General features: G+C 48.8%; 109 protein-coding genes and 1 other RNA gene (2 of these 110 cut by a window edge). 69 read left to right on the top strand and 41 right to left on the bottom strand.

All coding sequences use genetic code 11. The annotated features are described in order from the left end of the window. Nucleotides 1-1,309, bottom strand: partial view of a diphosphate--fructose-6-phosphate 1-phosphotransferase gene (locus HYX48_04765; GenBank protein ID MBI2743211.1) — the 5' portion only. The gene continues 293 nt to the left of window position 1, outside the view; only the first 1,309 of its 1,602 coding nucleotides appear in the window; its start codon is at nucleotides 1,307-1,309; its stop codon lies beyond the left edge, outside the window. Continuing rightward, on the bottom strand, nucleotides 1,303-2,709 hold the full coding sequence (locus tag HYX48_04760) for an L-serine ammonia-lyase (GenBank protein ID MBI2743210.1): 1,407 nt from the start codon (nucleotides 2,707-2,709) through the stop codon (nucleotides 1,303-1,305). Before HYX48_04760 ends, HYX48_04765 begins: the two co-directional genes overlap by 7 nt. A 117-nt stretch (nucleotides 2,710-2,826) precedes the next feature. Here HYX48_04760 and HYX48_04755 point away from each other — a divergent pair, with 117 nt between their 5' ends. The 6 genes from HYX48_04755 (at nucleotide 2,827) to pgl (ending at nucleotide 8,868) form a co-directional block, all read left to right on the top strand. After that, entirely contained in the window at nucleotides 2,827-3,204 is a 378-nt protein-coding gene (locus HYX48_04755) for a hypothetical protein (protein ID MBI2743209.1), read from the top strand. A gap of 42 nt (nucleotides 3,205-3,246) precedes the next feature. Further along, nucleotides 3,247-4,869 carry a CTP synthase gene (locus HYX48_04750; protein MBI2743208.1) on the top strand — a complete coding sequence of 541 codons (1,623 nt, stop codon included), beginning with the start codon at nucleotides 3,247-3,249 and terminating at the stop codon, nucleotides 4,867-4,869. Between the two features lie 4 nt (nucleotides 4,870-4,873). After that, complete coding sequence (gene ruvX / locus HYX48_04745; GenBank protein ID MBI2743207.1) at nucleotides 4,874-5,296, top strand: Holliday junction resolvase RuvX; 423 nt, start codon at nucleotides 4,874-4,876, stop codon at nucleotides 5,294-5,296. Between the two features lie 187 nt (nucleotides 5,297-5,483). After that, nucleotides 5,484-7,016 carry a glucose-6-phosphate dehydrogenase gene (gene zwf / locus HYX48_04740; protein ID MBI2743206.1) on the top strand — a complete coding sequence of 511 codons (1,533 nt, stop codon included), beginning with the start codon at nucleotides 5,484-5,486 and terminating at the stop codon, nucleotides 7,014-7,016. Further along, nucleotides 7,016-8,113, top strand: coding sequence for a glucose-6-phosphate dehydrogenase assembly protein OpcA (locus HYX48_04735; protein ID MBI2743205.1), 1,098 nt, complete (start codon nucleotides 7,016-7,018; stop codon nucleotides 8,111-8,113). The genes zwf and HYX48_04735 overlap by 1 nt, the downstream gene beginning before the upstream one ends. Next, nucleotides 8,107-8,868 (top strand): 6-phosphogluconolactonase, encoded by a 762-nt coding sequence (pgl, locus tag HYX48_04730; protein MBI2743204.1) that lies wholly within the window; start codon nucleotides 8,107-8,109, stop codon nucleotides 8,866-8,868. The genes HYX48_04735 and pgl overlap by 7 nt, the downstream gene beginning before the upstream one ends. Here pgl and HYX48_04725 read toward each other — a convergent pair. After that, nucleotides 8,842-9,756 (bottom strand): TerC family protein, encoded by a 915-nt coding sequence (locus tag HYX48_04725; protein ID MBI2743203.1) that lies wholly within the window; start codon nucleotides 9,754-9,756, stop codon nucleotides 8,842-8,844. The genes pgl and HYX48_04725 overlap by 27 nt on opposite strands. A gap of 246 nt (nucleotides 9,757-10,002) precedes the next feature. Between HYX48_04725 and tsaD the strand changes: the two genes are divergently transcribed. Then, on the top strand, nucleotides 10,003-11,022 hold the full coding sequence (gene tsaD / locus HYX48_04720; protein ID MBI2743202.1) for a tRNA (adenosine(37)-N6)-threonylcarbamoyltransferase complex transferase subunit TsaD: 1,020 nt from the start codon (nucleotides 10,003-10,005) through the stop codon (nucleotides 11,020-11,022). On the opposite strand, the gene HYX48_04715 is transcribed toward tsaD, so the two are convergent. Next, nucleotides 11,019-11,369: a hypothetical protein gene (locus HYX48_04715; GenBank protein MBI2743201.1), complete on the bottom strand. Its 351-nt coding sequence runs from the start codon at nucleotides 11,367-11,369 to the stop codon at nucleotides 11,019-11,021. The genes tsaD and HYX48_04715 overlap by 4 nt on opposite strands. Nucleotides 11,370-11,384: 15 nt before the next feature. Beyond that, nucleotides 11,385-12,071 (bottom strand): cyclase family protein, encoded by a 687-nt coding sequence (locus tag HYX48_04710; GenBank protein MBI2743200.1) that lies wholly within the window; start codon nucleotides 12,069-12,071, stop codon nucleotides 11,385-11,387. Nucleotides 12,072-12,184: 113 nt separating this feature from the next. Here HYX48_04710 and rpmG point away from each other — a divergent pair, with 113 nt between their 5' ends. From rpmG to HYX48_04685, 5 genes are all read left to right on the top strand, one after another. Then, nucleotides 12,185-12,343 carry a 50S ribosomal protein L33 gene (rpmG, locus tag HYX48_04705; GenBank protein ID MBI2743199.1) on the top strand — a complete coding sequence of 53 codons (159 nt, stop codon included), beginning with the start codon at nucleotides 12,185-12,187 and terminating at the stop codon, nucleotides 12,341-12,343. Nucleotides 12,344-12,353: 10 nt separating this feature from the next. Beyond that, entirely contained in the window at nucleotides 12,354-13,907 is a 1,554-nt protein-coding gene (locus HYX48_04700; protein MBI2743198.1) for an ABC transporter permease, read from the top strand. Further along, a complete protein-coding gene (locus HYX48_04695; protein ID MBI2743197.1) occupies nucleotides 13,904-14,692 on the top strand; it encodes an ABC transporter ATP-binding protein in 789 nt (262 codons plus the stop codon). The genes HYX48_04700 and HYX48_04695 overlap by 4 nt, the downstream gene beginning before the upstream one ends. A 105-nt stretch (nucleotides 14,693-14,797) precedes the next feature. Then, entirely contained in the window at nucleotides 14,798-16,168 is a 1,371-nt protein-coding gene (locus tag HYX48_04690; protein MBI2743196.1) for a UDP-glucose/GDP-mannose dehydrogenase family protein, read from the top strand. Then, nucleotides 16,144-16,974: a polyprenyl synthetase family protein gene (locus tag HYX48_04685; GenBank protein MBI2743195.1), complete on the top strand. Its 831-nt coding sequence runs from the start codon at nucleotides 16,144-16,146 to the stop codon at nucleotides 16,972-16,974. The genes HYX48_04690 and HYX48_04685 overlap by 25 nt, the downstream gene beginning before the upstream one ends. Nucleotides 16,975-17,145: 171 nt before the next feature. Here HYX48_04685 and galE read toward each other — a convergent pair whose 3' ends face one another. Together galE and HYX48_04675 are read right to left on the bottom strand one after the other, a co-directional pair. Then, a complete protein-coding gene (galE, locus tag HYX48_04680) occupies nucleotides 17,146-18,147 on the bottom strand; it encodes a UDP-glucose 4-epimerase GalE (protein ID MBI2743194.1) in 1,002 nt (333 codons plus the stop codon). Further along, nucleotides 18,147-18,752: a sugar transferase gene (locus HYX48_04675; GenBank protein MBI2743193.1), complete on the bottom strand. Its 606-nt coding sequence runs from the start codon at nucleotides 18,750-18,752 to the stop codon at nucleotides 18,147-18,149. The genes galE and HYX48_04675 overlap by 1 nt, the downstream gene beginning before the upstream one ends. Before the next feature lie 57 nt (nucleotides 18,753-18,809). Here HYX48_04675 and HYX48_04670 point away from each other — a divergent pair, with 57 nt between their 5' ends. The 12 genes from HYX48_04670 to HYX48_04615 all read left to right on the top strand — a co-directional run bounded on the left by HYX48_04670 (nucleotide 18,810) and on the right by HYX48_04615 (nucleotide 29,585). Continuing rightward, a complete protein-coding gene (locus HYX48_04670) occupies nucleotides 18,810-19,331 on the top strand; it encodes a hypothetical protein (GenBank protein ID MBI2743192.1) in 522 nt (173 codons plus the stop codon). After that, complete coding sequence (locus HYX48_04665; GenBank protein ID MBI2743191.1) at nucleotides 19,324-20,124, top strand: inositol monophosphatase; 801 nt, start codon at nucleotides 19,324-19,326, stop codon at nucleotides 20,122-20,124. Before HYX48_04670 ends, HYX48_04665 begins: the two co-directional genes overlap by 8 nt. Continuing rightward, nucleotides 20,121-20,972, top strand: a complete 852-nt coding sequence (folD, locus tag HYX48_04660) for a bifunctional methylenetetrahydrofolate dehydrogenase/methenyltetrahydrofolate cyclohydrolase FolD (protein ID MBI2743190.1) — start codon at nucleotides 20,121-20,123, stop codon at nucleotides 20,970-20,972. The genes HYX48_04665 and folD overlap by 4 nt, the downstream gene beginning before the upstream one ends. 2 nt (nucleotides 20,973-20,974) lie before the next feature. After that, nucleotides 20,975-21,790, top strand: coding sequence for a hypothetical protein (locus tag HYX48_04655; protein MBI2743189.1), 816 nt, complete (start codon nucleotides 20,975-20,977; stop codon nucleotides 21,788-21,790). Between the two features lie 17 nt (nucleotides 21,791-21,807). Continuing rightward, a complete protein-coding gene (locus HYX48_04650) occupies nucleotides 21,808-24,009 on the top strand; it encodes a VacB/RNase II family 3'-5' exoribonuclease (protein ID MBI2743188.1) in 2,202 nt (733 codons plus the stop codon). Nucleotides 24,010-24,018: 9 nt separating this feature from the next. Next, on the top strand, nucleotides 24,019-24,702 hold the full coding sequence (locus HYX48_04645; GenBank protein ID MBI2743187.1) for a DUF502 domain-containing protein: 684 nt from the start codon (nucleotides 24,019-24,021) through the stop codon (nucleotides 24,700-24,702). Continuing rightward, the gene (locus HYX48_04640; protein MBI2743186.1) at nucleotides 24,699-25,367 is read left to right on the top strand and encodes a DUF502 domain-containing protein; all 669 of its coding nucleotides are present in this window, start codon (nucleotides 24,699-24,701) and stop codon (nucleotides 25,365-25,367) included. The genes HYX48_04645 and HYX48_04640 overlap by 4 nt, the downstream gene beginning before the upstream one ends. A 56-nt stretch (nucleotides 25,368-25,423) precedes the next feature. Further along, entirely contained in the window at nucleotides 25,424-25,597 is a 174-nt protein-coding gene (locus HYX48_04635) for a hypothetical protein (protein MBI2743185.1), read from the top strand. A gap of 37 nt (nucleotides 25,598-25,634) precedes the next feature. Next, complete coding sequence (locus HYX48_04630; GenBank protein ID MBI2743184.1) at nucleotides 25,635-25,796, top strand: small basic protein; 162 nt, start codon at nucleotides 25,635-25,637, stop codon at nucleotides 25,794-25,796. Continuing rightward, nucleotides 25,793-26,254 (top strand): rRNA maturation RNase YbeY, encoded by a 462-nt coding sequence (ybeY, locus tag HYX48_04625; protein MBI2743183.1) that lies wholly within the window; start codon nucleotides 25,793-25,795, stop codon nucleotides 26,252-26,254. Before HYX48_04630 ends, ybeY begins: the two co-directional genes overlap by 4 nt. A 22-nt stretch (nucleotides 26,255-26,276) precedes the next feature. Further along, nucleotides 26,277-27,608 carry an HlyC/CorC family transporter gene (locus HYX48_04620; GenBank protein MBI2743182.1) on the top strand — a complete coding sequence of 444 codons (1,332 nt, stop codon included), beginning with the start codon at nucleotides 26,277-26,279 and terminating at the stop codon, nucleotides 27,606-27,608. A 66-nt stretch (nucleotides 27,609-27,674) separates the two neighbouring features. Further along, complete coding sequence (locus tag HYX48_04615; GenBank protein MBI2743181.1) at nucleotides 27,675-29,585, top strand: DUF3604 domain-containing protein; 1,911 nt, start codon at nucleotides 27,675-27,677, stop codon at nucleotides 29,583-29,585. Between the two features lie 144 nt (nucleotides 29,586-29,729). Here HYX48_04615 and HYX48_04610 read toward each other — a convergent pair whose 3' ends face one another. From HYX48_04610 to HYX48_04600, 3 genes are read right to left on the bottom strand one after another with little or no spacing between them, the layout of a single operon-like run. Further along, the gene (locus tag HYX48_04610) at nucleotides 29,730-31,139 is read right to left on the bottom strand and encodes a hypothetical protein (protein ID MBI2743180.1); all 1,410 of its coding nucleotides are present in this window, start codon (nucleotides 31,137-31,139) and stop codon (nucleotides 29,730-29,732) included. 44 nt (nucleotides 31,140-31,183) lie between these two features. Beyond that, nucleotides 31,184-32,746 (bottom strand): hypothetical protein, encoded by a 1,563-nt coding sequence (locus tag HYX48_04605; GenBank protein ID MBI2743179.1) that lies wholly within the window; start codon nucleotides 32,744-32,746, stop codon nucleotides 31,184-31,186. Nucleotides 32,747-32,754: 8 nt separating this feature from the next. Then, nucleotides 32,755-33,510: a hypothetical protein gene (locus HYX48_04600; protein ID MBI2743178.1), complete on the bottom strand. Its 756-nt coding sequence runs from the start codon at nucleotides 33,508-33,510 to the stop codon at nucleotides 32,755-32,757. 172 nt (nucleotides 33,511-33,682) lie between these two features. On the opposite strand from HYX48_04600, the gene HYX48_04595 reads away from it, so the two are divergent. Both HYX48_04595 and HYX48_04590 read left to right on the top strand, forming a co-directional pair. Then, the gene (locus HYX48_04595) at nucleotides 33,683-35,413 is read left to right on the top strand and encodes a HEAT repeat domain-containing protein (GenBank protein ID MBI2743177.1); all 1,731 of its coding nucleotides are present in this window, start codon (nucleotides 33,683-33,685) and stop codon (nucleotides 35,411-35,413) included. A 71-nt stretch (nucleotides 35,414-35,484) separates the two neighbouring features. Next, the gene (locus HYX48_04590) at nucleotides 35,485-37,536 is read left to right on the top strand and encodes an LPS-assembly protein LptD (protein MBI2743176.1); all 2,052 of its coding nucleotides are present in this window, start codon (nucleotides 35,485-35,487) and stop codon (nucleotides 37,534-37,536) included. A gap of 217 nt (nucleotides 37,537-37,753) precedes the next feature. On the opposite strand, the gene def is transcribed toward HYX48_04590, so the two are convergent. Genes def through HYX48_04575 form a run of 3 tightly spaced genes read right to left on the bottom strand, consistent with a single transcriptional unit; the run spans nucleotide 37,754 to nucleotide 39,335 of the window. Further along, on the bottom strand, nucleotides 37,754-38,278 hold the full coding sequence (gene def, locus HYX48_04585) for a peptide deformylase (GenBank protein ID MBI2743175.1): 525 nt from the start codon (nucleotides 38,276-38,278) through the stop codon (nucleotides 37,754-37,756). Between the two features lie 5 nt (nucleotides 38,279-38,283). Further along, nucleotides 38,284-38,574, bottom strand: a complete 291-nt coding sequence (secG, locus tag HYX48_04580; protein ID MBI2743174.1) for a preprotein translocase subunit SecG — start codon at nucleotides 38,572-38,574, stop codon at nucleotides 38,284-38,286. Then, the gene (locus HYX48_04575; protein MBI2743173.1) at nucleotides 38,571-39,335 is read right to left on the bottom strand and encodes a triose-phosphate isomerase; all 765 of its coding nucleotides are present in this window, start codon (nucleotides 39,333-39,335) and stop codon (nucleotides 38,571-38,573) included. The genes secG and HYX48_04575 overlap by 4 nt, the downstream gene beginning before the upstream one ends. A 68-nt stretch (nucleotides 39,336-39,403) precedes the next feature. Between HYX48_04575 and HYX48_04570 the strand changes: the two genes are divergently transcribed. From HYX48_04570 to HYX48_04545, 6 genes are all read left to right on the top strand, one after another. After that, a complete protein-coding gene (locus HYX48_04570; GenBank protein MBI2743172.1) occupies nucleotides 39,404-40,657 on the top strand; it encodes an exodeoxyribonuclease VII large subunit in 1,254 nt (417 codons plus the stop codon). Then, the gene (locus HYX48_04565; GenBank protein MBI2743171.1) at nucleotides 40,657-40,941 is read left to right on the top strand and encodes an exodeoxyribonuclease VII small subunit; all 285 of its coding nucleotides are present in this window, start codon (nucleotides 40,657-40,659) and stop codon (nucleotides 40,939-40,941) included. The genes HYX48_04570 and HYX48_04565 overlap by 1 nt, the downstream gene beginning before the upstream one ends. After that, nucleotides 40,913-42,697 carry a 1-deoxy-D-xylulose-5-phosphate synthase gene (locus HYX48_04560; protein MBI2743170.1) on the top strand — a complete coding sequence of 595 codons (1,785 nt, stop codon included), beginning with the start codon at nucleotides 40,913-40,915 and terminating at the stop codon, nucleotides 42,695-42,697. The genes HYX48_04565 and HYX48_04560 overlap by 29 nt, the downstream gene beginning before the upstream one ends. Then, on the top strand, nucleotides 42,694-43,536 hold the full coding sequence (locus HYX48_04555; protein MBI2743169.1) for an NAD(+)/NADH kinase: 843 nt from the start codon (nucleotides 42,694-42,696) through the stop codon (nucleotides 43,534-43,536). The genes HYX48_04560 and HYX48_04555 overlap by 4 nt, the downstream gene beginning before the upstream one ends. Nucleotides 43,537-43,623: 87 nt before the next feature. Further along, the gene (locus tag HYX48_04550) at nucleotides 43,624-44,244 is read left to right on the top strand and encodes a hypothetical protein (protein ID MBI2743168.1); all 621 of its coding nucleotides are present in this window, start codon (nucleotides 43,624-43,626) and stop codon (nucleotides 44,242-44,244) included. Beyond that, nucleotides 44,244-45,653, top strand: coding sequence for a hypothetical protein (locus tag HYX48_04545; protein MBI2743167.1), 1,410 nt, complete (start codon nucleotides 44,244-44,246; stop codon nucleotides 45,651-45,653). The genes HYX48_04550 and HYX48_04545 overlap by 1 nt, the downstream gene beginning before the upstream one ends. A 145-nt stretch (nucleotides 45,654-45,798) precedes the next feature. Here HYX48_04545 and HYX48_04540 read toward each other — a convergent pair whose 3' ends face one another. The 8 genes from HYX48_04540 to HYX48_04505 form a co-directional block, all read right to left on the bottom strand. Beyond that, entirely contained in the window at nucleotides 45,799-46,644 is an 846-nt protein-coding gene (locus HYX48_04540; GenBank protein MBI2743166.1) for an AAA family ATPase, read from the bottom strand. Further along, nucleotides 46,616-47,251 (bottom strand): dTMP kinase, encoded by a 636-nt coding sequence (locus HYX48_04535; GenBank protein MBI2743165.1) that lies wholly within the window; start codon nucleotides 47,249-47,251, stop codon nucleotides 46,616-46,618. Before HYX48_04535 ends, HYX48_04540 begins: the two co-directional genes overlap by 29 nt. Before the next feature lie 8 nt (nucleotides 47,252-47,259). Beyond that, nucleotides 47,260-49,710 (bottom strand): DNA topoisomerase (ATP-hydrolyzing) subunit A, encoded by a 2,451-nt coding sequence (gene gyrA / locus HYX48_04530; protein MBI2743164.1) that lies wholly within the window; start codon nucleotides 49,708-49,710, stop codon nucleotides 47,260-47,262. Between the two features lie 9 nt (nucleotides 49,711-49,719). Then, nucleotides 49,720-52,203, bottom strand: coding sequence for a DNA topoisomerase (ATP-hydrolyzing) subunit B (gyrB, locus tag HYX48_04525; protein MBI2743163.1), 2,484 nt, complete (start codon nucleotides 52,201-52,203; stop codon nucleotides 49,720-49,722). A 30-nt stretch (nucleotides 52,204-52,233) separates the two neighbouring features. Further along, nucleotides 52,234-52,578: a DUF721 domain-containing protein gene (locus HYX48_04520; GenBank protein ID MBI2743162.1), complete on the bottom strand. Its 345-nt coding sequence runs from the start codon at nucleotides 52,576-52,578 to the stop codon at nucleotides 52,234-52,236. 50 nt (nucleotides 52,579-52,628) lie between these two features. After that, complete coding sequence (locus HYX48_04515) at nucleotides 52,629-52,955, bottom strand: DUF2442 domain-containing protein (protein MBI2743161.1); 327 nt, start codon at nucleotides 52,953-52,955, stop codon at nucleotides 52,629-52,631. Further along, complete coding sequence (locus HYX48_04510) at nucleotides 52,936-53,172, bottom strand: DUF4160 domain-containing protein (protein MBI2743160.1); 237 nt, start codon at nucleotides 53,170-53,172, stop codon at nucleotides 52,936-52,938. Before HYX48_04510 ends, HYX48_04515 begins: the two co-directional genes overlap by 20 nt. Nucleotides 53,173-53,330: 158 nt before the next feature. Next, nucleotides 53,331-54,776, bottom strand: a complete 1,446-nt coding sequence (locus HYX48_04505; protein MBI2743159.1) for a magnesium transporter — start codon at nucleotides 54,774-54,776, stop codon at nucleotides 53,331-53,333. 147 nt (nucleotides 54,777-54,923) lie between these two features. Here HYX48_04505 and typA point away from each other — a divergent pair, with 147 nt between their 5' ends. From typA to menE, 9 genes are read left to right on the top strand one after another with little or no spacing between them, the layout of a single operon-like run. Further along, a complete protein-coding gene (gene typA, locus HYX48_04500) occupies nucleotides 54,924-56,738 on the top strand; it encodes a translational GTPase TypA (protein ID MBI2743158.1) in 1,815 nt (604 codons plus the stop codon). A gap of 27 nt (nucleotides 56,739-56,765) precedes the next feature. Beyond that, nucleotides 56,766-57,437 (top strand): bifunctional demethylmenaquinone methyltransferase/2-methoxy-6-polyprenyl-1,4-benzoquinol methylase UbiE, encoded by a 672-nt coding sequence (gene ubiE, locus HYX48_04495; GenBank protein ID MBI2743157.1) that lies wholly within the window; start codon nucleotides 56,766-56,768, stop codon nucleotides 57,435-57,437. A gap of 5 nt (nucleotides 57,438-57,442) precedes the next feature. Further along, nucleotides 57,443-58,573: an isochorismate synthase gene (locus HYX48_04490; GenBank protein ID MBI2743156.1), complete on the top strand. Its 1,131-nt coding sequence runs from the start codon at nucleotides 57,443-57,445 to the stop codon at nucleotides 58,571-58,573. Further along, nucleotides 58,554-60,269, top strand: a complete 1,716-nt coding sequence (gene menD / locus HYX48_04485; GenBank protein ID MBI2743155.1) for a 2-succinyl-5-enolpyruvyl-6-hydroxy-3-cyclohexene-1-carboxylic-acid synthase — start codon at nucleotides 58,554-58,556, stop codon at nucleotides 60,267-60,269. Before HYX48_04490 ends, menD begins: the two co-directional genes overlap by 20 nt. After that, nucleotides 60,239-60,988 carry an alpha/beta fold hydrolase gene (locus tag HYX48_04480; GenBank protein ID MBI2743154.1) on the top strand — a complete coding sequence of 250 codons (750 nt, stop codon included), beginning with the start codon at nucleotides 60,239-60,241 and terminating at the stop codon, nucleotides 60,986-60,988. Before menD ends, HYX48_04480 begins: the two co-directional genes overlap by 31 nt. Continuing rightward, the gene (gene menB / locus HYX48_04475; GenBank protein MBI2743153.1) at nucleotides 60,979-61,830 is read left to right on the top strand and encodes a 1,4-dihydroxy-2-naphthoyl-CoA synthase; all 852 of its coding nucleotides are present in this window, start codon (nucleotides 60,979-60,981) and stop codon (nucleotides 61,828-61,830) included. The genes HYX48_04480 and menB overlap by 10 nt, the downstream gene beginning before the upstream one ends. A gap of 8 nt (nucleotides 61,831-61,838) precedes the next feature. Next, nucleotides 61,839-62,708, top strand: coding sequence for a 1,4-dihydroxy-2-naphthoate polyprenyltransferase (locus HYX48_04470; protein ID MBI2743152.1), 870 nt, complete (start codon nucleotides 61,839-61,841; stop codon nucleotides 62,706-62,708). Next, nucleotides 62,708-63,634, top strand: a complete 927-nt coding sequence (gene menC, locus HYX48_04465; protein ID MBI2743151.1) for an o-succinylbenzoate synthase — start codon at nucleotides 62,708-62,710, stop codon at nucleotides 63,632-63,634. The genes HYX48_04470 and menC overlap by 1 nt, the downstream gene beginning before the upstream one ends. Beyond that, entirely contained in the window at nucleotides 63,606-64,910 is a 1,305-nt protein-coding gene (menE, locus tag HYX48_04460; GenBank protein ID MBI2743150.1) for an o-succinylbenzoate--CoA ligase, read from the top strand. Before menC ends, menE begins: the two co-directional genes overlap by 29 nt. A gap of 190 nt (nucleotides 64,911-65,100) precedes the next feature. Here the strand turns inward: menE and HYX48_04455 are convergent, their stop codons facing one another. After that, on the bottom strand, nucleotides 65,101-65,502 hold the full coding sequence (locus HYX48_04455; protein ID MBI2743149.1) for an acyl-CoA thioesterase: 402 nt from the start codon (nucleotides 65,500-65,502) through the stop codon (nucleotides 65,101-65,103). Between the two features lie 245 nt (nucleotides 65,503-65,747). On the opposite strand from HYX48_04455, the gene HYX48_04450 reads away from it, so the two are divergent. The 6 genes from HYX48_04450 (at nucleotide 65,748) to HYX48_04425 (ending at nucleotide 73,924) form a co-directional block, all read left to right on the top strand. Continuing rightward, nucleotides 65,748-67,742: a hypothetical protein gene (locus tag HYX48_04450; protein ID MBI2743148.1), complete on the top strand. Its 1,995-nt coding sequence runs from the start codon at nucleotides 65,748-65,750 to the stop codon at nucleotides 67,740-67,742. 71 nt (nucleotides 67,743-67,813) lie between these two features. Further along, nucleotides 67,814-68,923 carry a hypothetical protein gene (locus HYX48_04445; protein ID MBI2743147.1) on the top strand — a complete coding sequence of 370 codons (1,110 nt, stop codon included), beginning with the start codon at nucleotides 67,814-67,816 and terminating at the stop codon, nucleotides 68,921-68,923. Nucleotides 68,924-68,940: 17 nt separating this feature from the next. Next, nucleotides 68,941-69,822, top strand: coding sequence for a leucine-rich repeat domain-containing protein (locus HYX48_04440; protein ID MBI2743146.1), 882 nt, complete (start codon nucleotides 68,941-68,943; stop codon nucleotides 69,820-69,822). 228 nt (nucleotides 69,823-70,050) lie between these two features. After that, a complete protein-coding gene (locus tag HYX48_04435) occupies nucleotides 70,051-70,578 on the top strand; it encodes a leucine-rich repeat domain-containing protein (protein MBI2743145.1) in 528 nt (175 codons plus the stop codon). Nucleotides 70,579-70,642: 64 nt separating this feature from the next. Further along, entirely contained in the window at nucleotides 70,643-72,550 is a 1,908-nt protein-coding gene (yidC, locus tag HYX48_04430; GenBank protein ID MBI2743144.1) for a membrane protein insertase YidC, read from the top strand. 9 nt (nucleotides 72,551-72,559) lie between these two features. Further along, on the top strand, nucleotides 72,560-73,924 hold the full coding sequence (locus tag HYX48_04425; GenBank protein MBI2743143.1) for an ATP-binding protein: 1,365 nt from the start codon (nucleotides 72,560-72,562) through the stop codon (nucleotides 73,922-73,924). A 219-nt stretch (nucleotides 73,925-74,143) separates the two neighbouring features. Here HYX48_04425 and HYX48_04420 read toward each other — a convergent pair whose 3' ends face one another. After that, a complete protein-coding gene (locus HYX48_04420; protein MBI2743142.1) occupies nucleotides 74,144-74,647 on the bottom strand; it encodes a CesT family type III secretion system chaperone in 504 nt (167 codons plus the stop codon). A 197-nt stretch (nucleotides 74,648-74,844) separates the two neighbouring features. Between HYX48_04420 and glgX the strand changes: the two genes are divergently transcribed. From glgX to HYX48_04370, 10 genes are all read left to right on the top strand, one after another. Next, a complete protein-coding gene (glgX, locus tag HYX48_04415) occupies nucleotides 74,845-76,878 on the top strand; it encodes a glycogen debranching protein GlgX (protein ID MBI2743141.1) in 2,034 nt (677 codons plus the stop codon). A gap of 123 nt (nucleotides 76,879-77,001) precedes the next feature. Next, a complete protein-coding gene (locus tag HYX48_04410; protein ID MBI2743140.1) occupies nucleotides 77,002-77,565 on the top strand; it encodes a hypothetical protein in 564 nt (187 codons plus the stop codon). Between the two features lie 30 nt (nucleotides 77,566-77,595). Further along, nucleotides 77,596-78,840 (top strand): hypothetical protein, encoded by a 1,245-nt coding sequence (locus HYX48_04405; GenBank protein MBI2743139.1) that lies wholly within the window; start codon nucleotides 77,596-77,598, stop codon nucleotides 78,838-78,840. Nucleotides 78,841-79,002: 162 nt separating this feature from the next. Then, a complete protein-coding gene (locus HYX48_04400; GenBank protein MBI2743138.1) occupies nucleotides 79,003-80,463 on the top strand; it encodes a hypothetical protein in 1,461 nt (486 codons plus the stop codon). A gap of 65 nt (nucleotides 80,464-80,528) precedes the next feature. Further along, a complete protein-coding gene (locus HYX48_04395) occupies nucleotides 80,529-81,218 on the top strand; it encodes a hypothetical protein (protein MBI2743137.1) in 690 nt (229 codons plus the stop codon). Nucleotides 81,219-81,221: 3 nt separating this feature from the next. Next, nucleotides 81,222-82,103 (top strand): CPBP family intramembrane metalloprotease, encoded by an 882-nt coding sequence (locus tag HYX48_04390; GenBank protein MBI2743136.1) that lies wholly within the window; start codon nucleotides 81,222-81,224, stop codon nucleotides 82,101-82,103. A gap of 22 nt (nucleotides 82,104-82,125) precedes the next feature. Then, nucleotides 82,126-83,358: a serpin family protein gene (locus HYX48_04385; GenBank protein MBI2743135.1), complete on the top strand. Its 1,233-nt coding sequence runs from the start codon at nucleotides 82,126-82,128 to the stop codon at nucleotides 83,356-83,358. Continuing rightward, nucleotides 83,351-84,136: a Stp1/IreP family PP2C-type Ser/Thr phosphatase gene (locus HYX48_04380; GenBank protein MBI2743134.1), complete on the top strand. Its 786-nt coding sequence runs from the start codon at nucleotides 83,351-83,353 to the stop codon at nucleotides 84,134-84,136. Before HYX48_04385 ends, HYX48_04380 begins: the two co-directional genes overlap by 8 nt. Beyond that, entirely contained in the window at nucleotides 84,096-85,235 is a 1,140-nt protein-coding gene (locus HYX48_04375; protein MBI2743133.1) for a cysteine desulfurase, read from the top strand. Before HYX48_04380 ends, HYX48_04375 begins: the two co-directional genes overlap by 41 nt. 133 nt (nucleotides 85,236-85,368) lie before the next feature. Beyond that, nucleotides 85,369-86,658, top strand: a complete 1,290-nt coding sequence (locus tag HYX48_04370; protein MBI2743132.1) for a hypothetical protein — start codon at nucleotides 85,369-85,371, stop codon at nucleotides 86,656-86,658. 196 nt (nucleotides 86,659-86,854) lie between these two features. On the opposite strand, the gene HYX48_04365 is transcribed toward HYX48_04370, so the two are convergent. From HYX48_04365 to HYX48_04350, 4 genes are all read right to left on the bottom strand, one after another. Then, a complete protein-coding gene (locus tag HYX48_04365; GenBank protein MBI2743131.1) occupies nucleotides 86,855-88,090 on the bottom strand; it encodes an HlyC/CorC family transporter in 1,236 nt (411 codons plus the stop codon). A gap of 1 nt (nucleotide 88,091) precedes the next feature. Continuing rightward, entirely contained in the window at nucleotides 88,092-89,345 is a 1,254-nt protein-coding gene (locus HYX48_04360; protein ID MBI2743130.1) for an HlyC/CorC family transporter, read from the bottom strand. Then, nucleotides 89,342-89,677 carry a hypothetical protein gene (locus HYX48_04355; GenBank protein MBI2743129.1) on the bottom strand — a complete coding sequence of 112 codons (336 nt, stop codon included), beginning with the start codon at nucleotides 89,675-89,677 and terminating at the stop codon, nucleotides 89,342-89,344. The genes HYX48_04360 and HYX48_04355 overlap by 4 nt, the downstream gene beginning before the upstream one ends. 124 nt (nucleotides 89,678-89,801) lie before the next feature. After that, nucleotides 89,802-90,368 (bottom strand): dCTP deaminase, encoded by a 567-nt coding sequence (locus HYX48_04350; GenBank protein ID MBI2743128.1) that lies wholly within the window; start codon nucleotides 90,366-90,368, stop codon nucleotides 89,802-89,804. 93 nt (nucleotides 90,369-90,461) lie between these two features. Here HYX48_04350 and ruvB point away from each other — a divergent pair, with 93 nt between their 5' ends. The 3 genes from ruvB (at nucleotide 90,462) to ffs (ending at nucleotide 93,007) form a co-directional block, all read left to right on the top strand. Continuing rightward, nucleotides 90,462-91,484, top strand: coding sequence for a Holliday junction branch migration DNA helicase RuvB (gene ruvB / locus HYX48_04345; GenBank protein ID MBI2743127.1), 1,023 nt, complete (start codon nucleotides 90,462-90,464; stop codon nucleotides 91,482-91,484). Continuing rightward, nucleotides 91,481-92,683, top strand: coding sequence for a SpoIID/LytB domain-containing protein (locus HYX48_04340; protein ID MBI2743126.1), 1,203 nt, complete (start codon nucleotides 91,481-91,483; stop codon nucleotides 92,681-92,683). The genes ruvB and HYX48_04340 overlap by 4 nt, the downstream gene beginning before the upstream one ends. A 226-nt stretch (nucleotides 92,684-92,909) precedes the next feature. Next, an RNA gene (gene ffs, locus HYX48_04335) (signal recognition particle sRNA small type) lies at nucleotides 92,910-93,007 on the top strand. Nucleotides 93,008-93,893: 886 nt separating this feature from the next. Here ffs and HYX48_04330 read toward each other — a convergent pair. Further along, nucleotides 93,894-94,889, bottom strand: a complete 996-nt coding sequence (locus HYX48_04330) for a hypothetical protein (GenBank protein MBI2743125.1) — start codon at nucleotides 94,887-94,889, stop codon at nucleotides 93,894-93,896. Nucleotides 94,890-94,916: 27 nt separating this feature from the next. Continuing rightward, on the bottom strand, nucleotides 94,917-95,564 hold the full coding sequence (locus HYX48_04325) for a MazG family protein (GenBank protein MBI2743124.1): 648 nt from the start codon (nucleotides 95,562-95,564) through the stop codon (nucleotides 94,917-94,919). A gap of 70 nt (nucleotides 95,565-95,634) precedes the next feature. Here HYX48_04325 and HYX48_04320 point away from each other — a divergent pair, with 70 nt between their 5' ends. Continuing rightward, entirely contained in the window at nucleotides 95,635-96,750 is a 1,116-nt protein-coding gene (locus tag HYX48_04320; protein MBI2743123.1) for an AAA family ATPase, read from the top strand. Nucleotides 96,751-96,834: 84 nt separating this feature from the next. Here the strand turns inward: HYX48_04320 and HYX48_04315 are convergent, their stop codons facing one another. From HYX48_04315 to ssb, 4 genes are read right to left on the bottom strand one after another with little or no spacing between them, the layout of a single operon-like run. After that, complete coding sequence (locus tag HYX48_04315) at nucleotides 96,835-97,899, bottom strand: glycosyltransferase family 9 protein (GenBank protein ID MBI2743122.1); 1,065 nt, start codon at nucleotides 97,897-97,899, stop codon at nucleotides 96,835-96,837. Further along, the gene (locus HYX48_04310; GenBank protein ID MBI2743121.1) at nucleotides 97,896-98,774 is read right to left on the bottom strand and encodes an RluA family pseudouridine synthase; all 879 of its coding nucleotides are present in this window, start codon (nucleotides 98,772-98,774) and stop codon (nucleotides 97,896-97,898) included. Before HYX48_04310 ends, HYX48_04315 begins: the two co-directional genes overlap by 4 nt. 8 nt (nucleotides 98,775-98,782) lie before the next feature. Then, entirely contained in the window at nucleotides 98,783-100,264 is a 1,482-nt protein-coding gene (locus HYX48_04305) for a leucyl aminopeptidase (protein MBI2743120.1), read from the bottom strand. Between the two features lie 9 nt (nucleotides 100,265-100,273). Next, the gene (gene ssb / locus HYX48_04300) at nucleotides 100,274-100,741 is read right to left on the bottom strand and encodes a single-stranded DNA-binding protein (GenBank protein MBI2743119.1); all 468 of its coding nucleotides are present in this window, start codon (nucleotides 100,739-100,741) and stop codon (nucleotides 100,274-100,276) included. A 309-nt stretch (nucleotides 100,742-101,050) separates the two neighbouring features. Between ssb and HYX48_04295 the strand changes: the two genes are divergently transcribed. Continuing rightward, a complete protein-coding gene (locus HYX48_04295) occupies nucleotides 101,051-101,434 on the top strand; it encodes a hypothetical protein (GenBank protein ID MBI2743118.1) in 384 nt (127 codons plus the stop codon). On the opposite strand, the gene HYX48_04290 is transcribed toward HYX48_04295, so the two are convergent. From HYX48_04290 to lgt, 3 genes are all read right to left on the bottom strand, one after another. After that, entirely contained in the window at nucleotides 101,435-103,111 is a 1,677-nt protein-coding gene (locus tag HYX48_04290) for a hypothetical protein (GenBank protein ID MBI2743117.1), read from the bottom strand. It abuts the gene before it with no gap. A gap of 12 nt (nucleotides 103,112-103,123) precedes the next feature. Beyond that, the gene (locus tag HYX48_04285) at nucleotides 103,124-103,741 is read right to left on the bottom strand and encodes a hypothetical protein (GenBank protein MBI2743116.1); all 618 of its coding nucleotides are present in this window, start codon (nucleotides 103,739-103,741) and stop codon (nucleotides 103,124-103,126) included. A gap of 67 nt (nucleotides 103,742-103,808) precedes the next feature. Further along, complete coding sequence (lgt, locus tag HYX48_04280; GenBank protein MBI2743115.1) at nucleotides 103,809-104,636, bottom strand: prolipoprotein diacylglyceryl transferase; 828 nt, start codon at nucleotides 104,634-104,636, stop codon at nucleotides 103,809-103,811. Nucleotides 104,637-104,650: 14 nt separating this feature from the next. Between lgt and HYX48_04275 the strand changes: the two genes are divergently transcribed. After that, nucleotides 104,651-105,076, top strand: a complete 426-nt coding sequence (locus HYX48_04275) for a 23S rRNA (pseudouridine(1915)-N(3))-methyltransferase RlmH (GenBank protein ID MBI2743114.1) — start codon at nucleotides 104,651-104,653, stop codon at nucleotides 105,074-105,076. A gap of 220 nt (nucleotides 105,077-105,296) precedes the next feature. Here HYX48_04275 and HYX48_04270 read toward each other — a convergent pair whose 3' ends face one another. Next, the gene (locus tag HYX48_04270; GenBank protein MBI2743113.1) at nucleotides 105,297-105,791 is read right to left on the bottom strand and encodes a hypothetical protein; all 495 of its coding nucleotides are present in this window, start codon (nucleotides 105,789-105,791) and stop codon (nucleotides 105,297-105,299) included. Nucleotides 105,792-105,869: 78 nt separating this feature from the next. On the opposite strand from HYX48_04270, the gene HYX48_04265 reads away from it, so the two are divergent. Both HYX48_04265 and HYX48_04260 read left to right on the top strand, forming a co-directional pair. Beyond that, the gene (locus HYX48_04265) at nucleotides 105,870-106,940 is read left to right on the top strand and encodes a hypothetical protein (GenBank protein ID MBI2743112.1); all 1,071 of its coding nucleotides are present in this window, start codon (nucleotides 105,870-105,872) and stop codon (nucleotides 106,938-106,940) included. Next, nucleotides 106,933-107,319, top strand: coding sequence for a holo-ACP synthase (locus HYX48_04260; GenBank protein MBI2743111.1), 387 nt, complete (start codon nucleotides 106,933-106,935; stop codon nucleotides 107,317-107,319). The genes HYX48_04265 and HYX48_04260 overlap by 8 nt, the downstream gene beginning before the upstream one ends. A gap of 140 nt (nucleotides 107,320-107,459) precedes the next feature. Here the strand turns inward: HYX48_04260 and HYX48_04255 are convergent, their stop codons facing one another. Then, nucleotides 107,460-108,275, bottom strand: a complete 816-nt coding sequence (locus HYX48_04255) for a hypothetical protein (protein ID MBI2743110.1) — start codon at nucleotides 108,273-108,275, stop codon at nucleotides 107,460-107,462. Next, nucleotides 108,275-109,228: a thioredoxin-disulfide reductase gene (gene trxB / locus HYX48_04250; GenBank protein MBI2743109.1), complete on the bottom strand. Its 954-nt coding sequence runs from the start codon at nucleotides 109,226-109,228 to the stop codon at nucleotides 108,275-108,277. The genes HYX48_04255 and trxB overlap by 1 nt, the downstream gene beginning before the upstream one ends. A 128-nt stretch (nucleotides 109,229-109,356) precedes the next feature. Between trxB and HYX48_04245 the strand changes: the two genes are divergently transcribed. Genes HYX48_04245 through HYX48_04230 form a run of 4 tightly spaced genes read left to right on the top strand, consistent with a single transcriptional unit; the run spans nucleotide 109,357 to nucleotide 113,182 of the window. Continuing rightward, nucleotides 109,357-110,448, top strand: coding sequence for an ABC transporter ATP-binding protein (locus HYX48_04245; protein MBI2743108.1), 1,092 nt, complete (start codon nucleotides 109,357-109,359; stop codon nucleotides 110,446-110,448). After that, nucleotides 110,445-111,323 (top strand): ABC transporter permease, encoded by an 879-nt coding sequence (locus tag HYX48_04240; GenBank protein MBI2743107.1) that lies wholly within the window; start codon nucleotides 110,445-110,447, stop codon nucleotides 111,321-111,323. Before HYX48_04245 ends, HYX48_04240 begins: the two co-directional genes overlap by 4 nt. After that, nucleotides 111,316-112,101: an ABC transporter permease gene (locus tag HYX48_04235; GenBank protein ID MBI2743106.1), complete on the top strand. Its 786-nt coding sequence runs from the start codon at nucleotides 111,316-111,318 to the stop codon at nucleotides 112,099-112,101. The genes HYX48_04240 and HYX48_04235 overlap by 8 nt, the downstream gene beginning before the upstream one ends. Nucleotides 112,102-112,111: 10 nt before the next feature. Next, a complete protein-coding gene (locus HYX48_04230; GenBank protein MBI2743105.1) occupies nucleotides 112,112-113,182 on the top strand; it encodes an extracellular solute-binding protein in 1,071 nt (356 codons plus the stop codon). Between the two features lie 170 nt (nucleotides 113,183-113,352). Here the strand turns inward: HYX48_04230 and HYX48_04225 are convergent, their stop codons facing one another. Together HYX48_04225 and HYX48_04220 are read right to left on the bottom strand one after the other, a co-directional pair. Continuing rightward, nucleotides 113,353-115,041 (bottom strand): leucine-rich repeat domain-containing protein, encoded by a 1,689-nt coding sequence (locus HYX48_04225; GenBank protein ID MBI2743104.1) that lies wholly within the window; start codon nucleotides 115,039-115,041, stop codon nucleotides 113,353-113,355. Next, a protein-coding gene (locus HYX48_04220; protein ID MBI2743103.1) for a leucine-rich repeat domain-containing protein crosses the window boundary here: on the bottom strand, nucleotides 115,038-115,343 show its 3' portion. The gene runs 1,275 nt beyond the window's last position; the window shows 306 of its 1,581 coding nt (coding positions 1,276-1,581); its start codon lies beyond the right edge, outside the window; its stop codon occupies nucleotides 115,038-115,040. The genes HYX48_04225 and HYX48_04220 overlap by 4 nt, the downstream gene beginning before the upstream one ends.

The following is a 115,343-nucleotide window of genomic DNA, read 5'->3' as shown; positions in this document are numbered from 1 at the left end:
CGGCGAGGAGCAGCGCGGCTGTATGGCCTAAGGCGTAGCAGTAGCTTGCATCAAAATTGGAGGGAAATCCAGCTCTTCCTTCATACCCAAAAAAGTGGTGGAAGGGAGTGAACTTGCCTTTGTAGACCCCCAGCTTTTTTAGCCTTCCGATCTCCTCTTGTACGAGCTCGATAAGAAGTAGTTCTGTCTCAATAAGCGAAAGTTGAATATTTCCGTGGGGATCGCGCTCGAGCAGGAGCTGTCTCTGGATGTGTTTGGGTAGAGCTTCGAAGCAGCTCTTCGATGCAGGAGATAGCCTCAGAGCAACGTCTTCAGGTGTTTGAGAAGAGAAACCGCTTAATTCAGAGATAAGAAGCTTCATCTCAGGAAGAAATTCAACGAGTCCTTCAGGGATAAGAATGACTCCATAATTCTTTCCTTGCTCTGCGCGCTTGCAGATCACTGCACAGATTTCGGAGACGAGCTGCTTCAGAGTGGTCCTTTTTTCAGCACACTCTTCACCGATGATTGCAAAATTGGGCTGCGTAGCAAGTGCACATTCAAGGGTGATGTGGGAAGCGGATCTGCCCATCAGTTTGATAAAGTGGGTATACTTTTTTGCAGAGAGGGCGTCTCTTGCAATATTGCCAATTAACTCAGCGTACGTTTTGCAGGCGGTATCAAAGCCAAAGGGGATCTCAACATAGGCGTTCTTTAAGTCGCCATCGATCGTTTTTGGAACTCCGACCACTCGAGTTTGACACTCGTGCTTTAGGAAGTACTCTGCAAGAAGCGCCGCATTAGTATTGGAGTCGTCGCCGCCGATAATAACAAGCGCATCGAGCTTAAGCTTTTGCATGTTGGAGAGAGCTGCCGAGAGCTGCTCTTCGCTCTCAATCTTGGTTCTCCCCGAACCGATGATGTCAAAGCCGCCCTGATTGCGATAGGGTGCAATCAGCTCCTGTGTGAGCTCTTTATATTTGCCCTCGATGATGCCGTTTGGGCCATTCAGAAATCCGAGTAGTGTGCTGCTAGAGTGAAGAGATTTTAGAGCGTCGAAAAGTCCTGCAATAACATTGTGGCCGCCGGCAGCTTGCCCGCCCGAGAGCACGACGCCAACTTTAAGAGGGCGCTTTGCGCTCCCCTTCCCCTTCTCCCCTATCAAAACTGGCTGTCCAAACGTATGCGGAAAGAGTGCTTTCAACTGAGCTGCATCTTTAGATGGGGCAGAGGGCCCCTCAGATTTAAAAACAACAGACGAGATCTCTTGCAAAAGAGAAGGCAGCTGAGGCTTCCAAGCTTGTCTTGCTCTCTCAAGTGGCGTTAACATGCGGGAAGGTTTACTGAGACGGCGACGGCAAGTCCACCTTCCGAGGTCTCTTTGTAGATGCTCTTCATGTCGTTTCCTGTCTGCTTCATGGCGGCAATTACCTCGTCCAGAGAGACGCGGTGCGTTCCATCTCCGTGCATTGCAAGGCGCGAGGCGTTGATTGCTTTGATTGAGCCCATCGTATTTCTTTCGATGCAAGGAACCTGCACGAGTCCTGCAACAGGGTCGCAGGTCAGACCGAGGTTGTGCTCCATGCCAATTTCAGCGGCGTTTTCGATCTGGGCGTTTGTGCCGCCAAGAGCTGCGGTAAGTCCGGCTGCTGCCATTGAGCATGCAACTCCCACTTCTCCCTGACAGCCCATCTCCGCACCTGAAAGCGATGCCCCCTCTTTGTAGAGAATGCCGACTGCTGCTGCTGTGAGAAAGAAGCGTTTAATCCCTTCTTCGGAAGGCGAAGGAGTAAAATTCTGGTAGTAGTGAAGAACTGCAGGAACGATTCCGGAAGCGCCATTTGTGGGCGCAGTGACGACTTTACCGCCCGCTGCATTCTCTTCATTAACGGCGAGGGCATAGAGGCTTACCCAGTCAAAAATTTCGGACGGGTCATTGATTAGATCTGCGCCATTTTGAGAGAGCTTTTGATAGAGCTGTGAAGCGCGGCGTTTCACCTCTAAGCCGCCGGGCAGAACTCCCTCTTGCATGCAGCCTCGTTTAACGCAATCCTGCATCACCTTCCAGATCTTTAATATCCCCTCTCCGATCTCCTCTTCTGTGCGCCAGACCTTCTCATTCTCTATCATTAGATCGTAGATCATCATCTCGTTTTGCGAGCAGAGGTCTAATAGCTCTTGAGCCGTTCTAAAAGGGTAAGGTAGAGAGACCTCATCTTGAGGCACTGCCATCTCCTGCCCAAAAGCCTGTTCGTGTGTGATGACAAAACCGCCGCCTGTAGAGTAGTAGATAGTCGATAGCAGCTCGCTGCCTGAGATGTCTTTAGCTGTGATGCGCATCGCATTCGGATGGAAGGGCAAGCTCTTTCCTTTATGGAAGATGAGGTGTTGACTCATCTTAAAAGGGATGCGGGCCTTGCCGAGAACTCTTAAAAAACCGCTCTTCTCAATTCTATCTAAAATTGCGGGTATCTGGTTGGGGTCTATCGCCTCGGGCAGATTTCCTTCAAGGCCGAGAACAACGGCGATATCTGTTGCATGACCCGTACCAGTCATTGCGAGTGAACCGAAAAGCTCCACAGTAATAGAACCAACCTCTTCTAAGTCTGAAAGTTGGGAAACAAAGAGTCTGGCCGCACGCATGGGGCCTACGGTATGTGAGCTAGAAGGACCGATTCCTATTGAGAAAAGTTGAAAGAGACTAACTGGAGTTGAAACGCTGATTGCCATGGCATTCCCCCTTTTAAATTATTACATAACAGGCAGAGGCATATTCTTTTAGCTGTTTTTTTCTTTGATAACAAGAAAAAGTGGATTCAATTCAAAAAAGTGTTATATGCAAGTACCATGAACATATCTGGCATATCACCTCGGAACCTACCTCCACCTGAAGGAGAGAGGCCCATTCGTCTCCCAAAAGAAGCCTTAGAAAAGGCGAAAGAGATAGAGGCTCATACGCATAAAATTGAGCAGATCATTAAGTACTACTCTGGGGAGCGCGGGCAGAAAGAGATGGCAGTAGCTTTTGAAGCGCTTGGAAAAGATATTGAGGTTTTAAAGAAAATAGTTCCACCATCTATCGCCCCCGACGTCATGTCGCATCTGGATACCGAATTTCAATTTTTAAATACTCATCAAGACACCTTTAACAGAGAACAGCTGACAGAATTTTCTCTGATCACAGCAAAGATCACTGACGAAATCCAGAAGCGGATTGAGTTTTAAGTTTTAGACGATTAATATTCAGTTTTTCAACCCAGACATTCTATGCATACGAAATATATTTTTATGAGTGGAGGAGTGGTCTCCTCTCTAGGTAAAGGATTAACCTCTGCTTCTATCGCCATGCTCTTAGAGAGCCGAGGCCTTAAAGTCAGCATGCTTAAGCTCGATCCTTATCTAAACGTCGATCCAGGAACGATGAACCCCTTCCAGCACGGCGAGGTCTACGTAACGGACGATGGAGCTGAGACAGATCTCGATCTCGGTCACTACTACCGCTACACAAACGCACCGATCAGCCGCTCTTCAAATGCAACTTCTGGCCAGATCTACGAAGCTGTAATTAAGCGCGAGCGCCGCGGAGACTATTTGGGAAAAACTGTACAGGTGATCCCTCACGTGACCGATGAGATTAAACAGCGCATCCAGAACGCCTCCACCCATCAGCTTTTAACAGATGTCGTGATTGTTGAAATTGGCGGCACCGTGGGAGATATCGAGTCTCTACCCTTTTTTGAAGCGATACGCCAGTTTCGTTACGAACGGCCAAGAGACTGTTTAAACATTCACCTAACCTACATCCCCTATCTCAAAGCTGCAGGCGAAGTCAAGACGAAGCCGACTCAACACTCCGTTCAGATTCTGCGCGGCATTGGAATTATCCCCGATGTTATTCTCTGCCGTTGCGAAGAGAGCCTAAGCGAAGAGAACAAGGACAAGATCAGCCTATTCTGCAGCGTTCCACGCGACGCTGTGATGGATGAGGTAGATGTCGAGTTTAGCATCTATGAGGTGCCGATCAGCCTGAACAAGCAGGGATTGGATGATAAGATCTGCAAAATGCTAGGCCTGCCGGAGTCTCGTGCTGATCTCTCGAAGTGGGAGACAATGCTTCACAAGATGCGCCATCCGAAAGGCAAAGTCGTAGTCGGAATCGTGGGAAAATATCTTCAACACCAGGACGCCTACAAATCTGTCTTTGAAGCCCTCCACCACGGAGCAATTGCGAGCCAGGTTGAGATTGAAATCCGCAGGTTCGAATCGGATAAAATTCAAAGCGCTGAAGACGTTGAAAAGATTCTCACTGGATGCGATGGCTATCTGGTTCCAGGCGGATTTGGCGAACGCGGCTGGATTGGAAAGATCCTCACTGCAAAACACTGCCGTGAAAAGAAGATTCCTTTCTTTGGTTTATGCCTCGGAATGCAGATCATGTGCGTAGAATTTGCAAGACACGTGCTCGGCTACAAAGATGCTAACTCAACCGAAGTAGACCCCAACACTCCTCACCCAGTGATCTCGCTACTAAGCGAACAGAAAGATGTGGAAAACCTCGGCGGCACGATGCGCCTTGGAGCTTACAACTGCCAAATTAAGAAGGGCTCTAAAGCTGAAAAGGCTTACGGAACAACACTGATCTCTGAGCGCCATAGACATAGATGGGAGTTCAACAACGCATTTAAAGATGCGTGTGAAAAACAGGGTCTTCTACTCACTGGCGTTCTTGAAAACAGCAAGCTTTGCGAGATTGCAGAAGTACAAGACCACCCCTGGATGGTTGGCGTGCAGTTTCATCCAGAATTTAAATCGAAGCCTACAGATCCACACCCCCTCTTCCGCGACTTTGTAAAAGCGCTTGTTCAGCAGCGCGCAGCACGCGGAGAGTAGTAAGGTGGCACGAGTAGCAGCTCTAGATTTTGGAAAGGCGCGCATCGGTCTTGCCCTCTCGGATGAGCGCCAGATGATCGCGCTTCCTCGCGCTGCAATTCTTACAAAAAAAACCTTGGAAGAGACAGCTGCTCACGTCTGGAGAGAGCTCCTTCTTCTTGGGCCACTCCAAACTATCATCATCGGCCTGCCTCTCTTTTTAAATGGAAAAGAGAGCCCAATGTCCACTGAGGTGCGGAGTTTCGCCGCACTTTTAGAAAAGGAGTCCAACCTCCCAGTCGTTCTACGCGATGAGAGATTGACAACCGCAATGGGCGAGCGCATGCTGAAAGAGGCAGACGTCGGACATAAAAAACGCAAAGGCGTAATTGATGGGATCTCGGCAACGATTCTTCTTCAAAATTTTCTCGATTCCAAACATTATTAACCAGAGCCGTAAATAGGTGGCAAAGAGCGCTAACGAGGCAAAGCAAAATCGATCTTTAAACCGCAGGACAGTATTCCTGCACTACGGCCTGCGGTTTAAAGATCGATTTGGCAAAGCCGCAGTAAGCTATTTGTCACCTATGTACGGCTCTGGTTAATAATTCGAAAAGTTTCTCTGTAAGGTGGGTATGACACAAGCCTCTTCACATCCTCTGGAAGAACCTGGGGTATCAAATCGCTTTATCGATCCTTGTATTGTCGTTATCTTCGGGGCAACAGGAGATCTCACTGCTCGCAAACTCATGCCTGCACTCTATAATCTCACAAGAGCTGGCGAGCTACCTCCCCAGTTTGCGTGCGTCGGTTTTGCGCGTAGAGAGAAGACTCACGAGCAGTTCCGCGAAGAGATGCATAAAGCAATTGGCAGCTACTCGCGCGTAAAGCCTATCGACGAATCGATCTGGGCCACTTTCAAGGAGCAGATCTTCTACCACGTCTCCGAGTTTCATTTAGACGAGGGCTACGAGCGCCTTAAAAAGTTTCTCGATGAACTCGATACGCGCTTGGGAACAAGAGCTAATCGAGTCTTCTACCTATCGACTCAACCCAGCTTTTTTACACTGATCTGCGAGAAGCTTCACAAGTCTGGTCTGATCTACGATGCGAAAACAGTGACAGACAAGTGGTCGCGCGTGATCATCGAAAAACCGTTTGGGCACGATCTAAACTCGGCTATCGCTCTACAAAAAGAGTTAACCCAGTTTTTAGACGAAGAGCAGATCTTCCGCATCGACCACTACCTGGGCAAAGAGACAGTTCAAAACATCATGATCTTCCGCTTTGCTAACTCGATCTTCGAATCTCTCTGGAATAATCGCCACATCGACCACGTGCAGATCACCGTAGCAGAAGATATCGGCATCGGCACACGCGGAGCCTTCTGGGAAGAGGCGGGTCTTCTGCGAGACATTATCCAGAACCACGTGATGCAGCTTCTCTGTCTTGTCGCGATGGAGCCTCCAGTTAACCTGTCGGCAGATGCGATCCACAACGAGAAGGTAAAAGTACTTGAAGCCATACGCACAGTTGGCAAAGACGCCGTTGTTAGAGGGCAGTATGCTCCGGGCTTTATCTCTGGGGATCCTGTCATTGGATACCGAGAAGAGAAGAATGTGAATCCGCAGTCTAACGTCGAGACCTATGCAGCTCTGAGGCTAGACATAGATAACTGGCGCTGGTCGGGAGTCCCCTTCTACGTTCGCGCTGGTAAAAGACTGCCCAAGAGAGGAACAGAGATTGCCATCACATTCAAAGATCCTCCTGGAGTCCTCTTTCAACAGAACGGGAAGCAGAACGAATCCAATGTACTAGCCATCCGCATCCAACCGGACGAGGGCTCTTCTCTTAAAATAAACTGTAAAGTACCTGGCACGAAGGGTCCAATTCAGCCTGTAAAAATGGATTTTCGCTACGGCGCTTATTTCGGCATGGCACCTCCTGAAGCCTATGAAAGGCTGATCTGCGACTGCATCTTTGGAGACCGCACTCTTTTTGCCAGAGAAGATGAAGTTTTAAATTCTTGGAAGCTTTTGACTCCTGTACTAGAAAAGTGGGCAAAAGAGACTCCTAAAGAGTTTCCTAATTACAAATCGGGGAGCTGGGGCCCTGCAGAAGCGGACGAGCTGCTTGCACGCGACAATCGGAAATGGAGACTCATCTAATGCCTGGAGAAACTCCCGTTAAAACCTCTGAAATCCAGTCGACCCTCACTCGAATCTGGAATGATCTTGATGGAACGAACAAGATGAGAGCGTGCCTCTTCAATCTTATTTTCTACACCGAGTCTGGCCAGCGCGCTGATTACATTCGCGAAATTGCACACAAAGTCGTAGAGAAGTTCCCCTCTCGAATCATCTTCATCTCATCTGACAAAAATGCCCCAGTTGGGTCTCTTTCCGCTAAGGTTTCGGTGATTACAGCAACAACTGGCGAGTCGGATGTTGCTTGCGATCTGATCGAGATCGATGTAGCAAAATCGGAACATTCACGAGTGCCCTTTGTTATCCTCCCTCATATTCTACCCGATCTACCAGTCTACTTCCTCTGGGGAGAGGACCCTAAAATCGACGATCCGATTTTCAAGGAAATAAGTAAATTTTCGACACGCATTATCTTTGATTCTGAAGCTTCAGAGGCACTACCCCCATTTGCGAAATCGCTTCTACATCAATACACCGTCCTGCACAACGATGTTGCCGATTTGAATTGGGCGAGAATAGAGAATTGGCGCGACGTCCTTTCGACCACATTCTGTACACCTAACAAGCTAGCCCATCTAGAAAATGCTAGCGAGATTAGCATCTCATTTAACGCAGCATCCTCGACTTTCTTCTGCCACACCAATATCCAAGCCCTCTACTTGCAAGCTTGGATTGCAGGCCAATTAAACTGGAGTCTTACAAAAACAGAGAAGCAGAAAGAGACGCTCAAGTTCACTTATAACAAGGCTAGCGGACCCGTCACAGTTCTTCTCTCACCTGCACAGTGCGCTAATCTAGCACCTGGCATGGTCTCTTCCTTCGATTTGAGTACTAACGATCAATTTCACTATAATTACGCCTGCCATCCCGATCAGCCGCACAAGATCGTCCTGAATTTCTCTACCCATGAACTATGCGAAATGCCCTCCGAATTCCTCTTCCAGAAGGGAGAGAAAGGACAATCTCTTGTTAAAGAGATCTGTCATCGCGGCATGAGCTCGCACTACCTAAAAGTGCTCGAGCAGATCTGCAAGATCGATGTGAGGCTCTTGTGCTAAAGAGAGTAAAAATTGGAGAAAAGCGAGAGCTCGTCGTACCAGGAAACTACGCCGAAACTCTACAATTTTGTGTGCAGCACTGGATTAAAGTTGCCCAAACTTCAATTGAAGAGCGCGGCAGTTTTGCTGTTGCACTTTCTGGAGGGTCAACCCCAAAGGCGATCTACGAGAGCTTAGCTCTTCCTGAGAATGCAAAAAAAATCGACTGGTCTAAAGTCTACCTCTTCTGGAGTGATGAGCGCACAGTTGGACCCGACCATCCTGAGAGTAACTACCACATGGCAATGCAAGCCGGCTTCGCAAAACTTCCCATTCCTCAAGATCAGATCTTTCGCATGCAGGCTGAAAAGAGCCTTGAAATGGAGGCTGAGCGTTATGAGAAGATAATTGGAGACCAGCTTCAAGATAGACCTTTTGATCTAATCATGCTTGGCATGGGCGATGATGGACACACCGCCTCTCTATTTCCCCACACGGCAGGCCTGCAAGTCAGAGATCGGCTAGTAATTGCAAATGAAATTCCTCAGAAACAGTGCTGGAGAATGACGATGACATTCGCCTGCATCAATCAAGCTCTACATAACGCCATCTACGTCCTAGGCTCTTCAAAAAAAGAGATGCTCGCAGAAGTTCTATCTTCAAATAAGGACGTTGAGCGACTCCCTTCTCAAGGAGTAGGCACTAAAGAGCATCCCGCCATCTGGATCGCAGATAGTGCTGCAGCGGCCTTATTTCTTTCTCGCTCCTCTCATTAATGAAAAGAGAACAGAGATACTCAAGATGAGTGCGATGGTCGTCAACGTAACCCAGATCGGGATTCGAACATAGTAGCTCAGAAGCATCTTCGCTCCCACAAATAGTAGAACCGCTGATAGTCCGATCTTAAGATAGTGAAAGCGATCCATGAACGATTCAAGCACAAAATGGATCGAACGCAATCCCAAAATTGCGCAGATGTTCGATGTGTAGACAATAAATGGATCTCTTGTGACGGCAAATACCGCAGGAATTGAATCGATAGCAAAGATAATATCTGTCGACTCTACAACGAGAAGAGCTAGAAAAAGAGGCGTCATATATAGTTTACTCTTCTGACGCACAAAAAAGTTCTGTCCATGAAGCTCTGGCGTCACAGGAAAAATTTTTTTCAGCCCTTTAACAAGAAAGCTGTTTTTAGGCTGAATCTCCTCCTCTTTCTGAACAAAGAAACGCACTGCAGTGGCGCATAAAAATGCTCCCAGCAGATAGATCATCCACTCAAAATGCTCTAGTAGAGCTACTCCTCCCAAGATAAAACAGATACGCGATACAAGCGCACCTAAGATCCCATAAAAAAGGACCTTATGCTGATATTTTTTTGGAATCTTAAAAAAGGAGAAGATCACGATGAAGACGAAGAGGTTATCCACGCTGAGCGATTTCTCGATCAGATAACCTGCAAAAAACTGAAGGGCTGCTTCTTCACCACGACTGAAATAGATATAGAGATTAAATAGCAGAGAAAGAGCGATCCAGAACCCGCTCCACAAAAGAGCTACTTTCAGCTTTATCTCACCAGCTCGCTTCCTCCAAATCCCCAGATCTAAAGCAAGCAGACCAAGAAGAACCAGATGAAAAACAACCCAAGGCATCAATTTTTCCATATTCTACATACTCAAGTTGCCACGATTTTTGCACAATACCAGATCGTCACGCCTCAAAAACTAGCGCAAAGACGCAGAGCCGCAAAGAAAATTTTCAGAAAAATCTTTGCGTCTTCGCGACTCTGCGCCTTTCCGTTATTCTTCATTTCCAGTGAGTTTTTTAACATTCATTCAACAACACAAAAGCCAGAAGTTAAATAATATTTATTATTAATTTAATCTAAAGAAGTGGTATATTTTCAGATCATGAAAGTACTTGGAATTGAAACAACCTGTGATGAGACCTCTTGCGCCATTGTAGAAGATGGGCAGAGGATCCTTGCGCATAAAATCTACTCTCAATTCGACCTACACTGCCAGTTTAACGGAGTCTTTCCAGAACTCGCCTCTAGGCGCCACCTCGATGTCTTGATCCCAGTACTTCGAGAAACGATGGAAGAGGCTAAACTCTCCCCTAAAGAGATCGACCTCATCGCCGTGGCAAAAGGCCCTGGGCTAATTGGGGCACTTCTCGTTGGGTTAAACGCTGCTAAGACCCTCTCTCTTGCTTGGGAGATCCCTTTTATCGGAGTGAACCACGTAGAAGCACACCTCTATGCTTCGATGATGGGAGGCGCCGAAAGGCTCTTTCCTGCTCTTGGAGTTGTCATCTCTGGCGGGCACACCTTCTTGGTAAAGATCGATGGAGTGGGTAGCTACCAGCTGATCGGTACAACTCAGGATGACGCCATCGGTGAGGCGTTTGACAAGGTAGCAACACTCATCGGCCTCCCCTATCCAGGCGGCCCTGTAATTGAAGCTCTAGCGCGGAGCGGCGATCCCCACCGCTACCCATTCAAACCTGGCAAGGTGAAAGAAGGCCCGTTGGACTTCTCATTTAGTGGACTAAAGACCTCGGTCCTCTATGCTGTTAAGGGCGCCAACTCGAATAAAGACTCTCCAATTTGTATATCCGAGGAGGAGAAGCCGCATATTGCCGCCTCATTTCAAGAGGCAGCTCTTGGAGATATTGTTCAAAAGGCGCTCGCTGCAGCTCGTCAGTTTGACTGCAGAGCAATCTACGTGGGTGGAGGCGTAAGCAATAACAAGAGACTTAGAGAGATGTTCACAGAGAGAAGCTCGGGCATCCCCCTGTTCTGGCCTGCCCCAGGTCTCAGTCTAGACAATGCCGCGATGATCGCTGGTCTCGGCTTTCACACACTTCAAAAGAAGGGATGCGGCGATGCCCTCGACTTAGAAGCCCAACCCCGCATCCCTCTGAACTAATCTTCTAGTTCGTATTTTTTGCTGAATTTAGAGCCGCCGCCGCTGCTCTTTGCCTTTTCTTCTTTTTTGGGAGCTTCTTTTGCTGGTTGCGCTGGTGTCGACTGCTTGAGGACCGGCTTCTGCTCGGTCGGTTTGGTGCCTGCTGATGCGGACTTGGCAGCGGCCACCTTCTTCTTGTCAGGAGAGGTTGCAGCGGGAGTCTTCTGCGCGGGGGCTACAGCTGCAGGTTCTGCCTTCTTCTCTTGAAAATAGGGGATCGCATCGAGATCAAAATCATCCTTCGAGTTCTCAGCACTTAAACAGATAGGCATGAGAAGTAGAAGTAGCGAGGATCGAATTTGTTTCATATAAACTCCTTTTTCTTAAATTACGGCTACGGCTCGCACCGCAGATTCGGTTCCCTCGCGTATTTTTAATGGGAGGGCGACCAGAAGCGCACCTGTTGCTGGTACTTTTTCTAAGTTGGTTAAATTCTCTAAAATATATTTTCCAGCGCCCAGGATGTGCTGGTGCACGGGAAAATCTCCGTTTGGATTAACTCCATCTGGAGAGAGGGTGTCGATTCCAATCCCAACAACCCCTCTTTCCAATAGAAGAAGTGCCGCCTCAGTTGAAAATCCGGGAAAGTGCATCTTCCCGGAGCTATCGGGATTTCGAAAGGCTTCAACATCTCCCCAGCGGCTCGACCAGCCCGTATTGAGAAGAAGCGCGCTTCCCTTGGAGATCTCTCCATGCTTCTTTTCAAAGGCGAGTATATCGGCCCGGCTCAATAAAAAATCTGGATGGGACCTGTTTGCAACATCGATCATGTAGAGAGGGGTGATCAGCTGCTCTAGCGGAAGGTCTGCAATATGCTTTCCATCACAATAGAAATGAGAGGGGGCATCCATGTGGGTCCCTACCCCAGCGTGCATCTTATAGCTCAGAACGCGCACTCCCTGGTCATAATCCATCTTCACCTCATGATGAAAGCCGCAGCTCCCATTCCATGTGGGTATAGAGCCATCGAGGGTGTGAGTAAGGTCGATCAATCTAAAATTTGAGAACATGAGTAGCATCCTAACATGCAATTCAATTTTTTAGATACAGAGGGGTCTTCTTTTCCACTTGTTCTTTTTGTTTTAGAAACATAGAATTTCTGTTTAAAAATTTGAGGTGAGATATGGCAAAAACAGCCCGTGAATCGATTAAGCTAAAAAGCACTGAAAGTACAGAAGTCTACTGGACAACTAAAAACAAGCGCAACACCACAGAGCGCATCGAACGCAAAAAATATGACAAGAAGCTTAAGCGCCATGTCATCTTCAAAGAAGCGAAGTAGATAGAGCGCCTTGTTTGAATTTTCGATCGCTCGCAAGTATCTAATCCCAAGAAAAAAGCAGCTTTCAGCCTCGCTGATAGCGGTTCTTTCTGTCTTTGTCATCTCGCTCGTTGTCTGGCTACTTCTTGTATTTCTTTCTGTAATGGACGGCATCGAGCGCAGATGGATGGAGAAGATGACCTCTCTGCATGCACCGCTTAGAATCAATCCCACTCCCGCATATTACGCCTCCTACTACTACCAGATCGACGCAATGAGCGCAGCTTCTGGATTCTCTTCGAAGACGATTGGAGAGAAGGCGCGAGCTTCCCTCTCCGACCCCTACTCTCCGGAAGAAGACCGCGAACTGCCAAAAAACATTCCCTCTCCTGAACAGCTAAGAGATGGAAGCTTAAAAGACCCAGTTAAACTTGCTTTTTCTGCCCTTGAAAATCTTAAAAAGACGCGAAAGGATCTGACTTTTCAAGACTATGAGATGAGCGGCGGACTTCTTCGATTGGAGCTGATCCGCCCAGATGAGATCCGCAGCGGAGAGAGAACGCATAGTTACCTCACACAAGTCTCCTACCTCGCGTCATTCCCACAAAAAAACCCGTTTTTAGGCGACCTTCTCATCTCGCCATCAGAAAAAGATCTAAGCCATGTGAAATTTTTGAGAGAGCCATCTCTCGAATACTTCCAACTAAAAGACTCAACCCTTCCTACTCACCACCGCTTCGGCTCTGGAGTTCTGCTTCCTAAAAGCTTCCAAGATGGTGGTGTCTTGATTGGAGATCGCGGTTATATCTCCTACGCCGCCACTACGACAAGTTCAGTTCAAGAGCAGCGCCTCTCCGTTTACGTCGCAGGCTTCTACGATCCAGGCATTATGGCTGTGGGCAATCGATGCGTCCTAGCCCCCTCTGCTGTTGTGCGAGCTATCCACTCCTCTCAAGGAGCCTATACTCTCGATAGAGCGCAATCTAACGGGATTCAGGTCTGGATAAAGGAGTGCACAGCTGCTGAGAGCGTTAAAGCGGAGCTGCAAGCAGAATTCGATAGACTTGGCATCAGCCGCTACTGGAAGATCTCCTCTTTTCGCGATTATGATTTCGCAAAAGATCTTCTGATGCAGTTTCAGAGCGATAAGTATCTTTTTACTTTAATCGGCAGCATCATCCTGATGGTTGCCTGCTGCAACATTATCTCCCTCCTTGTGCTGCTTGTTAACGATAAGCGACGCGAAATAGGAATTTTGCAAGCTATGGGAGCAAGCGGCCGCAGCATTGCTGGGATCTTTGCTCTCTGTGGAGCTGCTATGGGAGTGCTTAGCTGCTTAATAGGCACACTCGCTGCTGTATTCACTCTTCAACACATCGACAGCCTCGTCAAGCTTCTGAGCTTTATACAAGGCCATGAAGCGCTCAATTCGATTTTTTATGGGAAGACTCTTCCTCACACCCCAAGCCAGGATGCGCTTCTCTTTGTTCTCATCGCAACCCCGCTTATCTCACTTTTGGCAGGTCTCGTTCCTGCGGTAAAGGCGAGCAGACTTAAACCCTCTGAGATCTTGAGGTCCGAATGACTGCTCAGATCATCCTTAAGGCTGAAGCTCTCTCTAAAACTTTTAACACTCCAACGCCTCTCCAGGTGCTTCGCAACTTGTCGCTTGAAGTCCGAGAGGGAGAGCGCGTGGCGATCATGGGAAAGTCGGGGGAAGGCAAGAGCACCCTCCTACATATTTTGGGAAGCCTCGAAAGCGCCACGAGCGGACGCATCCAGCTCTGCGAAAAAGATTATAATTCAGAAGATCTTGCGAGCCTCCGCTGCAACAAGATCGGCTTCATATTTCAATCCTTTAATCTTCTTGAAGAGTACACAACTCTAGAGAATGTCCTCATGCCCGCTAAAATCGCGCGCAGAGCTGTTTCCAAAGAGAGTGAGGCCTACCGCTCCGCCCTCTCACTTCTCGATTGGGTAGGACTCTCTGATCGAGCAGACTTCCCAGCTAAGCTCCTCTCTGGGGGAGAAAAGCAGCGCGCAGCAATTGCAAGAGCCTTGATAAACGACCCTGCCCTGCTCCTTGCTGACGAGCCCTCTGGAAACCTCGACTCGTCGACTTCAAAAACGATCTACGACCTTCTGCTCACTTGCACTCAAAAAAAGGGTAAGGCGCTAATCGTTGTTACACACGACTCTGCCCTCGCTGCCCTCTGCGACAGAACCCTCATCCTAAAAGATGGCGTTTTATCCGTCCCTCCTCCTAGAATATCGTTCATACCGAACTCGGTCTTAAACTTGGAATGTGACAAAGTCGGCGCCCGGAGTTTGAATCAGCAAAGCGGCGCCGAAGCAGCTCAACTTGAATAAGTTGAGCGATGCAGGCGGGTTTAAAATCTGGGATGTCGACGAAGTCAAATTCTAAGTTTAAGGCCGAGTTCGGTATTAATAAACAAACCACACTAGGATCTGTAGATGCAGCTTCTCATTATCGGCACTGGATATGTTGGCCTAGTTACGGGTGCCTGTTTTGCCGAAATGGGACACCATGTCACCTGCCTTGATATCGACCAAGAGAAGATAGATCAGCTAAAAAACGGCAATGTTCCCATTTTTGAACCAGGCCTAACAGAGCTCGTTCTGCGCAACCAGGCGGCTGGCCGCCTCATCTTTACCACCGACTACGCTGAAGCCGTCAACTCAAGCTCAGTCTGCTTCATTGCCGTTCCCACACCATCTGCTGCTGATGGCTCTTGCGAAATCAGCTACATACTGCAAGCTGCCTCTGAGGTGGCGCGTCAGATGCAAGAAGATAAGGTCATTGTAACAAAATCGACCGCGCCTCCTGGAACTGCTCATGCAGTAAAAAGATGCATACGCGAGATACTGGATAAAAGAGGCGTAGACCTCAATTTTGATCTCGTCTCAAATCCGGAATTTTTAAAAGAGGGTTGCGCAGTCTCCGACTGCATGAAGCCCGACAGGATCATCCTCGGAGTTGAAAACTCACATGCCGAAAAGGTGATGCGCGAGATCTACTCCTCTTTCACCTGGAATCACGACCGCTTTATCTCGATGGATCTTCTCTCCGCAGAGATGACTAAGTATGCAGCCAATGCGATGCTCGCAACGCGAATCTCTTTCATGAATGAGCTATCTCGCCTCTGCGAGAGCATCGGGGCTAACATCCACTCTGTCCGTGTGGGAATCGGTTCTGACGTGCGGATCGGCTACCAGTTTCTCTATGCGGGAATCGGTTATGGAGGCTCCTGCTTCCCAAAGGATTTACGTGCCCTGATTGCATCTGGTCAAAAGGCGGGGTGCGAGATGTCGCTAGTCCAAGCCGTCGAAGAGATCAATGAGAGGCAGAAGATGCTGCTTGGAAGCAAGATCCTCTCCTACTTTGCTACTCAAGGCGGCGTCAAAAACAAGACGATTGCGCTCTGGGGACTCTCATTTAAACCTGATACAGATGATATCAGAGAAGCACCCTCACTTGTACTCATTCAGCAGCTCAGCGAGGCTGGAGCTAAGCTAAGGCTCTATGATCCGATTGCAATGAGTGCAATGAAAAAAGCGGTGAAAGATCAGAGCAATATCACCTGGTGCAGCGATGAGTATCAAGCAGCTGAAGGTGCCGATGCGATCGCCCTTCTAACGGAATGGAAGCAGTTTCGCGTTGTTAACTTTGAACAGCTTTTAACGAAGATGCGCGGAAAAGGCTTTTTCGATGGAAGAAATCAGTACAAGTCTCAGGAGATGCTCGAAAGAGGATTCGACTATTTTGGAATCGGCATTCCACAACCAACCACGCAGGAAGCATGCTCTCTGGCTTTGACTCACTGAGAAGCTCTATCATAGAGAAATTAAAAGAGTTCTGTTCAGAAGCTCACCACCCCCTGATTTTACCACTTTTTGAAGCCGCCTTATACAGCTTATCGTCCGGAAAAAGGCTGCGGCCCCTTCTCACAATAAAAACAGCTGAAATCTACCACGTCGCAGAAGATGTTGCACTAACACCTGCTTGTGCGCTCGAGATGATTCACGCCTATTCGCTCATTCATGACGACCTTCCTTGTATGGATGATGATGACATGCGAAGGGGCGCTCCTACCCTGCATAAAGTTTACGATGAGGGACATGCCGTTCTTACTGGCGACTTCCTTTTGACCTACGCCTTTGAACTCTTGGCTACTGCCCCTGGCCTGAATGCTGAAACGAGGTTAGCCCTCACTCGCACTCTTGCTGAAAGAGCAGGGGCTAACGGAATGCTTGGGGGGCAGGTGATCGATCTCTCCATCGAAGAGCTCGATTTCGATCTTGAAACAATTGAACTCATGCATAGAAAAAAAACCGGCGCGCTCTTTGCTTGTGCTCTCGAATTTGGTGGAATTATCGGAAGAGCTCCTGCAAGAGATCTCGCTCTCCTTAAACAGATCGGTGAAGAGTTTGGCATCGCCTATCAGATCTTTGATGACCTAGAAGATGCGGGTGAAGATAACACCTCCTGCCTGCAGATTCTCACACCCTCACAAGCCCAAGCGCTAGCCCAAGAAAAGCTCACCCTCGTCTCGTCTCTCCTGAGCTCCCTCTCCGTCCCATCCCTCCCTCTCTCCTCCCTCCTCGACTCCCTCTCTCCAAAAGTACACTAACCCTTAAAAATCTCACTCAGAGGAGACTTGGAAAAAGCGCGCAGAAAAAAAATGGACATAAACGGACGAAAATGGACAGGAAAAGGACCAGAACGGACGCGCGCTTAATAGAGAAAGAGTTCTTTCCCCCTCTCTTGCCCGCCTGTCCATTTCCTGTCCGTTCCTCGTCGATTAACGTCCATTAACGTCCATTTCCCTGGCGGGCAGTTGCAGATGCCAGCGGTGGGCGGTGGAGATGATGGTCTCTAGCGAAGAGAGCTGAGGCATCCAGTTAAGGAGCGTTTGAGCTTTTTTCGGATCTGCCACAAGCGCAGTGGGATCTTCAATGAAGCGTGGGCCGACTTCAACGGAAACAGTGCGACCTGTCACGCGTTCTACCGCGCTAATGATCTCGCGCACGGAATACCCCTGGCCTTTCCCAAGATTAATAGTCAGGCACTTCTTATTTTCACATATCCATAGAAGGGCTTTTAAGTGCGCCTCAGCAAGATCTGTGACGTGGATGTAATCTCTAATTGCAGTTCCATCAGGCGTTGAGAAGTCCTCTCCATTTATTCTTAGAGTAGGGCCTCTGCCCATCGCTGAGGCTAGTACTAAGGGGATGAGGTGAGTTTCGGGGTTATGGCTTTCGCCTACCTCTCCCTCTGGATCAGCACCTGACGCATTAAAATACCTCAGAGCTGCAAAGGTAAGCCCGTAAGCAGAATGGAGATCTTGCAGGATCTCTTCAACCATTAGCTTTGATTTTCCATAGGGATGGGTCGGAAGTTTTGGATGCTCTTCAGAAATCGGATAAGTTTGAGGCTGCCCGTAGACTGCAGCGCTGCTAGAAAAGACAAAATTTTTGACCCCGGCCTCGCACAGATTCTCGAGCAGTCTCAGAGAGGCAACAACATTGTTCTGATAATAAAAAAAAGGGTTTTTTAAAGAGTCTCTTACATTGATGCTCGAAGCGAGATGAATAGCTGCAAATGGAGTGTACTCCTGAACAAGTTTTAAGAGAGCAGCCCTATCAGAGATATCCGCCTCGACCAGCGGGCCCCACTTTACGGCTCTTCTATGCCCTTGGCTAAGGTTGTCTAATGTGATGGGGGTGATTCCTGCCGATTTTAATGTCTTACATACGTGGCTGCCAATATAGCCTGCTCCGCCTGTAACAATCACAGATCTCATCAGAAAGCGCCTCTAGAAAAAAAGAGGTAGGGAATCGTTTTTAAGATAAGTTTTATGTCGTAAAAAAATGAGGAGTGTTCCACGTAACTCTCTTCGAGATTTACCCGCTCTTCAAATGTGATCAAGCTTCTTCCCGAAGTCTGCCAGAGCCCAGTAATTCCTGGTCTTAAAGAGAGAATCTTTTCCGCCTTGTCTCCATAGTATCTTTCGATCTCATCAGCGGTAACTGGTCTTGGTCCAACGACGCTGAGATCTCCCTTCAAAACATTCCAAAATTGCGGCAGCTCGTCTAGCGAAGTTTTTCGAAGAAACCTTCCGACAGGAGTGACGCGCGGATCATTCTGTAGTTTCCAGAAGGTCTCCCACTCTTTTTTTAAATCAGGGCAGCCATCCAGCAGCTCTTTGAGCCTACAATCAGCATCTTTAAACATGGTGCGGAACTTCCAGCAAGGAAATGGCTTGCCGCCCAAACCGACACGGCTTGATGCATAAAATATCGACCCAGAAGATGTGATCCTAACAGCGAGCGCAATCATCAGATAAATCGGCGATCCAAGCAGGAGAACCGATGCACTAAAGACAATATCAAACAGACGTTTACACATATTGACAGGCATAATAGCTGTTTTGCATTTAAATTCTAAAGAGATTAACTTAGCGTAATGCTCAAGCAGATCTACCTCCCCTTTATTTTGGCTCTCATGGTGGCCATCTTCGGCACCGCTTTCTTTCCCTCAATACGCCTCTTCGCTTTTGCACCTTTCCTTGCCATCGTTCTGATGCGCTCATCCTTTTTAACCTCTCTCTGGATCGCTGCGGGAACTGGTCTACTGGTAGATCTTTTAAGCTCGCAGATGCGTTTCGGCGCATATAGCGTGATCTACTGCCTAACTGCCCTTTTGATCTACCACCAGAGGCGCCACTTCTTCGCGGATAAGCCTCTTGCTCTCACTCTATTTACGCTGATAATCTCCCTTGTTGCAGGATCTCTTGAACTGGTCTTTTTACACGCTCTCGACTCTCGCCTTCCGATTAACTGGCGCTTGTTAATAACCGATCTTGTGGGAATGTCTGTTTTAGATGCGCTATATGCATTCCTATGTTTTACTTGCCCGATGAAAGTAAACGAGTATTTAAAACGCATTGGCGGACTCCGCCATCTACTGTTTAAAAAAGATGAATAAAAAACACTCTGCTGACACCTCACATCTCTGCTTTACAGCCATCCAGGCAGCGCTAAAAGCTGGTGAACTTTTAAAAACCGGATTCAACTCGAAATATGCGATTCACTCAAAACCTGGAATCCACAACCTAGTTACAGAGTATGACCTCAAAGCGGAAGAGTGCATCATCTCGATGATCCGCGAGCAGTTCCCCGATCACAGCTTTCTGGCAGAAGAGAGTGGCGATAGTAACAGCACGAGTTCGTCAATTACATGGGTTATCGACCCCCTCGATGGCACAGTGAACTTCGCCCACAACATCCCCTTCTTTTCGGTTAGTATCGCAGCATGTACAAAAGATGAGACGCTGTGCGGAGTAGTCTATCAACCGATGACTCAGGAGCTCTTTATTGCAGAAAAAGGAAGAGGCTCCTATCTGAACGGCGCAAGGCTTCAAGTCTCCGAAACTCGCGAAATTGAAAAATCTATTCTTGCAACAGGCTTTCCCTACAATCTTCAAGAGAACCCCTTGAAATGTATCGATGTCTTTTCTAGTGTAGCGCTAATAGGGATGCCAATCAGACGGCTCGGCTCGGCAGCTCTTGATATCTCCTATGTTGCTGCAGGACGCTTTGACGGCTTCTGGGAGGTGGTCCTTCATCCGTGGGATCTTGCTGCTGCAAAGCTAATATTAGAAGAGGCAGGAGGCAAACTGACTCACTACGACGGAAAAAAGCATCCGATTTTTACTTCGGGAACTGTTCTTGCAACTAATAGCCTTATCCACGAAAAGATGGTCTCGCTGCTTTCATGATAATTGATGGAACAAAGATCGCTAAAGGAATCGAGATGCGCATTACAGAGGCGCTCCGCCATACGCGCAGACGCCCAGGTCTTGCTTTTGTTCTTGTAGGAGAAAATCCGGCTTCAAAGACCTATATTAGAATGAAGCAGAAGAAGTGCGAGGAGGTCGGAATTCTTTCGATCGATCGCGAATTTAAAGAGAGCCTAAGCGAAGAAGCCCTCTTGAATGAGATCGATCTTTTAAATGCGAATCCAGAAGTAGATGGTATTCTTGTTCAACTCCCTCTTCCGGCTCATATCTCTACAACTAGAGTAATGGAGCGCATCACCCCTTTTAAAGATGTGGATGGATTCCATCCCCTGAATATAGGCAAGATGTTTTTGGGAGAGCTAGACGGGTTTCTTCCCTGCACTCCACATGGAATCCATATCCTACTGAAGCACGCAGAAGTGCCACTTCAAGGCAAACACGTCGTTATCTTGGGACGCAGCAATATTGTTGGAAAGCCACTAGCGGCGATTCTGATGCAAAAAAACAGAGATTGCAATGCAACCGTGACTGTGGCCAATAGCTTTACGGAAAATCTACCAGCCCTATGCCGCTCTGCAGACATTCTCGTTGCAGCTATCGGCAGCCCTCAATTCGTTAGAAAAGAGATGGTAAAAAAGGGGGCCGTTGTCATTGATGTGGGGATAAACCGCATTCAAAGTGCAGATGGCAAGTTTCGCATTGTCGGAGATGTCGCATTCGATGAGGTAGCCCCTCTCTGCTCGCAGATCACCCCTGTTCCTGGGGGAGTTGGCCCGATGACAATTGCTATGCTCCTTGCGAACACCCTTTTAAGTTACCAGCGGTAAAAATGCGAAGAGCTCTTCTTCCCATTCTGATCCTCGCATTTGGAGAGATGGAAGCGTCAGATAAGCGCTCGCTTGAAGACGGAGTATTTGTGCACTACAACACGAGAGAGAAGACCCTTTTGCACCAGGGAAAACTATTTCGAGTTGTATCAGAAGAGAGCGGGCACCTCTCAAAGCAGCCCTATGCGTCTATTGGGGGTGATCCTTTCTGCAGAGAGATTATCTCCTGGGACCCTTACAATGCCCCCCTGCTTGAAGAGAAGTATCTCGAACTTCGCAAGATCGTGATTGAAAATGCCACATGCCTTGAAGAGCTCTTGTGGCTCGCCTGTAGTTTTGTGAAGCATGAGGTCTTCTCACATAATCCAAAAAAGTCTGAGCAAGAGGTCGATCTCTTCCTCCAGGAGTGGATCTTCCATAGTGAGCGCCAGCGCGCAGATTTTACCCTCACCTGGGACGGCTTTCTTTTTGCTGTAATTCCTCTGGAAGATTTCGTAAAAATGAAAAGAGGGGTCTGCAGACATCTGGCTCCACTTCTCGCCTATTTCATAGACAAACTCCAAGCCGATGAGGAGTTAAAAGCTCTTATTCCTCCTGGAGAGACCTACATTGTAAGAGATGAGGTCACCGTTGGCCAGCGCACCGGCCACCACGCCTGGAACCTCTACCTCTCTTCTGACGGCGAAGAGGCGTGGCATATAGACCCAACTTGGGAACTTTTAAAGAATATTTATACAGAAACTCCCGAACTCACTGCCAAATACGGCAAAGAGGTGATAGAAAGGGAAAAAGAGAGATTCTCTCTAAGTCGGATTTAAAGTATTATACCAAACTTATGGCAAAAAGAAGATCAAGCTCAAAGAAACCAGTTAAAAAAGAAGACAAGCTCTCGCAAAATCTGACAAAGACGCTTCTCCAGTTCATGGAGGGCAGGCGCTACTCCCCTCTCGAGCCACAAGAGCTTTTTGAACGCCTCTCTCTTCCTCCTACGCTTCACGCTTTATGCAATGAGATCATACAGAAGCTCTCCGAAGAGGGACTCATTGAAATTCGCGAGAAGAAGCTCTCCCTTAAAAAACCTCGAGCTGATGTCATCACAGGCCTCATCAAAGTCCACCCCCGAGGATTCGGCTTCGTTATTCCAGATCATCCCGCCGAGTGTCCTCACGATGTTTTTATTCCAAAGCATCTCGTCGATAATGCGGTCGATGGAGACCACGTCGAAGTTGAGATCAACCCGAATTCTCAGTCCGAAAAGGGCCCTGAAGGCCGCGTTGTAGCCGTCTTAAGAAGAGGCCGCACGCACCTTGGTGGAACGATCCGTTCCATCTCTTCTAAAGGAGAGATCTCTGTTCACGCTCCTCTCTTGGGAACCGCAAAAGAGGTAATCGTCCGCGCAGGTAAAGAGAGCTCATTAAAAGTTGGCGACCGCATCATCATGAAAGTAGATGAGTGGGGTGATGAAAACAAACCTACTCTATGTGAGATGTCGCATCTGATCGGACACATCTCAGACCCCTCGTGCGACAATGCAGCAGCTATTGAAGAGTTCGATCTCAGCAGCAGCTTTTCAGATGCAGCTATTCAAGAGGCGAAGAGCTTCGGAGTCGAGGTCACCCCTAAAGATCATAAAAGCCGAACAGACCTTACTGGAACCACCTGCTTCACGATAGATCCTGAAACTGCAAAAGATTATGACGACGCCCTCTCCCTTACATTAGACAGCAAGGGAATCTACCATCTCGGGGTGCATATCGCGGACGTCGCCCACTATGTTCCCAACATGTCGGCTCTTGATATCGAGGCGAAGATACGTTGTAACTCCACCTACTTTCCCGGCTTCTGCCTGCCAATGCTCCCTGAAGAGCTCTCGAATCAGCTCTGTAGTCTGCGCGCCGATGTCGAACGATTAACAGTCTCAGTTCTGATGGATTTTGACCGTGAAGGAACCCTTCAGAATTATAAGATTGTGCGCGCCATCATCAAGAGCGAAAAGAGGTTCACCTATGAAGAGGCCAAAGAGGTCCTCGATGGGAAGCTAGAGAGCAAACATAAAAAGAGCTTAGAGCTCATGGTTGAGCTCTGCCAGCTCTTAAAAAAGAAGCGTTATGAACGCGGAAGCATCGACTTCTCTCTTCCCGATTTCGTCATCGAGATCGATAAGAAAGGAGAGCCTTTTGGAATTAAGAGAGTGGAATATGACATCACCCACCAGCTCGTCGAAGAGTTCATGCTGAAAGCAAACGAGGTTGTTGCAACTCACCTTTCCAAGCACGGCAAACCGGTTCTCTATCGCATTCACGAAGATCCATCCGAGGAGAACATCCAGGACTTCTATGCTCTTGCTCGATCTCTTGGATTCACTCTGCCTCCAAAACCTGAAACAAAAGACGTTCAGAAGCTTTTTGAAGAGGCTAAACAGACCTCTTTTTCCCAGCAGCTTTCTGTAGCTTTTATCCGCAGCATGAAGCTCGCCTACTACTCGCCGGAAAACATTGGCCATTTCGGCCTTGCTCTCGAGTACTACTGCCACTTCACAAGTCCGATCCGTCGGTATACGGATCTCGTCACTCAGCGAGTTCTCTTCGGTGAAGAGAGCCCGGACATCGACATGCAGAAAATCGCTCTGAAATGTTCAGATCAGGAGCGCGTCTCCTTCCGCGCAGAATCCTCTGTAAAATTGCTGAAAAAACTACGCCTGCTCGACAAGTATATGAAGGCAGACCCCGAGCGAATCTATACTGCACAGATCACCAGGCTTAAACCCTTCGGCTTCTTTTTTGAAATGGCCGATCTTATGCTTGAGGGATTTCTTCACATCTCGGATCTTGAGGATGACTTCTTCCAATTTGACCCCAAAAAAAATCTCCTCATCGGAAAGACGAGCGGCAAGCGCCACTTCTCAGGCGAGTCTATACAAGTGCGCGCCACATCTATTAATTTGATTACACTGGAAACGACATGGGAGCTGGTCTCTTCTAGAGCGAGACGCAAAAAAAGAAGCCCCCCTCTTGAAAGAGAAGATAAAAAACGTTAGAGTCAGGATATGCTAAAAAAATACTTTATTACCGGGCTCGTCATCCTCCTTCCACTAGCAGTTACAATTGCTATCATCGGCTTTTTAATTAACTTCCTGACAAAACCTTTTGTGGAGCTCGTCTCCAGCTTCTTCTCTTACCATCAGGTCGTTCAAAACAACTTCCTCTTTTTTACACCCGATGAAGTGATCCGATACGGCAGCCAACTTCTGATCTTAGTTCTCCTCTTCTTCCTCACCGTTTTTCTTGGAATGGTCACCCGCTGGTTCTTCATCACAAGCTTGCTCCGGCTCAGCGACAAGGTGCTACACCGTATCCCTATTGTGAATACGGTCTACAAAACGACCCAAGACATCATTAAAACGCTCTTTGTTTCCGATAAGAAGAGTTTTAAACAGGTGGTCATGGTTCCCTTCCCACATCCTGGGGTCTATGTGCTGGGCTTGATCGCAAGAGATGCCCCTGCAACTTGCTCCGAGAAAGTTGGTAGAGATCTAATCTCTGTTCTAGTTCCTACTACGCCAAACCCTACCACCGGCTTTCTGCTCATGTTCCCTAAGGAAGACCTTATCTATGTCGACATGAAACCCGAAGACGCGATTAAATTTATCGTCTCTTGTGGAGTTATTATTCCTGCCGAGCTAGATCCTTCTCTAAAGTCAAACTTTCCTCCAACTTCCTCTAGAACGTGATAAAAAAATATCTAGCGACAGGTTTCATCACGCTCCTTCCGATTGCGCTCACACTGATGATCGTCTCCTGGCTCTTTAATTTTTTTACCACACCCCTACTCGGAATCACTGAAAATCTGCTTCTAGCCTACCAGCATAAGACTGGCTTAAACCTTGAGAGCCATGAGACCCTCGTAATCTTTATCAGCCGGGTGATGGCCCTGATCCTACTTTTTGCACTCACCATGATACTAGGCTTTTTGGGAAGAAAGATTTTTTTTAAGACATTCATCAGCTCCACACACTATCTTTTTCTTAAACTACCTTTTGTAAAGGCCGTCTACCGCATCTCTAAAGAGGTAACAGGCGCGATCTTCTCTCAGAGCACAAAGACCTTCAAAAAAACAGTCCTAATCCCCTTTCCTCATCTCGAAGCACATACTCTAGGTTTTATCACTGGCGATGCCCCCGCAGTGTGCAAAAAGGCTGTTTTTGACGTTGACCAGTCTATTTTTGTTCCCACATCACCCCACCCATTATCGGGGTATATGCTCCTCTCTCCAAAAAAAAATGTGATGGAAGTCGATGTCAGCGTCGAGGACGCATTCAAATTTCTCCTCTCGTGCGGTGCTGTTCATCCTGGAGAAAATATCAGCCAAACCAGCGACCCCTCCAAAAAACCTTGATCGTTTTAGATCGCTAGATCTATAATGATTCCTCAAACCTGCATAGGAGAAACTTCATGGTACGCATTAGCAGACAGGCGAAAATTCGCAATATGTCCCCACGCCGCCGCAAGGCACCAGCCAAGAAGACTGGCCCTTTAAAAGACAATCTGCCCGTTGGTTATAAGCCACATGTGAATGCAGCAGATGGCGCCATGGCAAAAAGGCTCTTCATCCCTAAAATAAAATAGGGAACTCTTTAACTAATTTTTTAATTTAGGGAAGTTTATGTCTAGACACCGCAGTTATGGAAAATCCAATACCGGCACTAAAAAACGCAACGTTCTCAAGCGCTTTGAGCGCGTCGACGTTCTGAAAAAGCTCGGCAAGTGGAAAGAGGGAGCAAACACAAGAGTAACAGGGCTTCCAAAGACCCCTATTCTCCCTTGATCGACTGCACTATATACAACAAGCAGCGCTCTCTTCGCATTTCTAAGACATCGGCCAAGGCATCTGTTCTAGCTACGCTAGATTTCCTTGGCCTTTCTTGTGATGAGATCTCTGTGCACTTCGTCAGCGAAAAAGAGATCTCAGCGCTACACCTTCACTACTTCGACGACCCAACCCCAACCGACACAATCTCCTTTCCTATCGACGCCCCAGGAGAACGGACAATCTCCACCTGCCACCTCGGCGAGGTCTTCATCTGCCCCGCTGTTGCAATTAAATACGCTAAAAAAAATGGGTTGGATCCCTACCAAGAGACAACTCTCTATCTCGTCCACGGAATATTGCATTTAATAGGTTTCGACGATCTTACTCCTGAGGAGAAGAAGGAGATGCGCGCTCAGGAGCGCCGCTGCATGAAATCTCTTCAGCAAAAAAACGCTCTGTTGAAACCTGAATAAAAAAAATATATAATTACCGATTATGGATAACCCCGCCTTCTTTCTGCTTTTTTTGTTTGGAACGAGCCTCCTCAACGGCACGAGCACGGCACTCAATCGTTTAGGAAGAAGCTACGTTGAAAAATTGCTAAAGGAGCGCTCATCTCTAAAAGCCATACGTGCCTACCTTGAATTCTTCTTTGGAGAGCGCATCTGGGAAGGCCTCTTCTTTTCGCTTAGCTTAACCAAACAGCTGATGCAACTCTGCTACGCTCTCTTCTTCTTCCTCTTTCTGGTCAGCATAGAACCCTTTAGCCAAGCTCTCCACTCTGCGGAAAAAGCTTGGGACATCATCTGGCTTCTGCTCATTGCAGGCATAATCATCGGAGTCTCTCTTGCGACTAACTTCATCATCAACCTCATCAGCTTAGCAAGCCCAAAAAAATATCTAGGCTTTGCCACCCCCTTCTCGGCCGCCCTCCTCCTCATCTTCTCATTAATCAACGCACCACTTTTTAAGATATTAGGGCTCTTCCTGCCAAAGGCGCCCACTTTGCGAAAGCTCGAGCCTGATGTCGACATGAGAAACAAGTTTCTAGAGGTACTGCAAGATTCAGACCTCGCCCCTTACTTCGACCAGAGCGATCAGAAACTACTCTCGTCTGTAGTCTCCTTTAAAGAGAGAATCGCGCGCGAAGTGATGGTTCCTAGAATCGATATCTTTAGCCTTCCAATCGACACCTCTTTACAAGAGGCGACCGAGAGCTTCCTCCTGCAGGGCTATAGCCGTATTCCCATCTACCGTGAGAGCGTCGATAACATCGTGGGAGTCCTTCTTTTTAAAGACATTCTGAAACACTACTTTCAAGCCTCGACCGATAAAGAGAAAGATAAGAAACTTAAAAACTCAATAGAAGATTTTTTAAAGCCCGTTCTCTACACACCAGAGACAAAAAAAATCTCCCAGCTCTTTCAAGAATTTCGCAGCAAGCAGATCCACCTCGCCATCGTTGTAGATGAGTGGGGCGGCACCGAGGGAATCATCACGATTGAAGATATCCTCGAAGAGCTTGTAGGCGAGATCGCCGACGAGTATGACATCGACGAAGAGATCATGTTCTCTGTACTTCCCGGCGGAGGCTGGATCGTAGATGGTAAAATGAGCATCCTAGACATCGAAGGAGAGCTAGGCATCAAGATCCCTCAGAACCCCGAATATGACACCCTTGGCGGCTATATCGTTCACCGCGCAGGAACGATCCCCTCCAAAGGCTGGAAAATCCACCATGATGAGTTCGATTTAGAGGTCCTCTCCTCAGATGAGCGCTCAGTGGACAAAATCCGGATCACCTCACTCACCCCAAAAGAAAACTGATTCCTTGCTAAAGAAACGCTTCTTAAGGCAAAATTTGGCACTATTCTGTTTACAGGTAAATAATTCATGAGACGCTCTATTTGTTTATGCGAACCAAATGCTGCCCTAGCAGGCGCCGTTGGAACTTGGAAGTTCTCTTACACAACAGCTGCAGCTCTGCCTAAAGGCACAAGACTGCGATTCGACCTACTCAGCAAAGGAAGGCCGATCGACTGGGAGATCCCTCAAGTAAACGCAAAAGACAAGAAGAACCTCATCTGGGCAGAGCTGCCAGATGGCAAAGCGCTTCCTGCAAAACAAGTTGAACTTGCAAATGCTTTTGCACCCGTTTTTGAGTTCACCCTACCTTCTGAAGTAAAAGCTGGAGACACGCTATCTATCTTTTTAGGAACACCAGATAAACTAAAACAAGATAAAGGCAACCGCGCGCAGAACCATCTGCAGAGACGCCGCCCCTTCCACCTCTTCATCGATCCGAAAGGAAAAGGCGACTTCCGCGAGCCCGAAGTGTTCGGCCTTGATGTCCGAGGCAACAAGTTAAGTAACATCAGAATCATCGCTCCTTCTGTCGTCTCCAAAAATCGCAGATTTGATGTGATCGTCCGCTTTGAAGATAGCTTTGGAAACCTCACGAATAATGCACCAGAAGGCACACTCATCGAGCTCTCCTATGAGCAGCTCAGAGAAAACCTCACTTGGAAGCTCTTTGTTCCTGAGACAGGCTTCCTCAACCTACCTAACCTCTATTTCAATGAGGCTGGCGTCTACAAAATCCAACTCCTGAATACTGCCACAAAAGAGAAGTTCTACTCGGCGCCCATTAAGTGCTTTCCCGAGAGCGACCGCAATCTCTACTGGGGACTTCTCCATGGAGAGTCTGAACGCATTGATTCCACAGAAAATATCGAAGCCTGCTTGCGCCACTTCCGAGACGAGCACGCGCTTCAATTTTTTGGCTCTTCCCCCTTCGAAAGCACTGAAGAGACATCGAATGAGCTATGGAAGTCGATCTCCCTACAAATTGCAGAATTTAACGAGGAGATGCGCTTTGTCACCTTCCTCGGTTTTCAGTGGTTTAACAACGCACCTGAAGAGGGACTTAGAAACATCGTCTACTCCAAAGACAGCCGCCCGCTGCAACGCAAGAAAGAGGCGAAGTCGAACACCCTAAAAAAAATCTACAAGGGACACCATCCCAAAGAGATGATCTCTATTCCAAGCTTCACAATGGGCAAGGGGTTTGAAACCACTTTTGACGACTTTACACTTGAATTTGAACGCGTTGTTGAGATCTACAACGCTTGGGGATCTTCCGAGTGTCTTGCAAAAGAGGGAAACCTACGCCCCATCATCTGCCAAGGCAAAAAAGGCGTCGTAGAGTCTGAAAAGGGTTCGATTCGCAAAGCCCTCTCTCGCAACATCCGCTTCGGCTTCGTTGCCGGTGGCCTCGATGATCGCGGCATCTACAGCGACTTCTTTGAAAGCGACCAGGTGCAGTATAGCCCAGGGCTTACAGCCATCTACGCTGTGGAGCAGACGCGTGAGGCGCTCTTTCATGCCCTCCAGAACCGCAACTGCTACGCCACTACAGGAGAGAGAATCGTCGTTGGCTTCTTCATTGCAGGTTCCGGAATGGGAACAGAGCTCTCAACAAAAGCAAAACCTGGCCTCGCCTTTAACCGTCACCTCACAGGATACATCGCAGGAACGGCTCCTCTTAAAGAGGTCTCCATCATCCGCAACGGCGAAGTGATGCACACCTTCCACCCCAAAGAAAGTACCCTTGACTTCGCGCATGATGACATGGAGCCGCTAGGAAATGTCGTTCTCCCATCTGCAGATGAGAGACCTCCATTTGCCTACTACTACGTCCGCGTCGTGCAAGAAGATGGTCATATCGCTTGGAGTTCACCCATCTGGATCGACTACCCAGATATGGTCGTCACTCCTCCGGCTAAGAAGCCCAAGAAGCGCTAACTCTTTTTTTGTAGTGCGGTGACTCGTCACCGTTTTTCTTGAGCACCGCCTCGGCAATCTTTCTTCACGGAGAGATCGACAGGTCGATCTCGAGAAAAGCGGCGCCGGGTCGCCGCACTCCACACAAGAACACGGGCTTTTTTTTTAATCATTGTCCCAGCCAGCAGCGTCGTCTGTGATGCTAGCTAAAGTGGGGGCGGGTTGAGCGATGCCGGCTATCCCTCTTAGAAAGGCGGGATTGCCGGGGCTGTTTTGGATAAGTTCTCCAGTCTGCTCCATCGAAAAGTAGTTCCCAAACTCTTTTAGTTTTCCTGTACGCAGTTGCGAATCTATCCACTTAAGTAACTGCGCATGAAAATCCTGCGGGCGCTCCCTAATCGATTGTAAAATCGTCTCATCATCCTTCATGCTTACGTTCAGTGAGGTCATGGTCAGGCAATTAATGTGTAATACCAGCGGCTTGAAGAGCTCCTTAGCTCTATCTCTGATGAACAGAAAAATTTGCTCAGAGCTGAGCGCTGACCAAGCCCCATCTAAAGAGCTGCAAAAAGCGGCAAAGCCCTGCTGGCGCGCAGGAGATGGGAGCATCTCATACTCCCTCTTCCAGAGAGCTTTCTCATCATCGCTCTTTGTTAAAGTTTTACCATTCCAGCGCTCAAACACCTGCTGTTCAACTGATTTTTCAGATTGGACAGTCGCATGCCAGTGAAGTTCGCACAGGTGGTGTGCTCTCCACTGCTGTATAGCTGCCCTGGCGCGAGGATCGGCTGGAGCCTCCTTGAGTCTGCCGTACGCCTCCTCTAGACTCCCCTTGATTCGAGTCCGACGTTCAACAAGTGTTCTGCAAGAATCTTTAAGAAGAGAAGAGAGCTTTTTAATCTTGAGCGCGACTAGAGCGTCTAGATCTCTTGCCCACTCATCTTTTGTGCCCGTTGTTTGTGGATTAGAAAACCAGCGCTCAAAGAAGGCGTCAATTGTAGCTTTAGCGGCCTCTGCCTTCTGAATATCGATCCAGCGCCCAACCCCTTTTAAAAACTCTCGATTACTAAAATCACCTTTTATCTTCTCTAAGAGCTGATCTTCGGTTAATTTTTTGTCTTCGCGGATCTTGCCAGACTCTGCATAAAATTGGGCTACCCCAGCTTTCAAAACAACCGCTGGAAGGTTTTTTAAAGCAACTTGCCACTCTGTCACTAATGTTGATAAGCTTCCTTGCGGGAGGTTTTTTGCACTGAGCCAGCCTCGATAAAGGTTTTCAGCTGAAGCTAGAAGAGGAGAGAGCTCCAGTTGCGGCGGAGGCATGGGCTTTTCAGCCTGAGAAAAAAGGGAGAGAATCCATTCGAAAAGATCTTCGATGCATGTCCAAGAGGATGAAAGAAGACTTAAAAGAGAGCTTAAGCAGTCGCCCTCATCAGCTGGCGCTGGAGCCTTCTCATGCGGTTTAAGTGTCGAGATGTGCGTTTGACCTGGCCTGCTTCCTTGCGCGGCAGGTTCCTGAACTCCCTGTTTACGTTCTAGACGTGGACCACCACCTATCGGCGCAGCTGCACTCATACCTTCCAATCCTGTGAAATCTAATAAAAAGAGTGTTAATTAGATTACACAGGCGCTTTTACGACAAGGGTCTTTGGATCGCATCCAAATCTCTGAACAGCTGCCTTGTTCTCGGCTAAATTCTTCTCATGGCTGCGAATTAAGTTTCTAGCACCTCTAGCAGCCATATCATTAAAGGCCTCAGGCGAATCAGGGAAAGAAAGAGGCTCGCCCTTCCTATCAGCGGCATCCTCGGGTGGAAGTGCAGCTATCCGATCAGCGAACATCTCTTTAGACTTCACATATCTATCTTGGTTCAGCCACACCTCACACCAGGCTTTCACTCCGGCAGTAAAAAAGTGGATGTCTATGACACTTATTGAATCGAACAGATCCTGACTGGTCTTGATACCTATTTTACCTTGATCTGTCAAATGACCATAGCAGGCCATCGCTCCAACTGCCCACACTTCGGGATGGAGTTTCATCGCCTCTCTCTTCCACTCGTCAATTTTTAAATCTGCAGGTAGATCGCAAAAAGCCCGAACCTGCGGGTAATCGCTAAGAGTTACTTGGCGAAAAATCTTCTCTTTTTTTTCCAGAGGAGCGTCGGGAGCTGCTGCTGCACCAGCTGAAGGCTTAACATCGCGAATCACGAGCGCCTTAGGATCGCACTCATACTTCTGCGCTTGTTCCAGTATCCGATTAAGAGCCTCTGCATTGCCTTTTACCCGATTAAACTCCTGCACGATCCGATCGTCAGCACTACCGCTTTTAATCCACTCACCATGGTTCCTGTTAAACTGTGCATACTGTGCGGGGTATCCTACGAGAACTTGAACGTTGTTAGCCCATGCCCGTACACCCTCGACAAAATGCTCATCAAACATCTCAAGCGCATCAAAAATCTGCTGATTTGTAACTCCTTCACGATGTGTTAGGCGCGGAGACTTCTCAACAAACGCTCTTGCGCCTGCTGCCCATGCTTGAGGATGCAGAAGCTTTTGCAGCTCCCTCTTCCACTCGCCTTTTTCTGTATAGGCGGGCCTACCGTCCAAATAAGCATGTCCTTTTAAACCGACAAATCTAGATGCAAATGCGACGTCAGTAGAAGTCAGTTCTGGTATCTGATAAGGATCGCACTCTTGCATCTGCGCTTCAACATACGCTCTCCCGCCACCTTCCCACGCTTCAGCAGAAAGGCGCTCTTGCACCTCTTTTGCCCACTGTCTCTTTTCTGCGTAGACCCGACTATGTCCAAACGTACCCACGCTCTTTAACCATGCAAACTTATCTGCTCTCTGAGCAGGAGTAGCGACTGCGTCTGCAGGGACGGCTGGAGCAGCTGGTGCAGCGGCAGCTGGCTCTTCTCTGCGAGGCTGTGGCTCAGCTTGCGGAGCTGGCATGAAGGAGCTAAGAAGTGCCGCAATGCACTCGTAACAAGAGAGGAAGAGGCTGGTTATGCACTCCCAAATGCCGCCTTGAGGTCCAGGCAGCTCACCTCTGCCCGCACTGCTGAGCGCATCGGGATGGATCGGAGCTTTGTACTCAGCTGGTCGCGCCGCTCCTGCCTGAGAGACAGATGCCGGTGGTGTAGCTGCAGGCCCTCGAACTTCTCTAGCTGACATATTTTCTCCTAATTATTAATGCTAAGGTCTTTGAACTTTGCAAGGGCGGCAGTCTCCAGGCGAAAGGCTGCGGCAGAGCTTCCTGTTGCAACGTTGCTACCTTCTCTTTTTTTGGCATCTTGCAAGTCGGCCCACGCTAAAAGGCCAGCTAGAAACTTCTCCTCGCCATAGTTATCTCGAACCACATCAAAAAGTTCTTGCGGAGTCATTTGTGCGAGGTTCGCATATTTTTTCCCCACTTCCATCGCATGGTGTATACCGAAAGAGATAGCTGCATGAGGAAGCTTTATAATCTCACTCCTCCAATCATAAGCTCCTTTGCCTGCCTCAAGCGAAAGTGACTGCGCACTCCAATCAGTGTGAAATTTCCTTACTGCTTCAAGCGGGGTTAGAACTCTCTCTGGTGGGGTGGTTGGAGCTCTGGCTCCGCAGCAGAAGATAAATCTAAGCAGGGCCACAAGACAGCTTAAGCCGCAAGAGAAGCAGGCGCTTAGACACCCTATGCATGAGGGAGCAGGCCTGCGCGGCATAAGCGGTTGAAGTGGGGGCTGTCCTTGCCCGCCTACAGCTACAGAAGCAAGCGAGCTGGCACCTGCAGAATATTTACCATCACCTTTGCTTTCAGATGCGGCGTTATAGGGTCTCGGGGGCGCGCCCTTGGTATCGAATGAGAGATCGTAGACCTCATCATCCCAACGTGGACTTCTTCCAGGAAGACCAAGCCCAGATGTACCTCCAAAAGTACCTTTAGAGTCGAAACTCATGGCTATACCTTAAAATGTTAAATGCATTACAAATATGATACACTTTTGATCATTAAAATTATATAAACAGCTCTCTCAAACCAGTAATTAAACGAGGGAAACAAGCAATTATAATTTTATTTTTCAGTCAGTTTACTCGTCACAAAATCGACGAAAAGTATATGCTGCGATTGTGAATAGAATCAAATTTTTTCTACTTCTTTCGACGCTCTTCTCCCCTCTGCTCTTAACTGCTGAGGTTCAGCCGGCTGCTGAGCCGATTTCTGAAGAGAGCAGCGTGGATAAGCGGCAGATCACCTATCTGCTTCAGTCTGGGGAGTACAGTAAAAGTTTTGCTTTATACAGAAAGTGGAAGACCAAACTAGGAAGGCATGATTTTGAGGTGCTCCACCAGTTTGGACAGATTCTGCTGGAAGAGGGGGCGAGAAGCTCAGATCCTGAGAGGCAGCTGGTAAGCATCTTCGGAGCGGGCCTTGCCGGAACCTCCTCCTCGTGGGAGATTTTAGAGAGTGGGATTAGAAGCCCACACCCTCAAACGCAGATGGCGACGATCCAGCTGCTGGGGCGTCTCCAAGACGACCACAGCGACGAGCTCCTAGTTAAAGCGATGGGCTCTGAGTTCTTCTTCTCTAGGCTCGAAGCCGCCTACTTCCTCTCGATGCGCAAGCATCGCATGGTGACGGGACAGCTTGAAGCGCTGATGCACCGTGTTCCAGAGGAGATGCGCTTCTTCTTCCCGGAGTTCTTTGCGCTGATTGGCACGACAGATGCGATCTCCGTTTTACGCCACATGATGGATGAGAGAAGCCCGGTTGTAAGAACTGAAGCGATCTTAAATGCGGGAAGGTATGAAAGAGATGATCTTCTCCCTCAAATACGCGCGCAAGCGACGCACCTCAACATCGCAGAGCAGGAGGCGTGCGCCTACGCTCTGGGAATTTTGAAAGATTCAAAGTCGCTGCCTCAGCTAAAAAAACTCTCAGCCTCCCCTTCCGCTAACGTCCGCCTCTCCGCGCTCAAGTCGCTCTATCTTCTTGGTAATACTGAGGTTAAAGAAGAGCTAGTAGATCTCGCAAAGGGGAAAGACCTATTTGCAATTGCGAGTTTGGGAGAGCTGCAGCCCGGAGATACAGCTCATGTGAAGGAGCTCCTCTTTGCCCTGTCTCAAGACTCCAACTTGCAGGTGCGCTTTAATGCGACGGTCTCGCTCCTGATGACGCGAGATGAGCGAGCTGCCCGTCCTCTAATCGAATTCCTGCTCAGAGATGGCAGAGATCTCGGCTTTCAACCCCAGTTTTCGCTTGGACGCGCGAACATGGCATGGAAGGTGGTTACCTCTGCAAGCCATAAGAGCAGCGAGCAGTTCGACCTCTCTGCCATCTCTTTAAGCGTGAGAGAGCATCTCCTGCGCCTCTCTCTTGAGCTTCCCGAAACGGCCTTTCTAAGAATTGCTAGATCGATCTTTGACAGCCGGCAGAGCGATCTGGTTCCCCTGCTCGTTCACCTGCTGGAAAACCTCCACACAGAGGAGTCGATCACTCTACTAAAAGAGAAGAGCCAGACAGCTGGAGCTCCACTGATTCGCGCCTACTGCAATTTAGCTCTCTTTCGGCTTAGGCTAGATGGCAACTACGAGAAACAGCTGATGGAGTGGCTGGGCGCAAAAAAAGAGAGCGAGCTCTTCCGCTTTAGACCGATGACCATGCGCTCATCCCTGCGCCTTGCCGACTGCAGCTTTGAGCTGACCCCCGAAGAGCACTCTAAACTCCTCATCGAATCCCTCGAGGCGCTTGTCCGGCGCTATGAAGAGAAGGGGCTCGACCTCCTCCTTACCCTCCTCCAAGAGGGAAATCCCAAAAATCGACCCATCCTAGCCGGCCTCCTCCTGCAAATGATGCAGTGAAAAAATACCTCCCATAAGTATACTTCGTACCTTAAATGCATAAAAAATTCTTGCTCGCATCGCTTTTTCTATTGTCATCTCTCAGCGCTGAGGAGAATCCTCCTGCGCCTGCGCAGCAGTTTGAAGTGAACCTGAAGAATCCCGTTTTCAGCCAGGGTGTAATCACAACGGATGAGGGGGGCATTGTCACCGCTCCAGGAATACGCATCCAAGCGCAGAAGATCAGCTATACCAATCGCATCGAAAATGGCGTTGCAGTCCAGAAAGTAGAAGCAGAGGGCGATCTGCTGATGGAGTATGGAGAGCGCGCCTTCGTCGGAAGCAAGCTCGAGTATGACTTCATCACTAAAACGGGAACACTCTGGGATGGAAAGACCTACGTCGACATCTGGTTTCTCGGCGGCGCGCGCATCAACTTAACCGAGGATGGAAGCTACACGATCTATGACGCCTATGTCACAACGTGCGAAACGCAGGATAACACCTGGGACATCCACGCAAGAGCCGTCAAGATTACAAAAGAGCACCTGCTCTCTGCAAAAAACATCCGCTTCCGCTTTGGAAAGATTCCGGTCTTCTGGATTCCCAACTTCAAGAGCAACCTGAGATTCAAAAACGACTCTTCAGTTCGATATAAGGTGAAGTGGGATAAGAGCCTGGGGCCTCGTGTGACAATGCGCTACCGCGTCTTCTCTTGGGAGCACTTTAACGCCTACTGGCGCCTCGACTACCGCTTCACAAAGGGTCCTGGCACTGCGATTGAAACCGACTACCACTCGCACGATAGAAACACGATTTTCCGCACGCGAAGCTATGGCGCATACGATAAGAGCTGGCCCGACGAGACGACGAACAAGCGCTACCGCTTCCAAGGCCTCTACACGACGAAGACGCAGAACGAGAAGACCTTCGTCCACATGACGTACGATAAGCTTAGCGATATAAAAATGCCGGGCGATTTTAAGAGCAGTGATTTTGAAGTAAACACGCAGAAGCGCACGCGCCTGCTCGCTTCCCACCACGAGAAGCAGTTTCTCACATCTCTCAGCTTCCAGCCGCGCATCAACAACTTCCAGAGTATTAACCAAGAGCTTCCCTACGTCACCAGCAACATTCGGCCATTTACTCTGGGACGCACTGGGCTCATCTTCGACAACTTTTTCAACGCCGGCTATCTAAACTACATCTATGCAAGCAACTTGCAGAGATTTCTTCCCTCCTTGAGAGCAGGCAGGTTTGAAACGAGAAATCAGGTATACCGTCCTTTTAGACTCTCTCATTTAACAATCACTCCCGCTGCGGGATTCACGGGCATCTTCTACACGAATAATCAACAGCACGACTCGACTGGACAAGCACTCTTTACCTATGGAGGAACCGCCTCCACTCACCTCTTCCGCACTTTTGGCAAGGTGCAGCACATGGTAGAGCCCTATCTCACCTACCAAGGAATCACAAAGCCGACATCGGGCTTAAATGACCACTTCGTCTTCAACATTAACGACGGGTATAACAAACTCAATCTTCTGAAAGTCGGCATCAAAAACAGCTTCTTCTCAAAAAGCGCCTCTCCTTTTCTTCCTCCGCTCGTCGCTGACCTCTACACGTACGCCTACTTTGGAGATAACACCTATAAGCGCACCTTTCCTAAGGCCTATTTTAGTATCGGGTGGAATCGACCAAGTTATGCTGTGATCGGCGGAGTTGCATGGAACCAGGAGGAGAAGGTTTGGGATTACACCAATCTGCGCGCAGGCATCACCATTAGCGAAAACCTCGCCTTTGGAGCCGAGTTCCGCCACCGCAGCCGCTTCGACTGGAGAAAGACCGATCATGAGAACTTTATTCTGGATGTGGCAAGACCTATTTCCGAACTTCTAAAGTCCCCTCTTTCAGATCAGAGAAATACGATGATTCTTCGTCTGTATGGACGGATCATGCCAGGGCTCTCCTGCATGATTCAATCGCACCATGGCTGGGCGCGACGCTCAGAGCCAAACTATAGCGAAGCAAAGATCGAAATCTTTAAAACTCTACTCTCCCACTGGCAAGCCAAGTTCGGCTACCAATACACCATCAACGACCCCTTCCAAGTCACCGCCGGCATCCAACTCATCAAGTAGCGTACAGAAGAAGCCTTCGGCTTGGCCCGCAGAGGAAAAAGAAAGGGCGCTCGGAGAAGAAATGGACGTTAATGGACAGGGAATGGACAGGAAATGGACACGCGCCCAAGAAAGAAGTTCTCTCCCTCTTTCTTGCCCGCCTGTCCATTTCCCGTCCATTTCTGTCCGTTCCCTGTCCATTAACGTCCATTTTTTCGGCGGGCGCTAGGCCGAAGGCCTAGTTGTATTTCTTTTTGATTTCGCGGAGGAGAGGCTCGAGTTTCTTGCGGGAGGCTGGCTCCATGCGGTCGATGTAGAGAACGCCATTGAGGTGGTCGTTCTCATGCATGCGGATGCGCGCGTTATACCCTTCGAGCTCTTCGACGAAGGTCTGCCCGTTGATATCGAGCGCTTCGATCGTTAACCTCTCGGGGCGAAACACCTTGCCGCGGAGTTTGGGAATGGAGAGGCACCCCTCATCATCTTCAACCTGCTCTTCGCTATGCTTTGAGAGCTTTGGATTGATGTAGACCTGCGGAGCAGTCATGTTCCACTGGCCTTCTGGAGTCACGATGTAGCTTCTGCAGACAAACAGCCGTATTGGGCGTCCGATCTGCACTGCAGAAAGTCCGATGCCGTGCGATAGATCGGCTGTTTCAATCATATCCATTGCAAGCTGGCGAATCTCAGGAGTGATCTCCTCGATAGGCTCGGAGCGAACGCGTAGAAGTGGATTGCCGTAGTAGATAAGAGGGAGACGCATGGCTACTACTCTTGAACCTCTTCAATCGTAGCAGGAGCTGCCTGCACGCTGCTTCTACCGAGAGCAGATGTCCAAAGAGAGAGAGTGATGCAACCTATCACGAAGATACAAGCGAGATAAGCGGTAAACTTCTTGAGCACAGCTGCGGTTGATGTTCCGAAGAGAGAGTCTCCAGGATCTCCGCCAAAAGAAGCGCCAAGACCTAAGCTCTTGCTCTCCTGCACAAGAATTACAAGGCAGAGCAGCGCAGAGAGCGCAACGAATAGAAAAAGAGCGGTGTAGTAGATAAATGTCATACAGTTTGTCCCGAGTTAATAATTTGTGCAAAAACGGAGGGGTCGAGGGCTGCGCCGCCGACAAGTGCTCCGTCTATATTGGGCATGCTAAGCAGAGCATTTGCGCTCTCAGGCTTAACAGAGCCTCCGTAGAGAATTGCGATCTTTTCGGCTACGAGCGCGCCGCACTTCTCTTTTAAAAAATTTCTGCAGATCAGATGTGCCGCATCGGCAATCTCAGGAGTTGCAGTTTTTCCTGTGCCGATTGCCCAGACAGGCTCGTAGGCGATATGAATTTTTTCAAGCTCTTGAACTGTGAGGCCTGTAAGCGACTCGGAGAGCTGAGAGAGTAGGATCTCTTCTGTTTTTCCCGCCTCTCGCTCCTTCTCACTCTCTCCCACGCAGACGATCGGGGTTAGCCCCTCGGCTAAAGCTCGCTTGACCTTTCGGTTGATGAAAGCGCTTGTCTCTTGAAAGTAGCTGCGTCGTTCGGAGTGGCCGAGAAGCACAAACTGAGCGCCCGCCTCCTTGAGCATTCCAGCAGAGATCTCTCCTGTGAAGGCGCCTTCAGGAGCGTCATGCATATTCTGAGCTCCGACCTGGATGGAGCTCTTTCTGCTCGCAGCTGATGCGGCATGCAGAGCTGTGAAGGGAACAGCTAAAAGAACGCGCGCAGAGGAGGAAATTTGAGGGATGAGGGCAGCTACGTACACTTCGGCCTCTCTGGCCGTCTTGTACATCTTCCAGTTCCCCACGATAATTAACCTACTTTTTTTTCCCATAAAAACCTTGACAGGAAGGCCATATGATAACCAAGCTGACAGATCAGTTGCAAGAGGCAAGCCACGCTATGGAAGAAATTCTTACAGTTACCCAGCTAACAAGCGCTATAAAAAAACATTTAGAAGGTCGTTTTTTATATGTGACTGTTCAAGGCGAGATCAGCAACTTCAAAGAACAATCCTCAGGCCACCTCTACTTCACCTTAAAAGATGCGGAAGCCCAGATCTCAGCAGTCCTCTTTAGAGGTACGGCCCAGACGCTCACTCGCACGCCAAAAGCGGGAGATCAGGTCGTTCTGAAGGGAGAGCTCTCTGTTTATGCTCCCCGAGGAAACTACCAGATCATCGCCCGAGAGCTCAAGTATCTCGGCGTCGGAGAGCTTCTCCTCAAACTACACGAGTTAAAAGCGAAGCTGCAGAGCAAGGGCTGGTTCGATGCAAAGAGAAAAAAGGCTCTGCCCAAGTTCCCTAAAACAATCGGCGTAGTCACGAGCCCTACAGGTTCTGTTATTCAAGATATTTTGCATGTGCTAGGCCGCAGATATTCGGGATTCCAGCTCCTGCTCAACCCGGTCAAAGTTCAAGGCGAGGGAGCAGCCCAGGAGATCGCAAGAGCGATTGAACAGTTCAACCAGCACAAGCTCGCCGACGTTCTTATCGTGGGCCGCGGAGGGGGCTCTCTGGAAGATCTGTGGGCCTTTAACGAGGAGATCGTAGCCCAGGCTATTTTCAACTCTTCAATTCCCGTTATCTCCGCAGTGGGCCATGAGACAGACTTCTGCATCGCAGACTTTGTTGCCGACATCCGTGCGCCGACTCCATCTGCCGCTGCTGAGATCGCGATCGCAGAGAAGAGCAAAGAGCTCCAGTTTCTGGGCCAGATGCAGAGAAGGGTGCGCGAAACGACAACTCTTCTTTTGAGAAGCCATAAGCAGCGGCTCGCATCGATAAGCCGTCAGCCTGCGATCTCTCAACCCTATTTTCTCCTGGGCAAATACGCTCAAATGGTCGATGAGACGAAAGAGAGTATCGAGCTTGCGCTTAAACGCACTGTGTATGAAAAACGGCTGAAGCTTAGCGCGCTTCAGAGACAAGCAAGAGTGCAGAGCCCGATGGCACAGCTCTCCTCTTTAAAACAGAAGCTCTCATTCACGGCCGCGCATCTGAAAGCGATCAATCCAAAAAACCTTTTAACGAAAGGGTATGCCATTGTCTTTCAGGAAAAAGAGGATTCAATTATCCTCTCGGCAAAGCAGGTCAAACAAGATGAGACGCTGCGCATCCTTCTTCAGGATGGCACCATCAAAGCTAAGGTAGAATAATGAGCGAGCAACAGACAGCAACCTTCGAAGCAGCCTACGCAAGGCTTGAGCAGATCCTCGAGAAGATGAATTCGAACGCCGTCTCTCTAGATGAGTCGATCAAACTCTACGAAGAGGCGGACAGACTAATTGTTCAATGCCAGAGCAGACTCTCTGAAGCCGAACAGAAAATCGAAGTGTTAATTAAAAATCGCGACGGGACACTTCAAGCAAACGAGAAAAACGAACCAGTGCGAGAGACCTTTACGAGGGTAAATGCAAACGCCGCTTCTCTCAGAGATTAAGCAGCCGCAGGATCTGCAAAGCCTCTCTTTGCAAAAGCTGAATCAGCTCGCAGGAGAGATCCGCCAGAAGATCATCGACGTCCTCTCCATCAATGGAGGGCACCTCGCTTCAAATCTCGGCATGGTCGAGCTCTCAATCGCTCTTCACTACGTCTTCCACTCGCCTGAAGATAAGTTCATCTTCGATGTCAGCCACCAGTCCTACCCTCACAAACTTCTAACTGGCCGTCAGGAGAAATTTTCAAAGATCCGCCAGTTCAAAGGACTTTCAGGCTTCTGCAATCCAAAAGAGTCAGCTCACGACCACTTCTTTGCAGGCCATGCGGGAACCGCTCTTTCGCTTGCGCTCGGCGTTGCAAAAAACCGCGACCTCACCAAACGGCGCGAACACATCCTGCCCATTCTCGGAGATGCGAGCTTAACCTGCGGTCTCACACTTGAGGCGCTTAACAACATCCCCAAAGATCTCAGCCGCTTCATCGTTATTTTAAACGATAACAACATGGCGATCTCGAATAATGTCGGTGCCATCACAAGCATTCTTTCAGATGCAGAGTCCCCCTCCTTCTTCAACCAGTTTGGACTCTCCTATTCCGGCCCTGTAGATGGACACGATATCGAGCAGCTCATCGCCACGTTAAAAGAGTTAAAAAACCAGACAAAGCCCATCCTCCTCCATGTGCACACTGTGAAAGGCAAAGGGATGGATAGCGCCTCGATCAATCCGATCACCTATCACGGATGCCGCCCCTTCGACAAGTCGACCGGTAAGTTCCACCCTTCGACCTCCTCAAAACAGACCTTTCCGCAAATTTTTGGACGCCAGATTCTGAAGATGGCAGAGAACGATCCTAGCCTTGTGACCATCACACCAGCAATGCCGGCAGGCTCCTGTCTCGACGAGTTCATGACCCAGTTTCCCGACCGCTGCTTAGACGTGGGGATCGCAGAGGGCCACGCCGTCACCTTCTGCGGGGGCATCGCCTATGGCAAGAAGATGAAGGTGGTCGCCTGCATCTACGCCACCTTCTTGCAGAGAGCGCTCGACAACCTCTTTCAGGACGTCTGCTTACAAGAGCTCCCCGTTCTCTTCGCGCTCGACCGAGGAGGCATCTCTCCCGCTGATGGAACCACTCATCATGGCATCTACGACATCTCCTTCTTGAATGCGATGCCAAATATGGTGATCTGTCAGCCTAGAAATGGTCAGCTTTTAAAGGAGCTGATGGAGAGTGCCTTTAACTGGAATCGGCCGACAGCTATTCGTTATCCCAACTTATCCACTGAGGAAGTTGACGCTCCTCTGGAGAGAAGAGAGCTTGGAACTGCTGAGGTTCTCTCTCGAGGTAGAGAGCTCTTAATCGTCGCGCTCGGACACATGTGCCAGATGGCCCTGCAGGTGAAAGAGCTACTAAAAATTGCAGGCGTCGATGCAACTGTTGTCGACCCCGTCTTTGTTAAGCCTCTAGATAGCGACCTCTTCTGCAGCATTCTTCTCAACCACCGCTACGTCGTTACCATTGAAGAGCACTCTCTTAACGGCGGCCTTGGAATGATCTTTAACTCCTTCCTCGTTCGCAGCGGCTTCACTGGCCACCAGGTTCTTAACTTCGGCATCCCCGACACCTTCTTAGAACAGGGAACTCATGCAGAGATACTCAATGAGATTGGGCTCAACCCAGAAGCGATCAGCTCTAAAATCCTGCAAGAGTTCAACTTTTCTACACACTCTTTAACCCCAGCTTTTAGATCATGATCATCGCCCTCTTTCCCAATGAACATAAGAAGCAGTCCAAAAATCTCGCGATTGGCATCTGCGAATTTTTGACAAGCATTGGAGCCACTGTTGTTGCAGAAGATGAAGAGGCAGCCCACATCGGTGCAAAACCGATTAGCAGTGTGAGTGAGAAGGAGATCAAATTTCTCATCTCGATGGGCGGCGATGGAACTATTCTTAAACTCATCCACAAGTATGCGCATCTCGATGCCGCTATCCTCGGTATCAACCTCGGCCATCTAGGCTTTTTAGCCGACGTACCCATCGATGATATCTATCCAAGCCTGCAAGATCTTATGAATGGCGCCTATACCATCGAAGAGCGCGTCATGATCCAAGGAGAGAGCCTGCACGGAGAGCGCTGCACAGCCGTTAACGACATCGTTGTCCACCGCGCAAGAAACCCGAGCCTTGTCGAGATTGCTATCCACGTTGATGGGCTCTATCTGAACACCTTTGTCGCCGATGGAATCATCATCGCCACCCCCAGTGGATCCACCGCCTACTCGCTAGCAGCAGGAGGGCCGATCATCAGCCCCACGCTTGAGGCGCTCGTAATCACCCCTATCAGCCCTCACACCATCTCCAACCGTCCCATCGTGCTTACCTCTCATAATGAGATTCAAATTCAATATTTAAGTGACTATGAGCCTCTGGAGATACGCGCTGATGGCTTGACTCCCCAGATCCTGCAAACAGGCGAGGTCTTCCGCATCTCACGCACCAAAAAAAACTTTAAACTTGTCAATCTGCTACGCAGAGACTACTTCTCCACCCTCCGCACCAAGCTAGGTTGGGCCGGCAAGCTGCGCTCTTAAAAATAGAACTGTTAGAAATAATTTTTCTATTTCTATTTTATCCTAAAAATCCTTAAAATTAATGCAAACAAATATTAAGGAATAACTATGTCTACTCTTTCTATTACAGCGCGAAATTTAGATACTTCAAGACAAAATTTGAATCCTCCTCTTCAAGCTGTTGAGCCAAACCTCTACATTACAGGTGATGGCACCCTCTATCGCCCAACAGGGCTCGTCGATCGATTCATCCAGTGGATCCTCGACTCCCTATTCGACTACAAGATCGCCAAGATCTGCACCGTCTTTCAAACTCTTATTATTGAGTACGCTGCAGAACAGACTAGAGATACCACTCCTGAGTATTCGCTCGATCAGAAGAATGCGCTACTAGCAGCACAACGCCTGCGCATCAACTTTGTTGTTGACTATCTCATTGGTGGAAATAGAGCCAACTTTGACCGCTATGCTGCAAACTCTCCGCTTCTCTCTCTTGCAGTCACAAACTATGAACGACACGAGAGAAATCCTGCGACAGGAATCGATCGCATTGAAGCTCTTGAGAGAACAGTGGAAGGCCTGCAAACCGCATTAAGGGAATCAAACATCGCTCTCAAAGACTTCAAAACTTTATACAACATAACAGATGCTCCAGGAGCTGGAAGAGATGAACGTAAGGCTGCTCCTAAACTACCTGCACCGCAACCAGCAGAAAGAAAGAGGCAATAATGAGTTTAACAATTGGCGAGAGAAACCCCCTATTTGCACTTAGCTGCGGAGTCTACGCGATTGCGGAGGAGATCGAGGTTGCTTCCAAGGTTGTAACAGACTACCTCTATCCCACCGATCCTGCGGCTCAAGGCGCTGAGATGGATTGCGACCAGATAATCGACACTTGTTGCGACAAGCTTATCTTTCTTCCTCTGGAAGCTATTGCCCTCCTCTTCAGTCTCTCTTTTTTATGTATTGATATCGTTTGGGACACCGCCTGGGATACGATCTACCTCCTCATCGATAACATCCTCTGGCTCCTCTGCTGCAACCCCTCCTACAACAACGTCCCCATTGGCGCCATCGAAGCCGCTCGAGACTACACCCTCAACCGAGCACAACTCAATGATATTGCCCCCAATACTGTGATAGAAATCTCGGCACTACCAGAGGGCATTACCCCAAATGACCTGCTCACTCTGCACATTGAGTTCGATCGGCCTACAGATCCTGAAGCTGAGGGGTACGCGAAAAAACTTGAAAAATTTAATGCTGACCACACACTTCTTACATCTCTTGTGAACTATATCAATAGAATAAAATCACAAGCGGACCACGACAGACCTCAACGGGACGCGCTTCTTGAACGCAAGGCAATTCGAAAATTAACCCGTGAGGATGAGAGACGTTTGACTGCATTCAATAAAACTGTTGGAGATGGAGATTATGTTTATAAGAAGGCCCTCAATATCGTACATGCTATGAGAGAGACGGGAGACAAAGACTTTAGCTCGCTTGTTGAGGCGGGTCAGAGCGATAGATGCAATCCTTTAAAAAATGATGCCGTTTCAGATAAGTATGATGCGGTTACTAGAGTTAAAAAAGATCTAAAAGAGACTTTCCTTTCAGTTACAAAAGCGTTCAAACGTGCGCTTGTCCTCTCCACTTATGATATGGGACAGTATCATGTATTGAACCACGCCTTAAAAGTCGTTGGAAATTGGGGTTTGGATGCTACAAGAACAGAGCTAGATGACCCTTATGAGAGAATTACTAGCATCTTTCTTACTGCCGTTAACTTCCGTTACACCCTGAACAGGGGCTTCACTCCGGCGCGAATTCTCAGTAATTTTAAAGGTATTACCGACACCATGAAACCGGCTGTTATTAATAAATTTCTTGAGAAGCTATTCGAGAATGATCCAGAAGCCTCAGACCCTCTTCTAGATGCAGACTCTCCCTATTATATTCTTGATGCAAACTCTCCCTATTATATCTATGAACCAAATCCGGATGGTGGAGTGAGACTTAGCTATAAAGGTGTTGCCTGGGTTCTAGAACGCATGGGTTACCTCACCTCCCTCTCGAGCGCCCCTGCGAAAAGGCCCGCAGCCCCCGAAGCAAAAGAAGAGAAAAAACACGCCTAGTTATCTTTTTTGGAGTGCGGCGACCTGGCGCCGCTTTTCTCGATATCGACCTGGCGATATCTCTTAAAAGAAACATCGTCGAGTCGATGTTAAGAAAAGCGGCGCCGGGTCGCCGCACTCCAAAAAAGAGGAGAGATCTTCTTGATTAGGACATCTTGAGGGAGAGGAACTGGAGGATGGCAGAGAGCTTGATGTGGCGCTCGAGCGCCATCTTGGACTCTTCGAGAAGAGGCAGGAGCTTTTCAAGCGATCCAGCCTTTGCTGAATTCACTCTCTCCTGCTCTCTGAAAAAGAGGGCGATCTCCTCTAAAAGAGCCCCTCCCTCCTCATGTTCAACAAGCCCTTCTAAATCCTTGATGGCAGACTGATCTCCATTTGCAAAGAGCTCTTCGATGAGCCCAGAGATCTTGCTCTCTCCCCTCTCTATAAGCGCGCACGCCTTAGCAGGAGAGCCCTGAGCGAGAAGCGCCACCTTGGGAGCTTCTTCTGCGCTACATTTTGAACGAACGAGCGCTTCAATCTCGGAATCTGGCACGGCAAAAAAGGAGATCTTTGCGCAGCGAGAGAGAAGGGTGGGAAGCATCTGCTCTGGCTCACTGGTGATGAGAATGAAGTAGGTGTTTGCTGGAGGCTCTTCAAGAGTCTTTAAAAGCGCATTCGAGGAGGCGGGAAGCATTCTTTCAGCATCGTCCAGAATGAAGACCTTTACAGGCGCTTCAAAAGGGGCTAGAGCGCTCTCATCGATCATCTGCTGTATCGTCTCCATCGTGTGGAGCGCGCTCTTGCCTGTTGGGGCGAAGATGTGGAGATCTGGGGGATGAGTTTTGCTGGTTTTTAGAAGCTGAAGCGCAACCTCTCTTGCACAGAGAGCTTTACCAACTCCTTTCATACCGGAAAAGAGCAGGGTGTGCGGCAGCTTATTCTGCTCAATAAGCCTAGAAAGCAGCGCCTTTGTGGGGTGATTACCGAGGTGTTGAGAGGAGAAGGGCATCAATTCGCTCCATCGCTTGCTTAAAAACCTCATCGGAAGAGCGTGAGGCGTCTAAAATATGAAAACGAGAGAGCTCTTTCTCTGCAATTCTATGAAATGCGTGCCTAATCTTCTGATGAAAGAGGATCTTTTCAGCTTCGATCTTATCTCTTCCCTCTCTCGTCTGCTTTACCCGCTTAAGACCTACTGCTGGGTCGAGGTCGAGATAGAAGGTAAGATTGGGCTCAACGCCTTGGCAGGCGAAGGAGCAGAGCTTTCTCACATCCTCTTCACCTAAACCTCGCGCAGCGCCTTGATAAGCCACCGTCGAGTCGTTGAAGCGGTCGCAGAGGACGATCTGCCTCTTTTTTAGCGCTGGGGCGATGATCTCTTCTACGTGTTGGGCTCTATCGGCTAGAAAGAGAAGGAGCTCAGAGTGTGAACAGAGAGGCGCCTCTTCTTTATTTAAGAGGAGGTTTCGAATCACCTCCCCCAGCCGGGTCCCTCCCGGAGCACGCGTCTTGACAACGGGAAGATTCTTGGCATTGAGCGCATCAAAAAGCCGCTCGATGAGAGTGGACTTACCCGCTCCCTCGCCACCCTCAAAGGTGATTAACAGCCCACTCATGCGCTTCCCTATACTTTTTCTGGTTCGATTCCCTCAAGTCGTTGAACAGCCACTAGCACATCCTTCTCTGGGAGAGAGACGAGTCTAACTCCCTGTGTCGAACGGCCCATGACGCGCACATCATTCATAGAGATTCTAAGCGTCTGGCCAGCGTTGGACATCATCACGACGCTATCTTTATCTTCAACAGAGACCGCTGCGATCACTTCGCCATTGCGCTCGCTGATGATGATAGAGCGTACACCGACACCTCCGCGGTTTGTCTGGCGGAAGTCTTCCACTTTGGAGCGCTTGCCATAACCGTTAGCGCAGACGACTAAGATCGATTCGTTGCCATTTACTACTTCGCAAGAGACGACAGCGTCTTTCTCGTCGCGAAGAGTTGCCCCTTTCACGCCGCGCGCCACTCTTCCCACAGGGCGCACTGTGCTCTGATCGAAGCGCACTGCCATCGCGTTCTTGGTAAAGAGCATGATCTGCTGGCCCTCTTTTGTAAGACGTGCCGCGATCACCTCATCACCCTCATCGATGTTAATTGCATAGACGCCTTTGCGTCTTGGAGAGCTAAATGCTGAGAGCTCGGTCTTTTTCACAACACCGCGTTTTGTCGCGAGTAGAATAGATCCTGGCTCTTCAAAGCTCTTCACACGCAAGACAGCTGCGATCTTCTCTGAAGGCTGAATATCTTCAAGTAGATTGATTAGCGGCTTGCCCTTTGAGCGTCTTCCCGCTTCTGGAATCTGCCAGACTTTAAGCCAGTAGCATCTGCCGAAGCTTGTAAAGATCATCAGGTAGTCGTGTGTGGTAGCAGCATAGATATCTTTTAAGGTGTCGGCCTCCTTCTTCATCTCGAGACCGATAACTCCCTGTCCACCACGGCGCTGCTCGCGGAAGGTGTCGACAGGCATACGTTTGATGTAGTCATCTTCAGAGATGGTAATGATGACAGGCTCATCGGGGATCAGATCCTCGATGTTAAATTCGCCTTCTGCTGCAATCAGTTTTGTTCTTCTGTCAGAAGTGTGATGCTTCTTCACTTCGAGAAGCTCTTCTTTAATAATGCCGCGCACTAAAGCTTCATTAGCAAGTACCGCTCTAAAGTGGGCGATCTTAGCGAGAAGATCTTTGTACTCGTTCTCGATCTTCTCCTTCTCCATGCCAGTGAGCTGGTAGAGTCGTAGATCGAGTACAGCATTGGCTTGGCGTTCAGAGAGGCCATACTGCACCATCAGCTCGTTCTTAGCGCCATCGCGATTGTCTGCCGCGCGAATGAGACGGACAACTGCATCGAGATGGTCTAGCGCTTTCAGGTAGCCTTCAAGTACATGGGCGCGCGCTTCTGCTTTTGCAAGCTCAAAGCGTGTGCGTCTTCTAATGACTTCGATGCGGTGCTCAATCCACGCCGCGATCATCTGCTTCACGTTCATGATGCGTGGAAGCCCTTTATCGAGGGCTAGCATGTTGCATCCGAAGGTAACCTGAAGATCTGTGTACTTGTAGAGCTGGTTGATCGTTACGTCTGGTATCTCTCCGCGTTTCAGTTCGAGAACAATACGCATCCCGTCTTTATCAGACTCGTCGCGGATATCGGAAATTCCCGGCATCGTCTTCTCATTGACGAGCATCGCAATCTTCTGGATTAGGTCGGCCTTTGTGACGTTGTAGGGGATCTCATCGACGACGAGTCTCTCTCTATCTCCTTCCATCTCCTCAACGCGGATCACGCCGCGCAGGAGAAGCTTGCCTCGTCCTGTGTGATACGCCTCGCGCACTCCCCTTGTTCCACAGATGATTCCACCTGTAGGAAAATCGGGACCAGGCATCACTTGCAGAATCTCGTCGATGCCCGCCATAGGATTATCGATCAGCAGCATCGTTGCAGTGACTAGCTCTCCCAAGTTGTGAGGGGCGATGTTTGTCGCCATACCAACCGCAATACCGGATGAGCCGTTTGCGAGGAGGTTAGGAAATTTTGAAGGAAAAACGGTAGGCTCTGTCTTCGTCTCATCGTAGTTCGGAACGAGATCGACAGTGTCCTTTTCCAGATCTTCCATGAGCGCTACTGAAGCGTGCGTTAGGCGCGCTTCTGTGTAACGCATCGCAGCTGGAGGGTCGCCATCGATGGAACCGAAGTTTCCCTGGCCATCGACCAGCATGTAGCGCATCGACCATGGCTGAGCCATACGCACGAGCGTCGGGTAGATGACCGTCTCACCGTGCGGGTGGTAGTCTCCAGAGGTATCTCCCGAAATCTTGGCGCACTTACGGTGCTTGCCGCCAGGTGATAGGTTCAACATGCGCATCGCATAAAGAATGCGGCGCTGAGAGGGTTTCAAGCCGTCGCGCACATCGGGAAGAGCCCGTGAGATGATCACGGACATCGAATAGCGCAAATAGCTCTCTTTGACCTCTTCTTCAACGTTACGCGGAAGAATAATCTCGTCTTTGGTATAGGTCATATTTTTACCTTAAATATCCAGATTCTTCACAGAAAGTGCATGATGCTCGATGAAGGCCCTACGTGGAGGCACATCTTCACCCATGAGCATCGTAAACATATGATCGGCAGCAATCGCATCGGGGAGAGTCACGCGGAGCAGTGTTCGTTTGGTAGGATCCATAGTTGTCTCCCAAAGCTGATCTGCGTTCATCTCTCCAAGACCCTTGTAGCGCTGAATCTCTATCCCTTTTCTGCCGTTGACTCTTAGCAGATCCATCCCCTCTTTCAAGGTGTGGACCGGTGTCTCTTTGCCAGCATCGTCAATGACGTCGAAGAGCTTGCCATCAGCAAGGAGATAGTCATCAAGAGCAAAACCATAGGTTGCTAGTCTATCTTTCAGATCAGTTAGAACAGCAGGATCATAGAGCTCGACGCAGTGGAGACCTTTGAGTTTAAAGAGACGCGTCTCTTCAGTGTGCTCCTCTTCGGGGATCGAAGCGAGAGTACGCGCATGCTGCTCCCTCTGGAGCTCCTCATCGCGCTTCTTGATCTCTACGAACTCCTCTTCAGAGTAGACGTATTGAGGGATGTCGCCGAGCTTAACTTGGAACTGGGGCAGCTTACCGCCTTCATCCTTGCTCTGCAGGAACTCTCTGAAAGGAATCCCCTTTCTCTCAATTGAACCGATGAAGATCTCAACTTCGCGCGAGAGATTAAGCATCTCTTCAAGCTGTTCTTGCGTAATCTGGTCGTTATGGCCGGCTAGGCGGATCTGGATGTCGGAGATGCCCAGCTTAAGCAGGTACTCGTCCATCTCTTTTTCGCTGTGGATGTAGCGGCTAACCTTCTTTCTTGTAACGCGATAGAGAGGAGGACGCGCAATGTAGATAAAGTTGTTCTCCACAAGAGGCAGCATATGTCTGTAGAAGAATGTGAGAAGAAGTGTACGGATGTGCGATCCGTCCACGTCAGCATCCGTCATGATGATGATCTTATGGTAGCGGAGCTTCTCTAGGTTGAAGTTGTCGGCGCCAATCCCGCAGCCGAACGCCGCGATCATCGCTCCAACTTCGCTATTCTGAAGAATCTTTTCTAGGCGAGCCTTCTCAACGTTTAAGATCTTACCGCGAATAGGCAGAATCGCCTGGAATCTTCTGTCGCGTCCCGATTTGGCAGATCCACCCGCAGAGTCTCCCTCAACGATATAGATCTCGCAGAGCGCAGGGTCTTTCTCTTGGCAGTCTGTGAGCTTTCCGGGTAGGCGTGCAGAGTCGAGCGCCGTTTTGCGCAGAGTGAGTTCGCGCGCTTTACGCGCTGCTTCGCGAGCCTGTGCTGCAATGATCGCCTTCTCTCCAATCATCCGCGCAATTGCAGGGTTCTCGTCTAAGAAGGTTGTGAGCTCTTCGCCCACAATCTGCTGAGCAACTGATGCGACATCGCTATTTCCCAGTCTCTGTTTCGTCTGCCCTTCAAACTGAGGATTAGGAACTTTTACAGAGATAACAGCTGTCATCCCCTCGCGCATATCATCGCCTGAGATCGAGATCTTATCGGTCTTGAGAAGCGAGTGGGATTTGATATAGTTATTGAGCACGCGTGTTAAGGCTGTAGAGAAGCCTGTGACGTGGGATCCGCCCTGACGCGTTGAGATGTTGTTGACGTAGGAGTAGAGAGCCTCGGTGTAGGTGTCGTTCCACTGCATCGCCACTTCAAAGTCGATCGGGCCGTCGCTCATCTCTTTCACGCCGTGAATATAGATCGGCTTTGGAAAGAGAGGGATCTTGTTCTCATTGAGATAAGATACGAAAGAGACGATTCCCCCTTCGTACGAGAAGGTCACATCTGGGTGTTCGCTGTCGCGCTCGTCGCGGAAGTTGATCTTGATTCCACGGTTCAAGAATGCGAGTTCACGGAGGCGTTTAAGCAAGATGTCATAGTCGTAAACTGCAACGGTAAAGATCGTGTCATCGGGAAGGAAGGTCACCTTCGTGCCATGTTTGTCAGAAGGCCCCATAACTTTCAGAGCATGCAGAGGTTTGCCTCTTGAGAAGTCCATCTCATAGGCAGTGCCATTCTGGCAGACCTCAACGTGAAACTTTTTAGAGAGGGCGTTTACGCATGAGACTCCGACGCCGTGGAGTCCGCCAGAGACCTTATATGTCCCCTTATCAAACTTTCCACCAGCGTGCAAGATTGTAACAACCACTTCAAGAGCGGAGACATCTCTCCCCTGTTTTTGAGACTCCTTCTCGTGTCTTCCAACGGGAATACCACGGCCATTATCTTCAACCGTAACAGAGTTGTCTTTGTGTAGAGTAACGGTAATCTCATTACAAAAGCCAGCCAGGGCCTCATCTATACTATTGTCTACAACCTCATAGACTAGCTGGAGCAGTCCACTAATATTGGTGTCGCCAATGTACATCCCGGGGCGCTCTCGAACCGCTTGGAGACCTTCCAGAACGGTGATCGAACTCGCATCATACTCTCTTTCTTTTGTCATCGTCGTCATACCTTATACCATTTGCCCAGCATCAGCATCTCAGCCAATGCGGAAGATAATATTTCGAATTCCTGAAGATGGAAACCTTTCACACAACTTCTTAAGCAGCCGCGCCTTCTCATGTTGAACAAGAAGACTATACAAAGCTGAATTTTTCACTTTTACGGTCAAAACCCCCTCTCGAAACGAGAGCGCTTGCGTCATGTGCGCAAGCTTTTCACCAATTATTTCTGGCCAGAGAGCTAGGATGAGATCGGGCCTCTCTTGGTAGGTCTTATTGATCTGCTGTAGCACGACAGGGAGCAGATCTTTTAACTTCTTACCAGTCGGCTTCGTTCCGACATTCACATACGATCCTTTAACTCTTTGGCGATCGCCCATCATACCTGATTCTCCATTTCAGCACTATATGAACCTAAGAGATGGATTGGTTCCTAGGTTTTCTGTTTAGAGCGAGAACGAACGCTTCTACGGTTGATGTTTTTTTTAATCGATTTTGCCTTAATTGACTTCGGAGCTGGAGCACCTCTCAACAACCCTTCAGTGCTCAAATCCTCATCAATTTTGGGCCAGTGAATTCCATAGCCGGCGCCGCATATTTCCCAACAGGCCCTAGCTTGAGGGGTTGCTTTCTGCAATTTTGGATACCACCTTAACGGAACAGAAATCGAGCGTCCATCTCTGAGATCCACGATTAGTGAATCTCTAGTGAAATAGACAGCCTCTACGCGTTCATCAATTTTATGAGCAAAAGTAGTCATGCCACTTATCCAAAAATTGTTTTTGATGCTTACTAACTAACAATTGCAAGATTTTGATCTCCTTTTGACGGAATCCTAAATTTTTAGCCAATGAAATCTCTTCTAACCAGAACTTTGCAGAATAGCCTTCCCTATCCACGTGAACATGGGGCGGTTCATTAGGTTCGTGACTGTAAAAATAAAAGCGATAGGGACCAATTATCCGAACTGTTGGCATAAACAGGAAGTTTATCGCTCAAGAAAACTTTCATGCAACCAGTTTGAACGGCCCCTCGCCGCATCCGGCTCTTTAGAGCCGGTTTAGGCGGGATTCATATTCTCTTTTATCCTTAGCCGAAGAGAATCTCCTTTCTTTAGGAAGGAGTTCTTTAAGATTTAGAGAAAAAGGGAGGTGAGGCCGATGGCGATAAGGAAGTAGGTGGTCATGGAGAGGAAGTCGTTGAACGCGGTGATGATCGGACCAGAGGCTAGAGCGGGATCAACTCCAATGCGGGCAAAAAAGAGCGGAGAGAGAGCTCCGAGCAGCGATCCTGTGACGCAGGCTCCAAAAAGGCCGATTGCAACAACGCAGCCGACCATTGCGGGACTGAGCGGCAGATGGCCCATTCCCAAGAAGTCTAAAGTATAGACCAAGAATCCACAGATGACTCCGAAGACGAAGCCGGTAATCAGACCTAAAACAATTTCTTTTACAACCGCTTCACCTCTATTACCAGGCGAGAGCGTGCCTATTGCCATGCTTCGGACAAAGACCGTACTGCTCTGAATTCCGATATTTCCAGACATTCCCGTGATTAGAGGAATAAAAAAGAGAACGAAGGTAAGAGCTCCTCCCTCATAAGCTTGGAAGGAGGAGATGACTCCGACATTAATAAGGCCAGCAAGCAGCGTCACAACAAGCCAAGGTGCGCGGGCAAAAAATCTCTTGATAAGAGGTTCGTTTTCACTAACATCCTCGGCAGTACCTGCCATGCTTGCGATCGTCTCATCGGCAATATCTTCAATCGCTTCGACAACATTCTCATAAGTCACAACTCCGAGCAGAAAATCCCGACTGTCTACAACGGGAAGAGCTGAAATCTTGTAGCGCTCTACAATATCTACCACCTCTTCGCGAGATGTCTCTGGAGAGACCTTGTGGAGAATAGGGCGCATCACCTGCTTTAGGGGAAGATGGTGAGGATTAACGATCAAGTTGCGGGCTGGAACATAACCCTGAAGCTGTTTTTCAGCTCCTAAGACAAAAACTTTTCTTGTAAGGTCGATTCCCGGATTGTTGCGGATGAAAGCAGCCGCCTCCCCTGTTGTCATCTCCATCGGAAAAGCAAAAAATTCATTTGTCATCAGGCGGCCAGCTGTATTGCGCTGATGTTTTTTAATCTCCTTAATACGTGTAGCCTTGTCCGTTTCCAGCATATCGACGACGCGGCGGAATCTGCGCTCAACAATATCTTCTAAAACTTTTACGGCCTCGTCTGGAGGCATTTTTTCAATAAGTGATTTAACTTCTAAATCGGTGAGGTGGCGGAAGACAGCGCCTCTTGTAGAGCTGTCGGTGTTGACCATAAACTCGATCTTGGCTTCTAAATCCGCTAGATTCTCATAAAGGACGGGGCGGGCGCTGGAGGGAAGGCGAGGAGCAGCATAGGCGAGGTCAATAGGAGAGTGTTCTGAGGCGATCTTCGCAACATCGTGCAGAACAACCATAGAGGTCTGTTTATGAAATGCGGCGGAGAGCTTCTCACTAAGAATGTCATCGAGCTGGCCTGTTTTGGAATCTAACAGGTCGGAGCTCTTAATCTGATCCTCTGTAGTATGCATAGCGACCTCACGGGCAATCATTCTATATTCTAAAACCGTTTTTTTCAATTGGTTTTTTATATGCAAAAAGAGCAGTATGGGAAGCCATTTCTACATTTTTAAGGACAATCAAGCAAAATTATGTCTATACCTACCATTCTCGATAAGATCCGCTCCCCTAATAAGATCCGCAATATCGCGATCATCGCCCACATTGACCACGGCAAAACCACGCTACTAGATGCGCTGCTCAAGCAGTCGAACATCTACCGCTCTAACGAAAAGGTCCCTGAAAGAGCGATGGATAGCTACGACCAAGAAAAAGAGCGCGGCATCACGATCTTTGCAAAACATACAAGCATCTACTTCGAAGACTTTAAAATTAACATCATCGACACCCCTGGCCACGCCGACTTCTCTGGAGAAGTAGAGCGCGTCTTGGGCCTCGTCAGTTCAGTGCTTCTTCTTGTGGACGCTCAAGAGGGTCCGATGCCTCAAACACGCTACGTGCTCTCTCAAGCTCTTAAAATGGGCATCAAACCTGTTGTTGTACTCAATAAGATCGACCGCCCTCACGCCGATCCAGATCGCGCACTCAACCTAACGTTCGACCTCTTCGTCGAGCTCGGCGCTAACGATGAGCAGTTGGACTTTCCAGTGATCTACGCTTCAGGCCTTACCGGTTTTGCAGTGCTGGATCTTAAGGATCCTAGAGTCGATATGCGGCCTCTGTTCGAACTGATCATCAACAAGATTCCTGGACCTTCAGGAAGCTTGGAGCTCCCCTTCCTCATGCAAGCAACAACGATGTCTTATGACGACTTCGTCGGTCGTGAAGCCTGCGGACGCATTCTCGAAGGAAAGATCAAGAAGGGAGATCAGATCGTAAAAATCGATAAAAACGGTCATGCAGCCACCTACAAGGTGCAGCGCATCGACGGTTATCTCGGCCTGAAGAAGGTTGAGATGGAAGAGGCTGGTGTTGGCGATATCATCGGGATTGCTGGCGTTGGCGATGTGGAGATCGGCGATACTCTCTGCCACCCTTCGAACGTCGTTCAGCTCCCTCCTATTAATATGACTGAACCTACGCTCTCTATTGAGATCACAGTTAACAACGGTCCATTCGTCGGAAAAGATGGTAAGCACGTCACGATGAATAAGATCCGCGATCGTCTAAACTTTGAAAAACGCGCAAACATCTCTCTTAAGATTGAAGAGGTCGCAGGACGCGACGACTCGATTCGCGTTTGCGGACGAGGAGAACTTCACCTGGCTGTTCTTCTTGAAGCGATGCGCAGAGAGAGCTATGAGTTTGTTATCTCAAAACCTCAGGTTATCTTGAAAGAGATCAACGGAGAGACCAACGAGCCTCTCGAACTTGCACACATCGAGGTTCCTGAAGCGTATTCAGGTACTGTTATTGAAGAGCTGTCGCGCCGCAAAGGAGAGCTCCGCTCGCTGCTGACAAACGAGCAGGGTATTACAACCCTCGAGTTCGCAATTCCTACACGCGGACTGATGGGATACCGAAACGAGTTCCTCACTGTCACACGCGGACTGGGAATTCTAACTTCTGTCTTTGATAGCTACATCCCTTGGAAAGGCAATATCCCTGGAAGGATGAGAGGGGTAATGATCTCCTCTGGTCTTGGCAAGGTCACTGGCTACGCCTGCTTCGGTCTGCAAGAGCGAGGAACGCTCTTTACTGGACCTGGAGAAGAGGTTTACGAGGGCATGGTTGTGGGCGAACATAACCGAGACAACGACCTTATGGTCAACGTCACACGCGCCAAGCAGCTGACGAACGTGCGCGCTTCAGGAAGCGATGAGAACATCATCCTGGTTCCTCCACGCACTTTTACTCTCGAACAAGCGATCGACTTCATCCAAGATGATGAGCTCGTTGAGGTGACACCTCACTTCATCCGCTTGCGTAAACGCTATCTCTCAGAAAACGAGCGCAAGAGAAAAGGCGGCTAGCATTTGGAGAAGAGGGAGATCTGGAGGATGTTCGATGCGATCTCTCCAACTTATGACACGGTAAATCGTGTCATGACTGGAGGAATTGATCGAAGATGGAGAAGAGAGCTTAGCTCTCTCCTCCCCTCTGGGGACAAGCTCTCTCTTCTCGACTGTGCAACTGGCACCGGAGACCAGCTCTTCTCTCTGATGGAGAGCTCTTCTACTATCGCTACCGCGGTTGGGATCGACCTCGCTCAAGAGATGTTAAAATACGCTGCGAGCAAGCTCGAGACGAAACCCTACAAAGATCGGGTGCAGTGGATCCACGCCTCGGCAAGCGATCTACCCTTTGCTGAAGCGACCTTCGACTGTCTTACCATCTCGTTTGGCATTCGAAATGTAGATGATCTTTCAAAGAGCCTTCAAGAGTTTCGCCGCGTCCTGAAAAGCGGCGGCCGCCTTCTTATTCTCGAAACTTCACTTCCCAAGAACCCTCTGATCAGAAGCGCTCACCTCTTTTATATCCGGCATCTGCTGCCAAAAATCGGTGGCTGGCTCTCAAAAAACAGAGCGGCCTACGTCTATCTAAATAAGTCTGCTGAAGCCTTTCCTTGTGGAGAGAGCTTCTGTTCTATTCTAAGAGAGGCGGGATTTAAAAATGTCCGCGCTCACCCACAAACGTTCGGTGCGGTTACCATCTACCAAGCTGATAAATAAAACTGATGAGTGAGCTACTTGATTGGTTAGATGAGCAGACGCTCTACCCAAAATTCTACTGGAGAAGCGAAAAAGAGGAGATCGCAGCAGCAGGCGCTCTCAGAACCTTCGACCACCTCCCCCCACTTGATACCGAAACACCTTCTATGCGTCTCTTTGGAGGCAGAGCCTTCTCTCTTGAAGAGAAGGAGGATGGCACTTGGAAGGGTTTTCCAAGACAGCTCTTCTTTGAACCGAAGCTGCTTCTCATAAAAAAAAGAGAGGATGCAGACCCTTATACCCACGCGCAGGCTACTCCGCTTACTAGAAGCGATACGCCCCCATTTGCTTGCTGGGAAAAAGGCATCGAGAAGTGCTTGGATAGGATTAAAAGCAAGGAGCTGAGCAAGCTAGTTACAGCTCGAAGATCCACGTTTACTTTTGAGAAGCCGTTAAGCGCTCTCGATCTTTTAAAGGCTCTACAAAACTCCCCTAGCACAACTCTTTTTGCATTCCAGCCAGACTCATCTTCTGCTTTTATTGGCTCCTCTCCAGAAAAGCTCTATCGAAGAGAGGGCAGAAATATCTTCACACACGCTCTTGCAGGAACGCGCAGGCGTGGAAAGAGTGAAGAAGAGGAGACAGAGCTAGAAAGAGAGCTTCTCGCTTCAGAAAAAGAGACTAGAGAGTTCATGCTAGTAAAAGAGAGTATTCTTTCTGCTCTTGGGCCTCTCTGCTCCAACTTTGAGTTTGAAAAGGGAAATTCAGTGCACAAGAGCTTGACAGTGCAGCACCTCGTCTCCCTATTTTCAGGAACGCTGCTAAACCAAGTTGGCGACAGTGAGATCATCCGCCTGCTTCACCCAACTGCTGCTGTGGGCGGCACTCCTAGAGATGAAGCGTTAAAGCTACTGCCTTATCATGAAGATTTCGATAGAGGCTGGTATGCGGGGCCTATCGGTTGGGCAAGCACTAATAGTGCAGAGTTTGCAGTCGGCATTCGCAGTGCGCTGGTAAAACAAAATCAGCTGCATCTTTTTGCTGGCACGGGTATTGTGGATGGTTCCTGTCCTCATCATGAGTGGCAAGAGCTTGAGCAGAAAATAGCACCCTTTACTAGATTGTGGAGCAGCACTGATGACGGGTACACTAAATGAAAGAGCGGCAAGGCTCCTCGTAGATCAGCTGGTGCGCCAAGGCGTACGGCACTTCTCTCTCTCTCCAGGATCGCGTTCAACGCCTCTAGCTATTGCCATTGCTGAGCACCCTGAAGTTAGCGCAACTGTTCACTTTGACGAGCGAGGCACAGGATTTCATGCACTGGGATGCTCAAAAGCTTCTGGTGCTCCGACTGCAATTGTTGTCACCTCGGGAACTGCTGTAGGAAATCTTCTCCCCGCTGTAATGGAAGCGTCTCACGCGCAGATCCCTCTTATTCTTCTCACTGCAGATAGACCTCCCGAACTCCGAGACAATGGTTCTAACCAGGTAGCCGATCAGGTAAAAATCTTCGGAAGCTACGTGCGCTGGTATGCAGAACTCCCCTGTCCCACAAGCGAGATAACAGATGCTTATCTGGGGACGACAGTCGCGCAGGCCGTCTTCCGCAGTTTAAACTCTCCAAAAGGGCCAGTCCACCTGAACTGTATGTTCCGCGAACCACTCTCGGCAGAAGCAGCTCCCGAAAAAATTCTTATGAGTTCTACACACTACGAACAGGTGGAACCCGTGCCCTCGAGTAAGACGTTGAAATCGTGGGCTGAGCTTCTCTCTGTGGAAGAGCGCGGACTTATCTTATGTGGAGAACTTAATTCGCACGAAGAGCTCGCTTCAATAAATGAGCTGGCAGAGAAGCTAGGATGGCCGATCTTTGGAGATATCCTTTCAGGTCTAAGGTCGGAAAAACAGAGCGATAACTTCATCCGCTACTACGATCTTACTCTCAAAACTTGCAACGACCTTAAACTGAATACACTTCTACACTTTGGAGGCAGGCCCGTCTCCAAAACCCTTGCTGAATGGATCGGCTCATGCAAGCCCAAACACTATTTTTACGTTGCAGATCACCCATTTCGCCACGATCCCAAACACCAGGTCACACACCGGCTCTTTTCAAACCCAGTACGTTTTTCTGAGCTTCTGCTTCCTCATCTAAAATCAAGTAGAGATAAAAACGAGTGGCTCGAGAGTTTAAAATCCCTCTCCCATCACATCGCTGGAGAGCTACCTAAGATCTTCTCCGAATTTAGCAGCCTAACTGAGCCTGGCCTTGCTCACTATCTCGCAGGCAACCTATCACCCGATTGGGCTCTTTTTATTTCTAATAGCATGCCTGTGCGCGATGCAGATCTCTTCCTCTTTCCACAAGAGAAAATAGGCCCTATCTTTGCAAATCGCGGGCTCTCAGGGATCGATGGTAACATCGCGACGGCTGTGGGAATTGCTCAGGGAGCCAAGCGGCCTACCCTCGCTCTACTTGGAGATCTCGCCTTCCTGCACGACTTAAACTCGCTTGCTCTTGTGAAAAAGAGTCGATATCCTGTGGCTCTCATGTTGATCAACAACGGCGGGGGCGCGATCTTCTCCTTTCTGCCGGTTACAGGAAGAAAAAATCAGAAAGAGAATCTCATGGGGGAGTTCTTCGCGGCAGAGCACTCTCTCACCTTTGAAAAAGCAGCTGAGCTCTTCGATCTCCCCTATTATAAAGTGGAAGCACCAGAAGATTTGGAAAAAGCATTAAAAACAGAAGGGTCGTGCCTGATTGAGATGTGCACAGATCGAGCTGAAAATTACTCTCTACACCAAGAGATCACAAGACACTTATGCTCCTCTCTTCTATCTGCGGTTCAATAGAAAATCCGCCTCTTGTTTTTTTGCACGGGTTTTTAGGAAGCGCTCAAGACTGGGATCCTGTAATTGAGCAGTTAGAATCCGACTTTTTTTGCCTTGCCATTCACCTACCAGGACACGGCTCCTCTTTTTCAAGCGACTTTTCATCTGCACTGGAAAAAAGAGTGCTTCTCCATGGAATCAAGAGCTGCACACTCATCGGCTATTCGATGGGAGGGCGCTTAGCTCTCTCTGCGATGCGTCAGCTTCCCCTTACCTTCCCCAAAGTCATAGCAATCTCAGCAGATCCTGGTATTGCTGGTTGCAACACGGCAAAAGCAGCAGAAGAGCTGAAGTGGGAGCGCCTGTTAAAAACAGCTCCTTTTGAGAAGTTCTTGGAGCTCTGGTATGAGCAGCCCCTCTTCTCTTCTCTAAAAAAGAAGAAAGAGCTCTTCACAGAGATGCTCGAGCGCCGCAAAAAACAGGACCCGCGTACGCTTGCAGCTGCACTGCGGCTTTTTAGCCAGAGTCGTTTAAAACCTGCTTCAACTATCCCAAGAGAGGCTTTTTTCATCTGCGGAGAAGAGGATTTGAAATACAGAGAACTTTACACTATACTGCTCGCCGCCGATCGGTTTGTTACGATCCCGAACTGCGGGCATGCGCTGCACCTTGAAGACCCCCTAGCGTGCGCGCAGGCTATTAGAAAATTTGCAACAACTTTGGAGCCCTCATGCACATAGAGACACTAGCGCCCGACCTCTCATGGACCTGTGCTGGAACTTTTGAAGATATTAAATATGAGAAGTTTTTGACGGCCCAAGGTGGAATCGCAAAGATCACAATCAATCGACCTCACGTCCGCAATGCTTTTCGCCCTCTCACGGTAAAAGAGATGTCTCAAGCTCTAAGCGATGCGCGCAACGATAGTAGCATCGGAGTTGTCATCTTAACGGGAGAAGGCCGCGAGGCCTTCTGTGCAGGTGGAGATCAGAAGATACGAGGCGATGCTGGCTATGCTGACGAGCAGGGCACAGAGCGCCTCAATGTCCTCGATTTTCAAAGAGAGATGCGTACCTGCCCAAAACCGATTGTTGCGATGGTAGCTGGGTATGCAATTGGCGGGGGACACGTTCTGCACGTCCTATGCGATCTAACAATTGCTGCAGAGCACTCTATCTTCGGACAGGTGGGACCGAAAGTCGGCTCTTTTGATGGCGGCTACGGAGCGAGTTACTTAGCGCGCATTGTGGGTCAGAAGAAGGCGAGGGAGATCTGGTTTCTCTGCAGACAGTATACAGCTCAGCAGGCATTAGAGATGGGGCTCATCAACTGTGTCGTCCCATATGAAGAGCTCGAGGCAACAACAGTCGCCTGGTGTCAGGAGATGCTCATGCACTCGCCACTTTCTCTGCGCTGTTTAAAATCCGCACTTAATGCCGACTGCGACGGCCAAGCTGGGCTTCAAGAGCTAGCTGGCAACGCCACACTCCTCTACTATATGAGCGATGAGGCAAAAGAGGGTCACCGCGCATTTTTAGAGAAGCGCCCGCCCGACTTCTCTCGCTTTCCGAAACGGCCATAAGGATTGTGATGCAAAAAGTTGAAGTTTGGATTCAGGCATCAAGGCCTAGAACGCTCATTACAAGTATAAGTCCAGTTCTTATCGGCACACTCATTGCTGCAAAAGAGGCCCCATTTAAGTTTTCGACTCTTCTCTTCACACTGCTTACAGCCGTTGCAATCCAGATTGGAACTAATCTTGCAAACGACTACTTCGATTTTATAAAAGGAGCCGACACCTCTGAGAGAAAGGGGCCCGTACGCGTCACGCAAGCAGGGCTCGTCTCTCCCTCGGAAATCAGAAGAGCGTTCATTCTGGTTTTTTCACTAGCAGCTCTACTAGGTCTCTTTTTAATTTGGGAGGGAGGGGCTCTCTTTGCGCTACTGCTTGCAGTGTCGATTGCGCTCGGACTTCTCTACACCGGAGGCCGCTACTCGCTCGCCTACCTCGGCATCGGAGATATCTTCGTTCTCCTCTTTTTCGGTCCGATCGCAACCTCGGGAACTTACCTTTTACAGACGCATCACTTCTCACTAGATGCGCTCTATGCTGGAATTGGACCTGGCATGCTCGCTTGGGCGATCTTGATGGTGAACAATCTCCGCGATGTAAACGAAGATCGCGCAGCGGGCAAAAAAACGCTCTGTGTGCGAGCAGGTGCCGAGATTGGAAAACTCCTCTATTTTGCAGCTCTCTTTTCTGCCATCTTAACACCTCTTATCTGGAGGCAGGAGCATCCGTTTACACTACTTGCATCGCTCATCTTCTTTCCCGCAATGTTTATGGCAGCTAGGCTATTAAAGGATGATAGTCCAGGGATGTTTAATACTCTTCTGAAGCAGACAGCTGGATTACTCCTCCTCTACACTCTCCTCTTCTCAATCGGGTGGATCATTTAGTGCTTAAACTCTACTCCTACTCTCTACCCGTTAAAGGGTTTCCCAGGCGCGAGGGGCTGATTCTAGAACTCACAACTGAAGATGGACGCACAAGCTTTGGAGAGGTGGCTCCACTACCTGGCTGGAGCCTGGAGACTCTGGAAGAGGCGCATGCTCAGCTGATAAATCTTTCAGCCAAAACACCTCTTCTCCCCTCCGTTGCCTTTGGAATCGAGAGCACAAAGCTCCCAAGCCCCTCTCTACCTCTTAAATTTCCTATTTCATCTCTTCTTGTTGGCAGCTTTCGCCAGATCATGAATAAAGCAGAAAGATGCGCTCGAGAAGGCGTAACAAGTGTAAAACTAAAACTAAGCACTCTCTCTGAAGAGGAGGCGAGCTCTCTCATACGGACTTTGAAAAACACCTTTTCTCTGCGCATCGACTTAAATCGCGCCTGGTCCCTGGATAAATCTCTAAAATTCTTCTCCGAATTTTCTCCCGAAGATTTTGACTATATCGAAGAGCCCTGCTCTCGTATCGAGGATCTCTTTCACTTCCCTCTCCCTTTAGCCGTGGACGAATCTCTTCGAGAAGCTCCGCTTGAGTATCTTCTAAAAATCCCTCAGCTGAAAGCCCTTATCTTTAAGCCAACGCTCCAGGGAGGATTTAAGATGGGTAAGCTACTCGCAGAAGCAGCAAAGAGACATAATCTGGATCTTATTTTTAGCAGCTCCTTTGAATCAGGCGTTGGAATCAGTCAGATTGCACTCTTAGCTCACGCATTAGATCTCCCTATCAAACCTCTAGGGCTCGATACCTACAGCTTTTTAGAAGAGGATATTCTGGTGGCACCCCTAGGGATCTCTTCAGGCATTCTCACTCTTAACCAGCCCCCTACTCTTAACAAAGAACGCCTCCATGTCCTCTCCGATCTCATCTGCTGCTAATCCGAACGCGCCTGCACTTATTACTGATGCGTTTACACTTTGCTATCACGAGCTCGCAGTGCAGGTAGAGACTCTCTGTAAACAGCTTAAAAACTGGGGAGTTGAAGAGCGTGACCGCGTCGCTTTTTCCTGCACAAATAATCAGAAGATTATCCTTCTCTATCTAGCGCTCTTTAAATTAAATGCGGTTGCTTGCCCATTTAATCCTCGACTCCCCGAGCCGCGCAAAGAGAGGATCTTATCTGCATTTGCTCCCAAATTTGTGATCGACCTGGAAGAGATGAGCTGCACACGAGCCGCATCTACAAAGAGCGAACCATCCATCGCAGTTCTTATGCCTACATCCGGCTCCTCAGGCCCCGAAAAGATCGTCGCCCTCTCTTTCGAAAATCTGCGCTCAAGTGCAGAGGGGTCTACGATGAGGCTCCCTCTTGAAACTGATGATCGATGGCTTCTTCCTCTCCCCCTCTTTCACGTCTCTGGTCTTATTCTGCTCTTCAGGGTCCTCCTCAAAGGTGCTGCCCTGATCATCTCTAATCTTCCCCTTGCAAAATCCCTTGAAGCGCATCGGGCTACACTCGCTTCACTCGTGCCTACACAGCTCTTTAGACTTTGTAGGGATCTCCCATCTTCTCCCTCTCACCTTAAAGGGGCTCTTCTTGGCGGTGCCGCTCTAAGTCCACGTCTATTTGAAGAGGCCATTTCCAAGGGCTATAAGATCTTCAGCTCGTATGGGATGACCGAGATGTGCGCTGCCATGACGCTCGACCTCTCCCCAAAAGTTGAAGGAAACAGACTCACAGCTGGAAGACTCCTTCCGTACCGAGAACTTAAATTAAGTGATGAGGGAGAGATTCTGGTTAGAGGGAGAACCCTTTTCTTAGGCTACTGGGACAGAGAGAAAGGCCTCAACCTTCCCCTAGATGCAGAGGGCTGGTTTCACACTAAAGATCGCGGAGCAGTGACCGAAGATGGACGTCTCCTGGTTCTCGGGCGAAGAGACTCTCTCTTTATCTCTGGCGGCGAGAATATCTTTCCCGAAGAGATAGAGTCGGTGCTTCTCTCTCTTCCAGGCATCCTGGAAGCCCTGGTGCTTCCCCATCCAGACGAGGAGTTTGGCCAGGTTGCTCACGCCTTCATCAGCTCAGAGCTCCCCTTCTCGGAAGAGACGCTCCTCGCTCAACTAAAGACACTCCTCCCAAGACACATGCTCCCTCGAAGAATCTTCCCCTTTCCTGCCACCTCCGAACCCGGCATCAAGCGCTCCCGAAAGTAGCGTTCTATCAACACCGCATTGGAAGCGCAGCAAAAGAAAAAATAACAGGATCCGCTTCGCTGGCAGGATCGCCTCCTAGCTAAAGCTGGGGGGGCGTCAGGATAAGAAAGAAAAAAGAAAGAATTCTTTCTCTCCATCCTGCCGGCGCGGTTAGCGCCGATCCTGCCAGCGAAGCGGATCCTGTTATATATTATTTCTGTAAGTGGGAGAGGAGCTTGGAGAGTTTTTCGGGGATGGGAACTGGCTTTTGAGTCTCCTGCGAGACGGTGACATGGACGATTGAGGCGTGGCCCGCCTCTTTGCCCTGTTTAAAAAGTTTGTATTGCAGTGTGAATGAAGTGGTACCGATCTTGCCTACCGAAAGCGCGATAGAGATCTCATCCCCAGCATAGAGCGGTAGGGCGTAGTCGCTCTCTGCGTGAACAATGGGCAGAAGAAAAGCGCTCTCGTCGATGAGCTTCTGCAGCGGCAGCTGCGACTCCCCCAGATAGTTCTCAAAGGCCTCTAAACAGAGCCTAAACTGCTCTGCAAAGTAGAGAACGCCCGTGGCATCCGTGTCTCGAAGGTGTATCCGCGTCTTGTAATTAAACATCTAGGGGAGCAAGTTAATACAAAACTCTACACACACGCAAGATTTTTTTTGGCAAGTTAATTAAATTTTTTGTTATGTATATAAGAAAAAATTTAAGCTCAACCTATTAAAAATTAGAGATTAAGGAAAAATAGCAAAGACTATTTAGTCTGCGAGAACCCCATCAGGAGTGTTGGCCAAAAAAACCCCCTCTCCTATAATCCCGAGTTTTCCCCGCACGTTTCCAAATGTCCAAAGGCTAAAAAATGATAAATCTAAATCCTGATGTCCAAGAGATGGAGCCCGCCTCCGCTCTACTTTGTCAGCAAGCAGATAGCCTTATGCTCGAAGGTGAAGCGTGTCTCTTAAAAGGAGAGCTCGCTCAAGGATCTTCCTGCTTTGAACAGGTGACAAAACTCGATCCGACAAATGGAGCCTACCTCTTTAGGCAGGGTCTCGCCTTTTTTGAGTATGGAAGTGAAGAGGGGCATGGAAAAACGCTTCTTCTCGCGTGCAAAAAACTGAAAGCTGCTACCAAGCTTCTTCCCAATCAAACTGAGATCTGGCACGCATGGGGAGATGCGCTATTTCTCTTAGGAAAGACGTTTAACGAATTCCACTACTTTAAAGATGCGCAAGCTAGGTACCGCACAGCATTAAAAGTTGCTGCTGACCAGAAATACGACTCCCTTGCAGAGCTCTATTGGGATTACGGCGCAGCGCGCATGCGCGTTGCAGCTCACTCTGGAGAAGCTGTCGATATCTACTCTGCACTCGATGCTTTTCACAAGGCCTCCTCCTTGCAAGAGAAGTTCCCTGCCGAATTCTGGATCGACTACGGCAACGCCTCATTAAACATGGCAAAGCAGATCAACGATGTGCGTCTGCATGTGAAGGCGATGAGCTGCTTTAAGCAAGCGATCTCTATTTCGATGGACTCTTTTGAAGGCTGGTCGAGCCTTGCAAAAGCGCTCATGCACCTCTACAGCCAGACTCACGATGAGGACCACTTTACCCAAGCGAACGAGTGCTTCTCATCGGCGGCACAGCTACGCCCCGAAGATACCGACCTCTGGCTTGTCTGGGCGCGCTTCCTTCTAGAGTCTGGAAAGCTCAACCAGGACATTAAACATCTGCGCTCATCGATAGAAAAGTGCCATAGAGCCCACGTCTGCAATCCCAACCTCCCTCTCACTTATGCGATCTGGGGAGAGGCGCTTGCTCTTCTGGGGATGCTATGCGACCAGCTCGAACTTCTTCACGAGGCGCAGAACAAGTTAGAAACAGCTTTTCAGCTCTCAAAAGATGATCCTCAAGTTCTATATTCGCAAGGAGTCTGCCTAAACTCTTTAGGTCACTACTTCGGCGACTACGACTACTTCTACCAAGCAATTGAGAAGTTCCAAGAGGGACTTTCTATTAACCGCTCCTGTGCGATGCTCTGGCATGGGATCGCAAAATCCTACTCGGGCGTCGGGGCTCTTGAAGGAGATCTGGAGGCGATAGAAAAATCACTCCGCTTCTACTCGAAAGCGATCGACTTAAGCCCCTCAACATACTACATCTTCGACTACGCATCCGCATATGCGAAGCTATCCGAGCTCACAGGCGAGCTCCACTGGATCGAACAGTCTGTTCAGCAGTTTGAATATGCGCTCGGACTGCAGAAGAACGCACTCTACGTGCATCCCGACTGGCTCTTCCAGTATGCGTGCATGCTAGATCAGCTCGCCGACCATAACGAAGAGGAGACGCTCTACACCCGCGCCATCGAGATCCTCTCGCATGTACTGATGCTCAACCCAGACTTCCCCAACATCCACCACCGCTTGGGGCTCAGCTTCTCTCATCTCGGTGAGCTTAGCGGAGACAGCGAGCAGTTCCAGCGCGGCATCCACCACTTTAGGCTCGCCATTAAACACGATGCTGAGAACGACCAGGCGCTCCTGGACCTCGCACTCACTCTCATCAACAGCGCTCAGCGCACCTCAGATGCAAGCGAAGCCGACCAGCTCTACCGTGAAGCCGAATTCAAGATCACCCAGTCCGCTAAACTGGGCAATCTACAGGCCTACTACCATCTCGGCTGCCTCTACTCGCTGCTTGGTCAGTATGAGAAGGCGATGCGCTTCCTGCAGAAGGCGGAGGAGTTTGAATCCCTCCCCCCACTGGAGGAGATCCTCTGCGACGAGTGGCTAGACGGGCTGCGCGGAACTTCCGACTTCCTTGAGTTCCTCTCCGAACTCGAGAAAAGAGCGTAATCTATTTTTTAAAAAATAGACTTTTGTCCGGCCTATGCTATGATTCTGCCTCTCTTAAAGGGAGGAATCTCATGACAGCACTCGCAGCCCCAACTGGCGTCAAACGCACCGCAACCATTGCAGGCTTGGAAGCAGATGGAGAGCTTCAAGGGCAGCCTGCAAAAAAGAAGATTCGCGTTGAGCCCGAAACTACGAATGTCGTCTTTTGTGAAGCACAAGCTCTTTTACCTCCTGGAGTCAGACGCCTTGTTTGGGAGTATTTCGGATACGACAATCTCGATCTAGAGCATTTGGAAGATCCCACAAGTGCGGGAAACCCAGAAAGAGTTACAGACTATTTTCTTCAAAAATGGCGTGGTGATCCATCACTACACCAATTCACACTCACCGTCCCAGTTACGCTCTCAAAGCAGGCCCAGGTATTTCGCATCTTCTCAAGCATTCATGATCTAACGCGTCACAGCACGATCCGGAACTATGTGTTTCGACGATTTCAAACAGAAAGATCGATCGGAGAGGTCTCCTTTATTGTGGAGATTTCAAGAAAGAGAAAGCTACTCGAGCGATTCGATAACTCTCTTCTCTTTTTATTTGGAAAGATCGCATCGCAACTTAAACCAGCTAAAGATTTTCTCTTGCAAGAGGAGGGATTTCGCGATCTCCCAGGGAATGAAAAAGCAGCGCGCATCCGCAAGTGGATGTCTGAAAATGTCGAGCTATTGAAGGGAGTCGAAAAGCTAAAGCTGGATGATAGACGTGAACTCAAGCTTTTTACACTCATTCCTCCTGAAATCGGCTTTCTTACAGGTTTGAGATATCTGGAAATTTGCGGAACCGAGCTCTCCTATCTACCTCAATCTCTACGCAATCTAGTAAATCTTGAAGCTCTGGAGATCTATGTCACTTCGATCCACGTGCTGCCAGATTTTTTTGGAGAGCTACCCAAGTTGCGTAGCTTTGAACTCAGGATGTCTAAGCTCACTTTTGTACCGCCCTCCCTCTGTGAACATCCAACCTTACAAGAGCTAAACCTATCGCATAACAACCTGGCAGGTGAAGCCGACTTTAGTAAGTGTTCAAGATTGAAAAGTCTAAATTATTCAGGAAATAGTAACATCCCTGATGCCAGACTCGTCCAGATAAGTAAACAGCTTAAGGGATGTAAATTGATCTGCGCCTAAAAATTAGTGAGGTTTATGTGACTCAACAAGTAGCCCTTCGATCTGTGCCGGAGAAAGAGACCTGCTTTTCTGATATCTTTAAATCAACAAACTGGCCAAAAGATCTTCTCACGCTTGTCATGGTGTATACGGGCGACCGGGCGCTACTTGATACCACAGGATGCAAGTTAGTCGTTGAGGCCTGGAAATCAACTACATCGCTGCTCCGCTTCACGATCATCCCCTCGCCTCAGCTCCCTTATGAGCAGCAGCTGGAGTGCGTATTTAGCAGAGTCATGGACTTTGCATCTACGTCAGAACTTTCTGGTTTCACATGCGAGCAAAATATAAAAGGAAGATCCCCTTTAGCTCTCGCTCCTATTGCCGAGGCTCCGATGATGCAAACGCTTCTCGAGGAGTCGGACCGAGCGCTTCTTCTTATGTTCAAAAAGATTGCTTCTCAAATTCCCGCCGCAAAGACTTTTAGAATAGAAGAGGGCATTGTAGGTTCTCTCTGCCTTGAAAAAGCTGCACTTGCACGCAGGTGGATGGAAGAGCATGCGCACACTCTTACTAAGATCAAAAGGCTTGATCTCTCCAATAAACAGCTGAAAGTTCTTCCAGTAGAACTTGGGCTTCTGACTGGAGTCAAAGAACTAATTCTCAGCTCCAATCAGCTCAGCACATTCCCAAGCTCACTACAGCACCTTACCCTCATCACGCGCCTAGACTTAAGAAACAACAGATTCACATCACTCCCCCCTTTTCTTGCAAGACGCACTCTTACCGCACTCTTCTTAAATGGCAATCCAATCTCTGCGCTGCACGACGCATTCAACTGCTGCTCGAAGGTAAAACACTCTGATGCTAAAGCTTTCAAACTCCTCGTAGAACTCGCAAAACGCCTCTCCAAAGTATGATTACGTAGGGAGAAACAGGATAAGCAGGATTGCCTTGCCCTAACCTAGGTAGCGGCGATCGTCCCAGCGAAGCTGGATCCTGTTCCATCTTAAAAAAAGAGAGATCGCCAGGTCGATCTCGAGAAAAGCGGCGCCGAGTCGCCGCACTCCAAAAAAGAGAGCTGAATTAAGTTGCGCTCAAAAAATTACTAGGCGTAAGATAGCGCGCAGTTAAATTTTTGTTTGAATATGACATCGACATCAGAAATAGCCGCGTATAACGCTGAAGATGTGGCTATCGTCTCTATCTACTACGCTGTAGAGGAGTCTCCAGATAAGGAGATTGAGAGCTTACCTATTGCGGAGGGAGCAGAAAGAATTCGTTTATGGATGGAAAAGAACAGAGAGACGCTCGCAGAGAAAACGGAGCTGAACCTAGGAGAAAGAGATCTCCGCGTGTTACCAGCTAGAGAACTCGCCTACTTTACGGGATTAAGGTATCTCTCTTTACATAAAAACAGATTAACAGAACTTCCCGACGCCTTGTGGGGGTTAACTAGTCTTGTGGGCCTTGATATCAGCAATAACCAGATCTCTGCTATCTCTGATATTGGCCTTAGCAAAATGAAAAATCTAATAGAGATCGACCTTCGAAACAACAAATTAGAAAACTACCCAGATGCGCTTCGAACACTTCCAAAACTAACTACGATCCAATCTACTGGAAATCCGCGCCCCTTTCGTAAAGCGCCCGGTGGAAAATGCACAATCATGTAGACACTGCTTTCTTCCTAATTCTTTGATATGCTACGATGGCTCTTCTAACTAAGGACTCATGCCAATGGATAAACGCTCTCTTATTTTCGTCTTTGCACTCGTTGCAGCTCTTTTTGGTGTAAACCTCTGGTTCTCATCAAACGAACAGCCCACAGCGCCAAAACAGGTAATAGAAAAGAGTGCTGGCGCTCCCTCCAAGCAGCTCGTTAAAACCGAGCTTCCTCCTACTGCGAATGATGCGGGGGAAGAGTTCTACGTTCTAGAGAACGCCTATCAGCAGCTGGTCTTCTCGAATATCGGCGGCTCTCTGTCTGCCATCAACCTTCCTCTCAAGAGCGAGTCCCACCCTGACAGCGTGATTCGCGAGATCGAGTTCGACAGAGTGCTTAAAGAGAAGTACCCCCAAACCGTCTGGTTTCCAAACAGTAACTACTATCAAGCCAATCCTCAGGGAGGAGCTCCTCTTCTTGTTCAGAAGCGCACTCTAGGCGGCTACTATCCCCTTCTACGCCGCAGCATTCTAGGAGCAGGAGGCAAGGTTTCAGCACGCACACCTCCTGGCTATTATGGATGCAATGTCGTCTCTTCAGATCCTAGCCGCGAAGAGGTTAAGTTTAAGTTAAAACGCCTAGAGAAGGACCTTATCGAATTCGAAGGCTCTCTCGGTCAGGGACGCATTACCAAGCGCTTCTCCTTCCCTTCAGACCCTAAAGCTGCTCCCTACTGCTTCGACCTTACAATTAAAGTTGATGGAGATGTCAGAGACCTTCACCTCACCTCAGGCGTTCCTGAAGTGGAGCTAATCTCAGGAAGCTCTACTCCTGTACTTAAGTACCGCGCTCAAAGCAGCAGAAAAGCAAGCGTAGAGCAGATCGACCTACCGAAGAATTCAGAAACTGTCACCTCTTTTCAGCCAGACTGGGTCTGCAACTCAAACGGATTCCTAGGAATCATCATGGATCCGCTTACACAGATCGATAGCGGCTTCACAGTCTTCCGCGTTCCTGGCGAGTCCGATCCAACACGACTCACCGTGATTGATGCGCAGTATAAGCTCTATCCTGCGGATAAGTACCCGGGCTACGAGATTAGCCTCCCCCTCCGCAACACTTCAAACGAGCAGTCGTTTCGCATCTTCGCTGGCCCCTTTGCCAGCAAAGTGCTGAAAACAGTAGACGCTACCTACTCCGATCCTGAGAAGGGGTACAATCCTAACTACATCTCTTCTCAAAGCTTCCACGGCTGGTTCTCGTTCATTTCAGAGCCATTTGCTAAGTTTCTCTTCTTCTTGATGAATATCTTCCACATGATCACACGTTCATGGGGAGTTTCGATTATTCTTCTGACGATCGCTTTGAGAGTAATGCTCTATCCCCTCAACAGCTGGTCGATTAAGTCTACATCCAAGATGCAGCAGATCGCTCCTGAAGTTGCAGCCATTCAGGCAAAACACAAGAAAGATCCAAAACGGGCTCAACTCGAGATCGTTGCTCTCTACAAGCAGAAGGGAGTTAATCCCTTCTCTGGATGCTTGCCGATTCTCATTCAGCTCCCCTTCTTGATCGGTATGTTCGACCTTCTAAAGTCGACCTTCGAGCTGCGCGGTGCAAGTTTTATCCCCTACTGGATCGACAACTTAACTGCTCCTGATGTCGTCTTCACTTGGAGCTACCCGATCATCTTCTTCGGCACTCAGCTTCACCTCCTCCCCATCCTCATTGGCGGCGTGATGTACTGGCAGCAGAAGATCAGCTCTCCAATTCCAAAAGATAAGTCTCAGCTGACAGACCAGCAGAAGCAGCAGAAGATGATGGGCAACATCATGGTCATCGTCTTTACAGTGATGTTCTACCACTTCCCTTCAGGACTAAACCTCTACTGGCTCTTCTCTATCCTCTTGGGCATCCTTCAGCAGTGGCTGATTACGAGGAAGAACAAGCCGATCAATCCCCACATTCAGAGGGTGAAATAGGAAGAGTAGATGCGTGCATGGGAAGAGTTTCTGACCAAGCAAGAAGAGACCCTCGGCCGTGAGACGATCGCTCGCTGGCTGAGGCCTTTAAAAGTCGTCAACTTTGACGCGTGCAACCTCTACTTAAAAGCAGAAGACTCCTTTCAAATCGCCTGGTTTGAAGAGCACCTTCGCAAAAAGGTGAAGAGCAGCTTCCTAAATCAGAGCGGAAAACAGATCAAGATCCACCTCTCTCTTCCGGAGGCGGAGGTAGACGCCAAAGCTCTCCCAAAAAAAGAGCCAACTAAAGCCTTTCGCCCCGTTCTTGATCTCAGCGAAGACACCCTTGATCCCGCAGCCACTCTTGATGATTTTCTTGTCTCTCCCCCCAACGAGCTCACCTTTAAATTTATCAGCGAGATGAGCGGCTTCTCTCGCACAGAAAGCAAGCCCACCTCACCGAAAGTTGGAACCGAAGGATTAAATCCCGTTTTTATCTATGGCGAGAGCGGGTCAGGGAAAACTCACCTGCTCATGGGCTGCGCTCACGCGCTGCGCAAACAGGGCCTCTCTGTTTTCTACATTCGCGCAGAGACCTTCACAGAGCATGTCGTCGCAGCAATCCGAAACGGAGCGATGCAGGAGTTTAGAAAGGCCTATCGGCATGTAGATGTGCTGATTGTCGACGACGTCGATGTCTTTTCACGCAGAAGCGCGACTCAAGAGGAGTTCTTCCACACCTTCAATACACTCTATGGAGCTAACAAGCAGCTCATCCTCAGTGCAAATACGCTGCCTCATCAGCTCGATGCTATTGAACCCAGACTCGTTAGCAGATTTGAGTGGGGCATCCTCCTCCATTTGCAAAAGCTCACTCCCCTTGAAGTCGATGAGTGGATAGCAAAACGCACGCACGCGCTAGACCTCTCTCTCTCTCCAGAGGCGATCTCCTTCCTCAACACCACCTTCCATGGGCAGACAAAATTTATTGAACAGTCTATTCATGCACTCGTGATGCGCACGCAAACGAAAAAAAGCGGAAAATGCGATCTCGATCTTGAGATGACCCGCTACTATTTAAAAGATCTAATCGAAGCAGAAAAAAAGAGAGAGGTCACCCCAGAAAAGATCGTCCGGTCCACTGCCGACCACTACGGAATGCGCACAGACGACCTTCTTGGAAAGTCGCAAGCCCGCGAAGCTGCACTTCCAAGGCAGATGGCGATGTATCTCTGCAGATCGCTGCTAAAGCTCCCCTACCTAAAAATTGGCCAGCTCTTCTCGCGCGACCACTCAACAGTTATGGCAAGCGTTAAAATGGTTGAAGAGAAGCTAAAAGCTCAGGAAGCCGAGAGCGCATCCGCCCACACAGCGATCCTCTCACACCTCAAATAAAGAAGAATTTTACACAGAGATCACAGAGAAAGAGAAGGAAGAGAAAAATTGCCGCGAAGCGGCAGAGCATCCATCTTTTCTGCGGAGAGCAGAAAAGATGATCTTCTCCTCTTTCTCTGTGTCTCTGTGATCTCTGTGTAAACTCCCCTCTGATTTTACGCGGGGCGTGTGGATAGAAAAATCCCCTGCTGATTGATTGAGCAGGGGATTTGGAAAAGATTAGATCTTGATGAAACGATCGCCAGGTTTTGGCGGTGGAACAATAGATTTTTTCTTCTTGTCGTCGTCATCTTTGTCTTCACGACCTTCGATGACATCTTTAGATTTCTTTCTCCATCTCTCAACTGCTTCTACAAAGAGAGGAGCAAAACGTCTGAGAGAGTTAGGATCAGCGCCCACTCCCATCTCAAGCACGCAGTGCATGAGGATTAGTTCTTCAGGAACTGCAACGCCGATTCCGCCGCCAGCCATCTGTCCACCGAGCATCGAGCCTTCGAGGAGAGACTCATAGAGCTTCAGACGGATCTTATCATCTTTTGGAAGCCCATCAAGAATAGGCGAATAGAGATAGAGACGATCTGAGTTTGGCTCATAAGTAAGGTGAAGTGAAAAGGTATTATCGATGCCGAGAATACAGGTGTGGTTTTCGTCAAAAGCTAAACCTTCTAGGTTGAGTTCTTTGCCAAATTCCTTAAGGTTTGCCTTGGCATTTTCCAGCGACATGAATATGTCCTCCTTTCAATTAAATAAAAATCTTTTCTCAATGTATCTCTGTCCAGAATTTAATACGAGAGAGAAATCGAATAAAAGCTACAGAACCTATAGATTCAATTCGATGCCACTCTCCGGACCAAGCGCTATTTTTACATGCTTAGCATTTAAAACTGCAACAAAAATAAGAAAACTGTAAAAAGAAAAAAATGACAGAAGTAAAAATTACTATCCTAAAAGGTGAGCCAGCCCCCCTTGGAGCTTCGCGCTTCAACGGCGGCGTTAATTTTGCCCTCTTCTCAGAACACGCAACCGAAGTGACACTCTGTCTATTTCTACCAGGCGAAACAACTCCTTTTAAAGAGATCACATTAGATCCAAAAACTCACAAAAGCGATAAGAAGTGGCACATCTTAGTTAAAGGAGCTCCTGCTGATTTTGACTATGGTTACCGTATTAACGGACCAAATGAGCCTGATAAAGGTCTCTTATTTAATAAAGACCTGATTCTTTCAGATCCCTGCTCTTTAGAGCTAACAACCTCTCACGTCTGGGGAGAGGGTGTTCCGGCAGGAAGTCCGCCTCCCCGCAGTAGACTCGTCTTAGACTCCCACTTTAATTGGGAAGGGGTTCCAAATCCAAACTTGCGAGTTCAGGATCTTGTCATCTACGAGATGCATGTGCGTGGGTTTACCTACCACCCCTCCAGTAAAACTCACCACAGAGGAAGCTACCTCGCGCTTATCGAAAAAATTCCTTTTTTAAAAGAGCTCGGGGTCAACTGTGTTGAGCTACTTCCGATTCACGAATTCAATGAGTGCGAAAATCAGAACATAGATCCACTCACCAAAAAACGACTCTTCAACTACTGGGGCTACTCGACAATAAATTTCTTTGCCCCCATGAACCGTTTTGCGTCGAAGGGAGAGAGGCACTCTGCAATTACAGAGTTCAAAACGATGGTCCGTGAGCTGCACAGGCATAAGATCGAGGTGATTCTAGACGTGGTCTATAACCATACAGCCGAAGGCAGTGAGAAGGGACCAACCTTCTCCTTCAGAGGAGTCGACAACCCCGACTACTACATGATATCCGGGGGGCACTACCAGAATTTCACGGGCTGCGGCAATACTTTTAACTGCAACCACCCTGCTTGCATCGAGCATGTTCTAAACTCTCTTCGCTACTGGGTAAAAGAGATGCACGTCGATGGCTTCCGCTTCGATCTCGCTTCTATCCTCACAAGAGATCTGACTGGCGCTCCGGTTGAAAACCCGCCTATTATTCAGGCGATCAACAAAGATCCGATTCTTTCAAAAACAAAACTCATTGCCGAAGCGTGGGATGCAGCTGGCCTCTACCAAGTAGGCTCTTTTCCCGGAGAAGGGCGCTGGGGTGAATGGAATGGCGTCTTTCGAGATATTGTCCGCAGATTTATCAAGGGAAGCGACGGGTGTGCGGGAGGCTTTGCAACTGCCCTCTCCGGTTCGCAGAACCTCTACGGAAGAGATCGCTCGCCCTACCATAGCGTCAATTTCGTCACAGCACATGATGGCTTCAGCCTAAAAGATCTCGTCTCCTACAACACCAAGCATAACGAAGCTAATGGTGAGGAGAACCGCGATGGAATGGATAACAACGAGAGCTGGAACTGCGGAGCTGAGGGAGAGACGAGCGATCATAGCATCATCGCTCTGCGTGAAAGGCAGATGCGCAACTTCCATGTCGCACTCATGATCTCACTCGGAACCCCTATGATCTTAATGGGAGACGAGTATGCACACACGCGCCATGGAAACAACAACACCTGGTGCCATGACGATGAGCTCAACTGGTTCTTGTGGGACAAGATAAAAGAACATAACGCCTTCTTCCGCTTCTATAAGCTCCTCATCCACTTCCGCACTAGACACCCACTTTTGCGCCGCACGGAGTTCCTCACTACAGAAGAGGTCGAGTGGCATGGGCATGAGCCTTCAAAGCCAAACTGGGACCCCTCCTCCCGCTTCGTTGCTTACACTCTAAAAAGCCCTCACGACCAGCTCTACATCGCCTTCAATGCACACTACCAACATGCACATATCACTCTGCCTCAGCCGCCACCTCACAAAAAGTGGTACAGAGTTGTAGACACCTCTGCCCCCTCCCCAGACGATTTCATCGAAAATCCAGGCATGCACGCCCCCCTTAAACACACCTACGACCTTCCTCCCAACTCCTCCCTAATCCTAGAAAGCCTCTAAAATTATTTTTACAATCACAATATTAAAATATTTGTGATGTAAATTTAATTAATTATGATAATTGTTGTTAATTTTAATTAGTATTATAATTGTTGGAAATTAACATTAACAACGGAGTTAATTATGGACGGTATTAAACCTTTTTCTGATGATGCAGCAACCTTAATTACCATTAGCGCTACAAGCGCTCTAACAAAATTTGAACTACTACCCTCTTGCAAAGAGAGCGAAGAGCCCGGATCGGAGAACTACTTTGGAACGGCGCTTCCTCTGGTAGGAATGGCTCTGCTCTCCCTCATCGAAGGGGTCGCACGCCTCGTCTTTATGACGCTTACTCTGACTGCCGTGCTCTTTACCTTCTCTAAAGTAGAGGTGCTAAACACCCTCGCTATCGCCCATGGAGCCTTTGGAGCACTCCTCTCATTTGAAAATTTTATTATATGTTCTGTCGCTGCATTTATCGACTTCTCTGAGAGTGAAGTTGAATATGATGAGATCGTCCCTTCCCTCAAAGCTATCAATGAATCGATCAATGACAAGTTAAATTTTGATCGTAAAGTCGGTGAGCTTAATACAACCGTCGGCACAGCTATCCTCAAGTTAAATAAGAGCATCGACACAACCATCGATGAACTTCATGACAATCTCTTCGTCGACGCGTGGGACGAGATCAGCATCACTACTTAAAGAATTAAAAAAATTAATTAAAGGAACACTATGACAGACGCTTTAAATATGAACTTCATTCACCGTGAGTTTGGCAACGACGTAAGAAACCTCCCCGACGCTTCTAGAGAGGTATCCGAACTGACAGGAGTTGAACAGACTTGGATCGACCAGGGAAAGCGCGTGGCAGTCGCCGCCCTCCCCTTCCTAACCCTCTATAAACCTCTAGCCGTACCAGTCTCTCTCGTTTTCGGAGGTCTGCGTACAGTGGGTTCGGCTTCTCAGCTTCTTGAAAGCTATCAGCAGGGCGATATTTCTAAGCTCGCTCCAGCTCTTGCACAGACGATGGTCTCAACAGCGGCTGTTGCCGCAACCCTCTTCGGAAGCCCGATGGGTATGTTGATTACAACAGGCCAGGATCTTCTGATTGAGCTCGGCAAAGTCATCGAACTTGCAGAGAAGGGTCAGTATGAACAGATGACAGAGAGCTTCCTAATCATCGCAAACAACTCCCTCTATCTAACGATGATGCTGAGCGGGGGTTTAGAGATTGCAATCGCTGCGCTCACAATGCAGGTGCTCACTGGAATCTACCACTCTCATGCGGATCTCGAAAAAGGGAACTACATCGAAGCTACAGCCCACATCATGATGACACTCGTACGCTGCAATCAGCTAGCTGGATGCATTGTGGTCTATAATATCGGCTGTGCCAAACCAGCACAAAAGCCGCTAAATGACGCGCAGCTTCTGGAACATGCAAAAAAAGTAGAAGACAGAGAGCTTGTTGCGGTTTTAGAAAAGTATCACAACAAGGGCCGCTTTGTACCTGCGATCTATAATGCGATCGACGCGTGCGACTGGAAGGCGATGGAGCTGCTTATTAACAATAATGGCCTTGTCGAACATCCAAACCTCTATGGTTCGAACAAGATCCACCCTCCGATCCTCATGTTGGCTATGAGCAAGGCGCATCTGACCAACCCTCGACAACCCACAGTGCATAATATTGAGGCTCTAATTAATGGCGGGGCAAATGTCAATTTTGACTATCGCTCTAGGCTCTACAAAAAGTTTACAGGCCATAATCAGCCCTTTGCTCTCTTTTTAATCGGAAATAACCGTCTTGATCTTCTTGCTCTCAACCTGAGATATGGAATGGATCCAAGAGGTTTTTTCTATGACGAAGAGTCGCGAAAATTCTATACGATTTCGTCATATTATCTCAGAAGCCCATCGGTAATTACATCTACTCAACGAGCGGCTATCCAGCTACTCAACGGGTATAATGGATAAGCTTTGAGCTTCTACTCGTAAACTGAAAGGGCGCCATTTGGCGCCCTTTTTATTTAACAACAACTCTAAATTTTATTATAACAATTTAATTAATTATACAAGTTACATTCAAGCTTATTTAATGATATAATACTCGAAAACAAACAATAAAAAGGTGTAATTATGTCAGCAATAACAGATGCATTAAACTCTTCTCTGCCAACTATCTTCCATCGCCAGTACGGTAATGACTTAGAAAACTTTCCTAATGTATCTAGAAAGATCTCCCAGGCAACAGGAATCGAACAGACTTGGATAGACCAGAGCACACGCGCCGCAATCGCCTCACTTCCCCTTCTTGCACTATATAAACCTCTTAGCCTGCCCCTCTCTCTTGTGATGGGCGGTATGCGTACAGTTGGCTCTATTTCTCAACTCCTCGAAAGCTATCAGACAAATGATCTTAACCAGCTCGCTCCAGCAGTTGTACAGACTATAGTTTCAGTTGCAGCTGTGGCAGCGACTATTTTTGCTCACCCGATGGGCATGGTGATTACAACGGGCCACGATCTTCTAATCGAAATCTGCAGAGTGATTGAATTCGCTCAAAACGGTCAATATGAGCAGCTAGCAGAGAGCTGCCTGACAATCTTGAATAACTCTCTCTATTTAGCTCTGATGCTTGATGGAGGTTTAAAACTGGCGATTGCCGCTCTTTCAATGCAAATTTTAGTGGGAATCTATCACGCTCAAGCCGAGCTTAGAAAAGAGAACTACATCGAAGCTACAGGCCACATTCTGATGGCTCTTGTCCGCTGCAACCAGCTGGCTGCGTGCCTTTCAATTCCAGCGCCAAAACCTATGCAAGTAAAGTTGAATGACGCCCAGCTTCTGGAAAAAGCAAGAGAGACAGGTAATAAGGAGCTCATCGATGCTTTAGAAAAATATCATGACAAGGGACGCTTTGTTCCTGCGATCTATAACGCGATCGATGCGTGCGACTGGAAGGCGATGGAGCTAATCGTTAACAATAACGGCCTTGTCGAATATCCGAATCTCTCTGGTTCACCTAAGCTTCACCCTCAACCCCTGTTGCTGGCGCTCAGCAAGCAGGCGCATCCAAGCTTAAAACCTACCGCTCACAACATTGAGGTTTTGATCAAAGGTGGTGCGAACACCAACATCGATTACTTCACCCCCGAATACAAAAAATGGACAGGCCACAACCAACCTGTTGCACTCTTTTTAATCGCTCAGAAGCGCAACGATCTACTTGAGCTCTGCTTGAAACATGGAATGAATGCGAGCTCCACGTTCTATCATGTCGGTAGAGATGAATCGATCCTCTCCCTAACGGTTAAGGACTCAGAAAATGGTTCAGAGAGTCGATTAGAGGCCATTAAAATTCTTTTAAAATACAAAGCGGATCCAGATTTCGGCTCGCCACTCTTTTTTACAACGGTTCTACACTCCTACTATGGGACCACGCAGGCAACCAGGGAGTATTACGTTCAAGTGTTAAGAGAGCTACTCGGCCATGGAGCGAATCCGCATAAAGTGGCGCCTCTTTCACATACAGCAACTCCCTATAATAGAGCGCATCCGGAATTAAAAAAGATCTTCGACGAGTTTAAAAAGAAATAGGAAGAGTTTCACAGAAAATAGGCTCTTGGTATGCTGGGCATTTACCATAAATTGGAGATTTGCCCATGGCCCTATCAAATTCCGGAAAAACCTTTCAGCGCTGCGCACTTGCAGCCTGCCTATCTCTTGTAGCCCTTACTGCGGGCTGTGGAAAAGATCAGCCCTCTGATGAGCGCATGAGCGCGGTTCAGATGCAGCACGCGGCTCCCTCTGTTTCAATCGTGCCAGTTTTCGACCGCACTGAGAACAATGGCGTCTCTTGGAACCTCTCAGACGAGCTAACGACGGTTCTCTCTCGTAAACTGGGGCAGAAAGAGAAGCTCCACGTTACCGGCTCTCAAAAGGTGCGCGCTGCGACCAAAAAGCTCATCGGAAGCAGAGACCCCTTCTCGGCGGATCTCTCCTGGATGAAACGCATATTCCCTGAAGACCAGTTCGTGGTATTTATGGAGCTCCTGAAGCACGAAGAGGTTGCAGCCTCGTCGACAGCTCCTGAAGCCTCCCCTGCCGACCTCCAGATCAGCATGAAACTCCGCATTGTCGACCTCAGAGCAGACTCTCCTAGAATCGTCCTCCAGGAGATCATCCACGACAATCAGCACCTTCCTAAACACTTTAACAGAGCGCACATCGCGCAGGTGGCTTGGGGACAGGATAACTTCCACATCTCTCCGATTGGCGTCGCTCACGCGAAGCTAATTAAAGAGCTCTCTACTCGCATTGAGGATTACGTCCTCCTAGCGGCAAGAAGGTAGCAGATGGAAGCTCTCTCAAAAGAGCTGATTTTCGAACAGATCCACCTGATTCTTCTCTTTGGCCTCTTGGGCTTCTTCACCCACTGGGTGGCGAAATCCAGAGGCTTTTTTTCCTTGCCCGAAGAGCAGAATGGGCCAGATGTAAAGGGCAGGCAGGTTATTATCGCGTTTGCGATCTATCTGATCACCGCTCTTTTTATCGCTCCCCTTCTGGGAAGACTACTCTTTCGCTTAGAGGGAGAGTCCTCCTATAGCCTCATCTTCGCAGGGCTTATACAGCTAGGGGCGCTTGCTCTTATTCTGCTTCTTCTCATTCTCTTTTCGATGACTCAAGAAAAAAAGAGCATGCGAGGAGTATGGATTACACGCGATGGGTCTAACCCGAAGAGACTGGTAAGAGATTTTTTTCTTGGAATCGCTACCTGGTTCATCGCGTTTCCCTTAGTGGTCGTGATCAGCCAGATCTGCGATCTTCTGCTCTATGTCTTTTTCGGAGTTGAGAGCTATGAGCAGGTGGCCGTCCGCTTCTTAAAAATGGCGCTCGGCTCCCCTCTTCTCCTGCTGATTGCTCTTGCAACTGTCATCGTGATCGCGCCGATCATTGAGGAGTGGCTCTTCAGAGGATTTCTACAGAGTTTCCTTCGCAAGCACGTGGGACGAAAAGCGGCAATACTCTTAACGGCCTTCAGCTTCGCCCTCTTTCACCTCTCTGGATCTCAAGGTCTCGGCAACATCTCGCTTGCGATCTCACTATTTATCTTCTCTTGCTACCTAGGATTTTTATACGAGAGACAGGGTTCTCTTGTTGCACCTATCGGCTTACATATGGCATTTAATACGGTGAGCAGTATCCGCATTCTGCTCATGCCAGTTACAGATCTGTGAAAACACTCTACGGAGGGGTTGTATGTTGCTATCCCGTATTCTCTTCTGCTTTATCGCCTTTACGGTTCCGCTGGCGGCGGCTAGTAAGAAAGATGATGAGACCGCTATTAAGCTATCGAAAAACTGCACGGATTTCGGTCTGTCGCTCTACTCGACTCTGAATAAGTCGGCTTCGACTAACATAATCTTCTCTCCCTATTCGATCTTCTCTTGTCTTTCGATGGTCTATATCGGCGCGCGCGATGTGACAGCTACAGAGATGCAAACGGCTCTTAAGCTTACATTTAAAAGACCAGAGCTCTCCAAGGCAGCTCTTGCGCTAAGCAGCTCTCTTGCAAGTAGTGGGGACGGCTCTTACACCTTTGATATGGCAAACGGCCTCTGGCTCGATCGCGATAGTTTTGTGCTCTCAGATTATCGTCACGCAATAGAAGATGGGTTCCAAGCCAAGGTTCAGAGCCTTGATTTCGCTCAAACTGAACAGGCGATCTCGATCATCAACGAGTGGACATCTAATCAGACGCATGGAGAGATCCCTAAGCTGCTAGAAGAGGGCGATATCGACGGCTCTACAAGAGTTGTTCTGACTAATGCGCTCTACTTCAAAGGCAACTGGCAGAAGCCCTTCGATCCGAAAAATACAGCAGATAGCTCCTTCTATCTTGCGGAAGGCTCTTCGGTAAAAACTAAGATGATGAAGCAGAACTCCACCCTCCCCTACTTCGAAAATGAGAGCTTTCAGCTTCTTGCACTCCCCTTCGTAAAAAAAGAGGGTGCAGCTGCTCCTGCCTGCCTGATCCTACTTCCTAAAAAGGGAGTCGCACTATCCGACTGCGAGCAGGATCTTACAAGCGACGCTCTGCGCGGATGGATTGAGGGTTTGAAGCCTCAAAATCTTCAGATCAAGCTTCCAAAATTCACGCTCGACCGAAGATACGACTTGAACAACATGCTGAAAGCTCTTGGCATTCAGAACGCTTTTACCGATGCGGCCGACTTCTCGGGAATCGATGGGATGCGCGACCTCTTTCTTAGCAAGGTTGTCCACGAGAGCTTCTTCGCTCTTGATGAGATGGGCGTAACTGCAGCTGCAGCAACAAGCGCATCGATGAATTTAACGGCAACTCCTCCTTCACAGCCACCGGTTGCATTTGTGGCAGATAGGCCCTTCCTCTTCTTGCTGGTGGATTTGAAGACAAAGCTCCCTCTCTTTTTAGGAAAACTGCAAGACCCCTCAATTGGGCAAAGTGAGTAGTTACATCGTGGAAAGCTACGGCATATCGGATATCGGCCTGAGAAGCAACAATGAGGACTCCTGGGCAGGGGTGCCTAACTGCAAGTTTTTTGTTTTAGCCGATGGCATGGGCGGCCACCAGGCGGGTGAAGTCGCATCAAAAGAGACTGTGCAGCGCCTATCCATCAGAATCGAAGACTTCTACGAGACTGCCCTCACATCGCCTCCAACTTCCGAAGAGTGGGCGGAGAAGCTTGGAGATCTTATTTTAAGAGTCAACCGAGAGGTCTACCAGCTCTCGCTTCAAAATGAGAAGTATGCCGGTATGGGAACAACACTCGCCTGCCTACTCATTACCGGAGAGCGCCTCATCTACGCTCACATAGGCGATAGCCGCATCTACCGCTTCCGTAAAAAGGAGCTTACAAAACTCACTCTCGACCACTCGCTTAAGCAGGAGCTTCTGCGCAAAGGCGACCTAGGCAAGACCCCTTCGAAACATGCACCTAAAAATATTATTACACGCGCAGTGGGAACGCATGCGAACGTCGAGCCAGATATCGAGATTAGCACGCTTAAATCTGATGATATTTATTTTTTATGTTCCGATGGGTTAACCGATGAGCTCTCTCTGGAAGAGATGAGATCTATTCTCCTAGAGGCCAAGACAATAAAAGAGGCCTCTGATAGCCTTGTTGCCGCCGCTAAGCAGAAGGGAGGAAGCGACAACATCACAGTAGTGATGGTGAAGGTGTATCATGAAGGAAAAGAAGCTCGAAAGGACCTATCTCGACAATAATGCGACAACGGCGCTGGACGCGCGCGTTCTTGCTGCAATGCAAGAGGAGCTCTCCACACCCCCTTCCAACCCCTCATCTGTACACCACTTTGGACAAGAAGCCCGCAAGCGTTTAACAAAAGCTCGCTCAACAGTTGCAAATTTTTTGGAGACGCGCCCTTCGAATATCATCTTCACATCTGGTGGAACCGAGTCGCTCAACATGCTCCTGCGCGGAGCTTTTTCTGGCAAGAATAACGGACATCTCATCACTTCAGATATCGAGCACTCCGCAATTTACAATACGGTGAAGCTCCTCGAGAGCCACGGAGTCCGCGTCACCTACCTCTCTGCTGGACTAAAAGGGTACATCGCGCCGGAGCAGATAGAGGCCGCACTCCAAGAGAGTACAAAACTCATCGCGCTTGGTGCAGTTAACAGCGAAACTGGTGTGAAAAATCCTATCGAGGAGATCGCGCAGATCGCCAAGAGGCGCGGGCTACCCTTCGTTGTTGATGGAGTCGCACTGCTTGGAAAGGAGCTATTCAAGATCCCCGATGGAGTCAGCGCTATGGCCTTCTCCGGACATAAATTTCATGGCCCCAAGGGCGTCGGCTTCGCCTGGATTCACAGCTCGTTTAAGTTAGAACCCCTCCTAACTGGCGGCGATCAAGAGTATGCAAAGAGAGCTGGAACCGAAAACCTCCCAGGCATCGTTGGGCTCGCAAAAGCTGTTGAGATTCTCTCAGAGGAGCTCCCCAGCGCCACGCTCAGAATGCAAGAGCTTAGAGACCTTCTCGAGGCCTCCCTCAAAGCAGACTTTCCAGGAGCAGTAGTCCATGGCGAGGGCTCACCCAGAATTGCCAACACTTCCAATATCGCACTTCCCGCCTTGGATGGCGAGACGCTGCTCATGCAGCTAGATATGGCCGGCATCGCTGTCTCCCATGGCTCTGCTTGCGCCTCAGGCGCCCTAGAGCCCTCCCGCGTCCTTCTCAATATGGGCATCCCCAAAAAGCTCGCAGGCTCCTCCCTGCGCCTCTCCCTCTCCCGCTTCACAACCCGAGAAGAGATTCTTCACATCCTACTGACACTCAAAGAGTTAGCACTAAACAGTTAAGAGATCGCCGGGTCGATCTCGAGAAAAGCGGCGCCAGGTCGCCGCACTCCAAAAAAAAGAAAACAATACAATTCACGAACTAACCTAAATCATGATATAATGCTCAGCATTAAATTATTTAATGCGGGTAATTATGACAAGCACAGAACTTACAACTGCTCAGAGAAGTGCGGCTACTTACAAAAGGGATGAGCTGGTTAAAGTCGCTCTAGATTGGAATGAGACAGCCGAGACGCCGCAAGAGCGCATCAACTGGTTTCTCGAGTTTCAAGAGCGCGCCCGCACCCAGATCTGGCCACCAAAGGAGCACTACCTCCCTAAACCTCTTCTCGAGCGATTGAAAGAGGCGTGCACTGGTCTTACTGACGCTGAGCAGGCAGATGTTGCAAAGAAAATAGATGGTGTCTTTAAGACCTACTACGGCGAGCTCCCTCCTGTTTGTCGAAATCCCACTGCTCGCGCACTTGTGACCTGCAAAGGCATCCCACTAAAACGGGTCGAGAAGTGCACCTGGCCCGAGTTCTCTGATATCTTAAAGGCAGCTAAGGAGTTTAACTCCCCACAAGAATATATCGATAATATCCACGCCTATCAGGCAGGCGATTTCAAACTGATCATGATCGGAGAGCAGCACAGACAACCATGGGAAAAGAGGATGCTCTGGCATCTTTTAGAGTTAGCAGACGGGCAAAAAATCGTATTAAGACTTGAAGGTACAAAACATTCCGGGTACTCAGAAAAAGAGTTTCGTATTAATTCTGAATTAAACCCAGATGCACTTATTTTTGGTCTGGCAGATCCTTTTTACTGGTTTTTCTCTAGAGTACTTGTCTGGTATGAAGAATTATTCCTGAACATAAAGCAGCCTCTAAATCTACTGGAGGAGTTGCTTGATAGCACAAATGGAGATAAGGAATTTTGCCGGCTAACTTCAGAAGCTCGCCTTAAATTCATTGAAAATGAAAGCTCACCAGAACTTAGAAGCATAGCAACAGCTCTTGGGTATCTGATCGATGAGGTTTCTTGGTACTCAATATCCGATTTCATGAAACTTTATGACGCAGAAGAGTTTCTTCTTCTTCTACGAGGCCTACTCATAACTTCACTAAGCATTCACACAGGAAAATTTACAGAAAAAGAGGGTAATGCAGTTCGCACAATTCTCGATCCAAAAGGATTTTCTCCTGAAAATGAAGAACACATGCTACTTAGAAAATTGGTCATAATCGACAAGAGAAACAAGCAGTTTGTCGACAACCTTTTCGATTCATCACCAGCGTTCTCTGCTGGAAAAGTAGAGGTATTAGTTGTCGGATACAACCACCTCCCAGGCATCGTTGCTGAGATTAACGCGCGCCTCTGCCTCACCGGAGAAAGCAAAGCCGAATCCAAAGCTGAATCAAAGGGCGACTCCAAGGCTTAACAGAAAAGAGAACTCTCTTTCTCTTATTCTTTGATTGAGCGAAGCGAAATCCCTGGAGTGCGTGCGCTCTGCGCCGCCTTGCTTTCCTTCAGAGCAGAATTGCAAACAAAATTTTAATAAATTCAGGGCGGCGCAAAGCGCACGCACTCCAGGGACCTCTCTTCGTTCGGTCAAAGAAGGAAAAAGGACTTCTAGTTTAGTAGACGGTTTGAATGGAGATCATCTTGGCGCCGAGGAGGGAGGCCTCTTCGACGGTGAGTTCGAACTGATCGATGCGGATGGTCTCTCCCTTGCTTGGCGGGTGGCCAAGGTGCTTAGTGACGAGCTCCTCTAAGGTCTCGACCCCTTCATCTGGAAGGTGGACATTAAACTGCTGATTAAACTCCTTAATCGTCATATCGCCCGGGAAGGTGCGGTCGACCATCACATGGTGCGCGCGAGGTGCCATCTCATTGATGGAAGGCCAGCTGTCGCTCTGGCCAAAAATCTCATCTAGAATCTCATCGAGCGTCAAGATACCAACAGCGAGCCCCGCCTGGTTGAGGACGATCGCGATGCTCTTATTGTTTCTTCTGAACTGTTTCAGTAGCTGAAGAATCGAGGTGTTCTCGGTGATAAACCAAGGAGGACGCGCATGCTCTCTAACGCGCGCATTTTCAGGGAAGCGCAGTAGGTCTCGAGGATAGGCGATCGCCACGATATTCTGAGGCGTTCTGTGAAAAATGGGCAGAAAGGGAGAGTAGTGAGCAGAGAGGAGCGCGCGCATCTCCGCAATCGTGCAGATCGAGGGGATCATATTCACCGAAGTCAGCGGCTTCATCATCTCTTTTGCAATCTTCGTTTTTAACGAGAAGATCCGCCCAGCGACAGAGCTAAGTTCGGTCTGATCGGCTCTGTAGGGCCTCACCTCTTGCTCTTCAAGCATCTTCTGCAGCTCATCTCGGGTTAGGTAGAGGCCAGAGTCCTTGGGGCTTCCAACCAATCTGTTGATCAGCGAGCAGAGAAGGTCGAGGCCCCAGATGACAGGCCGCAAGAGAATCGAAGAGGCGTAGATGAAGGGAATCCCCAACATGACCACATGCTCAGCATAACGCCTTCCAGCAAAAAGGGGCGCAATCTCGGCAAAAAGAAGGACGAGGACCCACTGAGAGATGGGGGCAAAGTCGGGATTGATGCCGATGCTCTCGTAGAGGCGGCGGGCAGACTCAGAGCCGAGCTGAAGTGTAAGATTAACGCCGATGAGCGTCGTGCCAAAGAGAATCGCCGGCCGTTTAAGGAGCGAGGTGAGCCACTTTGCGCGTCTATTACCCTGACTGACGTAGTATTGAAGCCGAACCTTATTGAATGAGACGCAAGCCATCTCAAGCATAGAGTAGAAGCCCTGGACAACCAGGCAGACCAGCAGGAGTATTAGGTAGAACTTCCAGTCCATCTTAAGAGCGCTTCTTTTTTGTATGTAAACGGCGGATATACACGCGGCGTATCCGTTGAGGGTCTGCAGCCAGCACGTGGAAGAGAAACTCCTTCGTCAAAAACTTGGTTCCGGCCTTGGGGATATCTCCAAGCTGCTCTGTGAGCCAGCCGCCTATCGTCACCATGTTGTTTTCGCTTTTGAGGGAGACCCCAAAGATCTCTTCAAATTCGATTAACTCGAGCTTTCCGCTCGTGATAATCACCTCTTCGCCGGCTTTCGTGTAGCGGTTCTTCTCATCTCGGCGGTCGACGATCTCGCCGACGACCACCTCGACGAGGTCTTCCAGAGCGATGATTCCGGAGACCGACCCATACTCATCGACCACTGTTGCAATAGAGAGCTCCTGCTCATACATCTGTCTAAGAAGAGCATGCGCGGGCATCGTCTCTGGAACAAAGATCGGCTTCATCAAGATGGGAAGAAGATCGAGGGTCTGATTGAGAGAGGGTCTATGGAGAAAGAAGAGGCGGCTTGTCATGACGCCGACGATCTGATCGAGCCCTCCCCTGCAAATGGGAATTCGTGAACACTCCTGGTCGACAAAAAGGTGGATCAACTTCGATAGGGGCTCTTCAAGGTCAAAGAAGAGGACCTCCTCTCTTGGGCGCATGAGCGCTTTGATCGAGGACTCCTGCAGATTTAAGTAGCCGCGGATGAGTTCAGCTTCATCCTCGTTCAACACGCCATATTCACGCGATGTTTTAAGAGCGTGTTGCAGCTCATCGATCGAAATCTCATCCTCCTTTCGGAGGAAGAAGAACATGATGCGCGAGATGACGCTCGTAATGCTGATAAAGACGCCGGCAAAAGGTTTGATCACCGTCTGCGCTCTCGAGAGAGAGGGGGCGACGGTGTATGCGATCTTCTCATTATTTGCGAGTCCGATCGATTTAGGGATAGCCTCGCCAAAGACGAGAGTTAATAGCAGCGGGAGTCCGACATTCAAGATCCAATTGGAATAGGATCCAAAGATCGTCGCAACCACGTTCTGCACTAGAAGATTCATCAGAATATTGAGCATCAGAATCGTGACGAGCAGATCTCGAGGGCGCGACAGAAGGTTATAGATCAGCCGCTTTCGAGGATCGCTCTCTCTCTGATAGGCTTTAACTGTCATGGAAGGAAGAGAGAAGAGCGCGGTCTCAGAAGAGGAGAAGTAGCCGGAAAGGAAGAGGAGGAGAACTAAGAATGCAACTAAGCTTGCAGTAATCACTTATTTTCAGTCTTTTCAAAGTAGACTTTGCGCTGGCCATCTGGAACAAGTCCTAACCCTTTCATGAGGGTCATTTCGATCCATGCAGGATCTTTCTGGCTCTGGACTTGAAGCTTTAGCTCATTTTGAAGTTCAATGGCAACTCCCCTCTCATGCTGAAGAGTATGCAGACGCTTTTCCAACTGAAAAAGGGCCTCTTTCTTCTTCTGTATTCCGTGAGCATAGAGGAGATAGGAGAATCCGATGATCGCAATTACCCACCAGTTGCGGGCAAATAGAGGCCGTTTGAAAACCTCAAACTCCTGCCACTTAAGAGACCTGCCCGTCTGCATAACTCGTGAGGGGTTAATTGCACTAACAACCTGATTGTGTGAAAAGCCCTATTTTATTTCTAGAGCTAAAAGGAAAATCCTCATCAAAGGCAGGCCGAATGGTTTTTTTGTAGACACTCTCTTATTATGCGACCGGTAAGGTAATGCCTACTTGGCCCATATATTTGCCTTTTCGATCGGCATAGGAGATCTCGCACTCTTCAGCTGCTTGATAGAAGAGCACCTGCGCGATTCCCTCATTGGCGTAGATCTTAGCTGGAAGTGGGGTTGTATTTGAAATTTCAAGGGTAACATACCCCTCCCACTCGGGCTCAAATGGGGTCACGTTGACGATAATACCGCAACGAGCATAGGTCGACTTTCCAATGCAGAGAGTGAGAACCGAGCGCGGGATCCGGAAATACTCGACGCTGCGTGCGAGCGCAAATGAGTTTGGAGGGACAATGCAGACGTCCACTTCTTGATGGACAAAAGCGCTCTCATTGAAGTTTTTGGGGTCGACAATGGCGTTAGACATGTTGGTAAACACCTTGAACTCATTGGAGACACGCATGTCATATCCATAGCTCGAAAGTCCATAGCTGATGACCTTCTCATCTCTTTGGAAGCGGACCTGCCCCTCTACAAAAGGCTCTATCATCCCGTGGGTCTTTGCCATCTGACGAATCCAGCGATCTGATTGTAAACTCATTGTTTTTCCCCAATTGTTTCGGTTTAGATATAGCGTCCAAAGTCGTTTTCTTGCTAGAGTTTTTTGTTCGAGTAGTCTATTCAATGAGCTATGATGTCCCATCCATCCATACAGTCTAGCTGGGTTAAGCCAGATGAGACCTTCGAACTGCAGATTCGTCCGCAGTCGATGAGAGATTTCATCGGGCAGGAGCAGCTTCAGAAGCGGCTTGAGGTTTTTCTTGGCGCCGCAAAGCTGAGGAAAGAGTCCCTTGGCCACTGCCTCTTCCACGGCCCCCCAGGCCTTGGGAAGACGACGCTTGCCAACATCCTTGCAAAAACAATGGGAACAGACCTCGTTGTAAGTTCAGGTCCTATGCTCGAAAAACCGGGCGACCTGGCTGGCATCTTAACCAATTTAAAAGATGGCGATATCTTCTTTATCGACGAGATCCACCGCCTGCCGAGACAGGTGGAAGAGTATCTCTACTCTGCAATGGAGGACTTCGCCCTTGATATACTCATCGACAGCGGGCCCAGCTCACGCAGCGTCCAGGTGAAGCTCAACCGCTTTTGTCTAGTGGGGGCAACGACTCGCAGCGGACTTTTAAGCTCTCCGATGCGATCCCGATTTGCTTTTACATGCAGACTCGACTATTATGAACCGCAGGTCCTTAAAGAAATTGTAATCCGTACAGCGCGGATCCTCAACATTGAGATTGATGGCGAAGGAGCTCTTGAGATATCTCGCAGAGCTCGAGGAACGCCTCGGATTGTTAACCATCTGCTGAGATGGGTAAGAGACTTCGCCCAGATGAAGAATCGAAAGAGCATCGATAGTAATACAGCATGCGAAGCCCTTGAGATGCTCGCGATCGATCAGAGGGGTCTGGATGAGATGGACAAGAAGATCTTGAGCGTTATCATCGACCACTATGAGGGCGGGCCTGTGGGAGTAAAGACTCTTTCTGTCGCTGTCGGCGAAGAGGAGTCTACTCTTGAAGAGGTCTATGAGCCCTATTTGATTTTACAAGGTTTTATTAAACGTACACCCAGGGGACGCGAAGCCACTTCGCTCGCCTATCAACATCTACGAGGGAGAGTCCCTCAGAAAATTTCCGACGGAGAAACAACATGAAAATCGTTTCATCACTACTAGTTGCCACGACATTCTGCTTAAGCGGTCTTTCGCTTGAAGCTACCATGAAATACGAGCGGTTTGAAGCCGACCCTTCGCAATTTGATAAACCCACTACGATCAAAGTTCTGCTCGACAAGGGCGAGAACAGCCCCCTTCTAGAAGTAAAGGGGCCTTATATGGTTTACGATGCGAAGAGCGGATTCCGAGTCTCTTCTGGATCTAACCCTAAACGAGATTTTGTGACCTATGATGCGAAAGGTCTCAAGTGGGGCCACTCGATGAATGGCGCTTCTCAAATACGCATTGTTCCCTCAGACATTGAAACAACAATCGTCTTGAATGGCACGCAATACCGAGGCTGCATCGAGATCTATAACGTCAATGGAAAGTTCCTTGTTATCAACGAGACCGACATGGAGACCTACCTCAAATCGACTTTGAATACTCAATTCTCCGACGAGGTGGAAGAAGAGACGATGGAAGCGGTGGCTGTCGCAGCTCGCACCATGGGCTATTTTCTCGTGAGCAGATCTCCTTATGCAAAGTGGCACGTTGAAGCTAAAGATGTGGGCTATCAAGGTTATGGCGCGACTCTGCAAAACCTCATGGTAGATCGCGCAATCGACAACACCCGTCATGTGATCATGACTTATAAAGATGCTCCATTTGCAACAGCTTGGACGAGAAACTGCGCTGGTAAAACAGCAGACTTCACCGCTCTATATAGAAAGAATATCAACGCTCCAAAAGGAGTCGAGATTCCTATGGCTCAAAGCGAAAAGGAGCAGCTCCGCTGGACCCATACCATATCTAAAAAAGAGATGGCAAAGAGTCTAGACTTGAAGGCGATCTCCTCGCTTGATCTCTTCGTCGACAAGGCGTCTGCTAAAGTCTACGGTGTCCGCATCATCGACGGCGACCAGGCGAGAACTTTAGATTTTATCGCCTTCCAAAAGAAGCTCGGCGAAAAGAAGATCCGCAGCAGCGACTTCACAGTTAGCATGAAGGGCGATTCGATCGTCTTCACTGGCTACGGTGATGGACCTGGCGTTGGCCTCTGCCTCTACACAGCTAATAAGATGGCTGAAAAAGGAGAGAAGGCACCGAAGATCCTCTCAACCTTCTTCCCTGAAACAAAGATTGAGAAGACGCGCAATCTGCCAGCTCCAGGAGCGAAAGTAGATAAGACAAAATAGGTAGAAGAAGACAGAGGAAGGGGATTTTACACAGAGATCACAGAGGCACGGAGAAAGAGAAGAAGATTATCTTTTCTGCTCTCCGCAGAAAAGATAGATGCTCTGCCGCTCCGCGGCAATTTTTCTCTCCCTCCTCTTTCTCTGTGTCTCTGTGATCTCTGTGTAAATAAAGATTTTTTTAGCTTCTAACTTTCTGTTTTTATGGTAGAATAGGGCTCCATTTTTGCCGGGGAGCTCGAGAAATAGAGCCGCTCGAACCAGGTCAGGACCGGAAGGTAGCAGCCTTAAGAGCTTAAGTTCTGTGTCTTGAGATTTCTCCGGCTTTTTCTTTATCGATCATCTTCAGCCAGTATCCCAGAGTTAGATTGTCAAAAGCATACTCTTTTGAAGAGAACTCTTCATATTTCTGATGAAGAAACTCCTCTGTAAGCTGGTTCCAATCATCAATAATAAGTACAGGCAAGTTGTCGAAAAGACTATCTGATGCAGAGCTTTTTACAACAGGAATTGCTCCCATGTATAGAGACTCCCACACTCTGTGACAATCTAGACCATTGCCTCTTGGGCAAAGTACAAATTTCGATCCTGCAAGATCTCTAAGATATTCTATGTAGGGTTTGCGCGATGCAGTCACGCAATAGGGTTTGTCTTTAAAAATCTCATAGACCTTACCCCTTTCTGTAGGAAAGGTGTGAAGAGAGAAGTTGTTATAAAGAAGCACTGTTTTGGGCACGGAGAAGAACTTCTCAGAGGCGGCATCCATTACTTTTGGATCGCCATTGCTATATTGTCTGTTTTCTAAACCAATGGGAATGGGATGCAATTTCGGATGGCAGTAGCCCTCCACATTCTGTCCAAACCAAGCGATAATTTTAGGATGAAGCAAGTAGGGAACAAAAGGGCCTGGAATTGCAATGTCACTATTGTGAGTTACTAGAATATATCGCTTTCTGATTCGAGGATGTAACTCTTGAAAGAAACGCCAGAGGTACTCGGTTTGAACAAAGATCGTATCCCCCTCTTTCACTTCAGAACAGTCAAGCTCATGGCGACCTTTCTCTATGATGAACTTACAGTGCAGCCTGAATCCATCTCCTGTAATATAAGGGGCGCTCGGCGTGCGATCTTTATACTTGGGCGCCGCTCCCATGCATAGAAAACCGAGACAAACGAAAACTATTAGATGAGAAAAACGCATAATTTTGAGGCTTTAGAAACTGATGATTAATCCGGCGAATAGCCCATGATGCAGGGCGTTGCCGTGCGAGTTAACTTCTTTGCGAACATGGTGGTGCTGACGCTGGCTCTGTTCTGGTGCAAGGGCCACTCCAGTGAGGTAGATCATCTCATAGCCTGCATGAACATTGAAGTGAGAGGTCACCTGAAAATGTGCAGAGGCTGCAACATCTGCAAGAAAAGCTGCAGTCCAGCTGTGTTTGGTAAAGTTGCGGAGGACATTTGTGTTATTGTCTGCAGCAACGTAGGTCTTCTGCCAGACGCGATCTGCCATGGGGCCAAACTTTGCAGAAAACATCCATGTGAGCTGATGCGTTGCATTCCACTCTAAACACCCCCCGATCTGAGGACCGCCAAGATGGTTGTGCACATGCGAACTATATATGCTCTTATCTTCACCTAAAAAAAAGTCGGTAAAGAAAGCGATATCAAAGATCTCTCTTAAGTTGATGTAGCGCAGGCCAACTACCCAAGAATAAGAGTAGGCATCGACTTTACGCGGTGTGACGTGTGTCCAGATATTGAGCTCTGCATTCCAGAAGCGCGATCTATAGTTGCCTTCAGCTCGGTCGGCAGCATTAAAACCATCGACCCCTAAATAACTTGGAAAACTCAGCGTTCCATTGCCATGATGTGTATCGTCTCCTTCCCACTCATTGAGATAGAGATAGTTGCCCTCCAGCGTCCAGCGGTCGTCTGGTTGATAAGAGAGACCTACTCGAAACCCTGGCTCAAAATCGAAGTCGTGAAGAAGGTCTTTTGTATTCATCACGCTTCTCTCATCACAGGGACAAGACTGATTTGGCGTGTACTTATCTACAATCGAGTGGCTGTGCAGCTCCGATCTCTGCATGTAGACAAATTCTGTGAGAAGAGACCAGTGGTAGCCAATTCCTAAGTCGTCGTGTGCAGAAAGCGATGCAGATCCCAGTAGCGAAAGCGCACAAGTGTATGCAAAAGTCTTAGACATAACTGGTGAGTGTAAGAACGGTTCAAATTAAAAAACAGCAGTTTTTTCCCACGCTCGAAACTCTTTTTCATGTTGCGCAATCGTTCGTCTGAGCGCGCTTTCTAGATCAACGCCCTTGTTGTGCGCTTTGCAGAGAAGCTGTGTGAGTTCTTGAGAAATCTCCTCTTCTGGAGTTTCTGGCTTCTGTGTTGCAGATGAGAAAAAAGCGGAGTGCTTACGCAGAATCTTGCTGATCAGTTTTTGAGCGCGTGCAATCAAGGGAAGCGTCTCGGGAATCCCATCCACTGCGCTCTTTCGATCTTTGTGTCCCTTCTCGACCAACTTCCTCTTCTCCCACTCCTTCATCACCTCTTGCGGAGTCTCAAACTTCAAATCCCCAAAAACGTGCGGGTGTCTGTGGATGAGCTTGGCTTGGACAGCTTTAATCACATCTTGTATAGAAAATTTTTTATCTTTTTGAGCGACTTTGCAGTAAAAAATAACTGTATAGAAGAGGTCCCCTAGCTCCTCAATCGTCTTCTCATCATCCTTGCTATCAACAGCCTCTATTACCTCATGGACCTCCTCAAGAAGGTAGGGTTGAAGCGAAAAGAAGGTTTGCGTCCTATCCCAAGGACAGCCATCAGGACCATTTAGCTTTTCAGCAATCTTTAATAGCTCGTCAAAAGCATCCATAAAATTTTTACTCTCATGTTTTTTAACTGAATTTCTGTTATTATGAGGGCAAAAGGATAACAGAGATCAAATGGGTAAAAAAGGTTTTTTTGTCGCTTCCACCGGCCAGCATGTGGGCAAGACTACAACTTGTCTAGGGCTCCTCTCTGGGCTTAAAAAACGCTTTGAAAGCGTCGGCTTTATCAAACCTGTAGGCCAGGAGCAGATGGAGACAGCGTGCGGAAGACACGTGGATAAAGATGTCGTTCTTTTCAAAGAGCACTTCGGCTTAAAAACCGCTTACGAAAACATGAGTCCTGTTCTCCTTCCTCACGGCTTTACTCGCGACTTTTTGGATGGAGAGATCGATGAGAAAGAGCTTAGCAAGCGGATTCAGGCAGCCTATGCAAACATCGATCAAGAAAACCAGTTCACCTTAGCAGAGGGAACTGGTCACATCAGCGTTGGCTCCATTGTAAACATGAACAATGCTCAAGTCGCCTCTCTTTTAAAACTGCCTATTATTCTAGTTGCTCCGGGCGGCGTTGGCTCTTCATTCGATCAGCTCGCACTAAATCGAGCCGTTTGCGAGAAGCATGGAGTACGGGTGGCTGGCGTGATTTTAAACAGGGTTCTCCCAGATAAGCGCGAGATGATTACCACCTACATGGGCCGAGCTCTTAGCAGATGGAATATCCCCCTTCTTGGATGCATCCCCTACGATCCCTTTCTCTCAAATCCCTCGATGAAAGATTTCGAGCAGCTTTTCGAGACGCAGCTACTAAGCGGTGAAGAGGCGCGTATGCGCCACTTCAGACAGACGCGTATCGGCGCTGCCTCAAGCGAAACCTATTGCGACCTGATCGAACAGAACCAGCTGATTATCACACCAGCTGCACGAGAAGATATTATTCGCGCAACCTTGCAGAGGCACTGGGAGATCAAGATGGCCTCTCCTCACGATGATCTAGAAACGGGAATGATTCTTACTGGAGATATTCCTCCGGCCCCCGCTCTCGTGGAAGAGATCAGACGCGCCAGCATTCCGATGCTCTACACACCTGTTACCACCTATGCTGCCATGCAGATGATCACCTCCTTCACCGCGAAAATCCGCAACGAAGATACCCAGAAAGTAAGAGAAGCGATCGCCGTCGTCGAATCTCACATCGACTTCAATCGCCTCCTCGACACCATCCACAACTAGTCCAGCTAAAAAACAGAGAGATTTACACAGAGATCACGGAGACACAGAGAAAGGTGATCTTCTCATCTTTCTTTGTGTAGAATCTTAATTGCCGATGGATTTCCACCAGAGAGAGAAGCTTGAATAGAGGGCGTCTGCAGATAGAGTGCGGATGCAAGCTCCAGTAGGGCAGGTGCGAAGAATTGGACACCGCTTGGAAAATGTGCGTCCATAAGGGCAGCTGCCCTGAAAGGAGGCGTGCCTCTCCCCTTCTGGCTTATAATAGTCAGAGGAAGAGGGTCCAAATATGCTAAAGCTGGGAGTTTTAGAGGTGCCGCATAGATGCAGGGCCGCTGAGTCCACAGCGACAACACCTGAGATTCTTCCCATCAGCGCCTGCCAGAGATTTAGACTAAGATCACCGATACTTGCGCTTCTTTCTGGAAAGAGCCCTGCAAGAAGATCCGCGATGCTTTTTTCTTCGGGGTTTGACCAGATAAAAATAAATGAGAGAGAGAAGTTCTCGCCGATTTTTTTGACCAGCTTAGTGAGGGTCTCTTCTGTTAGCTGCTTATTCTTCCACTTTGATCCAGGACAGATCATGAGTCGAGATGGTCGTAAAAGGGCCTTGAGAGAGAGGATCTCTTCCAATCTAATCTTTTCGCTTCCACTGGTTTTTAGCTCTACAGGTTTAGAAGAGAAACAGCCCTGGTCTTTAAAGTGGGCTTGCGCGATATGAAGATTGCGTCTTCGCACCCCCATCTCGATCGGGGCAGAGTAGCGCCTATTTAACGCAAACCAGTTGGGTTTTTCGGGAAGACTCTTCCATTCGAAGCCCACCTTTTCTTGCGCTCTTGCTAAAAACGTAATAAGAGCAGATTTACTATTGCCTTGAAGATCGATGAGAAGATCGTACTGCTCCTCTCTGAGCTTTTTCAAAAAAGAAGAGATCTCCTTGCCACTGCCAGAAGCTCCCCTTCTCCACCTGCGTGTATCCACTTGCAGGACCTGGTCGATCTGAGGATGCGCTTCGACAAGCCCCGCGCAGCTCTTCTCGACAACCCAGTCGATGCGCGCAGCGGGGAACTTGGAGCGCAAGTAGGCCAGAACATCAAACGTATGAATGACGTCACCTATGGACGAGGTTTTAACAATTAGGATCGATCTCATACGAGTTTTAACGTTTTAACAGCATCCAGAAAATCTTGAGGGAGAGGGGCCTTTATCTCAACCTCTTTCTGGGTGAAGGGATGGGTAAAGCGCAAGAGGTAGGCGTGCAGGAGGTGGCGTCTCGGCTTCAAAGAACAAGTAAATTTTTTCTCATATTGAAAGTCGCCTAAAATCGGGTGCCCGATCGCGCTTAAATGGACGCGCAGCTGGTGCGTCTTTCCCGTGATAGGTTGGCAGACAAGAAGGGTCGCCTGAGAGCCCATCTTCTCTCGCTTCCAGAAGGTAATGGCAAGCTCATGCTTAAGCCCCTTTGGAGAGGTTCCCCAGATGGTCTGCCCTGCAAAGCTACCCTTTTTAACAAGGTAGTTTTCGATCTTCCCCTCTTTTCTCTCGAACCTTCCATCCACAAGCGCAAGATAGATCTTAACCACCTCTTTTTTTCGAAAGAGTGCAATGAACGCCTCTTTAACGGCGGCCGACTTCGCTAGCATAAGAGCTCCAGAGGTCTCTTTATCGAGTCGATGAATCAGCAGCAGGCCGCCCTTATATTGAGGAAGGAGTGCATTCAGGCGATCATCTTCGCTGATGAGTCCTGCGGGCTTGTCGACAACCAGAAGGTGCTCATCTTCGAATAGAATGGGACAGGAGAGAGTTTGAGGAGCAGAGAGTGTAGTCACCTCGCTAAGGTCGAGCTCGATGAGATCTTTTTCAACGAGAGTGTAAGAGGCAAAACGCTCAACTTTCTTATTTACGCTACAGCGCTTCTCATCGATCGCTTTCTTTAGAAGCTTTACAGAGTGAACGCCTCGATCCTTCTCTCGAAGAAAAGCGAGCAGTTTCATGCCCGCTTCTTTAGATGTGACGCGCCACTTCATAAGAGAGCCTATTGCTCAAGGAATTCGATCAGAAGTCTCACACCCACCCCAGTGCCGTTCAGCGGGTGGTAGGGCTTGTTGAGTTCAGAGAGGTAGGCAGTGCCAGCAATGTCTAAATGCGCCCAAGGAAGGTCGCCTTTAATGAACTCTTTAAGGAAGAGGGCAGCTGTGATCGAGCCTCCCTTGCGTCCTCCGGAGTTCTTCATATCGGCAATAGGAGACTTGAGAGCGTCTCTGTATTCTGGGTAGATCGGCATGCGCCAGAGTCTTTCAAAAGTCTTCTCACCTGCCTTCATGAGGCCTTCAGCTAAACGATCATTGTTACTGAAGAGACCCGTGAGCTCCTCACCCAGAGAAACAACGATCGCCCCTGTGAGAGTTGCAAGATCGATTAGACGGGTAACAGGGTATTTGCTCTGCACATAGGAGAATGCGTCTGCAAGAACGAGTCTTCCCTCTGCATCTGTGTTCGAGATCTCGACGCTCTTTCCGCTATGGCTATAATAGACATCTCCGGGTTTGAAGCTGTGAGGTCCCATCGCATTTTCAGCTGCTGCAATAACACCGATGATGTTGCGTTTTATCCCGAGCTCCGCGGCTGCGCGCAGCGTTCCAATCACGGCAGCGGCACCAGACATGTCGTCTTTCATGGTCTCGATGCTTCCTGTCGGTTTTAAATTGAGACCGCCCGTGTCAAAGCTAATCCCCTTTCCGACAATTGCAGTGAGATCTTTCGACTTGGGATCTCCGCGATATTCGATGAGAATGAGGGCTGGATCCTGGGCAGCTCCACGATTGACGGCCAACAGGAGGCCCATCTTCTCTTTCTCAAGCTCTTTCTTGCCTAGAACTGTAGTCTTTACGCTCTTGAAATCTTTGGCAATCTGCTTGGCTGTTTCAGCGAGCATCTGCGCATTGATCTGATCCGCATTTGCGTTCACGAGATCGCGCGTCAGCTGAACCGCAGAAGTGACCACCTCCACCTTCTCGATCTGCTTAGCTTGGCTCTTATCCGCTCCAATTAGGCAGCAGCTCTCAACAGGAGGATCTTTGGGATCGCTCTTTTCAGACTGCAGGTAGAGATCGAACTTGTAGTTTGCAAGAATAAGCCCTTCGCTCACCGCATGAACGAGAAGAGCTTCATCCATCTTCACTTCGGGAAGAACGATATTCAAGCTCTTATACTTTTTGCGTCTGCACGCCTTTATCACTGTGGCATAGGCGCGCCTTAACAACTCTTCTGTAAGCGCCTTCTCATTTCCAAGGCCGAGCAGCAGAACTCTCTTCTCTGTTCCACGTGCAGGATAGAGAAGAAGCGTCTCGCGCTCTTTCCCATGAAAATCCCCCGTTCCAATAGGAAGCGCTGCAAGATTTGCAAATTGACGATCTTTAAACGCTGGGATCGCTTTCTTTTTCACTTCCCAAAAGGGAAGAATTAGAATGTCCGCTTTCTTTCTCGCGCTAGCCGAAGCTGCCACAGTTAAACGCATGGTCTCTCCTTAAAAAGGGATTTCGTCTTCGATAAAGGAGCTATCCTCTTTGCCTTGGCCGTATGAGCCCTGCTCGCTACCGCCGCCGCTTCCGCTACCTGCATTTCCAGCATAAGCCATCTCATTGGAGGGTTCTCTAGAACCGGATGCATTTGCACTATCCGGCTTGCCGAATGGGCTAAACATCAAGTTTAATGCTGTAATATTCATGGAGACTTGAGGACGTCCGTCGCGATCTGTAAAGATCTCTGGCTTGTTGAGTTCTCCGAGTACGATGATAGGGCTTCCTTTTTTAAAATAGCCGATCATCTTGTCAAACTGCTCGCCCCACACTGTCACGCGCCACCAGATCGTCTCATCTTTAGAGCCTCTGCGAGCTCTTGCCGCCACGCGAATGGTGGTGACCTTTTGTCCTGAAGAGGTAAAACGCACTTCTGGATCTGCCCCTAAATGGCCTGCAATCGTAATCTGGTTCATCGCCTTTCTCCGTATTTGATGCTCAAAAAGATAATCATATGCGAAATCGGAATTGCCAGCCAGCCGCAAGATAACGCAAAGAATCTCTTTTTTGGAGTGCGGCGACTCGGCGCCGCTTTTCTTAAAATCGACTTGTCGATTTTTTTCTAGCAAGAACGCTTCTTGTCAGCTTTGCTTAAAATTAAGAGAGATCGCCAGGTCGCTCTCGAGAAAAGCGGCGCCGAGTCGCCGCACTCCAAAAAAGAACCTCTCTTCATTCGGTCAATAAGAGTTTGATTCTATTGTTCTTTATTTGATAGGTTTGTAGGCATGAAGAAAATTGAAGCTGAGAATGCTCCGAAAGCGATTGGCCCCTACTCACACGCAGTTCGAGCGGGAGACTTTCTCTTTATTTCTGGCCAGATTCCCCTCATTCCCGAAAGCGGCCAGCTCGCTGCACCGAACATTGAAGCACAGACTCGTCAGGTTCTCGACAATCTCGAAGCCATTTTAAAGGCTGCAGGTCTCGGCTGGAGACATGTGGTGAAGAGTGAGGTCTTTATGAAAGATCTTCAAGACTTTAAAGCGATGAATGCGATCTATGCTGAAAAATTCCCCCACGAGATCAAACCGGCAAGACAGGCCTTCCAAGTCGCAAGACTGCCGATGGATGCTCTCATCGAGATCTCCTGCATCGCCTACGCAGGAAATTAGTTAGTTTTTCTTCCTTTCACTCCCTTTTTCAGAGAGGGTGTGTAGCATACGGTCTCCCAATGTCATGAGCCTGCCATTATGCTCTTTTTCAGGCATACGCTCTATGGCTGCAAATGCAATTTTGAATGGGGGAATTAAGCAGGTCTCAAGAAAGATCTTATTCGCCATCTTAAAAAAATCTGAGTGATTATTCAAAATTGCTCTTAACGCATTTGGAAAATCTTTCAGATGAATGTAGTGGTCGTAAATTACCCCTGCCATCTTAAAAACTTCGCCGCAGCCCTCTTCATCTTTCTCTGGGTCGTAGATGCAGCAGCAGAGCGTCTGAAGTGCGTTTCCCCACTCCTTTTTGTGAATATATTTACCAATGATAAGACTCAAAAGTTCATTTCTGGATGTTAGATCAACTTCCGGATTACATAGTGCTTGTATAGCCTTTTCAAACTGATCACTTTCTATGTAATGGGAAGCAAGCAGGACAAAAATATTACCCCGAGTTTCGCCACTAACCATTAGGGCGATCTGTTCAGCTTCTGTAACCTTTGACCTTCCCGGTTTAATGTAGACTTGTGCCACATCCACAGCCCGACTAATAGGTGCGTGCTTACCGAGCGCCATGAAAGCTTTAAAGGGGTAGCTGTGTCCTTGCCGAATACATGCATCTATGAAATCCTTAACAAATCTATCGTCATTGGAAAATGTAGGCGAGGTGGCAATGAGTTTTAAGGCCTGGAAGTCGTCGTTTGTGAAGTGCTCTTTTTTCAGACCAGCGACTGCTATAGCACGCTCCACCTCAACTCTTTCTTCTGGCTTCATACAAGAGGTTGCTTTATGAGCTGCGAGGATCTCCCCTCGTTTAAGACACTCCTCCACCACCCTTGAAACGAGTTTTGGATTCTCTTGATCGGAACGATAGCTCGTCTTCGAGAGGTAGCGGGCAGCCCCTAAGACATCACCATTATCTAGCGCGATCACTGCAGCTATCATGAAAATCTGATTGAAGGAGTGAACTACACTCTCCACCTTCTCTTTCTCTGAACCAATTGGAGACGGATCCTTCCGCTCCGGCCCCTTCTTCTCCAAATGTTCTTGAGATGTGCTCTCTCTGCAGATTTGAAAAAAAGGATGGAGTTCTTCTGCAAGAGTGAGGCACCGCTGTACAGAAAGAGCATCTAGACTTCTCGGCTGAGAGGGATCTTGGGGATTGGAATAAGCAAAGGGAGGCTGGATCCCTTTTTGCTTGGTGAAACGATAGTCTGCAAGGATCTCGGGAATCTCTTTCAAAAAATCGATGATAGTCTTTAGTTGCGGGATAAAGAAGGCTGGCTGGTAGCCTCTTCCAACCGATGCAACTCTAATTTCTGTCGAAGTCTCTACGAGGAGATCGAGATCTGTTTGAAAACCTAAAATGCGTAGGAAGCACTCCCAGATCCGTTGAAGACACCCCCGCTTCGCCTCATATCCTGCAACCACAGCAGTGACGATCTCCTTCAGAGGCCTACCGTCTGCGGCGAGCACCACCTGCTTCGCATCAGACAAGTGAGACCTAACAGAGCTCAAAAAGTCTATTGCAGACTGCCGCTTCTCATCGGTAAGCTCTATCTTTAGAACCTGCCCCAATGGGTCGTGCGTCGCATAGAAGTATTTGCCTGCGGCAGAAGCCGCCCCTGTAGCCATAATGTTATTTCCCTATACGAAGAGGTAGGTGGACTTTTGGAAATTCGCATCATCCAGATTGTGTCCCATGTTTCTGACTTGCAAAGGAAGGTGCCAGTGAAGCCGTCCCAAAAAGCATTCGCGACCAAGACGCACATAGCTATCGGCTGCAGCGATGTGAGCATATCCAACAAACTTTCCTTCTTGCCCTGTATGAAATGCCCATTCCAGTTTAAGAGCCTGATCCGGAGGTATCGCACTCGGCACGACATAACATCTATACTCACCCGCCTCTCCTTTATCAACAACAGCATACGAAGGGCGGAGCAGATTTAAAAGAAGAGCAACAAAGGGTATGGACTGTAGCGCACCGCAGATGATGTTTCCTGCTCCATGGACAATGTGCGAAATGGAGCGCAGGAAGAGGGCTCTTGCGTCTTCACTTATGCATGAAGGCAACACTAGCAGAATCGCAAGAGCGACAGCTGCAACAAGCTGAACGGCCCCCATAACTGCTTGAAGAGCTCCAGCTGGAGTTCCAATTACAGGATATTGGGCCCAGTCGGTTAGATAGTATTCAGCATCGCTAATCCATTGTTCTAAACTGGGTGTAGGCAGCGGCAGTTGTAGTGAAGCAGTATATGTACTCATTCTTGTCTCCTGAAGTTAGAAAAACGGAACTTTATAGACTGAAAGAGAGAAAACAGGAAAGAAATTTTTACTTGTCTTGTCTCAAAAGAAAGTAGGTGCCCAATAAGATGAAGGGAAGGCTCAGCAGCTGTCCCATCTGAAGCGGGGCGCTGGCAGAGAGGAGTAGGCTCTGCTCCTCCTTGAGAAATTCAACGAAAAAACGAAAGCTGAAGACGAGAAGCAGGAAGAGGCCGCACATCTTTCCTGTTCTTCTCCAGGCGGGATAGCCCCTCCAGAGAGTGATTAACACTACAAAAATGAGAAGGTAGGCTAGCGACTCGTAGAGCTGTACGGGATGCCTCGGAGCGGGATAACTCCCATCCGCTGGATGTCCAAAGATTACAGCCCATGGAAGCGTTGTGACGCGGCCCAGAATCTCCTGGTTAAAGAAGTTGCCTATGCGGATGAAACTAGCTACGAAAGCTGTGGGAATCACAACAATGTCGAGAAGAGAAAGCCAGGAGAATTTCGGTAGACCTTTTTTGGCGCGTCTAGAAAGGAGGTAGAGCGCGATCATGATGCCGATCGCACCTCCATGGCTGGCGAGGCCCCCCTCCCAAACTCTTAGCGCGCCCAAAGGGTCGTGCGCATATTGAGAGAGGTCTTGGTAAAAGAGAAGGTCTCCGAGTCTTGCCCCAACAACCGTTCCTACAACGACGTATATCGTAATCCGGTCGGCAACCATTTTGATCTTTAAGGGATCTGAAAGAATCCGCTTGAGGACGTAGAGCAGGATCCAATAGCCGAGAAAAAAACCTAATGCAAAAAAGAATCCATACCAGAGAATAGGCCTTCCTATCAGAGGAAGGGGAAAGTCAAAGATCGCCCTAGAAGGATCCCAGAAGATATAACTCATAGGTTCCTAGACTAATGTATCGCATCAAAATTTTCACTATCGGAAAAAACAAAGAGAGCTGGCTTGAGGAGGCGCTCCAAGAGTACACCCATCGCCTGAAGTCCACCTGCTCCATCGAGTGGCTCCTTGCAAAAGATGATGAGGGGCTCATCCGTCTTATTGAAAAAGAGAGCGGCTTTATCTGCCTCGACCCAAAAGGCAAACTCATGACCAGCGAAGTTTTTTCAAAGTGGCTGATCCAGAGCCTAACAGACGGCGGAAGCCGCCTCTCTCTTGTTATCGGCGGTGCAGAAGGTCTTCCCCCTCAAATCAAAAGACAAGCCAAGTCGCTCATCAGCTTCTCTCCCCTCACCTTCACCCACCAGCTTACTCGCATCATTCTCCTCGAACAGGTCTACCGCGCCTTCGAAATCAACCGCGGCTCCCCCTACCACAAGTAAGAAAAAGAAGAGCGCGCATAGAAGAAAAAATGGACAAGGAATGGACAGGAAACGGACGAGAATGGACAAAGAAAGGACGCGCGCTGAAGAAAGAAATTCTCTATTTCCTCTTTCTTGCCCGCCTGTCCATTTTCGTCCGTTTCCTGTCCATTTCTAGTCCATTGCTGTCCACTTTCCCTGGCGGGCCTACACTCTTTCGCAGACGCGAAAGAGTGTAGTGTTAGAGTTTGGGTTGGCTCTCTTTGGAGAAGACGGCGAGTCTGAAGTAGATCATCGAGCCGTTCACAAGAGATGAACCGATTGCGACGTCGATTAGGCCGTGCAGATCAACTGGTAGCTGCATCCAGCGAATGGCAACGCCAAGGCCTACCATTGAACCGATGAGCGCGACATACTTCCAAGAGTAGATCTGCTGGATTTTGATCGGCAGTGGGAGCGACAGAATACGCGCAACCACTCTCTTTACAGACTTAGCGAGCACAACACGTCCTTTAAAAAGCCCAATCAGAAGCCCAAATGTGATCACGAGAAGAGCTGCCTGCTCTTTTCCTCCCACAAGAGTCGAGAGATAGGGAACCAGCGCAGCGTGCGCTCCGAAATACTCTGGGTTTACGGCGAGGACGACGAGATTAAGGCCTTTGATTAGAAGGAACAATCCGCCTACAAGCCAGAGAATTCCAGATGCTACGATCGCAATTACAGGTGTAAAATTCATTTGATTCTTCCTTAGACAAAAAATATTTGACTCACTAGACTCAGTCTAGATCATTATATAATAATTTTGGAGTAAAAGATGAACATCTCTCTCGCATTCTTAAGAATTCTCTTCATGATCCTCAGCGTCTTCTTCATGACCACATTTATGCTCTCCTCTCCAGCTGGAAAGACGGGCATGAACGCTACCATTGGAGTAGTCATCGGACTGCTCTTTGGCTTTCTGCTGGTGGGTTTCGATAATCTTTTCAGGCGCTTTAATCTGCGCGCTTTCAACGTGGCGATCATCGGTATCTTTATCGGTTACCTGATGGGGCAAGCGCTAGTGCTAACGTTCGATGCGGTTCTAGATATTAGCTCTATTTCCGTCACTCTCCAGCCTCAAACTCTAGAGATCATCAAGATCGCTCTCTTTCTTTTTGGCACCTACCTTGGTGCGATCATGACGCTTCGCGCCTCTGATGAGCTCTATGTCAGCATCCCATTTGTGAAATTTGCTCCTTCGATTCAGAAGAAGAAGGATCTACTGGTCGACCAGTCGATCTTAGCTGATGCACGCGTCATAGACCTCTGCGCAAGCGGCATCTTTGATCATCAGCTGGTCTTTCCTCGCTTCGTTGTTAAAGAGCTATATGCGCAGTCGGAAACCGGAGATGAGATTACAAAGCTAAAGGCGAGACGCTCTCTCGATGTCCTAAAAAAACTTGAAGCGATCCCTACTTTAGAGATGCGCTACAATGATACCGACTTTCCAGAAGTAAAAGAGATCTCGTCAAAACTTGTGCGCTTAGCTCGACTTTTAGATTCTAACATTCTCTCTGCTGATGTGAGTCGGATGCAAATCGCATCTTTGGATGGAGTGAGAGTGGTCAACCTGCATGTTCTATCCAATGCGCTTAAACCGCTGATGCAAGCTGGCGAGTTCATCAAGATCAAGATTCAGCGCTATGGAAAAGAGCCTCAACAGGGTGTTGGATATCTCGAAGACGGCACGATGGTCGTGGTTAATGGCGGCGGAAAATACTTGGGCGAGTTGATTGAAGCGCGCGTGTTATCTGTTAAGCACACGAGTGCAGGCAGAATGATCTTCTGCAACGCAATGGATCTTGAGACATCTGAAGGCATGGAAGGCGAGGGCGAAGATGAGTGAAAAACACTCTTCGATATTGGGCATTGGAAACGACATCGTCGAGATCGAGCGGATCAGCGAAAGCATCAGCGAGCATGGAAGTCGCTTCCTGGAGCGCGTTTTTACAGAAAAGGAGCGGGCCTACTGTTTAAAGCACCAAGCCCCTGCACCCAATTTCGCTGCTAGATTCTCCGCAAAGGAGGCGATCTCTAAAGCTCTTGGAGTGGGTATCGGCGAGCACCTCTCTTGGCAGGACATCGAGATCATCAACAACGAAAAGGGAAGGCCGCAGGTCTTCTTTTCTGCGCGGGCAAAAAAAACATTTAACGATCCACAAATTCACCTCTCTATCAGCCACTGCAAACTCTACGTCACCGCAGTCGCCATCTGGACCCACTAGAGAATCCTCTTTTTTGGAGTGCGGCGACTCGGCGCCGCTTTTCTTGAGATCGACTTGGCGATCTCTCCCTTCAAAGAAAAATCGACAAGTCGATTTTAAGAAAAGCGGCGCCGAGTCGCCGCACTCCAAAAAAGAGACTCTTAGAAGAGGGAGAAGGGAAGGTGGTACCAGAGAGTGAAGAAGTTAGTGCCTTGTGGATAGGCGTGGGCATAGACGCGGTGCGCGTATTCGAAGGTTAGAGAACCCCAGAGATCAAACATCCGTCGGTATCCAGCGCCGATATCTACAGACTGGTGGTGGATCGAACCATATCCCAAAAAGTGGTTCACATTGACGAAGTTCTTATTCCCAAAACCAAAATCCCCTCGAGCAAACAGATTAAAGCGGTACTTGTCTAGGTGGTTGGTCTCGAGTACAGCCAGAAACTGCGTCCATGGAGATCCTCGGTTGGCGATGCCAACAGCTCCATATCCAAAAGTGCGAAGATTCCAGAAGGGGCCACGGCTCCACTCTTTTCCGAGGCTCATGTTAAGCTCAAAGTTGGCTTCGCCCGAATAGGGACAGCTAATGTCTTTCAAACTGCTATGGTGAACTCCCCGAATCGAGACGCCTGTTGTAAGACTTAAGGGGTCTCCGAGGATATCATCTAACCAGAGATACCGGCCTTGGATAGCTGCGCTGCGCACATTCCAGGACTGTCTAGTAGTGTCGGAGACTTCAGCCTCTACTGCTAGGTCGTAATACTCAGATGGAGTAAAGCCTAATCCTACAAAAAACTGGTTGTCATTCGAAGAGTGGTGAGTCCCAGGCTCACCATTTGCTACTCTTCTATAGAAGCTGAAGGTGTAGCTAGTATCTAGAAAAAATTCATACACATTCCCAAGCCAAGGCTTTTTGGGCAGCGCTGTGAGCGCTTGGGGAAGCAGAATTGAGAGAAGAAGAAGGCTCTTTCGCATCAGTCGATGAGACCCTTAGCTGAGAGCCAGCGCTCTGCATCAAGTGCAGCCATGCAGCCAGAGCCGGCAGCGGATACCGCCTGCCTGTAAGTGGGATCCTGAACATCTCCTGCAGCAAATACTCCTTCGACACTTGTACGCGTTGTGCCAGCTGTTACTTTTATGTAGCCCTTCTCTGCTAGTTCAACTTGGCCATTTAAAAATTTTGTATTAGGTTCATGACCAATAGCGAAAAAGACGCCGCCAGCGTCCCGCTTCTTCTCTTCATTAGTCTTAACGTCTTGAAGGGTGACGCTTTTAACAACATCATCGCCTTCAACGCGCAGTAGAACATGGTTCCAGAGGATCTCGACTTTGGGATGGCGGAGGGCGCGCTCTGCCATGATCTTAGAAGCTCTTAAGTGGTCTCTTCGGTGGACGAGATAAACTTTACTTCCAAATTTAGTGAGAAAAACAGCCTCTTCTACGGCGCTATCCCCTCCCCCGATCACATAGAGCTCTCGATTGCGAAAGATTGGCATGGCACCATCGCAGACAGCACAGGCGGTGACACCCTTCTGCCAGAACTCGCCATCTTTAGTGCCAGGAACATCGAGGCGGCAGGCCATCGCACCAGTTGCGATGATGATCGCGTCTGCTTGAACAGTTGTAGGACTTCCCTTCACAATAAAGGGACGGCTCTTCATATCGACGCTCACCACATCTTCTGTGATGATCGCGGTTCCAAAGCGCTCCGCCTGGCGGCGAAACTTATCCATGAGCTCAGGCCCAGTAATTCCTTCAGGGAATCCTGGATAGTTTTCTACTTCTGTGGTTGTCATGAGCTGGCCACCAGCTGGGCCCGCATAAAAGCCCTCATAAACCAGCGGTGCGAGGTTTGCTCGAGCTGCATAAATGGCAGCGGTATACGCCGCCGGGCCCGAGCCGATGATGACTACTTTTCTCTTCTCCATCCTAATCTCCAGTAAATGTGATTTTTTTACACGGATTTGCATATTTCGACTAGCGAAATCAAATCGCGGGAAGTAAAATGGAGAATCGATTATGTAAAAAATGTGTAACACGCTCGGCAAAGAAGTTCATGAGAAGTATTAGACTTGAAAAACTGAAGAAGACGATCAACGGCGGCCTCATCATCGATGGGGTAAACCTCTCTATACCTGCAGGAAAGTTTTTTGCTCTTTTAGGGCCGAGCGGGTGCGGCAAGACAACTCTTCTTCGCCTAATCGCGGGTCTCGAAACTGCAGACTCCGGCGCGATCTACCTTGGAAACGAGGAGATCACCCACCTGCCTATCCACGAACGTCCAGTCAATATCGTATTCCAGAACTACGCCCTCTTCCCGCATCTCGACGTCTTCGACAATGTCGCATATAGCCTGAAGCTAAAAAAACTTCCGAAGGAAGAGATCGAGCAGAAGGTGCTGAAGATTCTCGAAGCCTTCCACCTTCAGAAGCACATCTATAAGCTCACAAGCCAGCTATCTGGGGGCCAGCAGCAGCGCGTGGCTCTTGCAAGAGCAATTGTGAACGAGCCCGCTGTGCTTCTTCTGGATGAGCCTCTAGCTGCTCTCGACTTTAAATTACGCGAGCGCATGCTGATTGAACTCATCGAGCTTCAAGACAAGCTTAAAACAACCTTCGTCTACGTCACACACGATCAGTTTGAAGCGCTCACTGTGGCCGATCAGATGGCGATCATGAACTACGATGGCGAGATTGAGCAGATCGGAACGCCGAAAGAGATCTACGAATTTCCTATCAGCTCTTTTGTGGCTAAGTTTGTAGGAACTACAAATATCGTCGGCGGAAAACTCAGAAACTTAGAGGGCGAACCCGAAATCGAGGTAGAAGATCTTGGCAAGTTCAAGATCGCCCTTCCACAAAAACGCGACTGGATGAGAGAGGGGCAGGATGTCCTGCTTAGCTTGCGTCCCGAGAAGATCTTCATCTCAAAAAAAGAGGTAAAGAACTTTTCTAACTGTGTGAAAGGAGTCGTACAATCGATCGTCTACCATGGGCGCTCAACGCAGTATAACGTGCGTCTAAAAAACCAGCTTCGCGTGCAAGTCTTCGAACAGAATGAGGAGCACTTCCCACAAGAGGTGATCGACTACGACAACGAGGTTAATCTCTACTGGCAAAAAGAGAACGTGGTGATCCTAGAAAGATGAAAATCCGCTTTTTACCAAGACCGCCCACCTCTGAAGTTCCTTTTGCAATCGGCGTTCCTGCGCTGATCTGGCAGTTTCTCTTTTTCTACATTCCTCTACTCTTAATTGTCGTCTCAAGTTTCTTGAAGTTCTCTCTAAGCGGAGAGATCGAAGGGCTCACTCTAGAGAAGATCCTCCCCTTCTTCTCCCCTCTCTATCTGCGTGTGATCGGAAACTCGCTCTTGCTTGCGCTTGGAAATGCGATCCTCTGCCTTCTTATCGGCTACCCTTTCGCCTACTTTCTTGCCTTCCGCGGAAAGCGGTTCAAAAGCCTCTTTCTCTTCCTTCTTATCGTCCCCTTCTGGACCAACTTCCTGCTTCACGTCTATGCCTGGTTCTTCGTGCTTGAAAAGCAGGGCTTCTTAAATATTCTTCTCACCAACTTAGGGATCATCGACGAGCCTCTGCACATGCTCAACTCCCTCTTTGCAATCATGGTGATGATGGTCTACTACTACCTCCCCTTCATGATTCTTCCTCTCTATTCAACGCTCGAGCGCTTTAACTACAAGTTAATCGAGGCCTCCTACGATCTTGGAGGAAGCTGGCTGCAGACCTTTAGACACATCATTCTTCCTCTTAGCCTTCGAGGGATGCGCGCGGGCTTCTTTCTAGTCTTCATCCCCTCTTTTGGAGAGTTCGCCATTCCTGAACTGATGGGCGGAGATAAGCTCATGTTTGTGGGGAGCGTCGTCTCTCACTACATTTTAGGAGAGGATACAGGAGAGCTGGGAGCCGCCTTCACCGTCGTTGCAAGCCTCTTTCTGATTATTAGCGCAGCACTGCTCTATTTCTTGATCAATCGGCTGTTCGGAAGCAGGAGAGCTCATGCTTAAAACACCGGCATTAGGAAGAGTCTCCTCTCTGATTGGCATTGCAGCCACCTACCTCTTTCTCTACGTGCCTATCTTCGTGCTGGTCATCTTCTCATTTAACATTGAAGGCTTCCCCTCTCCTTGGAAAGAGTTCACTCTCAAGTGGTACACCGAACTCTTCCGCTCGGTCTACCTCTGGAAGGCCTTCGGCAACTCACTAATCGTCGCCTGCTTCTCTACGCTCATCAGCTTAATTATTGGCGTTCTTCTCATCTTCTACGCCGCCCAAGGCGGACGCGTGGGCAAGTTTCTCGCCCTCTTCTACGGAAATCTGATCATCCCAGAGACAGTTTTAGCAGTCAGCCTCTTAAGCTTCTTCACTCTGCTCTCGGTGCCGCTGGGGCTAACAACACTTATCGTTGCCCATACTGTTCTCGGGCTCGGTTTTGTTGTCCCCATGGTCTATGCGCGCTTTTTGGAGCTCGACTACAACTTAACAGAGGCCTCTCTGGTGCTAGGAGCCACACCTAGACAGACCTTTTTTAAGGTGACGCTCCCTCTGCTTGCTCCCTCTCTTCTTGCCACGTCGCTCCTCGTTTTCATCCTATCTTTTGACGACTTTATCCTCTCCTATTTCACAGCGGGCAGCTCCTCTCAGACTCTGTCGCTCTACATTCTCTCGATGCTTAGATCTGGCGTCTCTCCTGTTGTAAACGCCCTATCGACTCTTCTGCTTCTACTCAGCAGTCTACTAGTGCTCTTCTTCTTCTCACTAAAAACACGGGTACGGTTCTTCTAAGATGAGTAAAATGAGCAAATGGATCACTCGTAGCGGCGTAATCGCCTTCTGGCTGCTTCTTATTGGGATCGCTCTCTACTCCCCCAAATGGGAGGTCGTGCAGTTTGAGCCTCGAAGCATCAACGTGTTTGTCTGGGGAGACATTCTGAACCCCTCAGTCGTTGCAGATTTTGAGAAAGAGACGGGAATTAAGGTCTATCTCAACTACTACTCGTCGAACGAAGAGCTTCTAGTGAAGATGAAGGCGACGCGCGGAGAGGGCTACGACCTGGTAATCCCTTCAGACTATGTCGTCCCGCTTCTAGTCAAAGATAACCTACTGAAAGAGATCGCCAAAGAGAAGGTCTTCTTTTACGGAGATATCAACCCCCTTCTTCTTAACCATCGTTACGATCCCGAAAATCGCCACAGCCTCCCCTTTGAGTGGGAGATCTTCGGACTTGGAATTAACAAGAACTACTTTAAAGATAAGCCTTTCGACCCAAGCTGGAAGGCGATCTTCGACCGCGAGCAGATCGATTATAAGATCACGATGATCAACGACCCTATCGAGTCGATTCTTCTCGCTGCCTTCTACCTCTATGGCCCCGTTCAAACGCTAGATCCGGAGCAGGCTTTAAACGTGAAAAACCTCCTCTTTCAGCAGAAGAGCTGGGTTGAAGCCTACGCCGACTTCCGCGGCGACTACTTCCTCGTAACGGGCAACTGCCCTATCGTTGTCGCTTCGAGCTCCTACATCTGGCGCGCTAAACGCAAGTTTAACTACATCGACTTCGCCGTGCCAAAAGAGGGAAGCTTCCTCTCGATTGAGAATATCGCCATTCCCGCTGCCAGCCAGAAAGAGCCCCTCGTCTATGAGTTCATCAACTACCTCTTCCGCATGCAGTCGATTAAGCGCCACTACGACACCTATGGCTTCTTCCCAGCCATCCTCCATCCCAGCTTTCTTCAGTCTCTGGATCCCGACGAGCGCGAGATCATCCAATCCTCTCTAAGTAAATTCAAGAAGTACCACTTCACAGAGGTCCTTCTCCCCTACCAGGAGATCCAGCACCTCTGGGTCGAACTCAAAGCCGAATAACCAAGCTCTCTCTCTTTGATGGAACGCATGCGAAGTTATTTTTGGAGTGCGGCGACCCGGCGCCGCTTTTCTTGAAATCGACTTGTCGATTTTCTTATTTGAGATTAAGAGAGATCGCCAGGTCGATCTCGAGAAAAGCGGCGCCGGGTCGCCGCACTCCAAAAAAGAAGTTAGGCGAGGGCTACCATGCGGGTGTAGCCGAGGCGGTCGCGGAAAAAGGTGACAATAGGCTCGATGGCGAGATTGAGGAGAAGGTTGTAGATGAAAAACGCGAGATCGAGGGCCAAGAGGAAGGCGCTGGCTCCGAGAGCAAACAGAAAAAGAGGAATTGCAGCTTCTCCGAGATCACGGTTATGAATGTCAAAAACATCAGCAAGTAGTTGGAAAGGGTAGAAAGCCCATTCCATAGAGATATAGGGAAGTGAGAAGGTCTCTTCGAACCAGAGATAGAAGGGAATATTTGTCAGCTCACGGCGGTCCAATCCAAAATACTTTTGATGCTCATAGCGCTCGAACTCTTCGATTTCAAAAAAGCCTCCATGAAAACCCTGCCAGGCTGCCGAACACATCATGCCCAAGCGGCTCGTATGCAGCTTGCACGCTAGCCCTTCTGGAAGTTCTCTGATTGGCAGCCGGTTGTTGAGTATTGCAAGTTCTGTGAGGGCAGGAATGCGCTGCAGAATATCTGGGAGAGCGCTGAAATTGCTTTGAAAGAAGCGCAGGCGCTTTAAATTGGGTAGAGAAGCGAGCTCATCGGGAAGATATGCTATCGGGCCTGTAAACTGAAGGGTTGTTAACCCTTGAAACCGCCCGATCGCACGTGGAATATCCGAGCTATTGTTCAGGGCAAGCCCCTCGATTTGCTCCAGATGGGGTCTCTCTTCTTCGCTCTCCAGCCATCTGCCAATATTCCTAACTCCCGCCGGCGCGACAAAGCCTAGTCCTGCAAGAGCATCACCTAAACTGAGCAAACTCCTTGCTCTCTCATGTTCAGTCTCATCTACGATTCGGTGTACTCCAAGTAGAGTTTCTGGAAGAGGCCTATTTGTTTCAATGAGAGCTCTCACCTGAGTGCGTCCAAGCGCTGTCTCCCGTGCGAAGGCAAACACCTCTCCAGCCCACCGGCTCCACTTCTCATCCTCAGGAATAATGGAATAGGCAAAGACTCTGTTAAAGCTATCTGTTAGCTTCTCTCTAGTGAAAAACTCTTGCAGAGCCCGCATAGCTCTTCCTAGATTTTCATTCTGCACTGCAGCAATCGTAGCGAGCTCGCCTCTTTGAGTCTCTATCCTCGTATCAATCGTAACAGCAGGAAGTCCACTCTCATGCAGCTCAGCGCGCCGTGCCGTCTCCCACTCTGGATTCAGCGCCCACTCTTCTTCTTTTTTAACTGGGCATGCATCTAGTAACTTAGTCAATCCTCCGTAGAAAAGAATCCACCGCTTCTCTGCTAGCGAATCCTTCGGAGCAGCCGAAAGAAGAGCAGCCTTCTGCCAGCACTCTTTTAAGCTGTTTAATAGCGCCGCTCCTGTTGCAGTTGCACGCATGCCTAAAACAAAAGTATTGCACCCGTCTCCTGCAGTAACGACTATTTCTGTTGGAAGGCGCTCATCTCCCCAGAAGGCAGCGGCATAGTCCGCGTTTACTTTTTCTGCTAATGGAGCGCTCACCTGTTGAATCTCCAGAGCAGCTACAGCAAGCGTACGCCTGTTGACCTGGTCTCTAAAAAATGTGCAGACTCTGGCCACAAGGCCAAGCTCATGCACAGTAAGCATGCTGCCGACACCAGTCCCAAACGCATCTTTAAGCCCCGAAAAGTTGCAGGGCATTGCACTGGTAGACCAGCGTACTATTGTCATACGGCCACCATGCGGCTATAGCCAAGGCGGTCGCGGAAGTAGGTAACGACCGGCTCGATGGCGAGGTTGAGGAGAAGGTTGTAGGCAAAGATGGGCAGGTTAAGAAGCAGAACAAGTGGAGCGGTTATAAAAGCGACTGAATAAAGAACGCCGTTCCAAAAAGCGTTTAAAAAATTTGGAACTTCACCGAAACACCCTCGAATAATGTCACCTATAAGCAACCCAAGCACAAAAAGGGGTGTAGCCAAAAGGTAGTAAGGGGGATAGGGAAGTGAGAACTCCGCTAGAGCGATGTAGAAAGG

It is taken from the genome of Chlamydiales bacterium (assembly GCA_016185065.1).
Lineage (GTDB): Bacteria > Chlamydiota > Chlamydiia > Chlamydiales > Rhabdochlamydiaceae.
Note: the sequence above shows the minus strand (reverse complement) of the source record. Positions and strands in the feature narration are given on the sequence as shown.

Coding starts and splice junctions, on each gene's coding strand:
- HYX48_04760 (MBI2743210.1), bottom strand. CDS start 2,709: ATGGCAATCAGCGTTTCAACTCCAGTTAGTCTCTTTCAACTTTTCTCA.
- HYX48_04755 (MBI2743209.1), top strand. CDS start 2,827: ATGAACATATCTGGCATATCACCTCGGAACCTACCTCCACCTGAAGGA.
- HYX48_04750 (MBI2743208.1), top strand. CDS start 3,247: ATGCATACGAAATATATTTTTATGAGTGGAGGAGTGGTCTCCTCTCTA.
- zwf (MBI2743206.1), top strand. CDS start 5,484: ATGACACAAGCCTCTTCACATCCTCTGGAAGAACCTGGGGTATCAAAT.
- HYX48_04735 (MBI2743205.1), top strand. CDS start 7,016: ATGCCTGGAGAAACTCCCGTTAAAACCTCTGAAATCCAGTCGACCCTC.
- HYX48_04725 (MBI2743203.1), bottom strand. CDS start 9,756: ATGGAAAAATTGATGCCTTGGGTTGTTTTTCATCTGGTTCTTCTTGGT.
- tsaD (MBI2743202.1), top strand. CDS start 10,003: ATGAAAGTACTTGGAATTGAAACAACCTGTGATGAGACCTCTTGCGCC.
- HYX48_04715 (MBI2743201.1), bottom strand. CDS start 11,369: ATGAAACAAATTCGATCCTCGCTACTTCTACTTCTCATGCCTATCTGT.
- HYX48_04710 (MBI2743200.1), bottom strand. CDS start 12,071: ATGTTCTCAAATTTTAGATTGATCGACCTTACTCACACCCTCGATGGC.
- rpmG (MBI2743199.1), top strand. CDS start 12,185: ATGGCAAAAACAGCCCGTGAATCGATTAAGCTAAAAAGCACTGAAAGT.
- HYX48_04695 (MBI2743197.1), top strand. CDS start 13,904: ATGACTGCTCAGATCATCCTTAAGGCTGAAGCTCTCTCTAAAACTTTT.
- HYX48_04690 (MBI2743196.1), top strand. CDS start 14,798: ATGCAGCTTCTCATTATCGGCACTGGATATGTTGGCCTAGTTACGGGT.
- HYX48_04685 (MBI2743195.1), top strand. CDS start 16,144: ATGCTCTCTGGCTTTGACTCACTGAGAAGCTCTATCATAGAGAAATTA.
- galE (MBI2743194.1), bottom strand. CDS start 18,147: ATGAGATCTGTGATTGTTACAGGCGGAGCAGGCTATATTGGCAGCCAC.
- HYX48_04675 (MBI2743193.1), bottom strand. CDS start 18,752: ATGTGTAAACGTCTGTTTGATATTGTCTTTAGTGCATCGGTTCTCCTG.
- HYX48_04670 (MBI2743192.1), top strand. CDS start 18,810: ATGCTCAAGCAGATCTACCTCCCCTTTATTTTGGCTCTCATGGTGGCC.
- HYX48_04665 (MBI2743191.1), top strand. CDS start 19,324: ATGAATAAAAAACACTCTGCTGACACCTCACATCTCTGCTTTACAGCC.
- folD (MBI2743190.1), top strand. CDS start 20,121: ATGATAATTGATGGAACAAAGATCGCTAAAGGAATCGAGATGCGCATT.
- HYX48_04655 (MBI2743189.1), top strand. CDS start 20,975: ATGCGAAGAGCTCTTCTTCCCATTCTGATCCTCGCATTTGGAGAGATG.
- HYX48_04650 (MBI2743188.1), top strand. CDS start 21,808: ATGGCAAAAAGAAGATCAAGCTCAAAGAAACCAGTTAAAAAAGAAGAC.
- HYX48_04645 (MBI2743187.1), top strand. CDS start 24,019: ATGCTAAAAAAATACTTTATTACCGGGCTCGTCATCCTCCTTCCACTA.
- HYX48_04635 (MBI2743185.1), top strand. CDS start 25,424: ATGGTACGCATTAGCAGACAGGCGAAAATTCGCAATATGTCCCCACGC.
- HYX48_04630 (MBI2743184.1), top strand. CDS start 25,635: ATGTCTAGACACCGCAGTTATGGAAAATCCAATACCGGCACTAAAAAA.
- HYX48_04620 (MBI2743182.1), top strand. CDS start 26,277: ATGGATAACCCCGCCTTCTTTCTGCTTTTTTTGTTTGGAACGAGCCTC.
- HYX48_04615 (MBI2743181.1), top strand. CDS start 27,675: ATGAGACGCTCTATTTGTTTATGCGAACCAAATGCTGCCCTAGCAGGC.
- HYX48_04610 (MBI2743180.1), bottom strand. CDS start 31,139: ATGAGTGCAGCTGCGCCGATAGGTGGTGGTCCACGTCTAGAACGTAAA.
- HYX48_04605 (MBI2743179.1), bottom strand. CDS start 32,746: ATGTCAGCTAGAGAAGTTCGAGGGCCTGCAGCTACACCACCGGCATCT.
- HYX48_04600 (MBI2743178.1), bottom strand. CDS start 33,510: ATGAGTTTCGACTCTAAAGGTACTTTTGGAGGTACATCTGGGCTTGGT.
- def (MBI2743175.1), bottom strand. CDS start 38,278: ATGCGTCTCCCTCTTATCTACTACGGCAATCCACTTCTACGCGTTCGC.
- secG (MBI2743174.1), bottom strand. CDS start 38,574: ATGACATTTATCTACTACACCGCTCTTTTTCTATTCGTTGCGCTCTCT.
- HYX48_04575 (MBI2743173.1), bottom strand. CDS start 39,335: ATGGGAAAAAAAAGTAGGTTAATTATCGTGGGGAACTGGAAGATGTAC.
- HYX48_04570 (MBI2743172.1), top strand. CDS start 39,404: ATGGAAGAAATTCTTACAGTTACCCAGCTAACAAGCGCTATAAAAAAA.
- HYX48_04565 (MBI2743171.1), top strand. CDS start 40,657: ATGAGCGAGCAACAGACAGCAACCTTCGAAGCAGCCTACGCAAGGCTT.
- HYX48_04560 (MBI2743170.1), top strand. CDS start 40,913: ATGCAAACGCCGCTTCTCTCAGAGATTAAGCAGCCGCAGGATCTGCAA.
- HYX48_04555 (MBI2743169.1), top strand. CDS start 42,694: ATGATCATCGCCCTCTTTCCCAATGAACATAAGAAGCAGTCCAAAAAT.
- HYX48_04550 (MBI2743168.1), top strand. CDS start 43,624: ATGTCTACTCTTTCTATTACAGCGCGAAATTTAGATACTTCAAGACAA.
- HYX48_04545 (MBI2743167.1), top strand. CDS start 44,244: ATGAGTTTAACAATTGGCGAGAGAAACCCCCTATTTGCACTTAGCTGC.
- HYX48_04540 (MBI2743166.1), bottom strand. CDS start 46,644: ATGCCCTTCTCCTCTCAACACCTCGGTAATCACCCCACAAAGGCGCTG.
- HYX48_04535 (MBI2743165.1), bottom strand. CDS start 47,251: ATGAGTGGGCTGTTAATCACCTTTGAGGGTGGCGAGGGAGCGGGTAAG.
- gyrA (MBI2743164.1), bottom strand. CDS start 49,710: ATGACCTATACCAAAGACGAGATTATTCTTCCGCGTAACGTTGAAGAA.
- gyrB (MBI2743163.1), bottom strand. CDS start 52,203: ATGACGACGATGACAAAAGAAAGAGAGTATGATGCGAGTTCGATCACC.
- HYX48_04520 (MBI2743162.1), bottom strand. CDS start 52,578: ATGATGGGCGATCGCCAAAGAGTTAAAGGATCGTATGTGAATGTCGGA.
- HYX48_04515 (MBI2743161.1), bottom strand. CDS start 52,955: ATGACTACTTTTGCTCATAAAATTGATGAACGCGTAGAGGCTGTCTAT.
- HYX48_04510 (MBI2743160.1), bottom strand. CDS start 53,172: ATGCCAACAGTTCGGATAATTGGTCCCTATCGCTTTTATTTTTACAGT.
- HYX48_04505 (MBI2743159.1), bottom strand. CDS start 54,776: ATGCATACTACAGAGGATCAGATTAAGAGCTCCGACCTGTTAGATTCC.
- ubiE (MBI2743157.1), top strand. CDS start 56,766: ATGTTCGATGCGATCTCTCCAACTTATGACACGGTAAATCGTGTCATG.
- HYX48_04490 (MBI2743156.1), top strand. CDS start 57,443: ATGAGTGAGCTACTTGATTGGTTAGATGAGCAGACGCTCTACCCAAAA.
- menD (MBI2743155.1), top strand. CDS start 58,554: ATGACGGGTACACTAAATGAAAGAGCGGCAAGGCTCCTCGTAGATCAG.
- HYX48_04480 (MBI2743154.1), top strand. CDS start 60,239: ATGCTCCTCTCTTCTATCTGCGGTTCAATAGAAAATCCGCCTCTTGTT.
- menB (MBI2743153.1), top strand. CDS start 60,979: ATGCACATAGAGACACTAGCGCCCGACCTCTCATGGACCTGTGCTGGA.
- HYX48_04470 (MBI2743152.1), top strand. CDS start 61,839: ATGCAAAAAGTTGAAGTTTGGATTCAGGCATCAAGGCCTAGAACGCTC.
- menE (MBI2743150.1), top strand. CDS start 63,606: ATGTCCTCTCCGATCTCATCTGCTGCTAATCCGAACGCGCCTGCACTT.
- HYX48_04455 (MBI2743149.1), bottom strand. CDS start 65,502: ATGTTTAATTACAAGACGCGGATACACCTTCGAGACACGGATGCCACG.
- HYX48_04450 (MBI2743148.1), top strand. CDS start 65,748: ATGATAAATCTAAATCCTGATGTCCAAGAGATGGAGCCCGCCTCCGCT.
- HYX48_04445 (MBI2743147.1), top strand. CDS start 67,814: ATGACAGCACTCGCAGCCCCAACTGGCGTCAAACGCACCGCAACCATT.
- HYX48_04435 (MBI2743145.1), top strand. CDS start 70,051: ATGACATCGACATCAGAAATAGCCGCGTATAACGCTGAAGATGTGGCT.
- yidC (MBI2743144.1), top strand. CDS start 70,643: ATGGATAAACGCTCTCTTATTTTCGTCTTTGCACTCGTTGCAGCTCTT.
- HYX48_04425 (MBI2743143.1), top strand. CDS start 72,560: ATGCGTGCATGGGAAGAGTTTCTGACCAAGCAAGAAGAGACCCTCGGC.
- HYX48_04420 (MBI2743142.1), bottom strand. CDS start 74,647: ATGTCGCTGGAAAATGCCAAGGCAAACCTTAAGGAATTTGGCAAAGAA.
- glgX (MBI2743141.1), top strand. CDS start 74,845: ATGACAGAAGTAAAAATTACTATCCTAAAAGGTGAGCCAGCCCCCCTT.
- HYX48_04410 (MBI2743140.1), top strand. CDS start 77,002: ATGGACGGTATTAAACCTTTTTCTGATGATGCAGCAACCTTAATTACC.
- HYX48_04405 (MBI2743139.1), top strand. CDS start 77,596: ATGACAGACGCTTTAAATATGAACTTCATTCACCGTGAGTTTGGCAAC.
- HYX48_04400 (MBI2743138.1), top strand. CDS start 79,003: ATGTCAGCAATAACAGATGCATTAAACTCTTCTCTGCCAACTATCTTC.
- HYX48_04395 (MBI2743137.1), top strand. CDS start 80,529: ATGGCCCTATCAAATTCCGGAAAAACCTTTCAGCGCTGCGCACTTGCA.
- HYX48_04390 (MBI2743136.1), top strand. CDS start 81,222: ATGGAAGCTCTCTCAAAAGAGCTGATTTTCGAACAGATCCACCTGATT.
- HYX48_04385 (MBI2743135.1), top strand. CDS start 82,126: ATGTTGCTATCCCGTATTCTCTTCTGCTTTATCGCCTTTACGGTTCCG.
- HYX48_04375 (MBI2743133.1), top strand. CDS start 84,096: ATGAAGGAAAAGAAGCTCGAAAGGACCTATCTCGACAATAATGCGACA.
- HYX48_04370 (MBI2743132.1), top strand. CDS start 85,369: ATGACAAGCACAGAACTTACAACTGCTCAGAGAAGTGCGGCTACTTAC.
- HYX48_04365 (MBI2743131.1), bottom strand. CDS start 88,090: ATGGACTGGAAGTTCTACCTAATACTCCTGCTGGTCTGCCTGGTTGTC.
- HYX48_04355 (MBI2743129.1), bottom strand. CDS start 89,677: ATGCAGACGGGCAGGTCTCTTAAGTGGCAGGAGTTTGAGGTTTTCAAA.
- HYX48_04350 (MBI2743128.1), bottom strand. CDS start 90,368: ATGAGTTTACAATCAGATCGCTGGATTCGTCAGATGGCAAAGACCCAC.
- ruvB (MBI2743127.1), top strand. CDS start 90,462: ATGTCCCATCCATCCATACAGTCTAGCTGGGTTAAGCCAGATGAGACC.
- HYX48_04340 (MBI2743126.1), top strand. CDS start 91,481: ATGAAAATCGTTTCATCACTACTAGTTGCCACGACATTCTGCTTAAGC.
- HYX48_04330 (MBI2743125.1), bottom strand. CDS start 94,889: ATGTCTAAGACTTTTGCATACACTTGTGCGCTTTCGCTACTGGGATCT.
- HYX48_04325 (MBI2743124.1), bottom strand. CDS start 95,564: ATGGATGCTTTTGACGAGCTATTAAAGATTGCTGAAAAGCTAAATGGT.
- HYX48_04320 (MBI2743123.1), top strand. CDS start 95,635: ATGGGTAAAAAAGGTTTTTTTGTCGCTTCCACCGGCCAGCATGTGGGC.
- HYX48_04315 (MBI2743122.1), bottom strand. CDS start 97,899: ATGAGATCGATCCTAATTGTTAAAACCTCGTCCATAGGTGACGTCATT.
- HYX48_04310 (MBI2743121.1), bottom strand. CDS start 98,774: ATGAAGTGGCGCGTCACATCTAAAGAAGCGGGCATGAAACTGCTCGCT.
- HYX48_04305 (MBI2743120.1), bottom strand. CDS start 100,264: ATGCGTTTAACTGTGGCAGCTTCGGCTAGCGCGAGAAAGAAAGCGGAC.
- ssb (MBI2743119.1), bottom strand. CDS start 100,741: ATGAACCAGATTACGATTGCAGGCCATTTAGGGGCAGATCCAGAAGTG.
- HYX48_04295 (MBI2743118.1), top strand. CDS start 101,051: ATGAAGAAAATTGAAGCTGAGAATGCTCCGAAAGCGATTGGCCCCTAC.
- HYX48_04290 (MBI2743117.1), bottom strand. CDS start 103,111: ATGGCTACAGGGGCGGCTTCTGCCGCAGGCAAATACTTCTATGCGACG.
- HYX48_04285 (MBI2743116.1), bottom strand. CDS start 103,741: ATGAGTACATATACTGCTTCACTACAACTGCCGCTGCCTACACCCAGT.
- lgt (MBI2743115.1), bottom strand. CDS start 104,636: ATGAGTTATATCTTCTGGGATCCTTCTAGGGCGATCTTTGACTTTCCC.
- HYX48_04275 (MBI2743114.1), top strand. CDS start 104,651: ATGTATCGCATCAAAATTTTCACTATCGGAAAAAACAAAGAGAGCTGG.
- HYX48_04270 (MBI2743113.1), bottom strand. CDS start 105,791: ATGAATTTTACACCTGTAATTGCGATCGTAGCATCTGGAATTCTCTGG.
- HYX48_04265 (MBI2743112.1), top strand. CDS start 105,870: ATGAACATCTCTCTCGCATTCTTAAGAATTCTCTTCATGATCCTCAGC.
- HYX48_04260 (MBI2743111.1), top strand. CDS start 106,933: ATGAGTGAAAAACACTCTTCGATATTGGGCATTGGAAACGACATCGTC.
- HYX48_04255 (MBI2743110.1), bottom strand. CDS start 108,275: ATGCGAAAGAGCCTTCTTCTTCTCTCAATTCTGCTTCCCCAAGCGCTC.
- trxB (MBI2743109.1), bottom strand. CDS start 109,228: ATGGAGAAGAGAAAAGTAGTCATCATCGGCTCGGGCCCGGCGGCGTAT.
- HYX48_04245 (MBI2743108.1), top strand. CDS start 109,357: ATGAGAAGTATTAGACTTGAAAAACTGAAGAAGACGATCAACGGCGGC.
- HYX48_04240 (MBI2743107.1), top strand. CDS start 110,445: ATGAAAATCCGCTTTTTACCAAGACCGCCCACCTCTGAAGTTCCTTTT.
- HYX48_04235 (MBI2743106.1), top strand. CDS start 111,316: ATGCTTAAAACACCGGCATTAGGAAGAGTCTCCTCTCTGATTGGCATT.
- HYX48_04230 (MBI2743105.1), top strand. CDS start 112,112: ATGAGCAAATGGATCACTCGTAGCGGCGTAATCGCCTTCTGGCTGCTT.
- HYX48_04225 (MBI2743104.1), bottom strand. CDS start 115,041: ATGACAATAGTACGCTGGTCTACCAGTGCAATGCCCTGCAACTTTTCG.